The 111669-nt window shown below is 68.4% G+C and carries 112 protein-coding genes and 1 pseudogene (2 of these 113 only partly in view); 85 read left to right on the forward strand and 28 right to left on the reverse strand.

The window, feature by feature from the left end; all coding sequences use genetic code 11:
* Positions 1-941: the 3' portion of a tripartite tricarboxylate transporter permease gene (locus ACZYZ5_RS09570; protein ID WP_463901271.1), read on the forward strand. It extends 592 nt beyond the left edge of the window; 941 of the gene's 1533 nt are visible here — the last part of the coding sequence; its start codon lies off the left edge, out of view; its stop codon occupies positions 939-941.
* 75 nt (positions 942-1016) lie between these two features.
* On the opposite strand, the gene ACZYZ5_RS09575 is transcribed toward ACZYZ5_RS09570, so the two are convergent.
* The gene (locus ACZYZ5_RS09575; protein WP_463901273.1) at positions 1017-2513 is read right to left on the reverse strand and encodes a lipase maturation factor family protein; all 1497 of its coding nucleotides are present in this window, start codon (positions 2511-2513) and stop codon (positions 1017-1019) included.
* A 126-nt stretch (positions 2514-2639) separates the two neighbouring features.
* Between ACZYZ5_RS09575 and dxr the strand changes: the two genes are divergently transcribed.
* The 10 genes from dxr (at position 2640) to ACZYZ5_RS09625 (ending at position 13774) form a co-directional block, all read left to right on the forward strand.
* Complete coding sequence (gene dxr, locus ACZYZ5_RS09580) at positions 2640-3824, forward strand: 1-deoxy-D-xylulose-5-phosphate reductoisomerase (protein ID WP_463901274.1); 1185 nt, start codon at positions 2640-2642, stop codon at positions 3822-3824.
* 18 nt (positions 3825-3842) lie between these two features.
* Entirely contained in the window at positions 3843-5174 is a 1332-nt protein-coding gene (locus tag ACZYZ5_RS09585) for a M50 family metallopeptidase (protein WP_463901276.1), read from the forward strand.
* Between the two features lie 316 nt (positions 5175-5490).
* Positions 5491-6258, forward strand: coding sequence for a MarR family transcriptional regulator (locus ACZYZ5_RS09590; RefSeq protein ID WP_463901278.1), 768 nt, complete (start codon positions 5491-5493; stop codon positions 6256-6258).
* Positions 6255-6749, forward strand: coding sequence for a hypothetical protein (locus ACZYZ5_RS09595; RefSeq protein WP_463901280.1), 495 nt, complete (start codon positions 6255-6257; stop codon positions 6747-6749). The genes ACZYZ5_RS09590 and ACZYZ5_RS09595 overlap by 4 nt, the downstream gene beginning before the upstream one ends.
* 50 nt (positions 6750-6799) lie before the next feature.
* Positions 6800-7093 carry a YciI family protein gene (locus ACZYZ5_RS09600; RefSeq protein ID WP_463901282.1) on the forward strand — a complete coding sequence of 98 codons (294 nt, stop codon included), beginning with the start codon at positions 6800-6802 and terminating at the stop codon, positions 7091-7093.
* A gap of 37 nt (positions 7094-7130) precedes the next feature.
* Positions 7131-8297 (forward strand): flavodoxin-dependent (E)-4-hydroxy-3-methylbut-2-enyl-diphosphate synthase, encoded by a 1167-nt coding sequence (gene ispG / locus ACZYZ5_RS09605; RefSeq protein WP_463901284.1) that lies wholly within the window; start codon positions 7131-7133, stop codon positions 8295-8297.
* Positions 8260-9147, forward strand: coding sequence for a GNAT family N-acetyltransferase (locus ACZYZ5_RS09610; RefSeq protein WP_463901480.1), 888 nt, complete (start codon positions 8260-8262; stop codon positions 9145-9147). The genes ispG and ACZYZ5_RS09610 overlap by 38 nt, the downstream gene beginning before the upstream one ends.
* Positions 9148-9588: 441 nt before the next feature.
* Positions 9589-11400 (forward strand): proline--tRNA ligase, encoded by a 1812-nt coding sequence (locus ACZYZ5_RS09615; protein WP_463901286.1) that lies wholly within the window; start codon positions 9589-9591, stop codon positions 11398-11400.
* 18 nt (positions 11401-11418) lie between these two features.
* On the forward strand, positions 11419-12213 hold the full coding sequence (locus ACZYZ5_RS09620; RefSeq protein WP_463901287.1) for a sulfite exporter TauE/SafE family protein: 795 nt from the start codon (positions 11419-11421) through the stop codon (positions 12211-12213).
* A 133-nt stretch (positions 12214-12346) separates the two neighbouring features.
* Positions 12347-13774: a pyridoxal phosphate-dependent decarboxylase family protein gene (locus tag ACZYZ5_RS09625; protein WP_463901289.1), complete on the forward strand. Its 1428-nt coding sequence runs from the start codon at positions 12347-12349 to the stop codon at positions 13772-13774.
* Here the strand turns inward: ACZYZ5_RS09625 and ACZYZ5_RS09630 are convergent.
* From ACZYZ5_RS09630 to ACZYZ5_RS09640, 3 genes are all read right to left on the reverse strand, one after another.
* Positions 13771-14895 carry an aminoglycoside phosphotransferase family protein gene (locus ACZYZ5_RS09630; protein WP_463901290.1) on the reverse strand — a complete coding sequence of 375 codons (1125 nt, stop codon included), beginning with the start codon at positions 14893-14895 and terminating at the stop codon, positions 13771-13773. The two genes, ACZYZ5_RS09625 and ACZYZ5_RS09630, sit on opposite strands and share 4 nt — an antisense overlap.
* A 92-nt stretch (positions 14896-14987) precedes the next feature.
* Positions 14988-15719 carry a VIT1/CCC1 transporter family protein gene (locus tag ACZYZ5_RS09635; RefSeq protein WP_463901292.1) on the reverse strand — a complete coding sequence of 244 codons (732 nt, stop codon included), beginning with the start codon at positions 15717-15719 and terminating at the stop codon, positions 14988-14990.
* Positions 15720-15958: 239 nt separating this feature from the next.
* Positions 15959-17089, reverse strand: coding sequence for a ferritin-like domain-containing protein (locus ACZYZ5_RS09640; RefSeq protein WP_463901294.1), 1131 nt, complete (start codon positions 17087-17089; stop codon positions 15959-15961).
* Positions 17090-17194: 105 nt separating this feature from the next.
* Here ACZYZ5_RS09640 and rimP point away from each other — a divergent pair, with 105 nt between their 5' ends.
* The 5 genes from rimP (at position 17195) to rbfA (ending at position 23219) form a co-directional block, all read left to right on the forward strand.
* Positions 17195-17812 (forward strand): ribosome maturation factor RimP, encoded by a 618-nt coding sequence (gene rimP / locus ACZYZ5_RS09645; protein WP_463901296.1) that lies wholly within the window; start codon positions 17195-17197, stop codon positions 17810-17812.
* The gene (gene nusA, locus ACZYZ5_RS09650) at positions 17812-18792 is read left to right on the forward strand and encodes a transcription termination factor NusA (RefSeq protein WP_307458602.1); all 981 of its coding nucleotides are present in this window, start codon (positions 17812-17814) and stop codon (positions 18790-18792) included. Before rimP ends, nusA begins: the two co-directional genes overlap by 1 nt.
* A 266-nt stretch (positions 18793-19058) precedes the next feature.
* Positions 19059-19400, forward strand: a complete 342-nt coding sequence (locus ACZYZ5_RS09655) for a YlxR family protein (RefSeq protein ID WP_463901298.1) — start codon at positions 19059-19061, stop codon at positions 19398-19400.
* Between the two features lie 152 nt (positions 19401-19552).
* Complete coding sequence (gene infB, locus ACZYZ5_RS09660) at positions 19553-22465, forward strand: translation initiation factor IF-2 (protein WP_463901300.1); 2913 nt, start codon at positions 19553-19555, stop codon at positions 22463-22465.
* Positions 22466-22709: 244 nt separating this feature from the next.
* Entirely contained in the window at positions 22710-23219 is a 510-nt protein-coding gene (rbfA, locus tag ACZYZ5_RS09665) for a 30S ribosome-binding factor RbfA (protein WP_463901301.1), read from the forward strand.
* Between the two features lie 106 nt (positions 23220-23325).
* Here rbfA and ACZYZ5_RS09670 read toward each other — a convergent pair whose 3' ends face one another.
* Positions 23326-24468: a ScyD/ScyE family protein gene (locus ACZYZ5_RS09670; RefSeq protein WP_463901302.1), complete on the reverse strand. Its 1143-nt coding sequence runs from the start codon at positions 24466-24468 to the stop codon at positions 23326-23328.
* Positions 24469-24653: 185 nt separating this feature from the next.
* On the opposite strand from ACZYZ5_RS09670, the gene ACZYZ5_RS09675 reads away from it, so the two are divergent.
* Positions 24654-25139, forward strand: a complete 486-nt coding sequence (locus ACZYZ5_RS09675) for a nucleoside deaminase (protein ID WP_463901304.1) — start codon at positions 24654-24656, stop codon at positions 25137-25139.
* Positions 25140-25262: 123 nt separating this feature from the next.
* Positions 25263-25700 carry a thioredoxin gene (gene trxA, locus ACZYZ5_RS09680; RefSeq protein ID WP_463901306.1) on the forward strand — a complete coding sequence of 146 codons (438 nt, stop codon included), beginning with the start codon at positions 25263-25265 and terminating at the stop codon, positions 25698-25700.
* A 43-nt stretch (positions 25701-25743) separates the two neighbouring features.
* On the opposite strand, the gene ACZYZ5_RS09685 is transcribed toward trxA, so the two are convergent.
* Together ACZYZ5_RS09685 and ACZYZ5_RS09690 are read right to left on the reverse strand one after the other, a co-directional pair.
* The gene (locus ACZYZ5_RS09685; protein WP_463901308.1) at positions 25744-25953 is read right to left on the reverse strand and encodes a hypothetical protein; all 210 of its coding nucleotides are present in this window, start codon (positions 25951-25953) and stop codon (positions 25744-25746) included.
* Between the two features lie 139 nt (positions 25954-26092).
* On the reverse strand, positions 26093-27256 hold the full coding sequence (locus ACZYZ5_RS09690; RefSeq protein WP_463901310.1) for a pyridoxal phosphate-dependent aminotransferase: 1164 nt from the start codon (positions 27254-27256) through the stop codon (positions 26093-26095).
* A 37-nt stretch (positions 27257-27293) separates the two neighbouring features.
* On the opposite strand from ACZYZ5_RS09690, the gene truB reads away from it, so the two are divergent.
* The 3 genes from truB to ACZYZ5_RS09705 are packed head-to-tail and all read left to right on the forward strand — an operon-like array spanning position 27294 to position 29099.
* Positions 27294-28247: a tRNA pseudouridine(55) synthase TruB gene (gene truB, locus ACZYZ5_RS09695; protein ID WP_463901312.1), complete on the forward strand. Its 954-nt coding sequence runs from the start codon at positions 27294-27296 to the stop codon at positions 28245-28247.
* Positions 28247-28600, forward strand: coding sequence for a hypothetical protein (locus ACZYZ5_RS09700; RefSeq protein ID WP_463901314.1), 354 nt, complete (start codon positions 28247-28249; stop codon positions 28598-28600). Before truB ends, ACZYZ5_RS09700 begins: the two co-directional genes overlap by 1 nt.
* A gap of 46 nt (positions 28601-28646) precedes the next feature.
* A complete protein-coding gene (locus ACZYZ5_RS09705) occupies positions 28647-29099 on the forward strand; it encodes a hypothetical protein (protein ID WP_463901482.1) in 453 nt (150 codons plus the stop codon).
* 5 nt (positions 29100-29104) lie between these two features.
* Here the strand turns inward: ACZYZ5_RS09705 and ACZYZ5_RS09710 are convergent, their stop codons facing one another.
* The 4 genes and pseudogenes from ACZYZ5_RS09710 to ACZYZ5_RS09725 all read right to left on the reverse strand — a co-directional run.
* Positions 29105-29533, reverse strand: coding sequence for a VOC family protein (locus ACZYZ5_RS09710; protein ID WP_463901315.1), 429 nt, complete (start codon positions 29531-29533; stop codon positions 29105-29107).
* Between the two features lie 92 nt (positions 29534-29625).
* Positions 29626-30213, reverse strand: coding sequence for an NUDIX domain-containing protein (locus ACZYZ5_RS09715; protein ID WP_463901317.1), 588 nt, complete (start codon positions 30211-30213; stop codon positions 29626-29628).
* A 268-nt stretch (positions 30214-30481) separates the two neighbouring features.
* Entirely contained in the window at positions 30482-30913 is a 432-nt protein-coding gene (locus ACZYZ5_RS09720; protein WP_463901319.1) for a hypothetical protein, read from the reverse strand.
* Between the two features lie 488 nt (positions 30914-31401).
* Positions 31402-31521, reverse strand: a pseudogene (locus ACZYZ5_RS09725) (ATP-binding cassette domain-containing protein); the annotation flags it as partial.
* A 309-nt stretch (positions 31522-31830) separates the two neighbouring features.
* On the opposite strand from ACZYZ5_RS09725, the gene ACZYZ5_RS09730 reads away from it, so the two are divergent.
* Entirely contained in the window at positions 31831-33438 is a 1608-nt protein-coding gene (locus ACZYZ5_RS09730; RefSeq protein WP_463901321.1) for an HNH endonuclease signature motif containing protein, read from the forward strand.
* 165 nt (positions 33439-33603) lie between these two features.
* Here the strand turns inward: ACZYZ5_RS09730 and ACZYZ5_RS09735 are convergent, their stop codons facing one another.
* Positions 33604-33987, reverse strand: coding sequence for a hypothetical protein (locus ACZYZ5_RS09735; protein WP_463901323.1), 384 nt, complete (start codon positions 33985-33987; stop codon positions 33604-33606).
* A gap of 229 nt (positions 33988-34216) precedes the next feature.
* Here ACZYZ5_RS09735 and ACZYZ5_RS09740 point away from each other — a divergent pair, with 229 nt between their 5' ends.
* The gene (locus ACZYZ5_RS09740; protein WP_463901324.1) at positions 34217-34639 is read left to right on the forward strand and encodes a hypothetical protein; all 423 of its coding nucleotides are present in this window, start codon (positions 34217-34219) and stop codon (positions 34637-34639) included.
* Positions 34640-34842: 203 nt separating this feature from the next.
* Here ACZYZ5_RS09740 and ACZYZ5_RS09745 read toward each other — a convergent pair whose 3' ends face one another.
* Positions 34843-35622 (reverse strand): DUF937 domain-containing protein, encoded by a 780-nt coding sequence (locus ACZYZ5_RS09745; protein WP_463901326.1) that lies wholly within the window; start codon positions 35620-35622, stop codon positions 34843-34845.
* A gap of 236 nt (positions 35623-35858) precedes the next feature.
* Between ACZYZ5_RS09745 and ACZYZ5_RS09750 the strand changes: the two genes are divergently transcribed.
* From ACZYZ5_RS09750 to ACZYZ5_RS09820, 15 genes are all read left to right on the forward strand, one after another.
* Positions 35859-36854, forward strand: coding sequence for a bifunctional riboflavin kinase/FAD synthetase (locus tag ACZYZ5_RS09750; RefSeq protein WP_463901328.1), 996 nt, complete (start codon positions 35859-35861; stop codon positions 36852-36854).
* A gap of 128 nt (positions 36855-36982) precedes the next feature.
* Positions 36983-37837, forward strand: a complete 855-nt coding sequence (gene kynA / locus ACZYZ5_RS09755; RefSeq protein ID WP_463901330.1) for a tryptophan 2,3-dioxygenase — start codon at positions 36983-36985, stop codon at positions 37835-37837.
* A 62-nt stretch (positions 37838-37899) separates the two neighbouring features.
* Positions 37900-39150, forward strand: a complete 1251-nt coding sequence (gene kynU, locus ACZYZ5_RS09760) for a kynureninase (RefSeq protein ID WP_463901483.1) — start codon at positions 37900-37902, stop codon at positions 39148-39150.
* 159 nt (positions 39151-39309) lie between these two features.
* Positions 39310-39579, forward strand: coding sequence for a 30S ribosomal protein S15 (gene rpsO / locus ACZYZ5_RS09765; RefSeq protein WP_226760651.1), 270 nt, complete (start codon positions 39310-39312; stop codon positions 39577-39579).
* A 248-nt stretch (positions 39580-39827) separates the two neighbouring features.
* Positions 39828-42077 (forward strand): polyribonucleotide nucleotidyltransferase, encoded by a 2250-nt coding sequence (locus ACZYZ5_RS09770; RefSeq protein WP_463901332.1) that lies wholly within the window; start codon positions 39828-39830, stop codon positions 42075-42077.
* A 180-nt stretch (positions 42078-42257) separates the two neighbouring features.
* Positions 42258-43601, forward strand: coding sequence for a M16 family metallopeptidase (locus ACZYZ5_RS09775; RefSeq protein WP_463901334.1), 1344 nt, complete (start codon positions 42258-42260; stop codon positions 43599-43601).
* A gap of 174 nt (positions 43602-43775) precedes the next feature.
* Positions 43776-44261, forward strand: coding sequence for a DUF1579 domain-containing protein (locus ACZYZ5_RS09780; protein ID WP_463901335.1), 486 nt, complete (start codon positions 43776-43778; stop codon positions 44259-44261).
* A 253-nt stretch (positions 44262-44514) separates the two neighbouring features.
* Positions 44515-45711, forward strand: a complete 1197-nt coding sequence (locus ACZYZ5_RS09785) for a substrate-binding domain-containing protein (protein ID WP_463901337.1) — start codon at positions 44515-44517, stop codon at positions 45709-45711.
* 92 nt (positions 45712-45803) lie between these two features.
* Entirely contained in the window at positions 45804-46568 is a 765-nt protein-coding gene (locus ACZYZ5_RS09790; protein WP_463901339.1) for an ABC transporter ATP-binding protein, read from the forward strand.
* Complete coding sequence (locus tag ACZYZ5_RS09795; RefSeq protein ID WP_463901340.1) at positions 46565-47395, forward strand: ABC transporter ATP-binding protein; 831 nt, start codon at positions 46565-46567, stop codon at positions 47393-47395. Before ACZYZ5_RS09790 ends, ACZYZ5_RS09795 begins: the two co-directional genes overlap by 4 nt.
* The gene (locus tag ACZYZ5_RS09800; protein WP_463901342.1) at positions 47392-48267 is read left to right on the forward strand and encodes a branched-chain amino acid ABC transporter permease; all 876 of its coding nucleotides are present in this window, start codon (positions 47392-47394) and stop codon (positions 48265-48267) included. Before ACZYZ5_RS09795 ends, ACZYZ5_RS09800 begins: the two co-directional genes overlap by 4 nt.
* A complete protein-coding gene (locus ACZYZ5_RS09805) occupies positions 48264-49532 on the forward strand; it encodes a branched-chain amino acid ABC transporter permease (protein ID WP_463901344.1) in 1269 nt (422 codons plus the stop codon). The genes ACZYZ5_RS09800 and ACZYZ5_RS09805 overlap by 4 nt, the downstream gene beginning before the upstream one ends.
* Entirely contained in the window at positions 49529-51211 is a 1683-nt protein-coding gene (locus tag ACZYZ5_RS09810) for a class I adenylate-forming enzyme family protein (RefSeq protein WP_463901346.1), read from the forward strand. The genes ACZYZ5_RS09805 and ACZYZ5_RS09810 overlap by 4 nt, the downstream gene beginning before the upstream one ends.
* Positions 51208-51867: a TetR/AcrR family transcriptional regulator gene (locus ACZYZ5_RS09815; protein ID WP_463901348.1), complete on the forward strand. Its 660-nt coding sequence runs from the start codon at positions 51208-51210 to the stop codon at positions 51865-51867. Before ACZYZ5_RS09810 ends, ACZYZ5_RS09815 begins: the two co-directional genes overlap by 4 nt.
* Positions 51864-52820 (forward strand): alpha/beta hydrolase, encoded by a 957-nt coding sequence (locus ACZYZ5_RS09820; RefSeq protein ID WP_463901350.1) that lies wholly within the window; start codon positions 51864-51866, stop codon positions 52818-52820. Before ACZYZ5_RS09815 ends, ACZYZ5_RS09820 begins: the two co-directional genes overlap by 4 nt.
* Here ACZYZ5_RS09820 and ACZYZ5_RS09825 read toward each other — a convergent pair.
* Complete coding sequence (locus ACZYZ5_RS09825) at positions 52809-53090, reverse strand: hypothetical protein (protein WP_463901352.1); 282 nt, start codon at positions 53088-53090, stop codon at positions 52809-52811. The genes ACZYZ5_RS09820 and ACZYZ5_RS09825 overlap by 12 nt on opposite strands.
* Before the next feature lie 132 nt (positions 53091-53222).
* Between ACZYZ5_RS09825 and ACZYZ5_RS09830 the strand changes: the two genes are divergently transcribed.
* Entirely contained in the window at positions 53223-54359 is a 1137-nt protein-coding gene (locus tag ACZYZ5_RS09830) for a helix-turn-helix transcriptional regulator (RefSeq protein ID WP_463901353.1), read from the forward strand.
* Positions 54360-54441: 82 nt separating this feature from the next.
* On the opposite strand, the gene ACZYZ5_RS09835 is transcribed toward ACZYZ5_RS09830, so the two are convergent.
* Together ACZYZ5_RS09835 and moaA are read right to left on the reverse strand one after the other, a co-directional pair.
* Positions 54442-54708 (reverse strand): MoaD/ThiS family protein, encoded by a 267-nt coding sequence (locus tag ACZYZ5_RS09835; protein WP_463901354.1) that lies wholly within the window; start codon positions 54706-54708, stop codon positions 54442-54444.
* A gap of 7 nt (positions 54709-54715) precedes the next feature.
* A complete protein-coding gene (moaA, locus tag ACZYZ5_RS09840; RefSeq protein ID WP_463901356.1) occupies positions 54716-55852 on the reverse strand; it encodes a GTP 3',8-cyclase MoaA in 1137 nt (378 codons plus the stop codon).
* A 220-nt stretch (positions 55853-56072) separates the two neighbouring features.
* Between moaA and ACZYZ5_RS09845 the strand changes: the two genes are divergently transcribed.
* From ACZYZ5_RS09845 to ACZYZ5_RS09875, 7 genes are all read left to right on the forward strand, one after another.
* Positions 56073-57722, forward strand: coding sequence for a molybdopterin-dependent oxidoreductase (locus tag ACZYZ5_RS09845; protein WP_463901485.1), 1650 nt, complete (start codon positions 56073-56075; stop codon positions 57720-57722).
* A 78-nt stretch (positions 57723-57800) separates the two neighbouring features.
* On the forward strand, positions 57801-59024 hold the full coding sequence (locus tag ACZYZ5_RS09850; protein WP_463901358.1) for a molybdopterin molybdotransferase MoeA: 1224 nt from the start codon (positions 57801-57803) through the stop codon (positions 59022-59024).
* Positions 59012-59515, forward strand: a complete 504-nt coding sequence (gene moaC / locus ACZYZ5_RS09855; RefSeq protein ID WP_463901360.1) for a cyclic pyranopterin monophosphate synthase MoaC — start codon at positions 59012-59014, stop codon at positions 59513-59515. Before ACZYZ5_RS09850 ends, moaC begins: the two co-directional genes overlap by 13 nt.
* A complete protein-coding gene (locus tag ACZYZ5_RS09860; protein WP_463901362.1) occupies positions 59512-60024 on the forward strand; it encodes a MogA/MoaB family molybdenum cofactor biosynthesis protein in 513 nt (170 codons plus the stop codon). Before moaC ends, ACZYZ5_RS09860 begins: the two co-directional genes overlap by 4 nt.
* Entirely contained in the window at positions 60014-60505 is a 492-nt protein-coding gene (locus ACZYZ5_RS09865) for a molybdenum cofactor biosynthesis protein MoaE (protein WP_463901364.1), read from the forward strand. Before ACZYZ5_RS09860 ends, ACZYZ5_RS09865 begins: the two co-directional genes overlap by 11 nt.
* 98 nt (positions 60506-60603) lie before the next feature.
* Complete coding sequence (dapB, locus tag ACZYZ5_RS09870; RefSeq protein ID WP_463901365.1) at positions 60604-61362, forward strand: 4-hydroxy-tetrahydrodipicolinate reductase; 759 nt, start codon at positions 60604-60606, stop codon at positions 61360-61362.
* 5 nt (positions 61363-61367) lie between these two features.
* Complete coding sequence (locus ACZYZ5_RS09875; RefSeq protein ID WP_463901486.1) at positions 61368-61850, forward strand: hypothetical protein; 483 nt, start codon at positions 61368-61370, stop codon at positions 61848-61850.
* A 62-nt stretch (positions 61851-61912) separates the two neighbouring features.
* Here ACZYZ5_RS09875 and ACZYZ5_RS09880 read toward each other — a convergent pair whose 3' ends face one another.
* Positions 61913-63181: a heparan-alpha-glucosaminide N-acetyltransferase domain-containing protein gene (locus ACZYZ5_RS09880; RefSeq protein ID WP_463901367.1), complete on the reverse strand. Its 1269-nt coding sequence runs from the start codon at positions 63179-63181 to the stop codon at positions 61913-61915.
* Between the two features lie 95 nt (positions 63182-63276).
* On the opposite strand from ACZYZ5_RS09880, the gene ACZYZ5_RS09885 reads away from it, so the two are divergent.
* The 8 genes from ACZYZ5_RS09885 (at position 63277) to ACZYZ5_RS09920 (ending at position 72181) form a co-directional block, all read left to right on the forward strand.
* The gene (locus tag ACZYZ5_RS09885; protein WP_463901368.1) at positions 63277-63663 is read left to right on the forward strand and encodes a hypothetical protein; all 387 of its coding nucleotides are present in this window, start codon (positions 63277-63279) and stop codon (positions 63661-63663) included.
* 69 nt (positions 63664-63732) lie between these two features.
* Complete coding sequence (locus ACZYZ5_RS09890) at positions 63733-64536, forward strand: carbon-nitrogen hydrolase family protein (RefSeq protein WP_463901370.1); 804 nt, start codon at positions 63733-63735, stop codon at positions 64534-64536.
* A 78-nt stretch (positions 64537-64614) separates the two neighbouring features.
* Positions 64615-65523, forward strand: a complete 909-nt coding sequence (dapA, locus tag ACZYZ5_RS09895; RefSeq protein WP_463901371.1) for a 4-hydroxy-tetrahydrodipicolinate synthase — start codon at positions 64615-64617, stop codon at positions 65521-65523.
* A 60-nt stretch (positions 65524-65583) separates the two neighbouring features.
* Positions 65584-67275, forward strand: a complete 1692-nt coding sequence (locus tag ACZYZ5_RS09900) for a ribonuclease J (protein WP_463901372.1) — start codon at positions 65584-65586, stop codon at positions 67273-67275.
* Positions 67276-67464: 189 nt separating this feature from the next.
* Positions 67465-70434, forward strand: a complete 2970-nt coding sequence (locus tag ACZYZ5_RS09905) for an FtsK/SpoIIIE family DNA translocase (protein ID WP_463901374.1) — start codon at positions 67465-67467, stop codon at positions 70432-70434.
* Between the two features lie 9 nt (positions 70435-70443).
* On the forward strand, positions 70444-71079 hold the full coding sequence (pgsA, locus tag ACZYZ5_RS09910; RefSeq protein WP_463901375.1) for a CDP-diacylglycerol--glycerol-3-phosphate 3-phosphatidyltransferase: 636 nt from the start codon (positions 70444-70446) through the stop codon (positions 71077-71079).
* The gene (locus ACZYZ5_RS09915; protein WP_463901377.1) at positions 71076-71588 is read left to right on the forward strand and encodes a CinA family protein; all 513 of its coding nucleotides are present in this window, start codon (positions 71076-71078) and stop codon (positions 71586-71588) included. The genes pgsA and ACZYZ5_RS09915 overlap by 4 nt, the downstream gene beginning before the upstream one ends.
* A gap of 140 nt (positions 71589-71728) precedes the next feature.
* The gene (locus ACZYZ5_RS09920) at positions 71729-72181 is read left to right on the forward strand and encodes a helix-turn-helix domain-containing protein (RefSeq protein WP_354188493.1); all 453 of its coding nucleotides are present in this window, start codon (positions 71729-71731) and stop codon (positions 72179-72181) included.
* A 134-nt stretch (positions 72182-72315) separates the two neighbouring features.
* On the opposite strand, the gene ACZYZ5_RS09925 is transcribed toward ACZYZ5_RS09920, so the two are convergent.
* Positions 72316-72825 (reverse strand): MarR family winged helix-turn-helix transcriptional regulator, encoded by a 510-nt coding sequence (locus tag ACZYZ5_RS09925; protein ID WP_463901379.1) that lies wholly within the window; start codon positions 72823-72825, stop codon positions 72316-72318.
* Between the two features lie 44 nt (positions 72826-72869).
* On the opposite strand from ACZYZ5_RS09925, the gene ACZYZ5_RS09930 reads away from it, so the two are divergent.
* The 6 genes from ACZYZ5_RS09930 (at position 72870) to dapF (ending at position 78751) form a co-directional block, all read left to right on the forward strand.
* Positions 72870-73088 (forward strand): DUF3046 domain-containing protein, encoded by a 219-nt coding sequence (locus tag ACZYZ5_RS09930; RefSeq protein ID WP_463901381.1) that lies wholly within the window; start codon positions 72870-72872, stop codon positions 73086-73088.
* Positions 73089-73379: 291 nt separating this feature from the next.
* Positions 73380-74432, forward strand: coding sequence for a recombinase RecA (gene recA / locus ACZYZ5_RS09935; RefSeq protein WP_307458471.1), 1053 nt, complete (start codon positions 73380-73382; stop codon positions 74430-74432).
* A 109-nt stretch (positions 74433-74541) separates the two neighbouring features.
* On the forward strand, positions 74542-75066 hold the full coding sequence (locus ACZYZ5_RS09940) for a regulatory protein RecX (RefSeq protein ID WP_463901487.1): 525 nt from the start codon (positions 74542-74544) through the stop codon (positions 75064-75066).
* A gap of 39 nt (positions 75067-75105) precedes the next feature.
* On the forward strand, positions 75106-76683 hold the full coding sequence (miaB, locus tag ACZYZ5_RS09945) for a tRNA (N6-isopentenyl adenosine(37)-C2)-methylthiotransferase MiaB (RefSeq protein ID WP_463901383.1): 1578 nt from the start codon (positions 75106-75108) through the stop codon (positions 76681-76683).
* A 144-nt stretch (positions 76684-76827) separates the two neighbouring features.
* Complete coding sequence (gene miaA / locus ACZYZ5_RS09950; protein ID WP_463901488.1) at positions 76828-77721, forward strand: tRNA (adenosine(37)-N6)-dimethylallyltransferase MiaA; 894 nt, start codon at positions 76828-76830, stop codon at positions 77719-77721.
* A 73-nt stretch (positions 77722-77794) separates the two neighbouring features.
* Positions 77795-78751, forward strand: coding sequence for a diaminopimelate epimerase (gene dapF / locus ACZYZ5_RS09955; RefSeq protein ID WP_463901385.1), 957 nt, complete (start codon positions 77795-77797; stop codon positions 78749-78751).
* Here dapF and ACZYZ5_RS09960 read toward each other — a convergent pair.
* Complete coding sequence (locus tag ACZYZ5_RS09960) at positions 78732-79346, reverse strand: class I SAM-dependent methyltransferase (protein WP_463901386.1); 615 nt, start codon at positions 79344-79346, stop codon at positions 78732-78734. The genes dapF and ACZYZ5_RS09960 overlap by 20 nt on opposite strands.
* Positions 79347-79819: 473 nt before the next feature.
* Between ACZYZ5_RS09960 and hflX the strand changes: the two genes are divergently transcribed.
* Together hflX and ACZYZ5_RS09970 are read left to right on the forward strand one after the other, a co-directional pair.
* Positions 79820-81388 carry a GTPase HflX gene (gene hflX, locus ACZYZ5_RS09965; protein ID WP_463901388.1) on the forward strand — a complete coding sequence of 523 codons (1569 nt, stop codon included), beginning with the start codon at positions 79820-79822 and terminating at the stop codon, positions 81386-81388.
* Positions 81381-83474 carry an ATP-dependent DNA helicase gene (locus ACZYZ5_RS09970; protein WP_463901390.1) on the forward strand — a complete coding sequence of 698 codons (2094 nt, stop codon included), beginning with the start codon at positions 81381-81383 and terminating at the stop codon, positions 83472-83474. Before hflX ends, ACZYZ5_RS09970 begins: the two co-directional genes overlap by 8 nt.
* A gap of 74 nt (positions 83475-83548) precedes the next feature.
* On the opposite strand, the gene lexA is transcribed toward ACZYZ5_RS09970, so the two are convergent.
* A complete protein-coding gene (lexA, locus tag ACZYZ5_RS09975) occupies positions 83549-84298 on the reverse strand; it encodes a transcriptional repressor LexA (protein ID WP_463901392.1) in 750 nt (249 codons plus the stop codon).
* Between the two features lie 358 nt (positions 84299-84656).
* Between lexA and ACZYZ5_RS09980 the strand changes: the two genes are divergently transcribed.
* The 8 genes from ACZYZ5_RS09980 (at position 84657) to ACZYZ5_RS10015 (ending at position 91035) form a co-directional block, all read left to right on the forward strand.
* Positions 84657-85088, forward strand: a complete 432-nt coding sequence (locus ACZYZ5_RS09980; protein ID WP_463901394.1) for a LysM peptidoglycan-binding domain-containing protein — start codon at positions 84657-84659, stop codon at positions 85086-85088.
* Between the two features lie 56 nt (positions 85089-85144).
* A complete protein-coding gene (locus tag ACZYZ5_RS09985) occupies positions 85145-86263 on the forward strand; it encodes a histidinol-phosphate transaminase (protein ID WP_463901396.1) in 1119 nt (372 codons plus the stop codon).
* A 65-nt stretch (positions 86264-86328) separates the two neighbouring features.
* Positions 86329-86955, forward strand: coding sequence for an imidazoleglycerol-phosphate dehydratase HisB (gene hisB, locus ACZYZ5_RS09990; protein ID WP_307458445.1), 627 nt, complete (start codon positions 86329-86331; stop codon positions 86953-86955).
* Positions 86952-87770, forward strand: a complete 819-nt coding sequence (gene hisH / locus ACZYZ5_RS09995; RefSeq protein ID WP_463901398.1) for an imidazole glycerol phosphate synthase subunit HisH — start codon at positions 86952-86954, stop codon at positions 87768-87770. The genes hisB and hisH overlap by 4 nt, the downstream gene beginning before the upstream one ends.
* Entirely contained in the window at positions 87771-87929 is a 159-nt protein-coding gene (locus ACZYZ5_RS10000; RefSeq protein WP_307458438.1) for a CG2302 family histidine operon protein, read from the forward strand.
* A 51-nt stretch (positions 87930-87980) separates the two neighbouring features.
* Complete coding sequence (gene priA, locus ACZYZ5_RS10005; RefSeq protein WP_463901401.1) at positions 87981-88727, forward strand: bifunctional 1-(5-phosphoribosyl)-5-((5-phosphoribosylamino)methylideneamino)imidazole-4-carboxamide isomerase/phosphoribosylanthranilate isomerase PriA; 747 nt, start codon at positions 87981-87983, stop codon at positions 88725-88727.
* An 11-nt stretch (positions 88728-88738) separates the two neighbouring features.
* Positions 88739-89638, forward strand: a complete 900-nt coding sequence (locus tag ACZYZ5_RS10010; RefSeq protein WP_463901402.1) for an SseB family protein — start codon at positions 88739-88741, stop codon at positions 89636-89638.
* Positions 89639-89700: 62 nt separating this feature from the next.
* Positions 89701-91035, forward strand: coding sequence for an MFS transporter (locus tag ACZYZ5_RS10015; protein ID WP_463901404.1), 1335 nt, complete (start codon positions 89701-89703; stop codon positions 91033-91035).
* A gap of 104 nt (positions 91036-91139) precedes the next feature.
* On the opposite strand, the gene ACZYZ5_RS10020 is transcribed toward ACZYZ5_RS10015, so the two are convergent.
* Positions 91140-91526, reverse strand: coding sequence for a DUF1844 domain-containing protein (locus tag ACZYZ5_RS10020; RefSeq protein WP_463901405.1), 387 nt, complete (start codon positions 91524-91526; stop codon positions 91140-91142).
* A 442-nt stretch (positions 91527-91968) separates the two neighbouring features.
* On the opposite strand from ACZYZ5_RS10020, the gene infC reads away from it, so the two are divergent.
* The 4 genes from infC to ACZYZ5_RS10040 all read left to right on the forward strand — a co-directional run bounded on the left by infC (position 91969) and on the right by ACZYZ5_RS10040 (position 94942).
* Positions 91969-93057: a translation initiation factor IF-3 gene (gene infC, locus ACZYZ5_RS10025; protein ID WP_463901407.1), complete on the forward strand. Its 1089-nt coding sequence runs from the start codon at positions 91969-91971 to the stop codon at positions 93055-93057.
* Positions 93058-93172: 115 nt separating this feature from the next.
* Positions 93173-93367 carry a 50S ribosomal protein L35 gene (gene rpmI, locus ACZYZ5_RS10030; RefSeq protein ID WP_009358635.1) on the forward strand — a complete coding sequence of 65 codons (195 nt, stop codon included), beginning with the start codon at positions 93173-93175 and terminating at the stop codon, positions 93365-93367.
* A gap of 119 nt (positions 93368-93486) precedes the next feature.
* The gene (gene rplT, locus ACZYZ5_RS10035; protein WP_463901409.1) at positions 93487-93963 is read left to right on the forward strand and encodes a 50S ribosomal protein L20; all 477 of its coding nucleotides are present in this window, start codon (positions 93487-93489) and stop codon (positions 93961-93963) included.
* A gap of 64 nt (positions 93964-94027) precedes the next feature.
* Positions 94028-94942, forward strand: coding sequence for a TrmH family RNA methyltransferase (locus tag ACZYZ5_RS10040; RefSeq protein ID WP_463901411.1), 915 nt, complete (start codon positions 94028-94030; stop codon positions 94940-94942).
* A gap of 95 nt (positions 94943-95037) precedes the next feature.
* Here the strand turns inward: ACZYZ5_RS10040 and ACZYZ5_RS10045 are convergent, their stop codons facing one another.
* Positions 95038-95304: a GlsB/YeaQ/YmgE family stress response membrane protein gene (locus ACZYZ5_RS10045; RefSeq protein WP_307458416.1), complete on the reverse strand. Its 267-nt coding sequence runs from the start codon at positions 95302-95304 to the stop codon at positions 95038-95040.
* Positions 95305-95572: 268 nt separating this feature from the next.
* On the opposite strand from ACZYZ5_RS10045, the gene ACZYZ5_RS10050 reads away from it, so the two are divergent.
* Entirely contained in the window at positions 95573-96493 is a 921-nt protein-coding gene (locus ACZYZ5_RS10050) for a cation diffusion facilitator family transporter (RefSeq protein WP_463901413.1), read from the forward strand.
* A 60-nt stretch (positions 96494-96553) separates the two neighbouring features.
* Here ACZYZ5_RS10050 and ACZYZ5_RS10055 read toward each other — a convergent pair whose 3' ends face one another.
* Together ACZYZ5_RS10055 and ACZYZ5_RS10060 are read right to left on the reverse strand one after the other, a co-directional pair.
* Complete coding sequence (locus tag ACZYZ5_RS10055) at positions 96554-97762, reverse strand: MFS transporter (protein WP_463901415.1); 1209 nt, start codon at positions 97760-97762, stop codon at positions 96554-96556.
* Between the two features lie 244 nt (positions 97763-98006).
* The gene (locus tag ACZYZ5_RS10060; RefSeq protein WP_463901416.1) at positions 98007-98390 is read right to left on the reverse strand and encodes a hypothetical protein; all 384 of its coding nucleotides are present in this window, start codon (positions 98388-98390) and stop codon (positions 98007-98009) included.
* A gap of 248 nt (positions 98391-98638) precedes the next feature.
* Here ACZYZ5_RS10060 and ACZYZ5_RS10065 point away from each other — a divergent pair, with 248 nt between their 5' ends.
* The 6 genes from ACZYZ5_RS10065 (at position 98639) to ACZYZ5_RS10090 (ending at position 103651) form a co-directional block, all read left to right on the forward strand.
* Positions 98639-99085 carry a hypothetical protein gene (locus ACZYZ5_RS10065; RefSeq protein ID WP_463901417.1) on the forward strand — a complete coding sequence of 149 codons (447 nt, stop codon included), beginning with the start codon at positions 98639-98641 and terminating at the stop codon, positions 99083-99085.
* A gap of 138 nt (positions 99086-99223) precedes the next feature.
* On the forward strand, positions 99224-99736 hold the full coding sequence (locus ACZYZ5_RS10070) for an SRPBCC family protein (protein ID WP_463901419.1): 513 nt from the start codon (positions 99224-99226) through the stop codon (positions 99734-99736).
* A 528-nt stretch (positions 99737-100264) separates the two neighbouring features.
* Entirely contained in the window at positions 100265-100720 is a 456-nt protein-coding gene (locus ACZYZ5_RS10075) for a (deoxy)nucleoside triphosphate pyrophosphohydrolase (protein ID WP_463901421.1), read from the forward strand.
* 86 nt (positions 100721-100806) lie between these two features.
* Positions 100807-101964, forward strand: coding sequence for a Re/Si-specific NAD(P)(+) transhydrogenase subunit alpha (locus tag ACZYZ5_RS10080; RefSeq protein WP_463901423.1), 1158 nt, complete (start codon positions 100807-100809; stop codon positions 101962-101964).
* Positions 101964-102281 (forward strand): NAD(P) transhydrogenase subunit alpha part 2, encoded by a 318-nt coding sequence (locus tag ACZYZ5_RS10085; protein WP_463901490.1) that lies wholly within the window; start codon positions 101964-101966, stop codon positions 102279-102281. The genes ACZYZ5_RS10080 and ACZYZ5_RS10085 overlap by 1 nt, the downstream gene beginning before the upstream one ends.
* A complete protein-coding gene (locus ACZYZ5_RS10090) occupies positions 102278-103651 on the forward strand; it encodes an NAD(P)(+) transhydrogenase (Re/Si-specific) subunit beta (RefSeq protein WP_463901425.1) in 1374 nt (457 codons plus the stop codon). The genes ACZYZ5_RS10085 and ACZYZ5_RS10090 overlap by 4 nt, the downstream gene beginning before the upstream one ends.
* A gap of 38 nt (positions 103652-103689) precedes the next feature.
* Here the strand turns inward: ACZYZ5_RS10090 and ACZYZ5_RS10095 are convergent, their stop codons facing one another.
* Entirely contained in the window at positions 103690-104895 is a 1206-nt protein-coding gene (locus tag ACZYZ5_RS10095) for an Rv2578c family radical SAM protein (RefSeq protein ID WP_463901427.1), read from the reverse strand.
* Between the two features lie 146 nt (positions 104896-105041).
* On the opposite strand from ACZYZ5_RS10095, the gene pcp reads away from it, so the two are divergent.
* Positions 105042-105683, forward strand: a complete 642-nt coding sequence (pcp, locus tag ACZYZ5_RS10100) for a pyroglutamyl-peptidase I (RefSeq protein WP_463901429.1) — start codon at positions 105042-105044, stop codon at positions 105681-105683.
* Positions 105684-105713: 30 nt separating this feature from the next.
* Here pcp and ACZYZ5_RS10105 read toward each other — a convergent pair whose 3' ends face one another.
* Together ACZYZ5_RS10105 and ACZYZ5_RS10110 are read right to left on the reverse strand one after the other, a co-directional pair.
* Positions 105714-106352: an SIMPL domain-containing protein gene (locus tag ACZYZ5_RS10105; protein WP_463901431.1), complete on the reverse strand. Its 639-nt coding sequence runs from the start codon at positions 106350-106352 to the stop codon at positions 105714-105716.
* Between the two features lies 1 nt (position 106353).
* The gene (locus ACZYZ5_RS10110; protein WP_463901433.1) at positions 106354-106857 is read right to left on the reverse strand and encodes an eCIS core domain-containing protein; all 504 of its coding nucleotides are present in this window, start codon (positions 106855-106857) and stop codon (positions 106354-106356) included.
* A gap of 287 nt (positions 106858-107144) precedes the next feature.
* Between ACZYZ5_RS10110 and pheS the strand changes: the two genes are divergently transcribed.
* The 3 genes from pheS (at position 107145) to ACZYZ5_RS10125 (ending at position 111474) form a co-directional block, all read left to right on the forward strand.
* Positions 107145-108206, forward strand: coding sequence for a phenylalanine--tRNA ligase subunit alpha (pheS, locus tag ACZYZ5_RS10115; protein WP_463901435.1), 1062 nt, complete (start codon positions 107145-107147; stop codon positions 108204-108206).
* 2 nt (positions 108207-108208) lie between these two features.
* Entirely contained in the window at positions 108209-110752 is a 2544-nt protein-coding gene (gene pheT, locus ACZYZ5_RS10120) for a phenylalanine--tRNA ligase subunit beta (RefSeq protein ID WP_463901436.1), read from the forward strand.
* A 203-nt stretch (positions 110753-110955) separates the two neighbouring features.
* Entirely contained in the window at positions 110956-111474 is a 519-nt protein-coding gene (locus tag ACZYZ5_RS10125) for a 4'-phosphopantetheinyl transferase family protein (protein ID WP_463901438.1), read from the forward strand.
* Positions 111475-111582: 108 nt separating this feature from the next.
* On the opposite strand, the gene ACZYZ5_RS10130 is transcribed toward ACZYZ5_RS10125, so the two are convergent.
* Positions 111583-111669 carry the end of a M1 family metallopeptidase gene (locus tag ACZYZ5_RS10130; protein WP_463901439.1) on the reverse strand. Its footprint extends 1299 nt past the window's final position, so 87 of the gene's 1386 nt are visible here — the last part of the coding sequence; the start codon falls outside the window, past its right edge; its stop codon occupies positions 111583-111585.

Genomic DNA, 111669 nt, shown 5'->3' on the forward strand with positions numbered 1-111669 from the left:
CCACCCTGGTCGACGGCGTCGACATGGTCCTCGTGGCCGTGGGCCTGTTCGCCCTCGGGGAGGCCCTGTATGTGGCCTCGAAGCTGCGGCACGGGCCTGTCGAGGTCATCCCGGTCAGCAAGGGCAAGAACGCCTGGCTGTCCAAGGAGGACTGGAAGCGGTCCTGGAAGCCGTGGCTGCGGGGCACCTTCATCGGCTTCCCCATCGGCACGGTCCCGGCGGGCGGCGCCGACGTGTCCACCTTCCTGTCCTACGCCGCGGAGCGGAAACTGGCCAAGGGCCAGAACAAGGCACAGTTCGGCAAGGGCGCCATCGAGGGCGTAGCCGGGCCGGAAGCGGCGAACAACGCCGCTGCCGCCGGCGTCCTGGTCCCGCTGCTGACGCTCGGAATTCCGACGACGGCGACCGCGGCCATGATGCTCACCGCGTTCCAGCGCTACCAGATCCAGCCCGGGCCCCTGCTCTTCGAAAACCAGGGCGCGCTGGTGTGGACACTGATCGCCTCCCTGTATGTCGGGAACCTGATGCTGCTGGTGCTGAACCTGCCGCTGGTCGGCCTCTGGGTAAAGATCCTGCAGATTCCGCGGCCCTACCTCTACGCGGGAATCCTGGTCTTCGCGGCACTGGGAGCCTTTTCGGTGAACTTTGCCGCGGCCGACGTCGGGATCCTGCTGGTGGTGGGCATCCTGGGCTACTTCATGCGCCGCTACGGCTACCCCGTGGCGCCCCTGGTGGTGGCGATGATCCTCGGGCCGATGTTCGAAGTGCAGTTGCGGCGCTCGCTGCAGCTCTCCCAGAACGATCCCACGGCGCTGTTCTCCTCGCCGTTCGCGGTGGTTGTCTACGTCTCCATGGCCCTGATCTTCGTGGGCTCCTGGTGGCTTCGCCGCCGTCAGGCGACGGTGGAGGCTGCGCCGGTGAAGGACGAGTTGTCCGTGTAGGCAGGGCGCTCCACTGAGTCGATCCGGATGGCCGGAATGGTGACAACCATTCCGGCCATCCGCGTCCCACGGCTCTCAGGCGTCCGGCGGTAGGGACAGCGGCGGAATGGACTCGTACAGCGGGATCCGGATCCAGCGCTGGCCGGTGGCGCGGAATTCCTTCCGGGTGGCGAATCGGTACAGGTAGCTGCGGGCCCGCACCCAGCGGGGCCGGTCGCCGTCGAACGGATCATGCCGCAACAGCCGCAGCGTGGGACGGTCGGCCTCCAGGAGCTTGGCCAGGAAGGCGTAGAACCACTCCTCGTGCACGGTGCGCAGCGGCAGGAACCACATCAGCCAGTCGAGGCGCAGATGGTAGGGCGCCCACTGGCGCGGGATCCGGCGGACGTCTCCGGGCTTCCCGCGGAAGCCGTATTCCCGCCAGTCCGCGGTGTCGTCCGGCTCCGCGGACAGCGTCCCCTCCACGGCGATTTCGATCCGCTGCTTCGTGACAGTGCCGAACGCGCCATAAGTGTTCCCCAGCTGCCAGCGGTTGAAGGCGGCGTTCATCAGCTGGTAGTGGGAGAACAGGTTCTCGACCGGGCGGTAGCTGAGCACCACGAGCAGCACGGTGGCGACCATTACCACCACGAGCCACGCGACCGGCGCCTGGCTGCCGGACGCCGCGGCGCCTTCCGCGGCGGTTTCCGCGGCCGTGCCTCCGGCCGCCGGGTGCCAGTCGAGCGGGATCGCCGGGACCAGGGCATGTGCCACCGGGTCGCTGACGGCGGCAAAGGCGAGCAGGATCGCCATCCAGTTGAGCCAGGCGAAGTTGCCGCTCGCCACCAGCCAGAACTGCGTGAAGATGATGATCCCCGCGGCCGCACTGGCCAGCGGCTGCGGGGCAAAGAGGAAGAACGGCACCACCAGCTGGGCGAAATGGTTGCCCAGGACCTCCACCCGGTGCCACGCCCTGGGCAGCAGGTGCGCCTGCCGGCTGAGCGGCCCTGGCATCGGCTGGGTCTCGTGGTGGTAGTACAGGGCTGTCAGGTCACGCCACTCCGGTCCGCCGCGGATCTTGATCATACCCGCGCCAAACTCAAGGCGGAACACCAGCCAGGCCAGCAGGATCAGGATGGTCCGCGGCGGGGGAGTCTGGTTGGAGCCGAGGAAGGCCACAATGAACCCGGCCTCGAGCAACAGCATTTCCCAGCCGAAGCCATAGAACGTTTGCCCCACGTTGACGATGGACATGTACAGCAGCCACAGCGCCAGGAACGCCAGCATGGGGACCCACGGCGGGCCCAGCTGCGGCAGGCCCAGCACGATCGTGGCGGCAATCACCAGGCCGCCCCAGCAGGCAACCCGCAGCAGCCCGTCCGAGTAGCGCCAGCTGAACAGGGTGGGCCTGCGCAGGCGGCTGGAGCGTGCCAGGAACTCCGGCACCGGCAACAGCCCGCGCTCGCCGAGGAGGGCCGGAAACTGGTTGAGCGAGGACAGGAAGGCCACCAAGTAGAGGGCGGCGACGCCGCGCTGCAGCACCTGCCGGGCGAACTCGTACTCCGGCGCGTCAAACCAGGCCGTCCACTCCACGATCCCCACGTTACGCCTGCGCTTCGCGGCGTCAATGCGCGGCAACACCCCGTCCGCTGGCCCCCGATGGGCTTCTCCGCGCGCACGGCAACCCGAGTATGGAACGCGGTGCGGGATACTGGAACCATGCAGCCGCGCAAGATCGTTCTCCTCGGGTCCACCGGTTCCATCGGCACGCAGGCGATTGACGTCGTCGACGGCGCCCCGCACCTTTTCGAGGTCGTGGCGCTCAGCGCGGGCGGCGGCAACCTCGAACTCCTCGCCCGGCAGGCCGTCCACACCCGGGCCCGGGCCATCGGTGTGGCATCCGGCGACCCGGGCGCCCTCCAGGCACTGATCGACGACGCCGCCGGCGCGGCCGGGGTGGCCGCCTACCGTCCCGAGATCATCACCGGGCCGGAGGCTTCCACCCGGATCGCGGAGATCGAGGCGGACGTGGTGCTCAACGGCATTACCGGCTCCATCGGCCTGGCGCCCACCCTGGCCGCGCTCAAATCCGGCGCGACGCTGGCCCTGGCCAACAAGGAATCCCTCATTGTCGGCGGCGCGCTGGTCAAAGCCGCTGCCCGCGAAGGCCAGATCGTCCCGGTCGACTCCGAACACTCCGCCATCGCGCAGTGCCTGCGCTCGGGCACTGCGGCCGAGGTGGACCGGCTGATCCTCACGGCATCCGGCGGCCCGTTCCGCGGCATGACGCGGCATGAGCTGCACGGTGTGTCCCCGCAGGACGCCCTCGCCCATCCCACCTGGGACATGGGCCTGATGGTCACCACCAACTCCGCCAGCCTGGTCAACAAGGGCCTGGAAGTGATCGAGGCGCACCTGCTCTTCGACATCCCGCTGGAGAGGATCGACGTCGTGGTCCACCCGCAGTCCGTGGTCCACTCGATGGTCCAGTTCATCGACGGCTCCACGATCGCCCAGGCCTCCCCGCCGGACATGCGCCTGCCGATCGCCCTGGGCCTGGGCTGGCCGGACCGCGTCCCCGGCTCGGCCCGGCCGTGTGACTGGACCCAGGCGACCAGCTGGACCTTCGAGCCGCTGGACACCGCGGCGTTCCCCGCCGTCGGACTGGCCAAGGCTGCCGCCCGGCAGGGGAGCACCTACCCGGCTGTGTTCAACGCCGCGAACGAGGAGGCCGTGATGGCCTTCCACGCCGGCCGGATCCGGTTCACCGACATCGTCGATACCATCGAAGCAGTACTCAGCGAACACACAGGGTCTTCCGGGCTGACGGTGGAGTCCGTGCTGGATGCTGAAAGATGGGCACGCGCCCGCACCCACGAACGTTTAGCCGTCAGAAGCGTCTAGGAAGCAGCAGATCGAAGCATGAGTCCCGTCCTCCTCTTTATCCTCGGTGTCGTCTTTGTGGCGATCGGCATCGCCGTGTCCATTGCCCTGCACGAGGTGGGCCACCTGCTGCCGGCCAAGCTGTTCAAGGTCCGGGTCACCAAGTACATGATCGGCTTCGGGCCCACGCTCTGGTCCCGCAAGAAGGGCGAGACCGAATACGGGTTCAAGGCCATCCCGCTGGGCGGCTTCGTGTCCATGATCGGCATGTACCCGCCGAACAAGGACGACGGCACCGTGCGCACCTCCAGCACCGGGATGTTCCAGTCCCTCGCCTCGGATGCCCGCTCGCTGGCCCACGAGGAGGTCGGTCCTGCCGACGCGAACCGGGTGTTCTACAAGCTGCCGGTCTGGAAGAAGATCGTGGTGATGCTCGGCGGCCCGGCCATGAACATGCTGATCGGACTCGCGCTGACGGCCGTGCTGCTGATGGGCTTCGGCATCGCTACCCAGACCACCACCATCGCCGACGTCTCCAAATGCCAGGTCAAGGCCGGCGAAACCGTGGACCCGGACTCCGCCGACTGCCGGCTCACGCCCGCCGCCGCCGCGGGCCTGTTGCCCAACGACGTCATCACCTCCTTCGACGGCAAGGCCGTGACCAGCTGGGATGAACTGACCGGCTGGATCCGCACGTCCGCGGACCGGCAGGTCAGCATTACGGTGGAGCGCGACGGCGTCCCGGTCACCACCACCGTCACACCGGTCCTGTCCGCGCGTCCCGTGGTGGGCGACGACGGCCGCCAGGCCAAGAGGGCCGACGGCACCCTCCAGTACCAGGATGTCGGCTTCCTGGGCATCGGGGCGCAGACCGCGCTCGTGCCGCAGCCGGCGTCGACCGTCCTGCCGATGGCCGGGGAGAACATCAAGCAGATTGCCGGCGTCGTGCTGAACCTGCCGGCGCGCGTGGCCGGCGTGGCGCAGGCCGCGTTCAGCGAGGAGCCCCGCGACCCCAACGGACCCATCAGCGTGGTCGGGGTGGGCCGGGTGGCCGGCGAGGTCGCGGCGATGGAGCAGGTGCCGATGCAGTCCCGCGTGGCCACCCTGGTGGGGCTGCTGGCCGGACTCAACTTTGCCCTGGCCGTCTTCAACCTCATCCCGCTGCTGCCGCTCGACGGCGGCCATGTGGCCGGCGCGCTGTACGAGGGGGCCCGCCGCCGGACCGCCAAGCTCTTCGGCCGCCCGGACCCCGGCGCGTTCGATATCGCCAAGCTGCTCCCGGTCACCTACGTGGTGGCGGTGCTGCTGATGGGTATGGGCGCCCTGCTGATCTACGCGGACATCGTCAAGCCGGTCAACCTCTTCGGCTGACGCGGCGGCCTGCGGGCCTGCGGAAATGTTCCCTGAGGTTCGCCTGGGCGGTGACCGCCGTTCCACCGGGCTTCGGCTGGCCCTGCGGTCCGGGGGCACTTTGCCGCAGTCCGGCGTCGAAATAGACGACGGCGTCCGGCGTTTTCGTGTCTAAGTGCCCCCGGACGGCCGCCGGATGCCCGGGCCGGCGGCCTGGTGGTGCCTTGGCCACCGAACCGGGCAGCGCTGATTTATGATTATCAGCTCATTTTGGCTTATTTTTAGTAATCAGTTGAAAGTGATTGATTCTGCAGGATCAGCCCCTTAGGGTGGGGCTATGTACGTGATGACTATCGACCAGCGCGGCAGCAGCGCCGACGTCGACCGTGTCCCGGAACTCCTGGCGGAGCTGGCAGGGCTCTCCACCGCCGGGCAGTTCGAGCGGTCCGTCGGTGACGAAGTCCAGGGGGTCGTGGACCGCCCGGACGAAGTCGTCGAGATCGCACTGCACGCCCTGCGCAGCGGACGCTGGTACGTGGGAATCGGGGTGGGGGCGGTGGACCAGCCGCTGCCTGCCAGTCCGCGGGAAGGATCCGGGCCAGCCTTCGTGGCGGCGCGCGCGGCCGTCGAAAAGGCCAAAGCCGGCGCCGCGCACGTGCCCATCGCCGTCGTCTCCGGCGGCCTGCGCAGGGGAGAGGCTGCTCCGTCGCCGGCGGGATCCGCCGGCGCGCGCGCCTGCGCCAACGCCGAGGCGGTGCTGCGGCTGATCGGACGGCTGGTCCAGGACCGGACCGACGCCCAGTGGAAGGTCGTGGATGTGCTGCGCTCGGTGCAGCATGGCCACACCGGCACACACGGCACCCAGAAAATCGCTGCCCAGGAACTGGGAATCACGGAACAATCGGTGAGCCGTGCGCTGCTGCGCTCCGGCTGGCAGGAAGAATGGGCCGCGAGGCCTGCGGCGGAAATGCTGCTGGCTTTCGCCCACGGCGTTATCGCCGGCAACGACGACGCCCGCGGGCAGCCCCCGGGCCGAGCCCCGGACGCGGGCGGGCCCCAGCACCCGGATACCCGCCCCCGGGACAACATGGAAGGAGACCGGTGAACGCGCTCTGGATCACCCTGACCCTGTTCACGGCCGGTTTCGTCGGGTGGCCGGTGACGGCTCTGGTCTTCCGGCTCGCCCGGACCATCGATGACCGGCAGGATGCCGGTGCCGGAGCCGCCGACCCGGCGAACGACCCGGCGGCGGACGTCACCGTTGATCCCGTTGCCACCACCGGTACCGCATCCGCGGCCGGCGCGCCCGGCACGGCCGCCCCGGCGGCGGGCCCTGCGGCCCTTTCGGTCAGCAGTGTCAGGATCCTGCGCGGCGGCGCGATCATCGGAGTGCTGGAGCGCCTGGCGGTCTGCCTCGCCGTCCTCGCCGGCGAACCGGTCGCCATCGCCTACGTTATTGCGATCAAGGGCCTGGGCCGCTTTGCCGAGCTGAAGGAGACGCCGGTCGCCGCGGAGCGGTTCATCATCGGCACCCTCACCTCCCTGCTGTGGGCGGCCGGCGTTGCCGCCTTGGCCAAAGTGTTTTTCCTCGGCTGACGCCGCCCGCCCGGATGGGTACCTGGCCGACGGAGCGATAGTGTATCCGTATGACTGTTTTTGCTGTTGAGTACGTATACGATGCCGAATCCTCCGAAGCCCGCGACGCCACCCGCCCGGCGCACCGCGAATGGACCGCGGGCCTTGCCCAGGACGGAACGCTGCTCGCCAGCGGCCCCTACAGCGACGGCGCCGGCGCCCTGCTGATCTTCAAGGCTGCCGACGAGCAGGCCCTCAATGAGGTCCTCAAGCAGGATCCCTTCGCCGCCGCCGGTGCCATCTCCGGCATCCGCACGATGATCTGGGCCCCCCTGACCGGCCTTCTGGCCGGCCACGCCGCCTAGCCTCCCCGCCAGACCTACTTCGATACAAGGAGTCCATGTGACCTCGGTCAGCCTGGGAATGCCGTCAGCACCGCCCCCCGTCCTCGCTCCGCGCCGCAAGACCCGCCAGATCAAGGTGGGTTCGGTCGGTGTCGGCTCCGATTCGCCGATCAGCGTGCAGTCGATGACCACGACGCCCACCACGGACATCAACGCCACACTGCAGCAGATCGCCGAGCTCACGGCCTCCGGCTGTGACATTGTGCGGGTCGCCTGCCCGTCCGCCGACGACGCCGAGGCCCTGCCGATCATCGCCCGAAAGTCCCAGATCCCCGTGATCGCGGACATCCACTTCCAGCCGAAATACGTCTTCGCCGCGATCGAGGCAGGCTGTGCGGCGGTCCGGGTGAACCCCGGCAACATCCGCAAGTTCGATGACCAGGTCAAGGAAATCGCCCGCGCGGCCAAGGACCACGGCACCTCGATCCGGATCGGCATCAACGCCGGATCGCTGGAGCCCGGAATCCTGAAGAAGTACGGCAAGGCCACCCCGGAGGCCCTCGTGGAGTCCGCGGTCTGGGAAGCGTCGCTGTTCGAAGAGCACGGCTTCAACGACTTCAAGATCTCGGTCAAGCACAATGACCCGGTCATCATGGTGGCCGCCTACGAGATGCTCGCCGAACAGGGCGACTGGCCGCTGCACCTCGGCGTCACCGAGGCCGGACCCGCCTTCCAGGGCACCATCAAGTCGGCCACCGCCTTCGGCGCCCTGCTCTCCCGCGGCATCGGCGACACCATCCGCGTGTCCCTCTCCGCCCCGCCGGTGGAGGAAATCAAGGTCGGCAACCAGATCCTGCAGTCGCTCAACCTGCGCCCGCGCAAACTCGAGATCGTCTCCTGCCCGTCCTGCGGCCGCGCCCAGGTGGACGTGTACACGCTGGCCGAGCAGGTCACGGCGGGACTGGAAGGCATGGAGATCCCGCTGCGCGTTGCCGTGATGGGCTGCGTCGTCAACGGACCGGGCGAAGCCCGCGAAGCCGACCTCGGCGTCGCCTCGGGCAACGGCAAGGGCCAGATCTTTGTAAGGGGCCAGGTCATCAAGACTGTGCCCGAGGACCAGATTGTTGAGACACTGATCGAAGAGGCCATGCGTATCGCTGAAGAGATGGGGGAGGCCGATGGCGAAGATGCTGTCAAGGGTAGCCCCGTGGTTAGCGTCTCGTAAGGACGGCGCCGCTCCCGGCGTCACAGTCCGGACCCTGGGGGGCTCTGACACCTCCCAGCTGGTGGACCTCGCGCGGCAGGACGACGTCGCGAATGTCTTTATCCTGTCCCATCTGGCCGCCGCCGGTTCGGCGGCACCCACCACCGGCGGCGCCAGCATTCTGGGCGTGTTCGACGGCGGCACGCTCCTCGGCGCCTGCTGGGCCGGCGCGAACCTGGTCCCGGTGCAGCTTGACCCCGGGCTTGCCGGTGCGGTGGCTGCGGCGGCCCACCGCACCGGGCGCCGGTATGCCTCGATCTTCGGCCCGGCCGATATGGTCCTGGCACTGTACGCCGGGCTGGAACAGCTCGGTCAGACGGCCCATGAGATCCGCGACGACCAGCCGCTGATGACGATCTCCGGGCCTCCCGCCGTGTCCGCCAACCCGCAGCTGGGCTTCGGCCAGCTGGCGGACTTCGACAAGATCCTCCCCGCCTGCGCGGCGATGTTCGAGGAAGAAGTGGGGTATTCGCCGTACCTGGGCGGCCGGGAGTATTACAGCCGCCGGGTCAAGGGCCTCATCCGGGAGGGCCATTCCATGGTGCACCTGACCCCCGCGCGCGAGGTGGTCTTCAAGGCCGAGCTCGGTGCGGTCACCCCTGAGGTGACGCAGGTCCAGGGGGTCTGGATGAACCCGGAGTTCCGCGGCCAGGGACTCAGCGCCGGGTACATGGCTGCCGCCGTCGTGCTGGCCCAAACCCTCGCCCCGGTCACGAGCCTTTACGTGAACAATTTCAACACCCGGGCCCGTGCCACCTACGAGCGGGTCGGCTTCCGCCAGGCCGGCACGTTTGCCACCGTGCTCTTCTGATCAAAGTTCAGCATTGGCATCACTCATTTCACTGCAGTGCTCTTCCGAATCACCAGTAACTCCGGCATCAGAAGAAATATCTGGATGTGGACTCTTGTTTTCGTGCCCCGGGTCACATAGGTTCGAGCTAACCGTGTCGCACGGGCACGTGTTTCCCCGGGAGCAGCAGCCGGGGATGCAGACGCCCTTGAGGGCAACACAACGGAACTCACGGCCAATTCTTTGGCGGTGCTGGGGCCGCAGAGCCACGCCATGACAGGATGACCAGCCGGAGACGGCCAGGGGCTTCCGTCAGTTATGGCGTGGCTCTTCCGCGTCCGGGCTGACGGTAGATTAGTACCTAGACGCGTGTGCCGGTCTCTCCGGTGCCACTGATTCACAGCTCTTATTCACAGCTTTGCTGCTTCGCCCCGCACCTTCCCAGAAACGGATAGATACCCAGTGGTCCTTCGACTCTCCAAGCTGTTCCTGCGCACCCTGCGTGAAGATCCCGCCGACGCCGAGGTGGCCAGCCACCGGCTCCTGGTCCGCGCCGGTTACATCCGCCGGGCTGCCCCGGGCATCTATACCTGGCTTCCCCTCGGGCTGAGCGTGCTGCGCAAGGTGGAGAGGGTCATCCGTGAGGAGATGACTGCGATCGGCGCCCAGGAAGTGCACTTTCCGGCGCTGCTGCCCAAGGAACCCTACGAGGTCACCAACCGCTGGACCGAGTACGGCGAGGGCATCTTCCGGCTCAAGGACCGCAAGGGCAACGACTATCTGCTGGCGCCCACCCACGAGGAAATGTTCACCCTGCTGGTCAAGGACCTGTACTCCTCGTACAAGGACCTGCCGCTGAGCATCTACCAGATCCAGAACAAGTACCGCGACGAGGCCCGTCCCCGGGCGGGCCTGCTGCGCGGCCGCGAGTTCATCATGAAGGATTCCTACTCCTTCGACGTCGACGACGCCGGCCTGGACGCCAGCTACGCCGCGCACCGCGGCGCCTACCTGAAGATCTTCGCGCGCCTCGGCCTCGAGGTCATTCCGGTTGCCGCGACCGCCGGCGCCATGGGCGGCTCCAAGAGCGAGGAATTCCTGCACCCCACCGAGATCGGCGAGGACACCTTCGTGCGCTCCGCCGGCGGCTACGCAGCCAACGTCGAGGCGGTCACCACCGTGGTCCCCGCGGACATCGACTTCAGCAACGCCCCGGCCGCCGAGGTCCGGGACACCCCGGACACCCCCACCATCGAGACCCTCGTGGACGCCGCCAACGTTCTGGTGCCCCGCACCGGAGCCGACGGCGGCGCCTGGACGGCCGCTGACACGCTCAAGAACGTCGTGCTTGCCGTCACCCTGCCGACCGGGGAACGTCAGATCGTCGTCATCGGCCTTCCGGGCGACCGCGGCGTCGACCTCAAGCGCGTGGAGGCGAACATCGGCTCGTTCCTGCCGATCGCCGGAGAAATCACGCTCGAGGCTGCCACTGAGGAGGACCTCAAGAAGCAGCCCCTCATCGTCAAGGGCTACCTCGGCCCCGGACTGTCCCTGGACGCGCCCCTGCTGGGCACCGAGGCCGCCGCCAAGCTCCTCTACCTGGTGGACCCGCGCGTCGTCAGCGGCTCCGCCTGGGTCACCGGCGCCAACGAGGCCGGCAAGCACGTCTTCGGCCTGGTTGCCGGACGCGACTTCGGCTGGGACGGCGTCATCGAGTGCACCGACGTGCGCGCCGGCGACGAGGCCCCCGACGGGTCCGGTCCGCTGGAAACCGCCCGCGGCATCGAAATGGGCCACATCTTCCAGCTCGGCCGCAAGTATGCCGCAGCCCTGGAACTCAAGGTCCTGGACCAGAACGGCAAGCAGGTCGTGGTCACCATGGGTTCCTACGGCGTCGGCGTCACCCGCGCCGTCGCGGCCCTCGCCGAATCCAACCACGACGACAAGGGCCTGATCTGGCCGCGCGCCGTCGCCCCGGCCGATGTCCACGTGGTGGCCGTAGGCCGCGGCGAGGAGATCTTCGCCGCCGCGGAGAAGCTGGCCTTCGACCTGGAAGCCGCCGGCCTCGAGGTGATCTACGACGACCGTCCCAAGGTGTCCCCGGGCGTGAAGTTCGGCGACGCGGAACTCGTCGGCGTGCCGACCATCCTCGCCGTCGGCCGCGGGCTCGTGGACGGTGTCGTCGAGATCAAGGACCGCCGCAGCGGCCACGCCGAAAACATTGCCGTTGAGAAGGCCGTCGACTTTTGTGTCGACGCCGTCCGCAACAGCTAACCCGCAGTCCGGCCAGGCGTGGTCTCCGGACTCGAGTCAATCGAGCTCAGCACCCTCATCCTGATCGTCGTCGCCGGCCTCGCCGCGGGCTGGGTCGATGCCGTCGTCGGCGGCGGGGGACTGATCCAGCTCCCCGCCATGCTGCTGGTACCGGGCATCAGCCCGGTGCAGGCGCTGGCGACGAACAAAATGGGGTCGATTTTCGGTACCACGACCAGCGCCGTCACGTACTACGGCCGGGTCCGGCCGGATCTGCGGACCGCACTGCCCATGGCGGTGATCGCCATGGCCGGCAGCTATGGCGGGGCAGTGCTCGCGGCGAACCTCCCGGCGAGCGTGTTCAAGCCCATCATCCTGGTGGCGCTGATCGCCGTCGCGCTGTTCACGGCTTTCCGCCCGAACGTGGGGGAGCTGACCCGGCTGCGGCACAACGGACACCGGCACTACGTGCTGGCATGCCTGATCGGCGGCGTGATCGGGTTCTATGACGGCCTGATCGGCCCCGGCACCGGGTCCTTCCTGATCATTGCGCTCGTCTCGGCAATGGGCTACGCCTTCCTCGAAGCAAGCGCCAAGGCCAAGATCGTGAACGTGGCCACCAACGCCGGGGCCCTGCTGTTCTTCGTGCCGCATGGTGCCGTGCTGTGGGGTCTCGGGCTGGTCCTGGGCCTGGCGAATATGGCCGGCGGCTACCTTGGGGCCCGGACCGCCGTCAAGCAGGGGAACAAGTTCATCCGCATCGTGTTCCTCGCCGTGGTGGGTGCCCTGATCATCAAGCTCGGCTCGGACATTTGGCAGGAGAGCTTCGCCTGACGCCCCGGCCGCCGGACGCCAACCCCGGTGCCCTTTCTGCAACGCTGCCCCGCCCGGAGGCACCGCCCGTCCCTGGAACGCTGCCTCCCTGGAGGCACTGTCCGTCCCTTGGCCGCGGGCGTAGCATGCAGCTATGTCAGCGCCTGTTGAACGCTACGGCGAGGCCCTGGAGGCTGCGGCCCGGCACGCCCGTCAGTGGCTGGAGAGCCAGGAAACACGGCAGGTGGGCCCGCGGGTAACCGCGACGGACCTGGCGGCCGACTTCGGCGGTCCGTTGCCCCGGGAAGGAACGCCGCCGGCGGAGGTGGTGGACTACCTCGCCACGAAGGCCGAACCCGGGCTGATGGCCATGCCCTCCGGACGGTTCTTCGGCTGGGTCATCGGCGGCACGCTGCCGGCAGCGCTGGCCGCGGACTGGCTGGTCAGCGCCTGGGACCAGAACGCCGTGCTCCGCTTCGCCACCCCGGCGACGGCGGCCATCGAAGAGGCCGCCGGCACCTGGCTGCTGGAGCTGCTGGGTCTCCCCGCAGAGTCCGACGTCGGTTTTGCCACCGGCGCCACGATGGCCAACTTCACCGGGCTCGCCGCCGCCCGCTGGCGCCTGATGGCCGACGCCGGCTGGGACCTCGACGGCGACGGCCTCTCCGGCGCCCCGCGGATCCGCTGCTTCGTGGGCCAGGAACGGCACGACACGATCGACCTCGGCCTGCGATATCTGGGGCTGGGGCGTCCCGCCGTGGTCCCCGCAGACCGGCAGGGCCGGCTCAACCCGTGGGAGCTGGACCGGGCCCTGGCCAGCGCCGTTGAACAGGCCGCAGCGGCCGGAACGGGCGCGGCCCCGCTGCTGGTCTGCCTGCAGGCCGGGAACCTGCACTCCGGAGCCTTTGATCCGTTCGTGGAGGCAATCGCCATCGCCAAAGCACACGGCGCCTGGGTCCATGTCGACGGCGCGTTCGGGCTCTGGGCCGCCGCCGTCCCGGAGTTCGCCGCGCTGACCGCCGGGCTGCAGGGCGCCGACTCCTGGGGCACCGACGCGCACAAGACCCTCAACGTGCCCTACGACTGCGGCGTCGCGGTGGTCCGTGATGCCCAGGCGCTGCGGGCGGCCATGGGCCTGCACACCAGCTACCTGATCCCGGACGTGGACGGCGCGGCGGACCCCTTCGAGTCGGTGCCGGAACTGTCCCGCCGGGCCCGCGGGGTGCCGGTGTGGGCTGCGCTGAAATCACTGGGCCGGGACGGCGTCGTCGCCCAGGTCCGCGGGCTGGTGCAGCACGCCCGGCAACTGGCGGAGCAGCTCTCGGCGCTGGACGGCGTCGAGGTGCTCAACGACGTTGAATACACCCAGGTCTCGCTGGCCTTCGGCGACGACGCCACGACCCGTGCGGTGACGGCGCGGATCATCGCCGACGGCCGGGTCTGGATGTCCGGGTCGCGCTGGCGGGACCGGGACATCCTCAGGATCTCCGTCAGCAATTGGAGCACGGACGACGCCGACGTGGCAGTCGCCGTCGCCGCCGTCCGGGACGCCGTGGCGGCGGTCCGCGCGCAGGGGCGCTAGCTGGCGGCGTCCCCCGGTGCCGGCAGCCCGTGGGGTGCGGGAAGCTCCGGGAGCGTGCGGCCAGCGAGCGTGCTGGCCACCCAGAGCGACCGGGCGAGGTCGCCTTCGTGCCGGGGCTTCGAGGCGTACCAGAGCGCGTTCTCGACCTCGCGGGCCAGGCTCCATTGCCGGGCCACTTCGGCGTCGAGCCCAGCGGCCATGCTGAAGTCGCGGCAGCGATCCCGCAGGCCCCGTTCCGGATCGGCCCGCGACAACTCACGGATCCGGTTCCACAGCAACGGTGCCACCGCGAATTCCGCCTCGCCGATCATGGGCTGCGGATCGATCGCGGCCCAGCCGCCGGCCGGTTCCCCGCCGCCCGGTTCCTCAGTGCCCTGCGGGTCCTGATTGCGGAGCCGGGCCAGGATGTTCAGATAATGCAGGTCGGTATGGACCAGCACATCCCGCCCGGAGCGGCGCCCGACGGCGCCGCGGGTCTGGCAGACCTCGAGCGCGGCTTCCAGCAGCCAGCGCGGGAAGGGCCGGCCCAGCCGTTCCCAGCTCTCCGGCAACTCATCACTCCACTGCTCGGCCCGGGCCGCCACGTGGTCGAAATCCTGCCAGTCCGGCCGGCCGTCCGGGACCAGGCTCAGCTGGCGGACCAGTGTGCCCCACACCGGGACCGCCTCGGCCAGGGGCATATCCTGAAGGGAGCAGGCGGCGTCCAGGCGTTCCAGCAGCAGCGCGCCCGCGCCGGCGTCGCTGGCCAGCAGCCGGACCGCCCCGTGCCCGTCCCAGAGGACGAGGGCCTGCGGTTCCACGAGCGCTTCGTCGTGCGGATAGGCGATCTTCAGGACGGCGGCCCGGCTCGCAGCCCCCAGGGTTCCATTGCCCACCCCGGTGCCGGTGCCGGTCTCCGTAGCTTCGGTGCGGGCGTCGGTGCGGAGCCGCACCGGGACCACGATGGCCCCGTGGCCGTTCCGCGGCAACGCGCCGGGGGCGAGGTCCAACTCGAGCTGCCACCGGTCCAGGCAGTGCCGGACCAGCCGGGGCAGGGAGGCAAGCCAGTCGCGGCCGGCTGCGTTGCCGCCGTAGTGGCGGCTGAGGTCGGGCGGGATCGGGATGTCTGCTGGTTGACTCATCGGATCAGCGTAGTTGCTGGTGCGCTCCGCTAGCGGTGGGTCCGGCGGGCCTGCCTTCACAGCCGTGCAGCAGCTGCCGGAGAAACAGGCCGTCAGACGGTGATGCCGCTGGCACCGAGCCAGCTGCCGATCAGGAAGGTCGCGATGAGCGCCGCGGCGCCGCCGATCACCACCCGCACGGCGGCCTTCGTCTTCGAGCCGCCGCCGATCCACGCGCCGACGGCCCCGGTCAGGGCCAGCGCGACCAGCACGGCCACGAAGGTCAGCGGAACACGGATGTTCTCCGGCGGCAGCAGGATGGCAAGCATGGGGAGGATCGCGCCGGCCAGGAACGCCACGGCAGAGGCGAACGCGGCGTGCCACGGACTGACAATGTCCATCTCGTCGATGTGCAGTTCCGCGGACAGGTGGGCGCCGAGGGCATCGTGGGCGGTGAGTTCCTTGGCTACGGTCCGGGCGGTGTCCGCGCTGAGACCCTTGCCCTGGTAGATCGCGGCGAGTTCCTCGAGCTCCTCTTCGGGCTGTTCTTCCAGTTCCCGGCGTTCCTTCTCGATCAGGGACCGCTGGCTGTCCTTCTGGCTGCTCACCGAGACGTATTCGCCCAGGGCCATCGAGATTGCGCCACCGACCACGCCGGCGGTACCGGCGACGAGGATGGGGCCGGACTCGGTGGTGACGCCGGCGACTCCGACCACAATCGCTGCAACGGAGACGATGCCGTCGTTGGCGCCCAGCACACCCGCACGCAGCCAGTTGAGGCGGTGCGCGATGTCATTGCGGTGCGGCTCGTTTTCGTGCTGGATGGGGGCGGCTTGACTGTCCATGACTACAGCAAAGCACCGGGGCCCACAGCCAGCCAGTATGACGAGCCTAAGTAAGCGACTCCTGCCCCCGCGGTCGCTGGCACCAGGCCCTCCCCGCGGGCGGCGTAGCGGGGGCACTTTGACACGGACTCGCCGAAGTTCGAGCAGGATTCGTGACCTGCGGACCTCAAAGTCACCCCGCACGGCCGACACGGCCGGCACCCACGCCGCCGCCACGCAACTAAAAAGCAGGCCGAGGGCTAGGGGCTGGGTACCGGCAGCTCGGGGAAGCCCGCCGGGTCTGCCGCCAGGCCGGGAAGGGCGCCTGTCTCCGCCCCCCAGACGGCGGACCGGCGCGCGGCACCGACGAGGCCGGCGATCGCCCATTGACGGGTCTGGCCCTCGCTCAAGGCCACCAGGTCCCCGTAGACCGGCAGCGCCGAGGCCTCCAACCCGCCGAGGCCGGTGGCGGGGTCGGCGAGGAAGTCCTGCGCCATGGTGTAGCCGGCTTCGCGCTGCGGCACGGGGGCGCAGTGCACCCGGCTTAGGGCTTCCGCGCCAGTCGCGAGGTCCTCATGCCGGGCGAGCTGTTCCGATGCCCGGGCGGCGACTCCGCCATCCAGCCGGGTCAGGGCCACCTGGTAGCCGTACACGGTCTCCAGCTCGGTCCTGACGGTCGCCGCCAGCGCACCGGGCAGGGTGGCGGCACTGACGTCAGCTCCCGCCGAAGCCGCCGAGATGCCCGATGCCTCGGCAGGGGAGGACGACGGCGATGCGGCAGCGCTCGGGCACGCGCCGGAGAGCTGGGGTACGGCGGGGTCGGGCACCGCCGGGGCCGGCGCACCGGCGGCCGCGGCGAGGGAGGATGCCTGCAGCAGTTGGGCGGTCCCGACGGCGGCGAGCAGCCGGGCCATCCCGCCGTCGGCCACGGCGGCGTCGGCGAGCCGTTGAGCGGCGCTGTCCGCCAGTGCGGCTGCCAGCGCGGCCGCCGATGGGGGCAGCGGAGCAACAGTCGCAGCACCAGGCGGGGCACCAGACGGGGCAGCCGACGGTGCGGCGGGCCCCGCCGGGGGAGCAGCGTCCGGCACCTCCTGGCCCGGCAGCAGGAGGGCCCGGGCCTGGCTTGTCAGCAAACTCACAGTCCGCGCCACGGCGGGCGTCGCGTTGCCGGACGTGGACCCGCCCAGTTCCTCGCCGGCGGTCCGCAGCCGCATGGTCTCCGCCAGCGCGGCGGACCTTGCCTGTTCGGAAAACGGCGGTTCGGCGGGCTCCTTGGGACTTCTGGGACTCAGCGCGACCCCGAGGCTCACGACCACGAGGGCGAGGCAGGCCAGGAGCGCGATGCGGTGAACGAGCTTCCGCCGCTGCCTTTCCCCGCTGTCGTCTTTCACAACAGACCATGTTGTCATGCCGGCCGGGAACTGCGTGCACCACGGCGCCTGGAAAATCGCTAGGCTAGTACACACAACATCATCTAACGGGAGGCGGCCGGCATCATGACCAACGCAGAAGCCACGACTTCAGCAGACCGGACCGGGACGGGTAAGGCTGAAGCCGCACCCGCTCACAACTTCGAGGCCGAGCGGCTCCATGCCCTCCTCGAACCCGAGGTCCTGGCCAACCGGCTCTACCTGGAGGACGTTTCCATTCACGTCGCCGGAGCCAACCGCGTAGTCCACGTTGTGGTGGACCTGCCGCAGGAGGAATCGGGCGGCGTCGGTCTTGATGTCATCGCGGAGATCTCCAAGACCCTCTCCGACATCCTGGACAACGATCCCAGCACCGACGCGCGTCCGTACGAGCTTGAGGTTTCCTCGCCCGGCGTCGGCCGTCCCCTCACCGAAGAGCGGCACTGGCACCGAGCCCGCGGCCGGATGGTCAAGATCAATGTCCTGCAGGGCGAGAACGTCACCGGCCGGGTTCAGACCGTCGACGACGACGGCGTCACCCTGGTCCCGGAAATCGCCGTGAAGAAGGGCATGAAGCCCAAGCAGGGCGAGCCCATCAAGCTTCCTTTCGACAAGATTCGCAGCGGAAAAGTCGAGATAGAGTTCAGCCACCTCGAAGAGGCAGGCCTGGAGAACGCAAACAATGGACCTTCTGAGGAGGCCTAATGGATATTGACATGAGCGCACTGAGACTCCTGGAGCGTGAGCGTGAAATCCCGCTGGATCTCCTGATTCCGACGATCGAGCAGGCCCTGCTGGTGGCCTACCACAAGACGCCGGGAGCCTTCGAGAAGGCCCGGGCCGAACTGGATCGCAAGAGCGGGCACGTGACCATCTGGGCCACGGAGATCGACGACGACGGCGCCCCCATCGGCGAATTCGAGGACACCCCCGCCGGCTTCGGCCGCATCGCCGCCAGCACCGCACGGCAGATCATCCTGCAGCGCCTGCGCGATGTTGAGGACGACAACGTCCTCGGCGAGTTCAAGGGCCGCGAGGGCGAGTTGGTGGCCGGAACGATCCAGCAGGGCAACAACCCGCATATGATCCAGGTCAACCTGGGCTCGGTGGAGGCGCTGCTGCCGCCGCCCGAGCAGGTGCCGGGGGAGAAGTACATCCACGGCAACCGGCTCCGTGCCTTCGTGATCGACGTGCACCGCGGCACCAAGGGGCCGTCCATCACGCTGTCCCGGTCACACCCGGGCCTCGTGCGGAAGCTCTTCGAAATGGAAGTTCCGGAAATCGCGGACCGCTCCGTGGAAATCGTCGCCCTCGCCCGTGAAGCCGGGCACCGCACCAAGATGGCGGTCAAGGCCAACAACCCGGGCATCAACGCCAAGGGCGCCTGCATCGGCGAAATGGGTTCGCGTGTCCGTGCGGTCATGAACGAACTGAACGACGAAAAGATCGACATTGTCGATTACAGCGACGATCCGGCGACGTTCATCGCCAGCGCGCTCTCCCCGTCACGGGTGAATTCGGTCACCATCACGGACGAGGCAACCCGCTCGGCCCGCGTCGTGGTCCCGGATTACCAGCTTTCCCTCGCCATCGGCAAGGAAGGCCAGAACGCCCGCCTCGCCGCCAAGCTCACCGGCTGGCGGATCGACATCGTCTCGGACGCCGCCGTCAGCCGCGACAAATAGGTTCCAAAGCAGTGGCCCCCGTCAAGCGGGCCACAACACAAGGGCCCTAGTTCCGGGCCGCCCGTCAGCGTCCGTGTCCCCGCAAGTTCGGGGCCCGGGCGATTGAGGGGCTAGAATAGACATGACCGCGCCTAACGGCCGGTATCCGCGTGTCCCTTGCGTGTCCGGGTTTTGCGTCCGGCGAAGGTGTTGATTCCAACCCTTGGCCAGACCGGCTCCGGCAACCCGGGACCGGCAGATATGTACTGGCAGGAAGATACTCGTAAGTGGCACACGTGCAACACCTCGAGAATCAGCCGCAGCGTACCTGCATCGGATGCCGGAAAAAGGGGTCGCGGTCGGAGCTACTCCGGCTCGTCGCCGACGGCAGCGGTTCATCCGCCGTCGTAGTGGATGAACGACGCCGGATGGCTGGCCGGGGAGCATGGCTGCACCCCAGCGAAAAGTGCCTGGCACTGGCGGTCAAACGTCGAACGTTCGGACGCGCCCTCAACGGCGCTGCCGGAACAGCCGACGTCGAACGCCGGATCCTGGCGGGCACGCAAGCCGTGGACACCCCGGTGGCCGCAGCAACAACCGTCCAACCTGAAAGCGGGTCAGAAAACTGATGGAAACCCGATGAGTTCCCAGCGATGAGTGCGCAACGATGACAAATTTGTTGCGCTCTGCAATGGACCTTTCAGCTGCACTCGCGGCGGAGGTCCGCAGTAAGAAGTAGACGGTTCGTGCCTGGCTCGGTGCGGACCGAGACAGGAGAAATGTGGCCAAGGTCCGCGTACATGAGCTTGCTAAAGAGCTCGGTATTACTTCCAAAGATGCAGTAACCAAACTGCAGGAACTGGGCGAATTCGTTCGCTCTGCCTCTTCCACCATTGAGGCCCCCGTTGTGAGGAAACTCCGCAACGCGTTCCCCGACGCAGCAGCAGCTTCGAAGTCCGAAGCGCCTGCGTCCGCCCCCAAGGCACCCGCCAGCCCCTCGGCAAACCGTCCGGCGCCCGCGCCGGCTCCGGCTGCCCCGACAGCACCGGCGGCTGCAGTAACCAAGACTGAAGCTCCGGCTCCGGCAGCAGCTGCTCCGGCAGCCAGTGCCGCCCCGGCTGCTTCCTCGGCAGCTCCGGCCGCTCCGGCGGCTCCCGCCGCCCAGGCTCCGGCTGCGCCCTCGACGGGCGCCAAGCCCGGCGCACGTCCGGCCCCCAAGGCTGAAACCCCGGCTGCTCCGGCACGCCAGGGTGGCTCGGCACCCCGCCCGGGCGGTCCCCGTCCCGGCAACAACCCGTTCGCTACGTCCCAGGGCATGCCCCGGGGCCGCGGCGGCGACAACGAACGTCCCTCGCGTCCGGGTAACAACCCGTTCGCTCCTTCCCAGGGCATGCCGCGTCCGGGCGGAAGCCGCACCGAGGGCGAACGCCCCGGCGGCCCCCGTCCCGCAGCAGGCGCTGGCGGTCCCCGTCCGGGTGCTCCCCGCACCAGCGGCGCTCCGGGTGCACGTCCGGGCGCACCGCGTCCGGCCGGCGCAGCCGGTGCTGGCCGCCCGGCAGGGGCCGGCGGAAACCGTCCGACTCCCGGCATGATGCCGAACCGCACCGAACGTCCCGCACCCGCTGGTGCAGGCCGTCCCGGCGGCGGCGCCCGTGGTCCGGGCCGTCCGGGTGGCGCTCCAGGTACCGGTGCTCCCGGTGCCGGTGGCGGCGCTCCGGCCGGCGGTGGCTTCGGCAAGGGTGGCCGCGGTCGCGGTGGCACCCAGGGTGCTTTCGGTAAGGGCGGCGCAGGCCGTGGCAAGCAGCGCAAGTCGAAGCGTGCCAAGCGCCAGGAACTCGAGCAGATGAGTGCTCCGTCGCTGGGTGGCGTCAGTGTGCCCCGCGGCGACGGCAACACCGTAGTCCGGCTTCGCCGTGGCTCGTCCATCACGGACTTTGCCGACAAGATCGAGGCGAACCCCGCAGCACTGGTGACCGTGCTCTTCCACCTCGGCGAAATGGCTACCGCCACACAGTCGCTGGATGAAGAGACCTTCGCCCTGCTCGGCGAGGAGCTTGGCTACAAGCTCCAGGTCGTGTCCCCGGAGGACGAGGAGCGCGACCTGCTCTCCGGTTTCGACATCGACTTCGACGCCGAACTGGAAGCCGAAGGCGATGAGGAACTCGAGGCACGTCCTCCGGTTGTCACCGTCATGGGTCACGTCGACCACGGTAAGACCCGCCTGCTCGATGCCATCCGCAAGTCCGACGTTATGGCGGGCGAGCACGGCGGCATCACGCAGCACATCGGTGCTTACCAGGTCACGCACGCTCACGAAGATATCGATCGCAAGATCACCTTCATCGATACTCCGGGCCACGAGGCGTTCACCGCCATGCGTGCCCGTGGTGCGAAGGTCACTGACATCGCCATCCTCGTGGTCGCAGCGGACGACGGCGTTATGCCGCAGACCATTGAAGCCCTCAACCACGCGCAGGCGGCCAACGTGCCGATCGTCGTGGCCGTGAACAAGATCGACAAGGAAGGCGCCAACCCGGAGAAGGTCCGCGGCCAGCTGACCGAGTACGGACTGGTTCCGGAAGAGTACGGTGGCGACACCATGTTCGTGGAGGTCTCTGCCCGCCAGAACCTGAACATCGACGAACTGCTCGAGGCCGTTCTGCTCACCGCAGACGCAGCCCTGGACATGCGCGCCAACCCGAACAAGGACGCCCGCGGTATCGCGATTGAAGCCAACCTGGACAAGGGCCGCGGCGCGGTCGCTACCGTCCTGGTTCAGTCCGGCACCCTGCACATCGGCGACACCATCGTGGCAGGCACGGCCCACGGCCGTGTGCGTGCGATGTTCGACGACGACGGCAGTGCCCTGACCGAGGCCGGCCCGTCCCGCCCCGTGCAGGTACTGGGTCTGTCCAACGTCCCGCGCGCCGGCGACACGTTCTTCGTGACCGCCGACGAGCGCACCGCACGCCAGATCGCCGAGAAGCGTGAAGCTGCGGACCGCAACGCCGCACTGGCCAAGCGCCGCAAGCGCATCAGCCTGGAAGACTTCGACCAGGCCGTCGCCGATGGCAAGATCGACACCCTCAACCTCATCCTCAAGGGTGACGTGTCCGGTGCCGTGGAAGCCCTCGAAGACGCGCTGCTCAAGATCGACGTCGGCGAGGGTGTCCAGCTCCGCGTTATCCACCGCGGAGTCGGTGCGATCACGCAGAACGACGTCAACCTGGCGACGGTCGACAGCGCCGTCATCATCGGCTTCAACGTCAAGCCCGCCGAGCGTGTTGCCGAACTGGCAGACCGCGAAGGCGTGGACATGCGCTTCTACTCCGTCATCTACGCAGCAATTGATGACATTGAGGCAGCCCTCAAGGGCATGCTCAAGCCGGAGTACGAAGAGGTCCAGCTTGGCACCGCCGAGGTCCGCGAAGTGTTCCGTTCCTCCAAGTTCGGCAACATTGCAGGCTCGATCGTGCGCTCGGGTGTTATCCGACGCAACGCGAAGGCCCGTGTCAGCCGCGACGGCAAGGTCATCGGTGACAACCTCACGGTTGAGACGCTCAAGCGCTTCAAGGACGACGCCACCGAGGTCCGCACGGACTTCGAGTGTGGTATCGGTCTTGGCTCGTTCAACGACATCAACGAAGGTGACACCATCGAGACCTTCGAGATGCGCGAAAAGCCGCGCGTCTAAGTCTGTTTAGCGTTACAAGGTGCGGGGCCGTTGGATTTTTCCGGCGGCCCCGCCCCTTCGCTGGGCGGCAAAGGATCTGCGATCCTTTGCCGCCCAGCTTCGGCAGGCCCGATGCCACTCCCAGGCCGCCGGAAAAAATCCAACGGGTCCGTCGTAGACTCGCTTTAGGCGCGTGGCAACTAACCAAACGTGTGTACGTGAGCCGTTAACGCGCCGTCGTACATCCAAATTTTTAGGAGTGGAAATGGCTGATCCCGCACGGGCTGCCAAGTTGGCGCAGCGGATTAAGGTTGTTGTTGCTGAGGCCCTGGGCCGGAGGGTCAAGGATCCCCGGCTTGAGGGCGTCACTGTTACCGATGCGCGTGTGACCAATGATCTGCAGCACGCCACGGTTTACTACACCGTGTTCGGTGACCAGCTGGTCCAGGCCGAGGCTGCCAAGGGACTTGAGAAAGCCAAGGGCGTGCTCCGGCAGGAAGTCGGGCGGAACGTCACCGTCCGGCTGACCCCGACCCTGGAGTTCGTCGCGGACCAGATCCCGGTCAACGCCTCCAACCTGGAGGAACTGCTCCGGGCTGCGAAGAAGCGCGACGCCGAGGTGGCCGCACTGGCTGCCAGCGCCAAGCACGCCGGCGACGCCGACCCGTACAAGAGCGACGCTCCGCAGGACGTGGAGCTCGATGAGGACGACTTCGACGAAGAGGACCTCGATCTCAGCAACGAAGACGACGTCGACGAGGACAGCAACAAGTAGCCTCAGCAACAGCGCAGTCCTGAAACATGGAGTTCTGCACAGCAACGGCCGGCCCCGGTAAGGGACCGGCCGTTGCCGTATGACGGCAGCGCGGTCCCGTCAGGACTCAGTCGCCGTCATGGTGCCCGTCCCGCAGTTCCAGGTACATCACCTGGCCGTCGGGCGTTCCCTCTGGCCCCGGCAGGGCGTGGACCGTGGCGTACAGGGTGTCACCGCGGAGGTCCACGTCGGCGGCGAATCCGGCCTTGAGCACCACCGTCTGGTCGCCCGAATCAGGGTCGATCCTGAGCACACCCTCGCCGAACAGTGAGGCGACATACATCTTGCCGTCCTCATCCAGGGCGAGTCCCGTGGGCGTCATGATGTCATCCGCCACGAGGTCCACCTCGCCGTCGTCGGGATCCACTTTGAAGATCGCCCCGCGGGCACCCAGCGCGGGATCCTCCGGCCCGCCGGGGAGCGTCGTGACGTACAGCCAGCCATCCGGGCCGACGGCGACGTCGGTCGGGACGGACTCGAAGTCATACGTCGTTCCCACGACGCAGTCGGGCAGCCCGTTGGAAGCCGCAGCTGCCGGGGTGATCTTGTAGGGCCTCGGCGGCAGCACAACGACGGTCTCGGTCTCGCCGCTCCGGGTATCAACCGACACCACACTGTTCGCCCCGGCATCGGCGACGTAGATGGTCTCGTCGGTAACGGCGATCCCGTACGGGTGTGAATCAACTTCACCCTTGTAGCTGACCGGCATGTTGGCCGGCAGCTCGGCTTCGCAGCCCTCCGGCAGGTCACGGAAACCGTACCGGATCTCTCCATCGGAGTTCTCCACTGTTTCCAGGGCCGCGAAATCGCCCAGGGTCCGCTGGCGCCCGTCGTCGTCGATGATGCGGACATGGCCAGCCAGCGCGGCCGGATGAGGCCCGGCGCCCTGGCTCTCCAGGAAATACGTCCTCTCACCCCGCCGGTCGTTGCCCGCAACGCTCCAGTCAGGGGATTCGTAGAGGACGCGGCGGTTCCCCTCGGAGTCGACCCTGATCAGCCGGCCGGCAAAGGATTCACTCACAGTGACGGAGCCGTCGCGACCGGCGCTGACATGCAGCGGACCCACCAGTCCGCCGGTGAGCGGCACCGGTGCCGCGTCCCCGGCGTCCCCTCCCGAGGCGCCGTCCCGGGCTGCGCCGGCAGCTGACCCGGTCGAAAGGATCACAGCGGCGGTGGCCGCCGTGGCGAGCAATGACAATTTCTTTCTCATAGTTGGCTCCCGGGGCGAGTGATGAGGAATCCACATCGTTGAGACCCTTGAGACCGGTGTTGTGGCGGGCGGAGTAATTCACGGCCCCCATAGCGGATATTAAGCCTTCGGCGACGCAAAGTCGATAACTGCGCGGCGGCCACGGATCTGCCACTGCAGCCGGGGTTGCTGGCTATGATCGAACCATGGCCACGGCACCCTCAACTTCCGACATCAACCGCTTCCTGGATCAGGCGATCCGGCTGGCCGCCGCCAATGTGGCCGCCGGCGGCGGACCGTTCGGGGCGCTGGTGGTGACTCCCGACGGGCGGATCCACGAGGGCGTCAACCAGGTCACGCGCGACAACGATCCCACAGCCCACGCCGAGGTGGTCGCCATCCGCACGGCCGCCGCCGCGTCCGCCACGTTCGATCTGACCGGCGCCACGCTCTATGCCAGCTGCGAACCGTGCCCGCTGTGCCTCGCCGCCGCCCTCTGGGCCCGCATTGACCAGGTCCACTTCGCCGCGGACCGTCAGGCGGCTGCGGCCGCCGGTTTCGACGATGCGGTGTTCTATGAGTACTTCGACGGCACCCGGCCGGACCTGATGCCGGTCCGCCAAACGGCCGTGCCGGCGTCGGACGTTCCCTTCCAGGCCTGGCACGATAACCCGGACCGTGTTGAATACTGAGGACGGCAGCCCCGGTCGGGCCGCCAGCCACGGCCTGGCCGGGGGCTTTGGACTCTATGCCCGCTCCGCGCGGGGGCGTCCTAATGGAACCATGACTGCGGGGACTCGGGAAGGCGGCGGTCCGTGGGCTCCAGCCTGATCACCTGCGCCCAGTGCGGGAAGACCAACCGGATACCGACGGCGGCTGCCGGCCATCCGCGCTGCGGCAACTGCCGCACGGACCTGCCCTGGATTGTCGAGGCCGGCGACGCTGATTTCGCTGTCATCGCCGAACAATCCTCAACGCCAGCCCTGATCGATTTCTGGGCAGCCTGGTGCGGCCCCTGCCGCATGGTCAGCCCCGTGCTGGACAAGCTGGCCCGGGAGCGGGCCGGCCGGGTCAAGCTGGTCAAGGTCGACGTCGACAAGTCCCCGGCGCTCTCACGGCGCTTCGACATCCAGGCCATTCCGACCATGCTGCTCATCAGGGACGGCAAAGTGGTGGCCCGGCAGGCGGGTGCTCCGCCGGCGGCGGCCCTGGGCCAGTGGCTCGACGGCGCCCTGGCGGCGGGCAAACCATAACCGCCCGCGGACGGGTCGCTGCGGCACTCGTCAGCGGCGCTCGTCAGCGGCGCCGGCTCCGTGCACCCCGGGCGCCCAGGCCGCCCAGGAGGGGTGAGCCGACCCCCAGCAGGAAGCCGAAGTCGTACCAGTTTCCGGCCCGGGCCGTGTTGTAGAACGGGAATTCACTCCACTGGCCGAAAACGTGGGCGATCAGCACAATCCACGCCGTGAGCCCGTTCCAGATGCCCCACAACAAGTCCTGCCACCACATGTCTGCCTCCCTGACCGAACGCTGAAACGCCGGTCCCGGAACGGCATGTCCCGGGACACACGCGGCATGCACGCGCTGCGCTCAGGTTAGGTGTTGCGGTGCCGCGGCGGTAGGGGACAGGGACCCGAAAGCTGAGCTGTCAGCCTGCGGCTGTGACCCGGGCCGGGAGACGGCCCAGGCCTTCGACGAGATCGGCCTGGCTGCTGCAGAGCGCAATCCGGATCCAGCCCTCGCCGATCGAGCCGAACGCGGTGCCGGGGGCAAAGGACACCCCTGAATCGGCCAGGAACCGCCGGACCCAGGATCGGACGTCTCCGCCACTGACATGGGACACATCCGCCCAGAGGTAGAAAGCCCCCTGCGCCGTGAGGAACGGGATCCGCTTGGCGGCCAGCACGGCCGAGGCGGCGTCGCGGTTGGCCCGGTAGTGCGCGCGGGCCTGGCTGACGTAGTCCTGCGGGCCCGTCAGCGCGGCCAGCGCCGCGTACTGCGAGGGCGAGGCGACACAGGAGACAATCGCCTCCATCACGTTGTTCATCCTCTGTTCCAGGCCCGGCGGGCAGATCAGCGCGCCGATCCGCAGCCCGGTCAGGCCGTAGGTCTTGGAGAGCGTGAGCGAGGTGAACACGCGCGCCTCGCCCGGGATATCGCTGTCAAAGCGGGCCGGGCTCACGTGGGGAACATCGTAGGTGAACGCCTCGTAGCACTCGTCGGAAATGATCCAGAGATCGTGGCGCCGGGCGAGCTCCACGAGGCTGCGGGTGAGTTCCTCGCCCAGGACGGCGCCCAGCGGATTGGAGGGCGAATTGAGGATCAGCACTTTGGTCCGCGGTGTGATGAGCTCCTCGATGTCCGCGATCCGGGGCTGGAAGCCATGCTCGGGATACATCGGGTACCGCACCGGGACGGCGTGCAGCAGGCTGCTGGTCATGGCGAACGTCGGGTAGCCCGGGTTGGGGATCAGGATTTCGTCACCGGGGGAGAGCAGCAGGCTCATCGCGAAGTGCAGGCCCTGCTGGGCGCCGTCGACGACGTAAACGCGGTTCGCACCGACCGGCGTCGCGTTGTCCCGGAACCTGGCCGCGAAGGCCTCGCGCAGGGCCGGAATGCCGGCGTTGGGGGTGTAGTTCGTTTCGTCGCGGTCCAGGCAGGCCATCCCGGCTTCGAGGATATGGCGCGGGACGGCAAAGCCGGGTTCGCCGATGCTCAGCACGATCGCGCCGGGGGTGCCCCAGGCGGCTTCGGTGATTTCTCGGATCTGGTTGATGGGGACGTCGCGGACGTGCGGGGCAAGCTCTGGCATGTCTGCCATCCTAACCGGCGCAGATATACTGGGGAGCGTGCTTTCTGGACTGGTAATAGTGGACAAGCCGCAAGGCTGGACCAGCCACGATGTGGTTGGACGGATGCGGCGGCTCGCCGGTACCCGAAAAGTGGGCCACGCGGGAACGCTTGATCCGATGGCCACGGGCGTTCTGGTGGTCGGCATCAACAAGGCTACGCGGCTGCTCACCTATATCGTGGGCACCTCCAAGACGTATACGGCCACTATCCGCCTGGGCGAATCAACGGTCACCGACGATGCCGAGGGCGAGGTCACCGCGACGCACAGCGCCGCAGCGGTCGCCGAGGAAGCCGTCCGGGCCGGCGTCGCCGCGCTGACCGGTGAGATCCAGCAGATTCCCAGCAGCGTCAGCGCCATCAAAGTCAACGGAGAGCGCGCCTACGCCCGGGTCCGCTCCGGCGAAGAGGTCAAGCTGGCCGCACGGCCGGTCACCATCCACCGCTTCGAGGTCCACGGGTTCCGTCCGGTGCGCGGCGGCGAGGCCCTGGACGTGGACGTCACCGTGGAATGCTCCTCCGGCACCTACATCCGGGCCCTGGCCCGCGACCTCGGCGACGCGCTCGGCGTCGGCGGTCACCTGACGGCGCTGCGCCGGACCCAGGTGGGCCCCTACACGCTGGACCAGGCCCACACCCTGGAGCAGCTCGCCGAAGAGCTCGACGTGCTGGAAATGTCCCAGGCCGCCCGGGCGCTCATGCCCAACCGTGAACTCAGCGACGAGGAAACCACCGAGATTTCCTTCGGCCGCAGGATCGCCGCGGGGTCGGCCGCCGGTACCCCGGGCGCAGCCACGCCGGAGAATCCGGCTGCAGGCTTCGCCCCGGACGGGACCCTCGTGGCCCTGCTCGCGGACAAGGGCAGCTACGCCAAACCGGTGCTGGTGTTCGCGCCTGACAATGAGAAGCGTGCGCCCAAACAGCCGACGGCGGAACAGCAGGCCGGGCAGTAGTGGACGCGTATTTCTACATCATCCTGGTGGTCGGGCTGGTCTCCACCGTCATCTGCCTGGCCGCCGGCATCCTCAAGAAGGCCCCGAACGACACCACGATCCTCTCGGTGGCCGCCGTCGAACTGTCCCTGCTGGTGTACCTCGTCGGGTCGATCGTCCGGGTCGCGGGCGGGGAACAGATGGCGGGGGAGCCGTGGGAGTTCTGGGGATACCTGCTGACGGCCCTCCTGCTGCCGGTCGGCGCGGTGTACTGGGCCATCCTGGAACGCACCCGCTGGAGCAACTTCGTGCTGGCCGCCGTCGGTGTCACCGCCCTGGTGATGGCGGCCCGAATGAATCAGATTTGGTACTGACGTGGAAGAGGCAGAAAACGTGACCGCGAAACCTTCGCACGAGGACATCGTAACGACGCCGGCAACGGCAACGGCCCCGGCCCCGGCGCAGGCGGCAATAGATACGCGCAACACCGGCCCCGGCCGGCTGCTGATCGCGGTGTATGCCGTGTTCGCGATTTCGGCAACGGCCCGGGCGGGATTCCAGATCCTCACCAAGTTCTCCGAAGCCCCCCTGGCGTATCTGCTGTCGGCCTTCGCCGCTGTCGTCTATCTGGTGGCGACCGTGTCCCTGGCGAAGTCCGGCCGGACCTGGTTCAAGGTCTCCGTTGCGGCCGTGCTCGTGGAACTGGTGGGTGTGCTGGTGGTAGGAGCGCTCAGCCTGTTCGACGCCGTCAACTTCCCGCATGAGACCGTCTGGTCCCTGTTTGGCCGCGGTTATGCGTTTATCCCGCTGCTGCTGCCGATCCTGGGCCTCATCTGGCTGTACCGCCGCCGTCCGGCGCCGAAGCAGGCCTGAGCCTCCTAGCCCGCGGGCCGTTCCAGTTCCTGGAACAGCGTGATTTGGAGTCCAGCCGCGCCGTTGAGCCGCGAGTTCACCGAGCGCCACGGTGTTACCCGTGGTTCCGCGATGAGCGTGCCGCCGGCCTCCACGAGATCCCGGGTGGCTTCCGCCGTGTCGTCAACCTCGAAGGCGACCCGGATCCTGGCGCTCGGCTGCCCGTCGGCTTCCACCTTGTCGATGTACTTGACCTGCGCTGGATTGGAAAGTTCCAGGGTGGCGCGGCCAGCTTCCAGGATGGTGATGCGCGCATCCCCCTCGCTGGGAACCACCTCACGTTCCACGAGTCCCAGGACGTCCCGGTAGAAGGTCAGGGCAGCGTCGTAATCCTCCGTCTCGACGACGAGGCGCAGCTGCCGGACAGGAGGTGGGGTGTGATTTTCGGTCGTCATAACCGAACCCTAGGACGGACTGTTGCCGAGTGGAATGCCGCTGTTGCTGACTGCCGCTGTTGCTGACTGCCGCCCGGGCTGCCGTCGAGGGCTCAGTCCGGGCCGGCGTCGAGCCCCAACAGTCTGCGGCGCAGGACTGGCCAGGCTGCTCCGAAGCCGGGATGCAATTCTTTGTCGCCGACGAGCCCGACCGGAACCCACTGCAGCTCCAGGCTTTCCGGGTCGCTGATCGCCGGTTCGAACGCGTCCACGACCTCGACAGCGACCGTGGTGTAGCTCCAATAGCCGATATCGAACACCGACGTGAACAGGACCCGGACGTTCTCCGGTGGAACGGCAGCTTCTTCCTTTGCCTCGCGCAGGGCGCCTTGGACTGCCTCTTCGCCCTGGTGCAGGGCTCCGCCCGGGAGTCCCCACGTGCCGCCCTGGTCACTCCACAGGGCCCGGTGCTGAAGCAGGATGCCCTTGGCGGAGTCGTGGACGAGGAGACCCGCCGAGCCAAAGCGCCCCCAGAACCGGCCGCGGTCGCCTTCAACCCAGGCGTCCCCCGGATCACGGGGACCGAGGGGGCGGCGCAGCTCGAGGGGGAGCTCGGTTTGCGCGGCAGGAGGCCGTGGATCGCTGGGCCGCGCGTTGTGGGGGAATGCCGGGCTGGAGGTCGGGGCAACAGGGCTGTCCATGGCCCCAGTTTCCCACGGCACTCCTTGTGGCGGCCGGAGTGTGACCCCGCGCGGCCGGCCGTTGGCCCCTGAGCCCGAGTCCCGGGGCGGCACAGCTGCAGCCGCGGAAATCGTGACTCGGCGAATCCTTCCGATCCATGATGGACCTCAGATGGATCGGGCTTTTCCTGCGTTCCAGCGAGCCGCGTGGACAGTCACGGGCACTCACCCCCAAGTATTGCGATCACGCCAGTCAGGAGCCACGCGGCTACAGCAAGAATGCCCCAGGCTAGGCGTAGCGCATACTGGACAGCATTGCTTTGAGCTGGCTGTATTGCTGGGTTTTCATCCATGCCTGTGCACTCTCTAGGGAGTTGAATGCAGGACTGCCAAATTCAACATATGCTTCGGATGCGCCATTTTCCACAATGCGAACATAGCTCCCGGAGGTACCCTCACCGTTGGTGACAAACTCTGCGCTCATGTTGCCCATGCGGTAGAAGACTGAGTGGTCAACAGGATTCTCATACTTAATGAAGGCAAAAACCGTGTCACCATCCCTAGCAGGGAAATTCGGGACCTGCTGAGTGTCCAGAACTGTCAGCAATGATGGTCCTGCTGCACCGCCGCCGTATCCGCCGCTTGCGATCACTGAAACCTTGTTGCCTTTTTCATCGTAGATGTGAGCTTCTACTGACTTTGCCTTGTCTGTTTCATTCACATAGTCAAGGTACGGACCCTGCTGGATTTTGATGGTCCAGTTGGCAGGGTGCTCAAAGGAAATGTGCCCGTCAGGGAAAGTGAAGGTTGCCAGTTTCGGGGCGCCTGGCTCAGTGGCTGGAGGCACAGGAACCACAGGAGCCACCGTTGGCTCTCCCACTCCCGTAGGGCTGGGTGGCGGCGTTGCGGCTGCGGTAGGGGCTGCTGTGGCTGTGCCAGTAACAGTCTCCGTCGCGGTAACCGAGGTTGAGGGAGATGCTGACGGGGTTGCTTCTTGACTGGCAGGGGCACAGGCAGAAAGAGTAAGACTTAACGCAAGAGCAGTGAGTGTTGCGTTTCTGACAGAACTGACCCGGTAGTTCATGTTTATCTTTGTCCCCAATTGATTTCCGAAGGCTGGTGTGCCGTTCATTCTGGTAGTTTCCGGCACGCCCACTTTGGTTACACGAAGCATGACAAGACTTATTTCTATTTCTCCATCAGTGAGTTTAGACCCAGCAGGAGGCGCAGGGTTGTGGCCTTGCCGGATCCGTTGGGGCCGAGGAAACCGTGCACCTCACCGGCGGCGACCTTGAATTCCAGTCCGTCAAGGGCCGTCACGCACCCCATTACGCGGAGCTATCGGACCGAACCAACGAGCGCGGGCGTAGCCACCGCCGGGCGCAACACTAAGTCTGGGAGTGCGCCACCGAGCGATCCGGCGGGAAAAGTGCCGTAGAGGGCTCCCCGAGCGGAACTCCCAGGCAAAAACTCCGGCTGTCCGCGTATGGGGCCTATCCGGGTTATACGCGGCTGGAACTGGGCGGCGTTGGGTAGCTCCCCGGCAGCCGTAGCAGTGCAGCGTGGCCGGCAATACCCCGAGAATTCTCCAAAGACAGAGGCCCCGAAAATGTCACAGCCTCATGGTGGAATTTGTCTATGGAAGCCAGCGAAGATTTCATCCCGCTACAGGCCACCCGGCCGGACGGCGTGATCCTCCCCGGCTTTCCCCGGCTCGCGCCCGTTCCTCCCGAGGCGGAGGACATCGACGTTGCTCTGGACGCGGCGCTTGCCCTGCTCCGCTCCTGCAACGGGACGGCCGTGCCTGATGCGGCGCTGTTCGGCGTGGCCGAAGCCTCCAACTTTGCCGGCCGCGTGGAGGAGCTGTCCCGCGTGGTCGACTACTGGCAGCTTGTGGCCGCGGCGGCGGTCGACCGGACCCGAAGCCAGGCAGCGGCTGGAGCCAGGACTGCCGCCGCGAAGTTTGGTTCCAACGCCCCCGCCAGCTGGTTGACAGGCTGGAATACGGAAGCGAGTGCGCCGAAAACTACTCCGTCCGACCCTGTTTGGAATGACCCCAAAGGCGTTGCTCCTTCCCCAGGATGGGTGGACGACGGGTACCGGAACACCGCGGAATTCCTGCGGGCGCGGTTGCGGATCAGTGCCCCGGAAGCCCGACGCCGTCTGGCCCTCGTCCCGGATGTTCTGCCCCGAACGGGCATATCGGGACCGCCGCTGCCGGCCGCGAAAGAAGAACTCGCGGCTGTGGTCGCTTCGGGGGACATAAGCTCACGGGCGGCGACCATCATCAGCCTTTCCCTGGACCGGGTCCGGCAAGTGTCCGCACCCGAGGATGCCGCGCGGATGGAGTATGCCCTCACCCGGACGGCGGTTGAGAACGACCCGGACTTCCTGACCAGGATCGCCAAACGGTGGACGGATGCGCTGGACCAGGACGGCGAGGAACCCGATGAGCAGGAGCTGCGCCACCGCCAAGGCGCCTTCATACGACGGGCACACCGCGGACTGCAGCATCTGGAAATCTTCGCCACAACCGACCAGTTCGAACAATTGCTCACGGTCATGAACACCGCCACCAACCCGCGGTCCGGCGTCGCATCCGGTACCGACGCGGACGACGCCGCTGCAGCTGAGCTGCTGGATCAGCGCACCCGGCCGCAGCGGCTCCTCGACGGCCTCGTCGGTGGCTGCAAATTTGCCCAGGCCGCCGGAGGCCTGCCCGCCGCGGGAGGGCTGCGCCCGCAGGTGATGGTCACCATTGACTACCGTGACCTGCTGGAGCGGCTCGGCGGCGCCGACGCGGAGACCCGCCCCCCGGGCTCCAACGCCGGGACAATGATGTTCACCGGCCCTGTCACGGCCTCGACCGTGCGCAAGATCGCCTGCGATGCCGACATCATCCCGGTTGTGCTGGGCGGACAAGGCCGGGTCCTGGACATCGGACGCGCCTCCCGGGTCTTCCCGCCGCACATCCGCAAGGCCATCACGGCGCGGGACGGGGGCTGTGCCTTCCCCCAGTGCACTATCCCGGCTCCCTGGTGCGAGGCCCACCACATCAACTACTGGTCCCGCGGCGGAAGCACCGGGGCGGGCAACGGAACGCTGCTCTGTTCGCATCACCATCACCTGGTCCACAAGGAACAGTGGACCATTAAACTGCGAAGCGGCGTCCCGTGGTTCATCCCGCCTCCGCACGTCGATCCGCGCCAAGTGCCACGTCGAAACCGCTACTTCCGGCTGGAGTGAGGCTGGAGCTTCCGATCTGAATCAGCCCCTCGGGGCAGCGACGCTAAAGGGGAGTGGGGTCGCACTCGGACGATCCATGAACTCAAGGAACTGGGACAGCGAACCGGCCGGAACCTCGGCACCTGATCCACTGAAACTGCTGGCTCCGGTAGGCCTCGACGCGCACTACCCAGCGAAGTATCCACCTGCAGTCAGGATCGATTCCCCCATAATCCACTGGCCACAGACGCATCCCACGATGATCGTCGGCGCGAGAATGTAATACGCGATGCGCGACCCTTTGCCCATATGATGCGCGCCAGCTTTCCTCCCTGAGCGCCAAAAACCAAAAAGGACTGCCAAACAGGGAAGCATGGCGATCTGCATCGGAATCCCGCTCCCGTCCCGGCTGTATTTCCCGTCGTAGGGCATTCGGGTGTCCCAGGGGACATTCAGAAACACGAAAATCGCGATCCCTAGGCAAGCAACGAATCCGATCACACAAAGAGCGGTCTTGAAGCCAACGGCCTTCTTCCCCAATCGGAGGTCTCCCTTGGTGAGTTCGCCCAACCAATGATCCTTTCCGACGCCTGACCCCACATCATCATCATCCGCCAAGGTTTCGTTCCATTCTCTTTGGCCACGAGATTCACGCTCTCGACAATAGCTTCAGCATGAGCTCCACCCTGTGCAGCACCCGCCCACCGGTCCGCTTCCCGTGCGGACGCAGACCCAAGCCGCACCCGGCGGGCCGAAAGCCTCTGACCGGACGACGGCAAACAATGCCTACGCTGGACTCATGGCTGGACACATGGCTGGACTCAAGGCCCCAGGGGAACCGGCGGAGGCTGAACGTGCTGCCCTGCTGAGGGCCGTGAAAGCATTCCACACCTCCGCCTGGTTCACGATCGAGGCCTGCATGGTCTACGTCCTTTATGCCGGTGCCCGCGGCCGCACCGACCGAAGGGTGGGCCTGGCCGCGGGCGTCGTCACCGCCGAAACCTTGGTCTTTGCCGCCAACGGCTTCCGCTGCCCCCTCACCGCCGTGGCAAGGGACCTGGGCGACGAGACGGGCTCAGTCACGGATATTTACCTGCCACCGTGGTTCGCGCGGAATCTCCCGGGTATCCACGTTCCATTGATCCTGGCTGCCGTGCTGCTGCACTGGCGGAACTACCGTGCCGGGGGAACACCACTTGGCACCTCGGCCCCAGCACGCTGACCGGCACGTCAACGCGCGCCGCTGACCGGCACGGCGCCGAGCGCCGTTGGCGGCGCTAGCGCAGTGGTTGGCCGTTGAGGTCAACGCGGAAGTGCTCGATCACCCTGTTGGTAGCTGTGTCGATGATGATCACCAGCGGCCACGTGTGGCGCCCTTGTGGTCCAACCCACGAATTTGTCCCCCATCATCGTCATTTTTCCGGCTTACTTCTTCCCGAACAGGCCGCCCAGGATTCCGCCGAGCCCGCCGTCGTCATTTTTTCGCTCTACCGGCTGGCTCTCGGGGAGGTCGACGTCGATCACCTCACCGGGGCGCGGCGCGCCGCCGGCGGGCTGGCCCTGAGTCTCCAGCGTTGAATCCCGCGCATCAGGAACCGCGTGAGGAACCGCTGCCGGCGACGACGGCTGGCCGAGGAGCCCGCCCAGCAGATCGCCAAGCCCACCCATCCCGCCGGCACTGCCGGCGCCACCGGCTCCACCGGCTCCGCCCAGGATCCCGCCCAAAATTCCCCCGAGGTCGATGCCGCCCGCGCCGCCGGCCCCGCCCGCGCCGCCGGTTCCGGAGGACTGCCCGCGGCCCCCGAGGACCTTGCTGGCAAGGTAGGACATCACGATCGGGGCCAGGATCGGCAGCAGCTTCTTGATCAGGTCCCCGCCCACGCCGCCGAGTTGCGGCGTTCCGGCGAGCTGGCTGGCGACCTGGTCCTGCTGCCCGCCGAAGACGTGGCTCACGATCTTTTCACCGTCCGCGGTGTCCACCTGCGAGACATCGACCCCGCCCTCCAGCAGCCCGTCCTGGTGCTGGCCGAGCGCTGACTCCAGCGAGGCGGCGCCGTCGGAGGCCTGTGCGTTGTTCTGCATGCCGGCCAGCAGCGTCGGCACGGCAGCTTCCACTGCGGCCTGGGCGGTCTGCCGGTCGGTGCCGAGCATGCCGGCAATCTGCTCTACCGGGATCTGCCGCAGGATGTCGTTGAGTTCGGTCATGGGGTTCTCCTTCAGCCGCAGCTCAGTGCGGGCCTCGCTGGAAGCGGCGCACGCGCGGGCGCCGCCGGACGGGTTGCCCTTGCATCGTAGTCCGGGTGTCCGGAACGCGGAAGGACGCTGCCGGGGCGGGGCGGCGCCCGTCGGAGGCGGGCCGCGTTTGCGGGTAATCTAGGAGAGTTCCGGAGCCGGCAGGATTCTCCGGAGGTGCACACGGCAGGCAGCAAAAGGCGAGGTTGATGGTCCACATCTGGAACGATCCGTCCGAAGTCCCGGCGGACTTCGGTCCTTCCGTCGTTACCTTCGGCAACTTCGACGGTGTACACCGCGGCCACCAGCAGGTGCTTTCGCAGCTCATCCGCATCGCCCGCCTGAACCACGCACGGGCCGTCGCCATCACCTTCGACCCGCATCCGGCGCAGGTCCACCGCCCCGAATCCGCCCCGGAACTGATCATGGGCCTGGAAGACAAGCTGGTCGCGCTCGGCGAACTCGGCCTCGACGCCATCCTCGTCATGAAGTACTCCCTCGAACTGGCCAGCCTCACCCCCGAAGAATTCGTCGCCAGCGTCCTGGTCGGCAGCCTCAAGGCCAGCCATGTCGTGATCGGCCACGACGCCCGGTTCGGCCGCGGCAACTCCGGGGACCTGAACACCATGCAGGAACTCGGCCGGAAGCTCGGCTTCGAGGTCCTGGTCATCAGCGAGTTCGGCTCCGAAGGCTTCCCGCTGCACGGCGATCAGCACGACGGCGGCGGCACGGACCGCCGCTGTTCCTCCACCTGGGTGCGCGAGGCACTGCGCGAGGGCGACGTCGCCACGGCGGCCGCCGTCCTGGGCAGGTCGCACCGGATGCGTGGCGAGGTGGTCCACGGCGCCGCGCGGGGCCGTGACCTCGGCTTCCCGACCGCCAACCTCGCCCCAAACGCCAGCGGCTATATCCCCGCCGACGGCATCTACGCCGGCTGGCTCGTCGACCAGGCCGGTACGCGCTGGCCGGCCGCCATCTCCGTGGGTTCCAATCCCACCTTCGACGGCGTCAGCCGGCAGGTGGAGGCGCACGTGATCGACCGCCCGGAAGAGGCTGTCGAGGACTTCGATCTGTACGACCAGACAGTAGTAGTGGAATTCGTCGCCAGGCTGCGGGGGATGGTGGCGTACCGTGGCCCTGAAGCGTTGGTGGACCAGATGCGCCTGGACGTGGTCCAGGCCCACAACATTCTGTTCGCGCGCTAGACCACAAGGTTAAATCGCCGGACCGAACCGCCGCGCTACACCGCGCGGCTGATCCGCGGTCCGTGCGGGCGGTTTCGCCGGCGGGTCCGCGCAGTGATGCACGCCAATGGGCAAGGAAGGCAATAAACGTGACGATTGAGAAAAACACCAGGGAGCTGGACAAGGATATTGTCCGGGACTTCAGCTCAAAGATGAGCTACGCGTCCTACCTGCAGCTGCCGACGCTCCTGAGCGCCCAGCAGCCGGTCAGCGCCCCGGAGCACCACGACGAGATGCTGTTCATCATCCAGCACCAGACCACGGAACTGTGGCTCAAGCTGGTCCTGCACGAGCTCCGCAGCGCCGCCGCCTGGCTCCGCTCCGACGATCTCGGCTCGGCCCTGAAAGCCATCGCCAGGGTCAAGCACATCCAGAAAACCCTCACCGAGCAGTGGTCCGTGCTGGCCACCCTCACACCCACCGAGTACTCGCAGTTCCGCGGCTTCCTGGGCAACTCCTCCGGATTCCAGTCCAGCCAGTACCGCGCGGTGGAATTCCTGCTCGGCAACAAGAACCGCAAGATGCTGCCGGTCTTCGAATCCGACCCCGAAGCCCACGCGATGCTGCTGGAACTCCTCGAATCCCCAAGCATCTACGACGACTTCCTCGCCTACCTCAAGCGCCAGGGTTTCGACGTTCCCGTCTCGCTGCTGGAGCGGGACGTCACCCAGGCGCATGAATTCTGCGCCGAGCTGGTCCCGGTCTTCAAATACATCTACGAGAACGCCGCGGACAACTGGGGCGCCTACGAGGCCTGTGAGGAACTCGTGGACCTCGAGGACAACTTCCAGCTCTGGCGCTTCCGGCACCTGCGCACGGTGCAGCGCACCATCGGCATGAAGTCCGGCACCGGCGGCTCCAGCGGCGCCGCTTTCCTGCAGAAGGCCCTGGAACTGACCTTCTTCCCGGAGCTCTTCGCCGTCCGGACGGAGATCGGCCAGTGAGCGCCCTTCAGCCGGAAACGGCGGGGCCCGCGGCACAGGCCACCGCCGGCAACGACACAGCCCTGCTGCAGCGCGCCCGCGATCTGGACGCCGCCGACCCGCTGGCCGCCTACCGCGATCACTTCATCGGCGCCGACACGGCGCTGTCGTACCTGGATGGCAACTCCCTGGGCCGCCCGCTCAAGCGCACCGTCACGGACATCAGCAGCTTTATCCAGGACAGCTGGGGCCGCCGGCTGATCCGCGGCTGGGACGAGGAATGGCTGGAACTGCCGCAGGCCATCGGCGACCAGCTCGGCAGGGCCGTCCTCGGCGCCGCTCCGGGGCAGACCATCATCGCCGACTCCACCACGGTGGTCCTGTACAAGCTGATCCGGGCCGCGCTGGCCGCCGTGACGGACCCCGCCCGCACCGAAATCGTACTGGACACGGACAATTTCCCCACCGACCGCTACCTCGTCGAGGGCATCGCCCGCGAGGAGGGCCTGACGCTGCGCTGGATCGACGCCGATCCTTCCTCGGGCGTGACCGTCGAACAGGTGCGCGCCGCCACCGGGCCCGCCACCGCCGTCGTGGTCCTGAGCCAGATCGCCTACCGCTCCGGATTCCTCGCGGACCTGCCCGGCATCACCGCGGCCGTGCACGACGCCGGCGCGCTGGTGGTGTGGGACCTGTGCCATTCCGCCGGCTCGGTGGAGATCGCCCTGGACACCGCCGACGTCGACTTCGCCGCAGGCTGCACGTACAAGTACCTCAACGGGGGACCGGGCTCGCCCGCCTTCGCCTACGTCAACGCCCGGCACCTGCCGGGACTGCAGCAGCCGATCTGGGGCTGGATGGGCCGCAAGGACGCCTTCGAAATGGGTCCCGGCTATGAGGCCGCGGCGGGAATCCGCGGATTCCTCAGCGGCACTCCGGCGATCTTCGGGATGCTCGCCATGCGCGGCACTCTGGACCTGCTGGAGGAAGCGGGCATGGCCGCCGTCCGGGCGAAGTCCCGGCTGCTGACCGCGTTCGCCGTCGAACTCCACGACGCCTGGCTCGCCCCGGCGGGCGTGGAACTCTCGACGCCGCGGGACCCGGAATTGCGCGGCAGCCACATCACGGTCGACCACCCGGCGTTCCGGGAAATGACTGCGGCGCTCTGGGAGCAGGATGTCATTCCGGATTTCCGGGCACCGCACGGCATCCGGATCGGGCTGTCCCCGCTGAGCACGTCCTTCGAGGAGCTGTACCGCGGGGTCGCCGCCATCCGCGAACGGCTGGCGCAGGGCCCGTCCGGGCAGCAGGACCGGCCGTTTCGACAAGATTAGCGGCGTGCCGGTAAACTAAACGTTGGATCCGGCTGCAGTCCGTGGCGGCTGGCTCTTGTTGTGTACGGGCAACCCTCCCTTCGGAGGGGAATTCCCGGCGCAGCACCCCCGGCAGTGAGTTACTGATTCGGGCCTCACGGCACATCTCTAGGAGTTATCGTGGCACTTGAAGCCGCTGTAAAGCAGTCCATCATCAAGGATTTCGCAACGTCCGAGGGCGACACCGGTTCGCCGGAGGTCCAGGTTGCGGTCCTGACTCAGCGGATCAAGGATCTCACTGAGCACATGAAGGTGCACAAGCACGATTACCACACCCAGCGCGGTCTGCTGGCCATGGTTGGTCGTCGCAAGCGCATGCTGACCTACCTCAAGAACACTGACATCACCCGCTACCGTGCGCTCATCGAGCGTCTCGGCCTGCGCCGCTAGTCAGCTTTAAGGGGCGGCCCCTTCCGTGACGGAAAGGGCCGCCTTCTTCACAGAAAAACTCAACAGGAGGATCAACCGCATCACGCATTCGCGGTCTTCGGTAGTGATCTCCGGGAACGGCTTCAAGGGATGAAGCCTGAGCCCGTGGGTCTCGATCGATGACCGGGTGCAGTGCAGGCCAGCCGACAGATGCTGGACTGGGTTGATGCGGCTGGACTCCGTGAACCATGAAACGGAGGTGACTCTCTATGGAGGGTCCCGAAATCCAGTTCTCAGAAGCAGTCATTGATAATGGCCGCTTCGGCAAGCGTGTAATCCGCTTTGAAACCGGCCGCCTTGCCAAGCAGGCAGCCGGCGCAGCGATGGTCTACATCGACGAAGAGACCGCGCTGCTGTCCGCCACCACCGCCGGCAAGCACCCGCGTGAAGGTTTCGACTTCTTCCCGCTGACCGTCGACGTCGAAGAGCGTATGTACGCCGCCGGCCGCATCCCGGGCTCGTTCTTCCGCCGCGAAGGCCGTCCCTCCACGGAAGCCATCCTGGCCTGCCGCCTGATGGACCGCCCGCTGCGCCCCGCCTTCGTCAAGGGCCTGCGCAACGAGGTCCAGATCGTCGTCACCGTGCTGTCGATCAACCCGGACGAGCTCTACGACGTGGTCGCGATCAACGCGTCCTCGATGTCCACCCAGCTCTCCGGCCTGCCGTTCTCTGGCCCGATCGGCGGCGTCCGCGTTGCCCTCGTCCAGGACGAGCACGGCCCGCAGTGGGTTGCGTTCCCGAAGCACTCCCAGCTCGAGAACGCCGTCTTCAACATGGTCGTTGCCGGCCGCGTCAAGAACGATGACGTCGCCATCATGATGGTTGAAGCCGAAGCCACCGACAACTCCTGGAACCTCATCAAGGAACAGGGCGCCACCGCCCCGACCGAAGAGGTTGTCTCCGAGGGCCTCGAGGCTGCCAAGCCGTTCATCAAGGCCCTTTGCGAAGCACAGTCCGACCTGGCAGCCCGCGCCGCCAAGCCGACCGTCGAGTTCCCGGTCTTCCTGGACTACCAGGACGACGTCTACGCCGCCGTTGAGTCCGCTGCCGCCGAGAAGCTGGCCGCTGTCTTCCAGATCGCCGACAAGCAGGAGCGCGACACCGCCTCCGACGAGCTCAAGGATGAGGTGACCTCTTCCCTCGCCGGCCAGTTCGAAGGCCGTGAGAAGGAGCTGTCCGCAGCCTTCCGCTCCGTCACCAAGCACGTTGTGCGCCAGCGCATCCTCACGGACCAGATCCGCATCGACGGCCGCGGCCTGACGGACATCCGCCAGCTCACCGCCGAGGTTGAGGTCCTGCCCCGCGTCCACGGCTCGGCCATCTTCGAACGCGGCGAGACCCAGATCATGGGTGTCACCACGCTGAACATGCTCAAGATGGAACAGCAGATCGACTCGCTGTCTCCCGTGACGCGCAAGCGCTACATGCACAACTACAACTTCCCGCCGTACTCCACCGGCGAGACCGGCCGCGTCGGGTCCCCGAAGCGCCGCGAAATCGGCCACGGCGCCCTCGCAGAGCGCGCCATCATGCCGGTGCTGCCGTCCCGCGAGGAATTCCCGTACGCGATCCGCCAGGTGTCTGAGGCTCTCAGCTCCAACGGGTCGACGTCGATGGGTTCCGTCTGCGCCTCCACGCTGTCCCTGCTCAACGCAGGTGTGCCGCTGAAGGCCGCTGTTGCCGGTATCGCCATGGGCCTGGTCTCCGACCAGGTCGACGGCCAGACCCGCTACGCCGCCCTGACCGATATCCTCGGCGCCGAAGATGCCTTCGGTGACATGGACTTCAAGGTCGCCGGTACCGCCGAGTTCGTCACGGCCATCCAGCTGGACACGAAGCTCGACGGCATCCCGGCTTCCGTCCTGGCAGCAGCCCTGAAGCAGGCCCGCGAAGCCCGCCTGCACATCCTGGACGTCCTGAACTCCGCGATCGACACCCCGGACGAGCTCTCCGAGTTCGCTCCGCGCGTCATCGCGGTCAAGATCCCGGTAGACAAGATCGGCGAGGTCATCGGCCCGAAGGGCAAGATGATCAACCAGATCCAGGAAGACACCGGAGCCGACATCTCGATCGAGGACGACGGAACTGTCTACATCGGCGCCACGAACGGCCCGTCTGCCGACGCAGCACGGTCCGCGATCAACGCCATCGCCAACCCGCAGATCCCGGAAATCGGCGAGCGCTACCTGGGCACGGTCGTCAAGACCACGACCTTCGGCGCCTTCGTTTCCCTGACTCCGGGCAAGGACGGCCTCCTGCACATCTCCGAGCTGCGCAAGATTGCCGGCGGCAAGCGCGTGGACAACGTCGATGACGTCGTCTCCGTCGGCCAGAAGATCCAGGTGGAAATCACCAAGATCGATGACCGCGGCAAGCTCTCCCTGTCACCCGTTGTGGCTGGCGAGGCTGGCTCCGAGGACGCCGACAACGCTGAGGTCTCCCTGGAGTCCGCAGAGTAGTCTGAGCTGAATCAAGGGGCGGGGCCGGTGGATCATCCACCGGCCCCGCCGCCGTTAACGGCGGCGGCGGTGCCGGCCGCCGCCGCCGATGGCTCCCCGGTGCCGCGGCCGGACCGTCGGGGCGGTGTGCCGCTGGTACGATTGCAGGCAGATTTGGCACGTGTTTACTGAAAGGCCTTAATGACTGTCGTCCCCCTGCCGCTTGAGCAGAACCAGCACGCTGACACCCTGATCCACGGCGCCGACGGCGGTTCCGAGGTGCGCCGTTCGGTCCTGCCCGGCGGCGTCCGCGTGCTCACCGAAGCGATGCCGGGCCAGCGCTCGGCCACCATCGGTTTCTGGGTCGGCGTCGGCTCCCGCGACGAAGCCCCCGGGCAGCACGGCTCCACCCACTTCCTGGAGCACCTGCTGTTCAAAGGCACCAAGCGGCGCACCGCGCTCGAGATCGCCTCGGCCTTCGACGAAGTCGGCGGCGAATCCAACGCCGCCACGGCGAAGGAAAGCACCTGCTACTTCGCCCGGGTGCTGGACACCGACCTCCCCATGGCCATCGACGTCATCGCCGACATGATCACCGGTGCCGTGCTGGACCCGCAGGAGATGGAGCAGGAACGCGACGTCATCCTCGAGGAGATCGCGATGGACAGCGACGACCCCACCGACGTCGCCCACGAACACTTCGTCGCCGCCGTGCTGGGCACCCACCCGCTGGGCCGGCCGATCGGCGGCACCCCGGACGCCATCCGGGCCGTCGCACGCGACTCCGTCTGGGATCACTACCACCGCTACTACCGCCCGGACGAGCTCGTCATCACCGCCGCCGGGGGACTGGACCACGACGTCGTCTGCGGCCTCGTCGTCGACGCCCTACACTCCGCCGGCTGGAGCCTTGAACCCGACGCAGCCCCCGTGCAGCGCCGCTCCACCGACCGTGCCGCCATCACCGGCACCGCAGGCCTGCACGTCGTCAAGCGCCCGGTGGAGCAGGCCAACATCATCATGGGCTGCCCCACAATCGTCGCCACCGACGACCGCCGCTTCGTCATGAGCGTGCTCAACGCCGTACTCGGCGGCGGCATGTCCTCCCGGCTGTTCCAGGAGGTCCGCGAGAAGCGCGGTCTGGTGTACTCGACCTACTCCTTCGCCTCCTCCTACGCCGACGCCGGCTACTTCGGCATGTATGCCGGCTGCACGCCGTCGAAGGTCCGGCAGGTACTTGACCTGCTCGGCGCCGAACTTGACAACCTGGCCGGGGGCGGCATTTCCGAAGAGGAACTCCGCAAGGCTGTCGGGCAGCTGTGCGGCGGAATCGTGCTGGCCCTGGAGGACACGGGTTCCCGGATGTCCCGGCTGGGCCGGGCCGAACTTGTCTCCGGTGAATACCAGGACATCGACGAGACCCTGCGCCAGATCAAGGCCGTCACCGCCGCCGAAGTCCAGGAGCTCGCCCGCGAACTCGCCGCGGCCCCGCGGACCGTCACGGTGGTGGGTCCCTTCGAGGAAACCGAGACCTTCGGACTCTGAGGACCGGCCCCCGCGGGCCGCTGAACGGGCCCCGCAGACCGCTGCATGGGCCCCGCAGGCCGCTGAGCTGGGCCTGCATGGGCCCGGGGGCGTGTCCGCACCTAGACAGGGCAGGCGGCACCGCGTGATGATGGGGACGGGTCCCTCGGGCGGACCCCCACCTGGAAGGAAATCATGGACCGGCCGCTGCCAGGCAGTGCACACGAGGCGCTCGAGGCGTTCCTCGGGCATTGGACCGGCACCACGCGATGGGAGGCCACGCAGTGGGGGCCGGAGCGTGCTGCCGCCGTCGAACTGACGTTCGCCCGCGCCGCCGCCGGACTGGCCGTCACCCACAGCTACCGGCACACGGAAGCCGACGGCACCCGCTTTGAGGGCCACGGAGTGTTCACCACGGACCCGGACCGCCCCGACACCCTCTGGTACCACGTCAACAGCATGGGGCTGCCCCCGGAAGCGCCCGCGCGCGCGAGCTGGCAGGAGGGCACCCTCACCATGGAACGGCGCAGCGAGCGCGGCACATCGCGGCACACTTTCCGGGTCGACGACGGCGTGCTGACGCACACGGCCGGACTCCGGCTGGGTTCCGCGAACGAATTCACGCCGTTTATGACCACGGTCTGCCGGCGCGTGGCCCGGGACACCGCCGTCCCCGCCTGAGCCTGCCCGCTGACCGCCGGACGCTCGTTCACGTGATCCGAGGTGGCGCCGGATCCATGGGCTGCCACACGTCGCGCCCCAAAACGTTGCCATAACGTTGCAAAGCCGCCCTTGAAATCCGTTGACACCCTGTGAGGCACATCATAGATTTGCCGTAATCTGAATCACCTTTCAGGTTCAGCGCAGTTCCAGTCAACTCTCCTGCTCAGATCTCCTGCTCAGCTTCCGCGGGAGTTTCAACGAAAGGCATCCCGTGAAGGATACAAAGAAGTTCCTGATGGCCGCCGTTATGGCCACCGGGCTCGCCCTCAGCGCCTGTGCCCCCACTGCCGGCACCGCAGCGCCGGCCGAGTCGGGCAGCACCACGGCCGCCGAGCCGGTCGATGTCGGCATCATCTACTCCAAGACCGGACCGCTGGCGGCGTACGGCGCCACTTACTACGAGGGCCTGCAGGCGGGCATCGATCACGCGACCGGCGGGACCGGCGCCGTCAACGGGGCCAAGATCAACCTCACCTACGCCGACGACGGCGGGGATCCGGACAAGGCCGTGACGGCCGCCAAAGACATGATCGGCAAGGGCTACAAGATCATCGGCGGCACGGTCAGCTCCGGCATCGCGCTCAAGCTGGCGGAACAGGCCGCGCAGAACAAGGTCCTCTACATCTCCGGACCGGCCGCCACTGACGCGATCCAGGGCATCAACAAGTACACGTTCCGTTCGGGCCGCCAGAGCCTGCAGGACGTCGCCACCGCCGGTTCGTTCATCGACACCAACGGCAAGAAGGTCGCCGTCTTCGCGCAGGACAATGCCTTCGGCCAGGGCAACGTCGCCGCCGTCAAGGCGGTCCTCGGAGCCAAGGGCGCCACCGTGGAAGCCGTCCTGGTGCCGGACGGACAGGAGCTCACCCCCTTTGCCCGCCAGCTCATCGACGCGAAGCCGGACATGATCTTCGTGGCGTGGGCCGGGGCCACGTCCGGCACCATGTGGCAGACCCTGAGCCAGCAGGGCGCCTTTGACGCCGCCCCGGTCGTCACCGGGCTCGGCGACGCCGCCACCTTCGGCGCCTACGGTGTGGCGACCTCCAAGATCAGCTTCCTGAACCACTACTTCCCGGGCGCCGCGGGCAACGAGGTGGAGAAGAAGATGATCGCCGCGGTCGAGAAGGCCGGCAAGAAGGCGGACCTTTTCACCCCCGACGGCTTCGTGGCGGGCCAGATGATCGTCCAGGCCATCAAGGAAGGCGGCGCGGACCCCGACGCCATGGTCAAGGCGCTCGAGGGCTTCAGCTTCGACGGCCCGAAGGGCAAGGAAACCGTCCGCGCCTCGGACCACGCCCTGGTCCAGGACATGTACCAGGTCAAGCTCGTCCAGACGGGCGGCAGCTGGGCTCCCGAGCTCATCAAGGTGGTTGAGGGCGACACCGTCGCCCCGCCGGAAAAGAAGTAGCCCTGCGCGGCGCTGTGCCGGACAGGTCCACAAGACAGCCGCACAGCGCCGCGCACCACCCGCACGCTCCCAGCGAGAGACAAAGGATCCGAATGAATTCCCCAGCCCTGCCCGCCCTTGCGGTGGACGGCCTCGGTCTGCAGATCGGCGGCGCCCGCATCCTCCAGGAGGTGAGCTTCGCGGTCGGCACCGGCGAAATGATCGGCGTCATCGGCCCCAACGGTGCCGGCAAGACCACCTTGTTCAACCTGATTTCCGGCGTGATGCGGCCCACCACGGGCAGCATCACGCTGAACGGCAGGGAGATCACGTCCGCGCCGGTCCACCGCATTGCCAAGGCAGGGCTGGGACGGACCTTCCAGACATCCAACCTGTTTCCCCGGCTCAGCGTGCTGGAAAATGTCCGGCTCGCCGCCCAGGCGAAACTCGGCGGCAGCTTCAGCATCCTGCGCTTCCCCTCCGCCTCCGACGAGGCCACCCGGATTGCCCGCGGCACCATTGCGGAGGTCGGGCTCACCGGACAACTCACGACGGCGGCGGGGGACCTCTCCCACGGCGAGAAGCGCAAGGTGGAAATTGCCGTCCTGCTGGCGACCGATCCCGCCGTCGTCCTCCTCGACGAGCCCATGGCCGGGGTGGCGTCGGGGGACGTCCCGTCCCTCACCGCGATCATCCGGGGAATGCACCGGGACCGCGGCTGCACCGTGATGATGGTGGAGCACCACATGGACGTGGTCCTGGGCCTCGTGGACCGGGTGGCCGTGATGCACCACGGCAGCCTGCTCGCCCTGGACAGCCCGGAGGCCGTGATGTCGGACCCGACCGTACAGAGTGCCTACCTTGGAGAACCCGTATGACCGCCTCAGCGGACGCCCGACCCATCCTCAGGATTGAGGGCCTCAACGCCCATATCGCCGGACAGCAGGTCGTGGAGGACGTCTCCTTTACCGTCCCGGCCACCGGCATCACCGCGCTGCTGGGCCGCAACGGCGTCGGAAAGACCAGCACCATCAAGGCCATCATCGGCCTGATCGACCGCGCCGGAGCCGTGGAGCTCGGCGGCGTGCGGATCGAGAAGGAGCCGACGTTCAAGATCATCCGCAGCGGCGTGGGCTACGTCCCCGAGGACCGCGAAGTGTTCTCCAAGCTCACCGTGGCGGAAAACCTCCGGCTCGCCGAACGCGACGACGCACCCCGGCGCCAGCTCGTCGAGGAACTCTTCCCGGACTTGCTGGCCCGGTCCGCCCAGATGGCCGGGACCCTCTCCGGCGGCCAGCAGCAGATGGTCTCGCTGGCCCGCGCGCTGCTGAACACGAACAAGATCCTGCTCGTCGACGAACCGACCAAGGGCCTGGCCCCTAAAATCGTCGCCGAGGTCGCCGAGACCCTCGCCGAAGCAGCGAAGACCGTCCCCATCCTGTTGGTCGAGCAGAACCTGCACGTTGTGCGCCAGCTCGCCGAGGGCGCCGTCGTCCTCTCCGGCGGCCGGGTGGTCCACACCGGCAGCGCCCTGGAATTCCTCGACGACGCCGAGCTGACCCAGCGGCTGCTGGGTGTCTCCGCCGACGGCCCCGCCCGGGAAAACTCAGCCCGGGAAAACACATCCCGGGAAAGCCCCGCACGGGAAAACTCAGCTCAGGAACACCCCGCCCGGGCAAACTCAGGGAAAGGCGCCGCCCTGTGAGCACCGTCGTCCTCCTCCTTTTTACCGGCCTGGGCCTTGGCGCCCTGTACTTCCTCGTGGCCGCCGGACTGTCCCTGATCTACGGGCTGATGGGTGTGCTGAACTTCGCGCACGGCGCGTTCCTGACCCTCGGAGCCTTCGCCGGCTGGGAGGTCGCCCGCCGCGCCGGCTCGGACGACTGGGGGACGTTCCTGCTCTCCCTGCTGGTCGGAGCCGCGGCAGGGGCCGCCTTTGCCGCCTTCACCGAGTTCGTGCTGATCCGCCGGCTGTACCAGCGGCACATCGAGCAGCTCCTCATCACCCTGGGCCTCTCGCTCGCCGCGGTGGCCCTCTTCGACGGTATCTGGGGCACTGACCCGGTGTTCATCCAGGGACCCGCCTGGTTCAAGGACACCACCGAGATCCTAGGCGCCCGCGTTCCCAACGACCGGTTTGTCTGCATCATCGCCGCCGTTCTGGTGCTGCTCGCCATGGTCTTCTTCCTGAAGAACACCCGCTACGGGATGATCATCCGGGCGGGCGTCGAGAACCGCTCCATGGTGACGGCCCTCGGCATCGACGTCCGGAAGGCCTTCACCCTCGTCTTCACAATCGGCGGGGCCGCCGCGGGCCTCGGCGGGGTCCTGGCCTCGCACTACTTCGGCTACGTCTCGCCGATGCTGGGCGGTTCGCTGCTGATCTTCGCCTTCATCGTGACCGTGATCGGCGGACTGGGCTCGCTGACCGGCGCGGCCATTGCCGCCGTCGCGGTCGCCGTCCTGCAACAGTTCGCCAACTTCTACCTCGGCGGCACCGGCGACTTCGTCGTTGTGCTGGCCCTGGCGCTCGTGCTGCTGTTCCGTCCCTCCGGCCTGCTCGGGAGAACCTCATGACCACCGATACCGACGCCGCGGATACCAACGGCACCGCCGCCCCCGGCATGGGCAGCGCCAACAACACGGCCGCCAAGAGCACGTCCGGGAACCCCGCAGGGCCCCGCGGGACAGCGGCTGCCGCCGGCACCACGCCGCCGGGCCGGCCGCGCCTGACCCGCCGGGCGGTCACCGGCGCCGCCGCCGGGCTCGCCGGAATCGTGCTCCTGATCCTGCTGCCGCTGCTCAACCTGTCCCTGCCCGGGGTGCTGCCCGGACCCACCTACACCCCGGGCTCCCTGCAGCTGCTGGCCATGTGCATGCTGATGGCCGCCGCGGCCCTGACCTACCACCTGCTGCTCGGCGTCGCCGGCCTGCTCTCCTTCGGCCATGCCCTGTACTTCGGCGCCGGCGTCTACGGGCTGGCGATCATCCTGCAGAACCTGGACATCCCGCTGCTGCCCGCGATGGGCCTGACCCTGCTGGTCGTGATCGTGCTGGCCCACGTGGTGGGCAGCATCAGCCTCCGGGTCAGCGGCATCCCCTTCGCCATGGTGACGCTCGCGTTCGCCCAGGCCGGCTCGGTGATCGTGGGGCGCAACCCGGACGGCACCACCGGGGGAGACGAAGGCCTGACGCTGCGCACGGACAACCTGCCCGACTTCCTCGTCGGGGTGGTCAATACCCGCAACCTTTACTGGCTGGCCCTGGCGGTGCTCGTGGTCGTCTTCATCGTGGTCACCTGGGTGCAGTCCTCCCGTGCCGGCCACCTCGCCGCCGCGGTCCGCGAGAACGAACTCCGCGTCCGCGTCCTGGGCCTGCAGCCGTACCTCGTGAAGCTGCTGATCTTCGTGGTCTCCGCCGTCCTGGTCAGCATCATCGGCATGGTGTTCCTGCTCCTGCAGAGCGGGGCCGTCCCGCGGGCCATCTCCGCCGACCTGACCATCACCCTGCTCGTTATGGTGGTCCTGGGCGGTGTCGGCTCCCGCTGGGGCGCCGTGATCGGCGGCGTCTTCTACACCATCCTGGACCAGCGCCTCACGACCCTCGCGAACTCCGACGCGATCGATGCGCTGCCGGACATCCTGCGGATACCGTTGTCGGAACCCCTGTTCATCCTGGGCACCCTGTTCATCCTCGTGGTGCTCTTCCTGCCGGGCGGCCTGACGGGCGCCGCGCAGCGGCTCGCGCAGCGCCGCAACCGGCGGGTCCGGGCCACCGGAGATGACAGCACCGGGAACGACAGCACCGCGACGTCCCGCGAGATCCTGGAGGAATCGGCATGACACCCGCTGACGGACTGCACACGCTGGGCCGCTGGACCACCGACCGCAGCCTCGCCACCCCGCATCGGATCGCCGTCGACGACCGGGGCTGCACGCTGAGCTACGGCGAGCTGGAACGCCGGGCAGCCGGCCTCGCCGCCGGCCTGGCGGCTGCCGGCTACGTGACGGGGGACCGGATCGCGACCCTGACCGGCAACAGCTCGGACCACGTGGTGGTGTTCTTCGCCTGCGCCAAGGCGGGGCTGGTCCTCGTCCCGCTGTCCTGGCGGCTCTCGCCCCGGGAACTCGCCGCGCAGCTGGAGCTTGCCGACCCGCAGCTGCTGCTCGTGGAGGACGAGCTGGATTCCCTCGCCGCGGGCGCCTGCACGCTGCTGGCGCACCGGCCCCGGACCGCCGCGCTGGGCCCGGGCGGCATCGAAAAGTCCGTGCCCCCGCCGTCCCGGGTGCTGGCCGCCGCGGTGCCCGCTGCGGGCGCCGCAGGGGTGGACGCCCGCGGGCCAGACGTGCGCCGGCCCGAGGTGCGCCGGCCCGACGTGCACCGGCTCGAAGCGCCGCGGGAAGTGCGCGACGACGACCCCCTGCTGATGATCTTCACCTCCGGCACCGAGGGGGCCAGCAAAGCCGCCGTGCTGACCCACGCCAACTGCTTCTGGACCAACCTCTCGCTGTCCCGGACGTTGGACCTGGGCAGCACCGACGTAGTGCTGGCCGTGCTGCCGCAATTCCACGTCGGCGGCTGGAACATCCAGCCGCTGCTGGCCTGGTGGACCGGCGCCACCGTCGTGCTGGAACGCGGCTTCGAGCCCGGGCGGGTCCTGCAGCTGATCGCGGAGCGCCGGGTCACCATGCTGATGGGCGTCCCCACCCAGTACCTGATGCTCGCCGAACACCCCGATTTCGCCACCGCAGAACTCGGCAGCCTCCGCCACGCCGTGGTGGGCGGGGCGCCCATGCCGGCGCCCCTGCTGCGGATCTGGCACCGCAGGGGAGTGGCGTTGAGCCAGGGCTACGGGCTGACCGAGGCCTCGCCCAATGTGCTCTGCCTGGCCAACGAGGATGCCGCCCGGATGGTGGGGTACTCGGGCAAACCGTACCCGCATGTGGCCGTCGCGGTCGCCGACCCGGTGACCGGGGACATCCTGGACGGTGCCGCCTCCGGGGAACTGCTGGTGGGCGGCCCGGGGGTCTTCGCCGGCTACTTCCGCGACCCCGTCGCGACGGCCGCCGTCCTGGCCGGGGACTGGCTGCGCACCGGCGACCTGGTGGAGCGCGACGCCGACGGCTACATCAAAGTCGTGGACCGGCTCAAGGACATCTACATCTCCGGCGGCGAAAACGTCGCCCCCGCCGAGGTCGAGGCGGCGCTGCTGGCCCATCCGGCGGTGGCGCAGGCCGCCGTCGTCGGCGTGGAGGACGAGCGCTGGGGCGAAACCGGCGTGGCTTTTGTGGTGATCCGCCCCGGCATGGCCACGGATGAACAGGAACTCCTCGAGCACTGCGCGGCCCGTCTGGCGGGGTTCAAGGTTCCCGGACGGATCGAGACCGTCGGGGCGCTGCCGCGCACGGCGCTGAACAAGGTGCTGCGCGGCCGGTTGCGGCAGCAGCTGGACGGGCGCAGGCGAGCGGGACGACCCGACGGCAAGGACGCGGCCCTGCCCGCGGACGGGGGCCGGCGGTGAGCGCCGCGCCGCGCACCGCCCGTGGCACCCGTACCCGGGCCAAGCTGCTGCAGGCCGCCGAGACGGTGTTCGCCTCGGTGGGCTACCACGAGGCCTCCATCGTGAAAATCACCGAGGAGGCCGGCGTCGGCCTCGGCACCTTCTACCTGTACTTCGAAGGCAAGCAGGCCATTTTCGATGAGGTGGTCGAGGACCTGAACCGGCGGGTCCGTCACGCCATGGCGGAAGCCGCCCGCGCTGCCGGCACCCGGCTCGAGGCCGAACGTGCCGGGTTCCGGGCCTTCTTCAAGTTCACCGCGGAACACCCCGCGCTCTACCGGATCATCCGGCAGGCCGAGTTCGTCTCGCCCGGGGCCCTGCGGCTGCACTACACCCGGATCGTCAACGGCTACATCGAGGGGCTCAAAGCCGCGCAGCTCAGCGGGGAAGTCCGGGACATGGATCCCACCGTCGCGGCCTGGGCCCTGATGGGCATCGGCGAGCTGATCGGCATGCGCTGGGTGCTGTGGGATGAGGAAGGTGCCGTACCCGCTCAGGGTGCCCGGCCGGACGTCCCGGAGGAAGTCTTTGAGGAAATGATGCAGTTCATCGAACGCGCGCTCGCCCCGAGCCCGGGCGCCGGCCCCGCCCCGACCCTGGAAGGGAAAGCCCCATGAATAATCCAGCCAGCGCCTCCAGTTACCGGACCACCAAGATCCGGGTCCGTGGCGGCACCCTGCACACCGCCCTCTGGGGTCCCGAGGACCCGGCCGCGCCGACCATCCTCGCCGTGCACGGGGTAACGGCGTCGCACAAGGCCTGGCCGGCGCTGGCCGAGGCCCTGCCGGACGTCCGGATCATCGCTCCTGACCTGCGGGGCCGGGGCCGCAGCAACGCGCTGCCCGCGCCGTACGGCATGCCCTCGCACGCCGAGGACCTCGCTGCCGTGCTGGATGCGCTCAGCAGCGGGCCGGTGGTCGTGGTGGGCCATTCGATGGGCGCCTTCGCCTCCGTCGTGCTCGCGAACCTGTTCCCGGAGCGTGTGCGGTCCCTCGTGCTGGTCGACGGCGGACTGCCGCTGCAGGTGCCGGCCGAACTCAGCGACGAGCAGGTCATCGCCACCGTGCTGGGGCCGGCAGCCGAGCGGCTGAACGCCACGTTCCCCAGCCGGCAGGCCTACCGCAGCTACTGGAAGCAGCACCCGGCCTTCAGCGCGGACTGGGGTCCGCTGGTGGAGGAGTACGTCGACTACGACCTCACCGGCGAGGAACCCGCGCTCCGGCCGGCCACCCGGTACCAGGCGATGGCTGACGACACCGCCGAACTGCACCGCGGCCCCTCACTCCTGAAAGCCCTGGATGAGCTCGCGGTGGAGACGCTGGTGCTGCGGGCGCCCCGCGGCCTGCTGGACGAACCCGGCGGCTTGTACGGGCCCGGCTACCTGGACACCTGGGCGGAGAAACTGCCGGCCCTGATCGTCCGGGAGATTCCGGACGTCAACCACTACACGATCATCATGGGCGCTACCGGCGCTGCCGCCGTCGCGGACACCGTGCGGGAGGCGCTGGCGGTGGCGGAGTTGCCGCAATTCAGCGGCGGTCAGCCGCCCGCCGGTGTGTCAGGCGGCTGACTCCAGGATCCGGGTCTTCGGGGCGCCCCGGAGCGCGGGGGCCGCGGCGGAGGAATTCCAGACCTTCGCGTGAAGGTTCGCGAGGAGCGCCTCGGCCTGGTCCCGGCGCTCGAAATCGAGTTCGACCACCACGTAGTGCGGATCTTCCACCGGGCGGCTGATCCGGTGCGCGGTGACGCCCGACGCCGCACGATTCACCGGATCGCGGTCGAACGCTGACTTCCACAGGCCAAAATCCGTGATTTCGTGCTCTATCTGCAGGGTGTACATCGCACTCAGTCCTTCCGTTAACTGTGACCTGTCTGCTCCCGGCCGGGTCCCCGTCTGCAGGGATATTCCACGGTAGGCGCCGTCGGGCCGCGGGCGGTATCCCAGAAATCTGGTGGGGGGCATACTGAATTCATGACCACCAGCTGGGCGCTGAGCCGGAGTCTGGAACGCATCGGACAACTCTGCCGGGACGTGCTCGACGACAGGGGACTGCGTCGGGCGGTGCTGGCCGAGCTGGGCCGGATGGTGCCGTTCAGCGCCTTTGCCTGGCCGTTGTCGGATCCCGGATCGGCCACCGGCACCTCCCCGATGGCCCGTATTCCCTGTCCGGAAGAGCTGCCGGAGCTGATCCGGCTCAAGTATCTGACGCCCCAGTGCCGCTGGACGGCCCTGATGGGACAGCTCCGGCCGGCCACGACCCTGCTGATGGCCACCGGCGGCCGTCCGGAGCGCAGCCCGCTGTGGAACGGGCTGCTGGTCCGCTACGGGGTGACCGACGTGCTGTCCACGGTCTTCGCGGACAAACATGGCTGCTGGGGTTGGCTGGACCTGTGGCGGTCAGCGGAGGACGGCACCTTCTCGGAGCCGGAGACCGACTATCTCGCCACCGCGGCGCCGCTGCTGGCTGCCGGCCTCCGCCGGAGCCGGGCGGCACAGTGCCGGCGGGACGCGGAAGGGAGCGGCCCCGCGTGGCAGGCCGTGCGGAAGCCCCTGCCGCCGCAGGCGGTGCTGACCCTGGACGAGGGCCTGGCCGTCGTGGGACAGACGGCCTCGGCGAGCGACTGGCTGGGGCTGCTGCAGCGCGGGCCCCGGCCGTATGAGGGCATTCCGGCGGAGGTGCTCAATGTCGCCGCCCAGCTGCTGGCACGGGAAGCCGGGGTGGACTCCCACCCGGCCACGTCGCGTGTCCCCGTGGGCTTCGGCGCCTGGGCGCTGCTGCGTTCCACCCGGATGGACGCCGGCCGGCCGGCGGCATCCCCTCCGCTCGCGGTGACCATCCAGGAATGCCCGGCGGCGGACCGGCTGGAAGTGTTCGCCCGTTGCTTTGCCCTGACCCCGCAGCAGCACCGGCTCCTGGGCCTCGCCGCCGCCGGACTCAACACGGCGGAACTGGCAGCGTCCCTGCGGATCCGCCCCTACACCGTGCAGGACCAGTTCAAGCCCATCTTTGCCGCCTGCGGGGTCCGGAGCCGGGGGGCGTTGCTGGGCCTGGCTCTCGGCACCGCGGCGGTGCCGGCGGATGCCGGCGCGGCGCCCGGGGTATCGTGACCCGGCCTGTCGTGAACCGGACATGCCGTGACCGCCACCGTGGTGGAGGCTCCGGTTGCGAAGGGCCCGGTTGGCCGCGTCGCTAGCCGCCGGCGAACGGCGGCAGGACGTCGACGACGTCGTCCGGCCTCAGCGCCGCCGCACGGTTCCGCACCGCCACCTCGTTGAGCAGGAAGCTGCTCCGGGACAGCAGGCGCGCCAGCGGCGGTGTTCCGGCCGGGGGCTCCGGGCGCTCGACCGCGAGGATCTCCTCCAGCAGCGACGCCACGGTGGCTCCCGCAGGGAGCTCAAAGCGTTCCTCATCGACGCCGGCTGCAGCGCGCGCGGCAGCGAAATAACGTACGTTCACAGGTGGTTCAGCCTCCGATGGCGCTCATGCTGCGGTCCGGCTGGACGAAGTCCGGGGCGTCCAGTCCGACGTGGTCCATGCCGTGGGCCTTGGGCTTGATCCACATGGCGTCCTGCCAGCGCTCGGCGAGTTGTTCGTCGCTGGCGCCGTCGCGGAGCAGCCCCAGCAGGTCCACTTCCTCCCGGGAGAACAGGCAGCTCATGATCTTGCCCTCGGCCGTGATGCGGGTGCGGCGGCAATCGGAGCAGAACGGCTCGGTCACGGAGGCGATAATCCCCACGGTTCCCAGCACGGGTCCGGTGGCCTCGGCCGTGCCGGGCACGCGGGCCCGGACCTCGAAGCGTTCGGCCGGGGCGCCGTCGCGGTCCCGCGGATCGGAACTCAGCACGTAGTCGACCGAGAGTAGCCCGCGGATCTCCGCGGCGGTGATCATGTTCCGGCGGGTCCAGCCGTGGTCGGCGTCGAGCGGCATTTGCTCGATGAAGCGCAGTTCGTAGCCGCGGTCCAGGGCCCAGGCCAGCAGGGCGGGGGACTCGACGTCGTTGATGCCGCGCATCAGCACGGCGTTGAGTTTCACGGGGCCCAGCCCGGCGGCCCAGGCGGCGTCGACGCCGGCCAGGACCTTGTTGAGGAAGGGGCGGCGGGTCAGCTGGGTGAACGTTTCCTCGTGGAGCGAGTCCAGCGAGACGTTGATCCGGGACAACCCGGCGGCCTTGAGTCCGGCGGCCTTTTTGTCCAGCCCGACGGCATTGGTGGTCATGGAGATCGGAAGGTCAGGGTGGGCCTGGCGCAGCGCCGAAATGATGTCCAGCAGGTCGGCCCGGACCAGCGGTTCACCGCCGGTGAGCCGCAGTTCACGCACGCCCAGCATGTCGACGCCGATCCGGACGATCCGGACAATTTCCGCCGCGGACATCACCGCCTGCTTGGACAGCCACTCCAGGCCCTCGGCGGGCATGCAGTAGGTGCAGCGCAGATTGCATTTATCCGTCAGGGACAGCCGCATGTCCGTGGCACGGCGGCCGTAGCGGTCGACCAGGCCGGCTGGCATTCCGGCCGGGCGACCGGACGGCTGCGGGCCGGAGGTGCCCGCGCCGGAACTGTCCTCCGCGCGGGGCTGGGGCATACCAAGCTGAACACTCATAAAGTCAGGCTACGCCAACTCGGCGCCGGCATCACTCCTGTCGGGCCCGGGACTGCGTCGTGGGGGTTCCGCCGCGTTCCCGGTGCTTTCCCGATGCCGCCGGCCACGGATTGGTCATACGGGCCGGACGGCGCGAACCTATGCTGGAGGAGTGAACACCTCCCAGCACGGGCAGCCGGGCACCCTGTCGGGCTCCGGCCGGCAAACCCCTGTGCCGCGGATGACGGACCGGGACGCGACCGGCTGGGCGGCCGCCGCCGGCGTCGTGGCCGTCGGCACGGGGCTGGCCCTGGGGGAACTCGCGGCAGGACTGCTGAGTCCTTCGCTCTCCCCGGTGACCGCCGTCGGCGGCGCCGTGATCGATGTGGTCCCGCCGGGCGTGAAGGACTGGGCCATTTCGTTGTTCGGCACGGCGGACAAGGTCGCCCTGCTGGGCGGCATGGGGTTCCTCATCGCCGCGCTGGCTGCCCTGTCCGGGATCCTGGAGCTGCGGCGCCGCTTCACCGGGGTTGCCGTCATTGCCGTCTTCGGCGCGGTGGGACTGGCGGCCGTCCTGAGCCGGCCCGAACTGACCGGGGCCGCGGTCCCGGCCCCGCTGCTCGCAGCCGCGGTGGGCATGATCCTGCTGCCCTGGCTGATCCGCCGGCTGGAGGAGTGGCAGACCGACGCCGGACTGCCGTCCACGCGTGCCGGCCCGGATGGTGGCACTCTGGAAAGTACGGCACCAGCAAGCACCGCACCAGCAAGCACCGCACCAGAAAGTAATGCTGACGTGGGTTTTGCCCCGAAGGCGCAGCCGCCCACCCGCCGCCGTTTTCTGCAGGCGCTCGGCGGGACGGCCGCCGTCGCGGGGGCCGCCGGTGTGCTCGCCGCGACGTTCCGGGGAGCCGCCGCCGCCGTGAATGAAGTGCGCAGCAAACTCGCACTTCCGGTGCCCGTGTCGCCGGCCCCGCCGATCCCGGCCGGAGCCGAGGTCCGGCTGGACGGGGTGGGCCCGCTGGTGACCCCCAACAGGGACTTCTACCGGATCGACACCGCGCTGCGCGTCCCGGTGGTGGACCCGGGCCAGTGGACCCTGAAGGTCACCGGCCTCGTGGAGCGCGAGATCTCCCTGGACTTCGCCGCGCTGCTGGCCAAACCCCTGATCGAACGGCACGTCACCATAGCCTGCGTCTCCAACGAGGTAGGCGGAGACCTGATCGGCAACGCCCGCTGGCTCGGCTGGCCGGTCCGGGACCTGCTGGCCCTCGCCGGCCCGAAGGACGGCGCGGACATGGTCCTGTCCCGCAGCGCGGACGGCTGGACCGCCGGCACCCCGCTCGAGGTGCTGACGGACACCCGGGACGCGCTCCTGGCCGTCGGGATGAACGGCGAACCGCTCCCGCTGGAGCACGGCTTCCCGGTCCGGCTCATCGTGCCGGGCCTCTACGGCTACGTCTCGGCGACCAAGTGGGTCACCGAGCTCAAGGTGACGCGCTTCGCGGACGACGTCGGCTACTGGACGCCCCGCGGCTGGAGCGAGCGGGGACCGATCAAGACCTCCTCCCGGATCGACGTGCCCCGGGACGGCCGCCCCGTGAACGCCGGGACGGTCGCCTTCGGCGGCGTCGCCTGGGCCCAGCACACCGGGATCGGCCGGGTGGAGCTCCGGGTCAACCGCGGCGCCTGGCAGGAGGCCCGGCTGGCCCCAGGGATCTCCCGGGACACCTGGTACCAGTGGAAACTGGAGCTGCCGCTGACTCCCGGCCAGTACGAGGTCCAGGTCCGCGCCACGGACCTCGACGGCGCCGCGCAGGTGGAGGAACGCGCCCCGGTGGTGCCCAACGGGGCCACCGGCTTACACACGGTTAGAGTTGACGTGAAGTCCTAACCGGCCGGCCACCGCGCCGGGCCGGGGAGCCGGGCCGGCGAGCCACGCCAATGGCCCACGACGAGGGGTCACCAACGTATGCACCGCACCCAGGCACGGCACGTCACCGTGGAAGCGCACCGCGAGTCCGTCCGCCAACTGCTGGCCCCGCTCCGCAGCCCGGACCGGATCGAACTGCTCCCGCTCCTCGCCGCACTGGGCCGGGGACTCGCCGCGGACGTTGTGGCCCCCCTGGACCTGCCCCCGTTCGCGAATTCGCAGATGGACGGCTTCGCCGTCCGCAGCGCCGACGTGCCCGACGGCGGCACCGAACTGCGCGTTGTCGCCCCCGTGCCGGCCGGTGCCGCACCCCCTGAACTTGCCCCCGGGACGGCCGCCCCGATCATGACCGGCGCCATGCTGCCTCCCGGGGCGGACGCCGTCGTCCCGATTGAACAGGCCCTTCCCGCGGTCTTCCCCGCGCCCGGCGTGCCGGCCACGGTCCGGCTGCCCGCCGTCCCGGCCGGGAACTTCATCCGCGACGCCGGCAGCGACATCCGCACCGGGGAGCTGGCCCTGGCGGCCGGAACCTGCCTGGGACCCGGACAGCTGGGACTGCTGGCCGCCCTGGGCTTCACCGAGGTCCCTGTCTACCGGGTGCTGCGGATCCTGCTGGCCACCACCGGCGACGAGGTCGTGGAACCGGGCAGCCCGCTGGGGCCGGGCAAGATCTACGACTCCAACGCCACGCTGCTGGAATCCTCCATGCGCCAGGCCGGCCTCCACGTCACCCGGACCGGGATTTCTACGGACCGCCCGGAGGAACTCGCCGGCCTGCTGCACCGGCACGCGGCGGACGTGGACCTCATCGTCACCACCGGCGGTGTCAGCAAGGGCGCCTACGAGGTGGTCCGGCAGGCGATGGAGGGCCACAACGTCGACTTCTTCGGCGTCGCGATGCAGCCCGGCGGCCCGCAGGGGATCGGAACCTTCGACGGCGTCCCGGTCCTCGGCTTCCCGGGAAACCCCGTGAGCTGCCTCGTCTCCTTCGAAATGTTCCTCCGGCCCGCGCTTGGCGGACTCTTCGGCTCGCCGGCACCCCGTCCGGTGGTGAGGGCACGGCTGGCCGGGCCGCTGGCGTCCCCGGCCGGCAAGCACCAGGTGCGGCGCGGCACCGTCCTCCCCGACGGCACCGTCCGGCTCGAAGGCGGCGCCGGCTCGCACCTCGTCAGTGCCCTGGCGCACTCCAACGCCCTGATCCAGGTGCCGGAAGGAATTGCCGCGCTCGCCGAGGGCGCCGAGGTGGAAGTATGGATGCTGTGAACGAAGAAAACCCCGCAACGGGAACCCCAAGCCTGACCCACCTCCGGCAGGACGGCACGGCCCACATGGTCGACGTGTCCAACAAGGCGGAGAGCACCCGCGAGGCCACCGCCACCGCCACGGTCCGCAGCACCGCCGAGGTCCTGGCCCTGCTCGGCGCGGGAGACCTGCCCAAGGGCGATGCCCTCGCCGTCGCCCGGGTCGCCGGCATCATGGCCGCCAAGAAGACCGCGGAGCTGATCCCGCTGTGCCACCCGCTGCCGATTGCCAAGGTCACGGTCGACTTCGAGCTCGACACCGAGACGGTCACCGTCTTCGCCACGGTCAAGACCCGCGGGCTCACCGGTGTCGAGATGGAAGCGCTGACCGCGGCCTCGGTGGCCGCCCTCTGCGTGTACGACATGATTAAGGCCGTGGACAAACACGCGGTACTGACGGACATCAAAGTGCTAGCCAAAAGCGGCGGCAAGAGCGGGGACTGGACACTATGAGCATGCCCGAACCACACCGGCACGGCGAAGCCACCGGGCGCAAGGCCGGCGTCGTGATTGCCTCCACCCGGGCCGCGGCCGGCATCTATGAGGACCTGACCGGACCTGTCATCACCGACTGGCTCACCGAACACGGCTTCGAGACCTACCCTGCCCTCGTCGTCCCGGACGGCGAGGCCGTGGGCGCAGCCCTGCGTGCGCTCCTGACCCAGGCGCCGGCCGTCATCATCACCAGCGGCGGCACCGGGCTCAGCCCCACGGACGCCACCCCGGAACAGACGCTGCCCCTGCTGGACCGGGAGATCCCGGGCATCATGGAAGGCATCCGCGGGGCCGGGACCGCCAAGACGCCGCTGGCGATGCTCAGCCGCGGCCACGCCGGCGCCGCCGGCCAGACCTTCATCGTCAATCTCCCCGGATCCCCGAAGGGTGTGATGGACGGCCTCAGCGTGCTGGATCCCATCCTCGGACACCTCTGCGACCAGCTGGAGGGCAGCCATGGCCACTGACTCGACCTTTGACGTGGTGAACGCGGTGCTCAGCGCCGAACCCATCTCCGTGGACCAGGCCATCGCCGCGGTCGAATCGGACACCGCGGGCGCCGTGGTGAGCTTCAGCGGCGTGGTCCGGAACCACGACGGCGGCAAGCCGGTCCAGCGGCTCAGCTACAGCGCGCACCCGACGGCGCACCAGGTGATGGCCGACGTCGTCGCGCAGCTCGTCGCCGAACAGGCTGCCGGAGGATCCGGCGGGACGGCCGGCGAAACCGGCGCTGCGCCGGTCCAGCCGGTGCGGATCTGGGTGGCCCACCGGATCGGGATGCTGGAGATCGGCGACCCCGCCCTGGTCTGCGCCGTCTCCGCCGCGCACCGGGGCCAGGCCTTCGCGGTCTGCTCGGAACTCGTGGACCGGGTCAAGGCCCAGGTTCCGATCTGGAAGGAACAGTTCTTCACCGACGGCACGGTCGAGTGGGTCGGCGCGGGCGCCTGATCCGGCCCCCGAACCCACGGGATCAGCGCCGCGCGGCGGGCCTGTAACGCAGGCCGCCGGTTCCGGCCGGCACCTGCCCCGGCGGTAGGGTTGATGGCATGACCGAACAACTCGCAGTCGCCGTGCTGGGCGCGAACGGGCGCATGGGCGCCGAAGCGGTGGCCGCCGTCGAGGCCGCCGCGGACCTGAAACTTGTCGCCACGCTGGGCCGGAACGACTCCCTGGACACCCTCGTCGACGCCGGAGCCCGGATCGTGGTGGACCTGACGGTCCCCGAGAGCACCGAGGCGAACGTCCGCTTCGCCGTCGAACACGGCATGCACGCCGTCGTGGGGACCACCGGCTGGGACGCCGACAAGCTGGGCCGGCTCGAGCAGCTCCTCGCCGGCCAGGCCGGCGTCGGAGTCCTGATCGCGCCGAACTTCGCGCTCGGCTCAGTCCTGGCCTCCGCCTTCGCGGCCAGGGCCTCGCGCTATTTCGAATCGGTGGAAATCATCGAACTGCACCACCCGGAGAAGGTGGACGCCCCGTCCGGAACGGCCGTGCGCACCGCGCAGCTGATCTCCGCCGAACGTGCAGCCGCCGGAGTCCCGGCCAGCCCCGACGCCACCACGAGCGGGCTCGCCGGCGCCCGCGGCTGCGAGGTCGACGGCGTCCGCGTCCACAGCGTCCGGCTCCGGGGCCTCGTGGCGCACCAGGAAGTCCTGCTGGGCGGGCCGGGGGAGCAGCTGACCCTCCGGCACGATTCCTTCGATCGGGCCTCGTTTATGCCCGGCGTGCTGCTGGGTGTGCGCAATATTGCCTCCCGGCCGGGCCTCACCGTGGGCCTGGACGGCTACCTGGACCTGGGGCTTTGAGCGCCGTGGCCAACGTCCTGACCGCGTTCAAAGCCAACCGCACCAAGATCTGGGTCGGTGCCGTCACCCTCCTGCTGGTCTTCTACCTCGTGGTGTCCTTCCAGCGCGCGGTGCTGCTGATGACGGACGCCAACCCGGTCGCCCAGGCCCTTGGCGTGGCGTACCTGCTCCTGCCGGTGATCGGCGCGTGGGCACTCGTCCGCGAGCTGCTCTTCGGTGCCCGCACCGAACGGCTGGCGAAGATCCTCGAAGCCGAGGGCGGCCTGCCGGTGGACAACCTGCCGCGCACCCCCGCCGGGCGGATCATCCGCGAAGCCGCGGACCTGGAATTCGAGAAGTACCGGGCCGAGGCGGAAGCCGCGCCGGAGGACTGGCGCTCCTGGTTCCGGCTCAGCTGCGCCTATGACGCCGCGGGCGACCGCAAGCGGGCGCGCGCCTCGATGCGCGACGCCGTCCGGCTGTACCGCACGGGATCCCGCCAGGCCTGAGCCGCGGACCGCGGACCCCGTGCTGCCGGGCGCGGGCGGGTGCCGGGGCGTCGGAGGCTGGACTACCGGACTCGGGCCGGCTGGTAGCGGCCGAGCTGGTTGGCGGCATGCGCCACCCACTCCAGCGGCCCCCGCCACGCCAGGGCCGCGAATATTCCGCCCAGGACCAGGATCGCCACGGCCTGCGCCCAATAGACGCCCTCGACTGTCCACCCGGACGGCAGCGGCTGGCCGTACAGCGAGGCCATCACGCACAGGTGGGCCGTGTAGAAGCTCAGGGTCAGGGCGCCGGCACCGCGCAGCGGGAGCAGCACATCCAGTCCGATCTGCTGGACCAGCCGGCCCAGCAGCAGGAAGACGCCGACGACGGCGGCCGCCACCCCGGAGGTGTGCAGCAGATCCAGCGTGGTGCTTGAATGCGGGGCGCTGGAGGCGAGCCACCAGGCGGAGCCGGTCTGGTCCACGCCGGCCAGGTTGACCTGCAGGAGACTCGCCAGCGGATACGAGGGATCGAGCAGGGTCTCCTGCAGCGCCGCCCGGCCGCCCCAGTCCTCCAGCATCACCACGCTGAACCACTTGGCCAGGACCGCCACCGCGGTTCCCACCGCAATCAGCAGGACCGGGACCGCGGCGGTCGTGAGGGCCAGCCGGCCGATCGCGAGGCCGATCAGCAGATAGGCGATCCACTGGAGGACCGGGTAATAGCCGGTCAGGAACAGGTCCCCCAGGAGCACGGCGGGGGTGGACAGATCCTCCCACTTGGGGTTGTGGCCCAGCTGCAGCGGCAGTTGGGCGACGAGGAGCCAGGGCCGCAGCAGGTAGGCGAGCGCCGGGCTCACCAGCACCCAGCCGGCGGCCAGTACCATCAGGTGTTTGACGTCCAGGCCGAGGAACGGCAGCACGCACAGGAACAACACGGCGTAGTGGACCAGGATGATGGCGATGTTCACTTCGAGCCCGCCAAGGCAGAGCCCGACGGCGCCGATCACCAGCGCCCGGAGCGCGATGCCGCGGCGGGCCGCCCACAGTTGCGGACCCTGCAGCGGCTGCTGCTTGCCGGTGGACAATGCCAGCCCGATTCCGGCGAGGACGGCGAACAAAGCCGAAGCGCGTCCGGAAAACACGAGCCCCACCCAGGTGGGGGAGAGCTGGGCATTGGACTCGAAGGTGGGAAACACGTGGGTGGCCATCATGCCCAGAAGGGCCAGCCCGCGGGCGGCATCGATCCCCGACAGCCGCGCTCCGGGGCCGCTGGTCTTGCCGGCTCCGGCTGTGCTTCCGGCCCTACCCCGGGCGGTCCTGGCTGAGGAGGCTGTTCCGCGCGGGGTCATGCCTCGATCGTCTCATATCCGCCTGTGCGGCAGCCTGCCCAAAGCTGTGGGGCGCGGCACTTGTATTCGAATATATGTTCGAATAGCATGGGCCCATGAACAACACACCAGAGCCCGCCTTCCCCGCATCCGGGACGCGCCGCTCCACCGGGCCGGAGCAACGCGTCCCGGACGCGGCGTCCGGTGTCCTCAAGGCGATGAGCCCCGGCGTCGTGGATTTCCTCTTCCGGCAGTTGGTGGCCGGCGAAGCCGCTGAGGACGTCCAGTGGCAGCGCGAAGGCACCGTCCTGTCCGCGCAGGCCCCGGGCGCGGAACTTGCCCGCCGGCTCGCCGAGACCGACCTCGAATCCCTGACCCCCACCGAGCTGTTCCATTACGTGCGGGCCGCCCAGCGGCTCGCGGCCTGGGCCGAGTCCCTGCGCGAAACGGCGGTGGGCCGCTACTGCACCGCCCCGCCGGCCGGTGATGCCCCGGCGGCCTGATGCGGCGGCTGTGGCCTGGCTTCATCCCGGGGCCTGCCCTTGGCGGTGCGCGGTGCCTAGGATGGCAGGGTGACCACCGCGCTGACGCTCTCCGCCATCCAGTACACGACCCTCGACGGCGGCATTCCAGCCAATGTTGAAGAACACATCCGGCTCATCGAAGACGCGGATGACCACGGCGCCCGGCTCGTGGTGTTCCCCGAGCTGTCCCTGACCGGCTATGGCCTCACAGGGCTGACTGACCCGGGACGGTGGGTGACCGCCGCGGACCCGCGGCTGGACGGAGTGCGGGAAATCTGCCGGCGCACCGGGATCACCGCAGTCGTCGGTGCCCCGTTCCGGGAAGCGGACGGCACGCCCCGGCTGGCCTCGCTCGCCCTGCACCCCAACGGCGGACTGGACACCGGGTTCAAGATGTGGCTCCACGGCCCGGAGCAGCAGTTCTTCCGCGCCGGAGACCACGCGGTCATCCTGGACCTGGACGGCTGGAAAATCGCCCTGGCCATCTGCCTGGACGCCGCCCGTCCGGTTCACGCCGGCGACGCCGCGGAAGCCGGTGCCGACGTCTACGCCGTCTCGGCCCTCTACACCGCTGGCGAGGACCACCGGCTGGCCCTGCACCTGGGCGCGCGGGCCATGGACAACCGGATGTTCAGCGTGCTGGCCAACCTCGGCGGCCCCACCGAATCCGGTCCTTCGGCGGGCGGGAGCGGTTTCTGGGGACCGGACGGACTCCTAATCCGGCAGGCGGCCGGCACGGGGACCGAAGTGCTGACCGCGACCCTGCACCACGGCGCCCTGGACCGCTATGCCCGGGAACGCCCGGCCCGGAATGGCGCTGCCCCGGCCCCCCGCGGGCCGGCCGCCGGATGAGGCGCCGGGGCCGGGTTTGATCTTCATCACGTCGCCGTCATTGTCGGATCACGCCGGGGACAGGGTAACGTTTTTCATATGCCTGACTCTGATCCCCGCTCTTACACGTTCGGAACCCTCGTGACCGCCATGGTCACGCCTTTCACTTCCGACGGTGAGGTCGACTACCAGCAGAACGCCGAGCTGGCCAACAAGCTCGTCGACGACGGCAACGACGCCCTCGTTATTTCCGGCACCACGGGGGAGACCTCCACGCTGGAAGACGACGAAAAGGAAAAGCTGTTCCGGGTCATCGTGGAGGCCGTCGGAGACCGGGCCAAGGTCATCGCCGGCACCGGCACCAACCACACCTCGCACTCGATCGAAATGGCCAAGCGTGCCGCCAAAGCCGGAGCGCACGGCCAGCTGATCGTCACCCCGTACTACAACAAGCCGAGCCAGGCCGGCATCCAGGCGCACATCGAAGCCGTCGCCAACGCCGCCGATCTTCCCGTTATGGTCTACGACATCCCGGGCCGTTCCTGTGTGCCGATCCTGCCCGAAACCATGATCCGGCTCGCGGACCACCCGAACATCGTGGCGCTCAAGGATGCCAAGGCCGACTTTGCCGCCCTCACCCGGGTCCTCGCGAACACGGACCTGGACGTTTACTCCGGCGACGACGGGCTGACCCTGCCGTGGATGGCAGCGGGCGCCGTCGGGCTCGTCAGCGTCTCCGCGCACGTCGCGTCGCGGCAGTTCCGCGCCATGATCGATGCCGCACTTGCGGGCGACTTCGCCACCGCCCGCACCATACATTTCGAACTGGACCCTGTGGTCCGTGCAGTGATGACCCACATTCAGGGTGCTGTTGCTGCGAAGCAAGTTCTTAAGTGGCAGGGAGTCCTGCCCAACTCGGTTGTCCGTTTGCCCCTCGTGGAGCCGGACAAAGCTGAGATCGAAACCATCCGCGAGGACTTGGCGGAAGCCGGAATGGTCTTTTCCTGATCAGGTGTTCTTTCTGATGACGAGAGACCAGGCCGGCCACCGCCTGGAAAGTAGTGCATTATGACCCAAACCGCCCTTCCCGGCCTTGTCACGCCGCCGAAACTGCTCAAGGACACCCTGCGGATCGTTCCGCTCGGTGGCTTGGGGGAGATCGGCCGCAACATGACCGTCTTCGAAATCGACGGCAAGCTGCTCATTGTCGACTGCGGCGTCCTCTTCCCGGAGGAAACCCAGCCCGGCGTGGACCTGATCCTGCCCGATTTCTCCTACATCAAGAACCGCCTCGATGACATCGTCGCCGTCGTTCTGACCCACGGCCACGAGGACCACATCGGCGCCGTTCCGTACCTGCTGCGCCTGCGCGCCGACATTCCCCTGGTGGGCTCCCGGCTGACGCTGGCCCTCATCGAGGCGAAGCTGCTGGAACACCGGATCAAGCCGGTCACCCAGACCGTCACCGAGGGACAGGTCCAGAAGTTCGGTCCGTTCGAATGCGAATTCGTCGCCGTCAACCACTCGATTCCCGACGCCCTCGCCGTGTTCCTCCGCACCTCCGGCGGCACCGTGCTGCACACCGGCGACTTCAAGATGGACCAGCTGCCGCTGGACGGCCGGATCACCGACCTCCGCCACTTCGCCAAGCTGGGCGAAGAAGGCGTGGACCTGTTCATGTCGGACTCCACGAATGCCGACGTGCCGGGTTTCACCACCGCCGAGAAGGAAATCGGACCCACCCTGGACCGGCTCTTCGGCCAGGCCTCCAAGCGGCTGATCGTCGCGTCCTTCTCCTCGCACGTGCACCGCGTCCAGCAGGTCCTCGACGCCGCCGCCAACCACAACCGCAAGGTGGCCTTCGTCGGCCGCTCGATGGTCCGCAACATGGCTATCGCCGAGAAGCTCGGCTACCTCGAGGTTCCCCCGGGCATCCTGGTCGATATCAAGAACATCGACAACCTGCCGGACAACCGCGTGGTGCTGATGTCCACCGGTTCGCAGGGCGAGCCGATGGCGGCCCTGTCCCGGATGGCCAACGGTGACCACCGCGTCGTCGTCGGCCAGGGCGACACCGTCATCCTCGCCTCCAGCCTCATCCCGGGCAACGAGAACGCCGTGTTCCGCATCATCAACGGCCTGCTCAAGCTCGGCGCCGACGTGATCCACAAGGGCAACGCCAAGGTGCACGTCTCCGGCCACGCCGCCGCCGGCGAGTTGCTGTACTGCTACAACATCCTGGAACCGCTCAACGCGATGCCGGTGCACGGCGAAACCCGCCACCTGATCGCCAACGGCAAGATCGCCCTGGACTCCGGCGTCCCCGAGGAAAGCATCCTCCTCGCGGACAACGGCACCGTCATCGACCTCCGGGACCACCAGGCCGACATCGTCGGCCAGGTCGAAGTCGGATTCGTCTACGTCGACGGCTCCAGTGTTGGCGAAGTCACGGAAGCGGACCTGAAGGACCGCCAGACGCTCGGTGACGAAGGCTTCATCTCCATCATCACGGTGATCCACCGCGCCACCGGCAAGGTCGTCTCCGGTCCGGAGATCCACGCCCGCGGCGTGGCCGAGGACGACTCCGTCTTCGACGAGATCATCCCCAAGATCAACGCCGCCCTGGAAGAGGCCGTGCTCAACCGCTCGGACCACACCACGCACCAGCTGCAGCAGGTTGTCCGCCGCGTGGTCGGCACCTGGGTCAACCGCAAGCTCCGCCGCAAGCCCCTGATCATCCCGGTGGTCCTGGAAGCCTAAGCTCCGGGTGCCCAAGCGCTGGCATCCTCAGCAACTTGCTTCGCACCATGACGGCCTTCCCGGCCTGCCGCAGGCTACCGCTTGCGGCGGACCGGGAGGGCCGTTCTTGCGTGTCCGGCCGGCAACATGATCCCCGCGGAGGCCCGGAAATCCGCGGTTTTCGGCCCGGAGTCAGGTACCGTAGCGGGTATGGCGACACGTACTTCCTCCGCGCCTAGAGGAAACCCCAGCGGTAAATCAGGCAGCTCTTCGGCTCGGGGCTCCGGCCCGGCTGCGTCCAAATCCAGTAAGCCCTCCGGAACAACGGGTACCGCGCGCACCCGCCAGCTGGCCGCCGTCGAGCCCAGACAGCCCTGGCTGGTCCGGATGGTGGCCGGGGCCTGGCTGGGCGTTGCCCACGTCGTCGGGGCGGGAATTCGCCGGATCGGCTACGACGTCAGCGACCTCGCCCCCGAGGACCGCCGCGACGGCGCAGCCCTGTTCAACCTCGCGCTCGGGGTCTTCGTCGCCACCTTCGCCTGGTGGGGCTTCCAGGGCTGGTTCCCGGACATGGTCTACGGAATCGTCAACGGGACCTTCGGCTGGATGTCGCTGCTGCTGCCGCTCATGCTGGTTGTCTGCGCCTTCCGGCTGTTCCGCCAGCCCGTCGACGGCCGCGGCAACAACCGGATCGGGATCGGCTTCCTGATCATGACCTTCGCCGGCACCGGCCTGGCCCACGTCATCGGCGGGGAACCAAGCGTCGCCGAGGGATTCGACGGACTGCGCCGCGCCGGCGGCATGCTCGGCTACCTCGCCGCCGCCCCGCTGGCCGCCATCCACCCGGCCGTCCCGCTGGCCGTGTACGGCCTGCTCGCCTTCACCTCCCTGCTGATCGTCACGGCCACGCCGTTCGGCGCCATCCCGGGCCGGCTGCGCGGCGCCTACGAGCACCTCATGGGCATCGACCTGCAGGACCAGGAAACCGACGCCAACGGCCATGACCGCAGCTACCTTTACGAAAACGACACCCCGGCCCCGGCCAAGAAGAAGCGCCGCCGCCTCTTCGGCAAGGACCAGGACGAGGATGCCGGACTCGAAGGCTACGTCGGCGACGAGGCCTTCGAACGGGCGCTGATTGCCGATGAGGAAGCCGAAGCCGCCCGGTCCGCCGGTGGCGCCAAAACCGGCTCCAAGTCCGTCGCGCCGGGGGTGCGCCGTCCCACCCAGGCCGAGCTCGCCGTCGAGAAGATCAAGGCAGCCCAGGGGCTGGGGAGCGCCGCCGGAGCGGCCGGGGACAACGCCACCGAGGCGATCCCGCTCGTCACCCCGGGCATGGTGGCCGCCGGCTCGCTGAACCCGGCAGACCCCGCGCCGGGCGCCGCCGCCGTCGCGGCCGCCGCGAAGGTCCCGTCCCATCCCGTGGCCCCGGCACCGCTGCCCACCCCGATTCCGCAGCGCACCGAGCAGCTGTCGCTGGCCGGCGATGTGACGTACACGCTGCCGCCGTCGGACGTGCTGACGCCGGGCTCCATCCCCAAGGAACGAACCGAGGCCAACGATGCCATTGTCGCCTCCCTGACCGAAACCCTGAACCAGTTCAACGTCGAGGCACAGGTCACCGGCTTCAGCCGGGGCCCCACCGTGACCCGCTACGAGATCGAGCTCTCCCCGGGCACCAAGGTGGAACGCGTCACCGCCCTGTCCAAGAACATCTCCTACGCCGTCGCCAGCTCGGACGTCCGCATTCTGAGCCCCATCCCCGGGCGGTCCGCGATCGGCATCGAGATCCCCAACACGGACCGCGAGACCGTGTCGCTGGGCGATGTGCTCCGCAGCCAGAACGCCCGGCGGACAGAACACCCCATGGTGATCGGCGTCGGCAAGGACGTCGAGGGCGGCTACGTCGTCGCGAACCTCGCCAAGATGCCGCACCTTCTGGTGGCGGGCGCCACCGGTGCCGGCAAGTCGGCGTTCGTGAACGCCATGATCACCTCCATCCTGATGCGCGCCACCCCCGACGAGGTCCGCATGGTCATGGTGGACCCCAAGCGCGTGGAACTCACCGCCTACGAGGGCGTCCCGCACCTGATCACGCCGATCATCACCAACCCCAAAAAGGCCGCCGAGGCCCTGCAATGGGTGGTCCGCGAGATGGACGCCCGCTACGACGACCTCGCCAACTACGGCTTCAAGCACATCGACGACTTCAACAAGGCCGTCCGCGCCGGCAAGGTCCACCCGCCCGAGGGGTCCAAACGGGTCATCCGGCCGTACCCCTACCTCCTCGTGATCGTCGACGAACTCGCCGACCTGATGATGGTCGCCCCGCGCGACGTCGAGGACTCGATCGTCCGCATCACGCAGCTGGCCCGTGCCGCCGGCATCCACCTCGTGCTCGCCACCCAGCGGCCCTCGGTCGACGTCGTCACCGGCCTGATCAAGGCCAACGTGCCCTCCCGGATGGCGTTCGCGACCTCCTCGGTCACCGACTCCCGCGTGGTCCTGGACCAGCCGGGCGCCGAGAAACTGATCGGCCAGGGTGACGCGCTCTTCCTGCCGATGGGCGCCTCCAAGGCCATGCGTGTCCAGGGCGCCTGGGTCACTGAATCCGAAATCCACAAGGTCGTCGAGCACGTCAAGGGCCAGCTCAAGGCCGAGTACCGCGACGACGTCGCCCCGGAGGCGCCGAGGAAGCAGATCGACGACGACATCGGGGACGACCTTGAGGTCCTGCTGCAGGCCACCGAGCTCGTGGTCACGACCCAGTTCGGTTCCACCTCGATGCTGCAGCGCAAACTGCGGGTCGGCTTCGCGAAGGCCGGACGGCTCATGGACCTGCTCGAATCCCGCGGCGTGGTGGGCCCCTCCGAGGGCTCCAAGGCCCGCGACGTCCTGGTCAAACCCGATGACCTGGCGACGGTTCTCGCAGCCATGAAGGGCATGGAGGTGCCCGCCATCGCCGATTCCCAGACCGCGGCCCTGAGCGAGAACGCCAACGCGAACGTCGCCCAGGGCGGCTACGCGGAGGACCTCGTCGCCGCGGACCTGGACCGGCGCGGCCAGAACACGCAATACTTCGACGGTGCAGACGGCGCCGACGGTGCCGACGCGAGCTCCCGCGGCCCGGATGAGGACGACGGGGACTCCAACGACGCCTGGTCGCTCACCGGACGGTAGCCTAGGAAGGTGACTAGCGCCGAAGCCAACAGCACCGGATCCGCGTCCCGGATCTGGAACCTGCCCAACATCCTGACGATGCTGCGGATTGTGATGGTGCCGTTTTTCGTCTGGTTCCTCCTGCTGGACGCACCGGGGCTGGTCGCCCAGAACGGCGTGTGGCGCTGGGTCGCCGCGGCGACCTTCGCTGTCGCCATCTACACGGACAAGCTCGACGGCGACATCGCCCGCAGCCGCGGCCTGGTCACCGACTTCGGCAAGATCGCCGACCCCATCGCCGACAAACTGCTGATCGGCTCGGCCCTCGTGATGCTCTCGCTGCTGGGGGAGCTGCCCTGGTGGGTCACCATCCTGATCCTCGTCCGGGAATGGGGCGTCACCGCCCTGCGCTTCTTCGTCATCCGCTACGGCGTGATCCCGGCGTCGCGCGGCGGGAAACTCAAGACCGTCATCCAGACCGTGGCCATCTTCCTGTACATCCTCCCGCTGGCCTCGATTGCGCCGTGGCTCGGCGTCGTGGCCTTCGCGGTCATGATGGTGGCCCTGGCCATCACGGTCTGGACCGGCGTCGAATACGTCATCGAGGCCCTCAAGCTGCGCGCCAGCGGCATCCGGGCCCAGAAGATCCAGGAGGGCAAATCATGACCACTCCCCACCGTCCGATCAACCTGCATCACCTGGCCGAAGAGGCCGTCACCGGGGCGATCGGCCGCGGCCTGACCGTCGCCACGGCTGAATCCCTCACCGCGGGCATGGTCGCCGCCATGCTCGCCGACACTCCCGGCGCCTCCGGGATGCTCCAGGGCGGGGTGGTGTCCTACCAGAACTCGGTCAAGGCCGAGGTGCTCGGCGTACCCCGGGACCTGCTGGACACCGTCGGTGCCGTCGACGGCCGGGTCGCCGAGGCCATGGCCGAGGGCGCCCGCAGGATCTGCGGCGCCGACATCGGCGTCGCCACCACCGGCGTCGCCGGCCCGGAACCGCACGGCGGCAAGGACGTGGGCTCCGTCTACATCGGCGTCGCCACCGCGGACGGCTCGACGTCGTACGGGTACAGCTTTGAGGGCAACCGGCCGGAAGTCCGCGGGCAGGCCTGCGCCGCTGCCCTGGAACGCCTGCTGGAGGTTCTGGCTTCCGCAAGCTACCGGGCGTAAAGTTGCCGGGAACAAAACTTGATGTCTAATAGTTGTTACATTGTGTCGCTTCCGAATAAGGGAGGCGCCTAGGATGAAAGCATCATCAGTGTCCGCTTTGACCAGCGGGCTCGACACAAAGAGGGAGCAAGGCGATACAGATGGTAAAGCAGCCCGTATCCGTTAACGGCGTTGTCCGCTGGAAGGATGTGGGCCTCGCCGATCAGGCCAAGAGCGAACAGAAGGAGCGCAAGATGGTTGTACTTCGTCACGAAATCGGTGATGTGCTCCGCGATGTCCGCCAACGCCAAGGCCGTACCCTCCGCGAAGTCTCGCACAGTGCCCGCGTTTCCCTGGGCTACCTGAGTGAAGTGGAACGCGGCCAGAAGGAAGCCTCCTCGGAGCTGCTCTCCTCGATCTGCTCGGCCCTCGATGTTCCGCTCTCCAGCATGCTCCGCGAAGTCAGCGACCGCGTCGCCGTCGCCGAGGGAGTTGCGGTTCCGGACACCGTCCCGCAGGAGTTTGCACAGCGCTACGGCCGCGACCTGGACCGTGAGCTCAACTCCGACCTCAACGAGGAATTGGCCAAGGGCCTCCTCTCCGGGGCACGCTAGCCCCCACCCACTACTCGACAAAAGACCCCGGCGGTGTGCCGGGGTCTTTTGCGTGCACCGTGATGGCCCGCCCGGCATTTTCTGCCGGGGCCTGCGGCGGCTTGTGCGTGGCCGGCCGCGGCGGAGGTGCGGGGCTACTGCGGTTCGTCCCGGGGGAAGCCGTCACGCTCATAGGTGGCGTTGAGTTTGGCGATGTAGCGGGTCAGGGTCTGCAGTTCCTCCAGCGGCCACTCGCCCAGCCGCTCGCGGAAGACTTCGCGCCGGGCGTCCTGCACCTCGTGCATCCGCTCTTCGCCCGTGGGCGTCAGCCGGATGATCTGCGCGCGGCCGTCGAGCGGGTCGGCTTCCTTGGAGACCAGGCCGAGGCGTTCCAGGAAAGCGATTTGCCGGCTGACCGAGGGCTTCCCGACGCCGATGCTGGAGGCCAGCTCGGTCAGCCGCATGGCGCCCTGTTTGCGGATCACAGAGAGCAGGCCGTAGGCCGCCGGTTCCATATCCGGGTGGACCTGGCGGGAGAGATGGTGTGAGATCGAACGGGCGCGCCGCCACAGCAGGCTCAGCTGGTGCTCGACGGCGGTCAGCGCCGTTTCGGTGGAATCGTCAGCGCCGCCGGGGATCCCAGGGCCAACGGCTGAGTTGCTCATGGCAACCATTCTAGGGTCCTCCCGTGTCGTGAGAGACTCGAGAGGTGCGAATCAGTGACTTTTGGCGGCTCATGGACGACGAATTCGGGGCAGGGTATTCCCGGGTCCTCAGCAGTTCCCTGGTCCTCGCGGGGGTCGGCGGCCGGACAGCCGACCAGGCCCTGAGTGCGGGGATACCGCCCCGGCAGGTGTGGCTCGCGCTGTGCGAGGTCCAGGATGTTCCGCCCGAGCGGCGGCTGGGCCGCGACGCCAAACCCCGCTGACCCAGCCTCCGGCGAGGCTCAGGCAGGGGCTCCGGCCGGCGGCGTTCCAGCGCCGTGCCGGCAGCCGGCGCCTGACACGCCGCACCGATTGTTCGAATATCTGTTCGGGTAGGACTATGCTTTTTTTAGAGCTTTTCCACATACGCGGGGCAAGCAGGCAACTCTGTCGGTGGGTGCCAGTAGCTTCAGTAATGACCGAAAAACCGATCACGAACACTGATCACAACAACCGATCACGACACAGGGCCGGAACGGCCACTCCACAGCGAGAAAGTATTAGAGGTGTGAACCATGGCCGCAGCCCCGGATCGCCAGAAAGCGCTTGACGCAGCGCTGGCCCAGATTGACAAGCAGTTCGGCAAAGGCTCGGTAATGCGCCTTGGTGACGAAGTCCGTGCGCCCATCGAGGTCATTCCGACCGGGTCCATCGCACTGGACATTGCCCTGGGAATTGGCGGCCTGCCCCGCGGCCGCGTCGTGGAAATCTACGGACCGGAATCCTCCGGTAAGACCACGGTGGCGCTGCACGCGGTCGCCAGTGCCCAGCGCCTCGGCGGCATCGCCGCCTTCATCGACGCCGAGCACGCCCTCGATCCCGAGTACGCCGCCCGGCTCGGCGTCGACACCGACGCCCTGCTGGTCTCCCAGCCGGACACCGGCGAGCAGGCCCTGGAAATCATGGACATGCTGATCGGCTCCGGCTCACTGGACGTCATTGTCATCGACTCCGTTGCCGCCCTCGTTCCCCGCGCGGAAATCGAAGGCGACATGGGCGACAGCCACGTCGGCCTGCAGGCCCGCCTGATGAGCCAGGCCCTCCGTAAGATCACCGGCCGCCTGAGCCAGACCAAGACCACGGCCATTTTCATCAACCAGTTGCGCGAGAAGATCGGCGTCTTCTTCGGCTCCCCGGAAACCACCACCGGTGGTAAGGCCCTGAAGTTCTACGCCTCGATCCGCATCGACGTCCGCCGGATCCAAACCCTCAAGGAGGGCGCTGACTCCGTCGGAAACCGCACCAAGGCCAAAATCGTCAAAAACAAGATGGCCCCGCCCTTCAAGATCGCCGAGTTCGACATCATTTACGGCCAGGGCATCTCGCGCGAAGGCGGCATCATCGACATGGGTGTCGAGCACGGCATCATCAAGAAGTCCGGCTCCTGGTTCACCTACGACGGTGACCAGCTGGGCCAGGGCATGGAGAACTCCCGCCGGTTCCTGCGCGACAACCCCGAACTCGCTGCCGAGCTGGAGCGGCTCATCAAGGAAAAGCTCGGCGTCGGCGTCAAGGCCCCCGCCGAAACCGAGGCAGAACCGAAGCTGAAGGCCGTTGACGGCTTCTAACGGCCGACGGCGCAACGGGGCAGGATTCCCGTCCCGGAATCCTGCCCCCGGCGTTGACGCCGCACACCGGCCCGCGGACGGCGCCCGCCGGGCGGGCCCTGCCGCCGAGCTGGACCGCGACGCGGACCCCGCCGCGCTCGCGCGGGCCATTGTCCTGCGGCAACTGACGAACTCGCCCAAGAGCCGGCTGCAGCTCGCCCGCAAACTGGCCGAGCGCAACGTCCCCGACGAGGTCGCCGAAGCCGTGCTGGACCGCTTCGAGGAAGTAAAACTCATCGACGACGCCGACTTCGCCCAGATGTGGGTGCGGTCCCGCGCGCAGAGCCGCAAACTCGCCAAGGGTGCGCTCCGGCGGGAACTCGCCGAAAAGGGCATCGGCACGGAAACCGCCGCCCTCGCCCTGGAACAACTCAGCGACGAGGACGAGGAATCCGCAGCCCGCGAACTGGTCCGGCGGAAGCTCCGGGGCGTGACCGGGTTCGAGGACCGCGCCGAGCGGGACAAAACCACGCGCCGGCTCGCGTCCATGCTCGCCCGCAAGGGTTATCAGCCCTCCCAGGCCTTCCGGATCGTGGGCGAAGTCCTCGACGACGCCGTGGCCGGTTCGGAGGCAGGGTCCGCGGCTGATTTCTGAGGACGCCCCGGCGCCGTGCCGACCCGGTACCCTTAACAGGTGAGTTTGACCATTCCTTCCCCAGCAGCCGGCACCACCCCTTCCACGGACCCCATGTCCATCCCGGGTCCCGGGACGCAGCCCTCCGCCCCGCAGCAGCCCCGCACCTACCAGGTGCGGACCTTCGGCTGCCAGATGAACGTGCACGACTCCGAGCGCATGTCCGGGATGCTCGAGGCCGCCGGCTACGTCCCCGCCGCCGGGGAACTGGCCGACGTCGTGGTCTTCAACACCTGTGCGGTGCGGGAAAACGCCGACAACAAGCTCTACGGCAACCTCGGCATGCTGGCGCCGGTCAAGGCCGCCAACCCCGGAATGCAGATCGCCGTCGGGGGCTGCCTGGCGCAAAAGGATCGCGACACCATCCTGAAAAAGGCCCCCTGGGTCGACGCCGTCTTCGGCACCCACAACGTCGGCGCCCTGCCGGCCCTGCTGGAACGGGCGCGCCACAACAAGGAAGCCCAGCTCGAAATCCTCGAGTCCCTCGACGTCTTCCCCTCCACCCTGCCGACCAAGCGGGACTCCGTCTATTCCGGCTGGGTATCGATCTCCGTCGGCTGCAACAACACCTGCACCTTCTGCATCGTCCCGGCCCTCCGCGGCAAAGAAAAGGACCGCCGTCCCGGCGACATCCTGGCCGAGATCCAGGCCCTCGTCGCCGACGGCGCGATCGAAGTAACACTGCTGGGCCAAAACGTGAACTCCTACGGTGTCGAATTCGGCGACCGGCAGGCCTTCTCCAAACTGCTCCGCGCCTGCGGGGACATCCCCGGCCTGGAACGCGTCCGGTTCACGAGCCCGCACCCCGCAGCCTTCACCGACGACGTCATCGACGCCATGGCCGAGACCCCCAACGTCATGCCGCAGCTACACATGCCGCTGCAGTCCGGCTCGGACAAGGTCCTCAAGGACATGAAGCGGTCCTACCGCTCGACCAAGTTCCTCGGCATCCTGGACAAGGTCCGCGAGAAGATCCCGCACGCCGCCATCTCCACGGACATCATCGTCGGGTTCCCCGGTGAAACCGAGGAGGACTTCCAGGCCACGCTCGACGTCGTGGAAAAGTCCCGCTTCGCCACCGCCTTCACGTTCCAGTACTCCAAGCGGCCGGGCACTCCCGCCGCCGAGCTCCCGGACCAGCTCCCCAAGGCCGTGGTGCAGGAACGCTTCGAACGCCTCACCGCCCTGCAGGACAGGATCGCCGCCGAGGAGAACGCCCGCCAGCTCGGCCGGCGCGTGGAGGTCATGGTCACGGCACAGTCCGGGCGCAAAGCCGGGGAGACCCACCGGCTCTCCGGGCGGTCCCAGGACCAGCGCCTGGTCCACTTCTCCGTGCCGGCAGGCGCCGGGACGCCCCGCCCCGGCGACCTGGTCACCGTGACCATCACCGAGGCCGCGGCGTTCCACCTCGTGGCCGACCCGGCGTCGGCGGACGACTACAGCCTTCGCCGCTCCCGGGCCGGCGACGCCTGGGACAGGTCCCAGGCCGATTCCTGCGGCGCACCCGTTGTGGGATCCGCCGCCGGCACCACGGGAGTGTCTCTGGGCATGCCCACCCTTCCCGTCCGCGGCCGCTAGCCCGTGGCGGACCCGCAGGACGCCCCGGCAGGCAAAGCCCGGGCCGCGGAGGCCGGCGCCACCCAAACCGGCGCAGCCCAAACCGGTGCAGCCCAAACCGGCGCAGCCCGGACCGGCGACGCCTGGGACAGTGCAGAACCGGCGCTGCCGGTGGTCGCCGTCGTCGGGCCGACCGGCTCCGGCAAGTCCGACCTCGCCGTCTCGCTGGCACTGGAGCTCGACGGCGAGGTCATCAACGCCGACTCCATGCAGTTCTACCGCGGCATGGACATCGGTACCGCCAAAATCACCGAGGCCCAACGCAGGGGAGTGCCGCACCACCTCCTGGACATCCTGGACGTGACCGAGGAAGCGAGCGTCTCGGACTTCCAGCAGCAGGCCCGTGCGCTCATCGCCGACATCCACGCGCGCGGGAAACGCGCCATCCTTGCCGGAGGCTCCGGGCTCTACGTCCGCGCAGCCCTGGACGTGCTGGAATTCCCGGGCACGGACCCGGCCATCCGGCACCGGCTCGAGGCGGAACTGGCAACCGGCGGGGCGGCGCCGCTGCGCGCCCGTCTGGAAGGCGTGGACCCGGTCTCCGCCGGCCGGCTCGGCGACACTCGCCGGATCATCCGCGCGCTCGAGGTGTTCGAGCTGACCGGAAGGCCCTTTAGTTCCTTCATGCCCACCCGCGAGTACGTCCGGCCCGCGGTGCAGATCGGTCTCGAGGTGGACCGCGGGCAGCTCCGGGAACGGCTCGCCCGCCGGGTCCACACCATGGTGGAAAGCGGGCTGCTCGAGGAAGTCCGGACCCTCGATGCCGCCGGGCTCCGGCTCGGCCGGACGGCGCCGCGCGCCCTCGGCTACGCCCAGTTCCTCAAGGTCCTCGACGGTGAATCCGACGCGGCGCAGGCGGCGGAGGAAACGATCGTCGCGACCCGGCAGTTCGCCCGCCGCCAGCTGACCTGGTTCCGGGCCGACCCCCGGATCCACTGGCTCGACTGGCAGGACCCGAACCTCGTGGCCAGGGCCGCCGCCATCTGCCTCGCCGGCTGAAAAGACCGCGCCAGCCGGATGGCTTGCCGGGGCGGTCATCCGGCGGCCCGAGCAGGAACGGTAACCTTGGAGCATGGACGAAACCCTGGCCGTGGCCGCTGACCGCAACTCCACCGGTGACACCGCAGCCCTGAGCGGACTCACGTTTTCCAAAGGCCACGGCACGGGGAACGACTTCGTGCTCCTGGCCGACCCCAACGGCACCCTGGCGGTGACGCCGGAGCAGGTCGCGGCACTCTGTGACCGGCACCGCGGCATCGGTGGCGACGGACTGATCCGCGCCGTCCCGTCCCGGCTGCTCGCGGAGGGCCAGGAGCTGCTCACGCAGCACCCGGACGCCGCCTGGTTCATGGACTACCGCAACGGCGACGGCTCGCTCTCCGAGATGTGCGGCAACGGCGTCCGCGTCTTTGTGCACTTTCTGATCGCCGAGGGCCTGGTCGAGCTGCCCGCCGGCGAATCACTCACCATCGGCACCCGGGGCGGCGCCAAAACGATCGTCCGCACCGCGGCCGGCTACGCCGTCGACATGGGCCCCTGGGAGTTCATTTTCCCCGGAGAGGCCACCGCGCGGGCCATGGATTCGCTGGTCAGCGCAACGGGGCTCGAAGTCGCACGGCCCGCCCTGTCCGTCAGCATGGGGAACCCGCACACCGTCGTTGCGCTGGCCGAACTGGCCGAACTGGAAGCCACCCAGCTGTTCACCGCACCGCACGTGGACCCCACGCCGCCCCGCGGCACCAACGTTGAGTTCGTGGTCCCGTCCGAGCCGCTGGTCCACGACGGCGTCGGCACCATCACGATGCGCGTTCATGAGCGGGGGGTGGGGGAGACGCAGTCCTGCGGCACCGGCGCCTGCGCGGCGGCCGTCGCGATCCGCCACTGGGCCGGCCAGGGCGCCCCGGATGTGTGGAACGTCCACGTCCCGGGCGGCGTCGTCGGAGTGAAGTTCTTCCTCGGGGCGGAGGGCCACGAGCACGTTGAGCTCAGCGGCCCCGCGGTGATCGTCGCTAGTGGGACGCTTTCCTGATCCGCAGGATGCGGAACGACTTCGAGGTGCTTTCGCGCGTCACCGTGAGGCTGCTGTCCAGCTCCGCGGCAAGCCAGCGCTGCAGGGAATCCGACCCGAGGTTCTTCTGTACCACCAGCCACGCGGAGCCGCCGGGCGCCAGCCGCGGCAGCCAGAGCAGCAGCAGGGCATGCAGCTCGTCCTTGCCAATCCGGATGGGCGGGTTGGACCAGATCGTGTCGAAGCGGAGCCCGGGGTCGACGGCGTCGGGCGTGCTGGCCGTGACATTCCCCAGCCCCAGCAGCGCGGCGTTCTCGTTGGTCAGGGTCACGCACCGTTCGTTGACGTCCACGGCGTAGACCCGGGCGTGCGGTGCCCGCAGCGCCAGCGTCAGCGCGATCGGGCCCCAGCCGCAGCCGATGTCCAGCAGCGTTCCCTGCGGGGCCGGGGCGGGCGCCTCGGCCAGCAGCACGGCAGTACCCTTGTCGATGCCGTCCGGGCTGAAGATGCCCGAGGACGTCTGCAGGTGCCGGGTCTCACCGGCCAGTTCCACGGTCAGTGGCTTACGGGTGAACGGCCCGGCCGGCTGGGCGCTGAAATAGTGTGCAGACTCCATAACTGCCCAGATTAGTTGGCCCCCGGCCCGGAGGCGAAACCGCGGCACGGGGCCGGAGGCCGATGGACCTTCTGGCAGCCGGGCCGTCTGCTAGTGTTAAAAACATGTTCTTGAACTTCAAGTAGCCGGCGCGGGTTAAATCCCGTCCCCGCAGCGACGCAGGTAATTACCTTCCGCTCAGTGCGCCCCCCGCGATAATCCCGAAAAGGACCAGCCGCTGGCGCCCGATCCACTTGGAGTCTGGCAGCGCTCATGGAGCCCGGCCGGGCGGAAAGTTTCCCCTCCTCAAGGCCGGACAACGCCTGTTCCTCCCGTTCTCACCGCTCCCTCGCGGAGCCCACACCGCCCCGGCACCGCTGCCGCGGGCATTCCAGGAGCCCCGTTTGACGAATAGTCGTCAGCCCAGCGCGAATACCGCCCCACACAGCACCGATCGGCACTATTCTGAAACTGCCGAACCTCTAAAGGAGACCATGACCAGTCAGCCCAACACCGGACCCGATTCAGCAGCCCAGGACATGAGTCCTGCGGAGATCCAGGCTGTCATCGACCGGATCCTCTCCAAGGACACCCCTGCCCGGAAGGCAGCTCCGGCTGCCGGCGAGTCCACGTCGGTGCTCGGCAAGGCGCAGGCGATCTCCCGGCGGGACGAGGAACACAGCAATTACGACGGTGACCAGCAGGACCTCGAGGAACGGCACGCCCTGCGCCGTACCGCCGGGCTGTCCACGGAACTCGAAGACGTCACCGAAGTCGAATACCGGCAGCTGCGCCTGGAGCGTGTCGTGCTGGCCGGCCTCTGGACCGAAGGCACGCTCGCCGACGCCGAGAACTCGCTCCGCGAACTCGCCGCTCTCGCCGAGACCGCCGGCTCTGAGGTCCTCGACGGGATCGTGCAGCGCCGCGCCAAGCCCGACCCGGGAACCTTCCTCGGCTCCGGCAAGGCCCAGGAGCTCAAGGACATCGTGATGTCCACCGGCGCCGACACCGTCGTCGTCGACGCCGAACTGGCACCGTCCCAGCGCCGCAGCCTGGAAGACATCGTCAAGGTCAAGGTCGTCGACCGCACGGCCCTGATCCTGGACATCTTCGCCCAGCACGCCAAGAGCCGCGAGGGCAAGGCCCAGGTTGAACTGGCCCAGCTCGAATACCTGCTCCCGCGCCTGCGCGGCTGGGGTGACTCGATGTCCCGCCAGGCCGGTGGCCAGGTGGGCGGCGCCGGTGCCGGCATGGGCTCGCGCGGTCCCGGTGAAACCAAGATCGAACTGGACCGCCGCCGGATCCGCACCCGGATGGCCAAGCTGCGGCGTGAAATCGCCGCGATGAAACCGGCCCGGGAGACCAAACGCGCCAACCGCCGTCGCAATTCCGTGCCGTCCGTTGCGATCGCCGGGTACACCAACGCCGGCAAGTCCTCGCTGCTGAACCGGCTGACCGACGCCGGTGTGCTGGTGGAGAACGCCCTGTTCGCCACCCTGGACCCGACGGTCCGCAAGGCCGAGACCTCGGACGGGCTGGGCTACACCCTGGCCGATACCGTGGGTTTCGTCCGATCGCTCCCCACCCAGCTCGTGGAGGCTTTCCGCTCCACCCTGGAGGAAGTCGCTGACGCGGACCTGATCCTGCACGTTGTGGACGTCTCCCACCCGGATCCGGAAGGCCAGATCGCCGCCGTCCGCAAGGTGTTCAGCGAGGTCGACGCCCGCAAGGTGCCGGAAATCATCGTCCTGAACAAGGCCGACGCCGCGGATCCCTTCGTGATCGAACGGCTCAAGCAGCGCGAACCGCGCCACGTGGTGGTGTCGGCACGCACCGGCGAGGGCATCCCGGAACTGCTCAAGGCCGTCAGCGAAGGCATCCCCCGTCCCAGCGTGAAGCTCGAACTGATGATCCCGTACAACCGCGGGGACCTGCTCAGCAAGCTGCACGAAACCGACGCCGAGATCCTCAGCCTTGACCACGAGGAAGCGGGCACCCGCGCCGTCGTGATGGTGCGCGAAGGATTCGCCGCTGAACTGGATTCGTTCATCAGCAATGACTGACGCCGCGGGGACCGAACCCGACGGAGAACGTTCGGCAGGAACACGCGGCCCGGCCGGCGGGGAGTTCGTTATCGAACTTCTCGACCGCGCCGTGTCCGGCATGGGCGGCCAAAGCCGCGACGGCCAGCATGAGATGGCCCGGCAGGTGGCGCACGCGATTGACAGCGGCGACCACCTGCTGGTCCAGGCCGGCACGGGAACCGGCAAGTCCCTCGCCTACCTGATCCCGCTGATCGCCCATTCGCTGGTCAGCGACAAGCCCACCCTGGTCTCCACCGCCACGCTGGCCCTGCAGACCCAGATCGTCGGCAGGGACCTGCCCCGGCTGCTGAAGACCATCACCCCGGCGCTGGAACGGCCCGTCAAGGTCGCCCTCGTCAAGGGCCGCTCCAACTATGTGTGCCGTCACAAGCTCGAAGGCGGTTTCCCCTCCGAGGAGCCCTCCGAAGGCCAGCTCTTCTCGCTCGGCGAGGACACCGCCGTCCCGCATTTCGCCGCGGCGATGGGCGGCCCGTCGTCCCAGCTCGGCAAGGAAGTCGTCCGGCTGCGCGAGTGGGCCGAGGACACCGTGACGGGGGACCGGGACGAACTCCTGCCCGGGGTCACGGACCGTGCCTGGCGGCAGGTCTCCGTCACCTCAATGGAGTGTCTGGGCGCGCAGAAGTGCCCCCTCGCGGCCGAATGTTTCAGCGAACTGGCCCGGCAGAACGCCGCGGACGCCGACGTGGTCGTCACCAACCACGCCATGCTGGCCGTCAGCGCCTTCGAGGGCCTCGCGGTCCTGCCGGAGTACGACGTTGTGGTGGTCGATGAGGCCCACGAGCTGCAGGACCGGGTGACGGGCGCCGTGTCCGGCCAGCTCTCCGTCGCGATGGTGCACGTCGCCGCGTCCGGGGCCCGGAAAAACACGGGCATCACCGTGGACGCTCTGAACAACGCCGCGTCCAACCTCGAACTTGCCATTGAAGGGGTCCCCGGCGGACTCATGCCCAACGGCCTGAACAGCGAACAACTGGACTGCGTGGACCAGCTGCGGGACGCCTGCCGCGCGGCGCTCTCGGACTCCAAGGGGGACAGCGCCAACACGGCCGACGGCGGCCGCCAGCTCGCGCGCTCCCGCCTCATGGTGATCCTAGAGCTCTGCGAACGGCTGCTCGCCGCCCGCGAAAACCGCGAGGTGGTCTGGTTCTCCCGCAACAGCACCTTCGACCCGCAGCAGGGGTATTCCCAGCCCGACGAGTCCGCGCCGGCCCTGATCAACATTGCCCCGCTCAGCGTCGCCGGGCGGCTCCGCGAGGGTCTGTTCGCGGACCACACCGTGATCCTGACCTCGGCGACCCTGGCGATCGGGTCCGCCTTCGAACCGGCCGCCGCCGGCCTGGGCCTGGTCGGACCCGGTGCCCCGAGCTGGACCGGGGTCGACGTCGGCTCGCCCTTCGAGTACCCGAAACAGGGCATCCTCTATGTGGCCAAGCACCTGCCCAAACCCGGCCGCGGCACGTCCCCGGAGGCCATCGACGAGCTCGAGAAGCTGATCCGGGCCTCCGGCGGCGGGGCTCTGTGCCTGTTCTCGTCCCGGCGCGCCGCCGAGGACGCCGCTGAGGCCCTGCGGCCGCGGCTGGACATGAGCATCCTCTGCCAGGGGGATTCGACCATGACCGCGCTGGTGAAACAGTTCGCCGACGAGCCGGACACCTGCCTCTTCGGCACCATGTCGCTGTGGCAGGGTGTCGACGTGCCGGGGACGTCCTGCCGCCTCGTCGTGATCGACCGGATTCCGTTCCCGCGGCCGGACGATCCGCTGATGACGGCACGGTCCCGTGCGGTGGCCCAGGCCGGAGGCAACGGCTTCATGAGCGTGTCCGCGACCCACGCCGCCATCCGGTTGGCCCAGGGCGCCGGCCGCCTGATCCGCACGACGACCGACAGGGGAGTGGTGGCAGTGCTGGACTCACGGCTCTCCACCGAGCGCTACGGGGGATTCCTCCGCGCCGCCCTGCCGCCGTTCTGGCCCACCACCGACACCGCGATCGCACTCTCGGCCCTGGAGCGGCTCGCCAAGGAATCCGGGCAGCCCGCCACGTAGTACGGTGCGAACGCCAGGGGCCCCGCCGGATGGCGGGGCCCCTGTTCGCAGCTGTTGCCGCGCCTTGACTGGTCCTAGAGGGAGCGCAGCACCGAGACGACTTTGCCCATGATGACGGCGTGATCGCCGAGGATGGGCTCGTACTGGGTGTTCTGCGGCAGCAGCCAGGTGTGGCCGTCGCGCTGGCGGAACGTCTTGACCGTCGCCTCGTCGTCCAGCAGCGCGGCGACGATGTCACCGTTGACAGCGTCGCCCTGCTGGCGCACCACCACCCAGTCGCCGTCGCAGATGGCGGCGTCGATCATCGAGTCCCCCGCCACCTTGAGCATAAAGAGTTCGCCGTGGCCCACGAGCTGGCGGGGCAGCGGCATCACGTCCTCGACGACCTGGTCGGCCAGGATCGGCCCGCCAGCGGCGATGCGGCCCACCAGCGGCACCATCGCGGTGTCGGTGGCGCTGGCCAGTTCGGACACGGACAATCCGCCGACAGTGCGCAGGCCGCCGGACTTCTCGGCCCCTGAAATCTTGGTGGTTCCCTCGTCGAGGGTCAGCGGCATCAGCACTTCCATGGCTCGGGGGCGCTTCGGGTCACGCCGCAGGTAGCCAAGCTTTTCCAGCTGTGAGAGCTGGTGGGTGACGCTGGAGAGGCTTGCCAGGCCGACGGTGTCGCCGATCTCGCGCATGGAGGGTGGATAGCCGTTGTCCGTGACCGAGCGCTGGATGGTCTCCAGGATCTTCTTTTGCCGGACGGTGAGGCTTTTGGGTGGCCGGGCCGCCTGCGGGCCCCGCTGGGTGGCCCTGCCGCCAGTGGCTTGTGCTGCCATGTTCGCCAACGCCTTTCCGTTCCGCCCGGCCGCCGTGGCTGCGGCTGCCGGGAACTTCCGGCCTGAAATGTCAGACCCTGCTGATCAACTGCAGAAGTGGTTGTTCTTTGACTCAAACGTAGGCCAGCCACAGGGCATTTTCAAACATTTGTTCTAGCGAGTCTCGACATTGTTCGTTAATAAGTGCTAAAACAGAACAAGCAAGGTTCGAATATGTGTTCTAGTTCTTCGCAGTTTGAGGGCGGTGGACTGTTCGGTACAGCGTGACGTTCGGTTCTTTGTTCGAAGGTTAGGCCGGTTGGCGGCAAGTACGTGGAGTACGCCGGGCGGCACAGTATGGTCCAGGAGGGCTCAGTTCATGTCAGCATCAAGCGCGTTTCACGACACTTTCGGCCGCGACGCAGTCGGCGACTACGGCCGGCGCGACGGCGGTGCGTCCGCCGTCCCGGGCGCCGTTCGCAAGCAGCGGGTCAAGCAGGCGCCGCTGCGGCTCACCCGGCGGGGGCGCTTTGTCCTCATCGGGGTGCCGCTGATCCTGCTGGCCGCGCTCATACTCTCGTTCAGCGGCTTCCTCAATGCCCCGGCCAAGGCGGCGGAGTCCGCAGCCGGGCTGTCGCTGACCCCCACCGTGACCGTTACGGTGCAGCCCGGTGAGTCCCTCTGGGCCATCGCCGCATCCGTGGCACCGGAGCGCGACCCCCGCGACGTCGTCACGGATATCATCCAGCTGAACAACCTCGAAGCCGCCCGTGTTGTGCCCGGCCAGGCGCTCTTCATCCCGTCCAAGTAACCTGTTCGACCCGTCACAGTTTCAGGGCCCGCCGCTATCTCACTTAAACTGGTGCAGTGACTGACCAGCTAGAGCGCCTGAACCGACTTCCCCTCCGGACCAACCTGCGCGGCCTGACGCCGTACGGCGCGCCGCAGCTGGAGGTGCCCATCCTGCTCAACGTCAATGAGAACACCCATGGTGTCCCGGCCGACGTGCGCGCCGCCATTTCCGAGGCTGTCACGATTGCCGCGGCCGGCCTGAACCGCTACCCGGACCGCGAGTTCACGGAACTGCGCGAAGCCCTCGCCGACTACCTCGGGCACGGTCTGGGTGCGGACAACATCTGGGCCGCAAACGGCTCCAACGAGGTTCTCCAGCAGATCCTTCAGGCGTTCGGCGGCCCGGGGCGCACCGCCCTCGGCTTCCCTCCCACGTACTCCATGTACCCGCTGCTGGCCTCCGGCACGGACACCGGGTACATCGTCGGGGTCCGCGCCGACGACTATGGACTCAGTGCCGCCTCGGCCGCCAGCCAGGTCCGCGAACTCCAGCCGAACATCGTCTTCCTGTGCTCCCCGAACAACCCCACCGGCACCGGGCTGGGCCTGGACGTCGTGGAGGCCGTCTACGAGGCCGGGGAAGCCAGCCAGACCATCGTGATCGTCGACGAGGCGTACCACGAGTTCGCCCATGACGGCACGCCCAGCGCCCTCGCGCTGCTGCCGGGCCGGGAACGGCTGATCGTCTCGCGGACCATGAGCAAGGCCTTCGCCCTCGCCGGCGCCCGGGTTGGCTACATGGCCGCAGCGCCCGAGGTGACCGACGCCCTGCGCCTGGTCCGGCTCCCGTACCACCTCTCGGCCATCACCCAGGCGGCGGCCCTGGCCGCCCTGCACCACCGGGTCGCGCTGATGGCCGACGTCGAGGACATCAAGCGCCAGCGGGACAGGATCGTGTCCGAACTGCAGCGGATGGGCCTCAAACCGGCTGCCTCCGACTCGAACTACGTCTTCTTCGGCGGTCTGGACAACCCACACGAGGTCTGGCAGGGCCTGCTCGAGGCCGGGGTGCTGATCCGCGACGTCGGCATTCCCGGGCATCTGCGCGTCACCGCCGGGACTGAGACGGAAACCACAGCCTTCCTCGAAGCCCTCGAACGGATCCTGGCCCGCCGCGCCGTGCAGCCCGCCTAGACTTAACCCAGGACACCCACCCTGCCTGCACGCCGGGCACCGTCGTCATCCAAAAGGACACCCACATGAGCAACACCGGATCAACCGCTGCCGAGGGCCGGACCGCACGCATGGAACGGACCACCAGCGAGTCATCCGTGCTGGTCGAGATCAACCTGGACGGCACCGGTGTCTCGGACATCAGCACCTCGGTCCCGTTCTACGACCACATGCTGACGGCGCTGAGCAAGCACTCCCTGATCGACATGACGGTCAAGGCCACCGGCGACACCCACATAGATGTCCACCACACGGTCGAGGATGTGGCCATCACTTTCGGTGAGGTCCTGCGCACGGCGCTCGGAAACAAGGCCGGGATCCGACGCTTCGGCGAAGCCACGGTTCCCCTCGACGAGGCCCTCGCGCACGCCGTCGTCGACGTCTCCGGCCGCCCGTACCTCGTGCACGGCGGCGAGCCTGCCGGCCAGGAGTACCACCTGATCGGCGGACACTTCACCGGTTCCCTGACCCGCCACGTCTTCGAGGCGATCACCCTGCACGCCGGAATCTGCCTGCACATGAACGTCACCGCCGGCCGGGACCCGCACCACATCGTCGAGGCCCAGTTCAAGGCGTTCGCCCGCGCCCTGCGCGCCGCCGTCGAACCGGATCCCCGCGTCGAGGGCATCCCGTCGACCAAGGGTGCGCTGTGACCGGGAAGGTCCTGAAGGACGGCGCCATCATCGACCCCGACGCCGGCCGCAGGCCGGCGTCGCCCGAGGGCAAGCCCACCGTCACCGTCCTGGACTACGGCTCCGGCAACGTCCGTTCCGCCGTGCGCGCCCTCGAACGCGCCGGTGCCGAGGTCATCCTCAGCTCCCGGCCGGAGGATGTCCTCAACGCCGACGGCCTTGTGGTCCCCGGGGTCGGGGCGTTCGAAACCGTGATGCGCGAGCTCAAAGCCGTCGATGCCATCCGCATGATCGGCCGCCGCGTCGCCGGCGGCCGCCCCGTGCTGGCCATCTGCGTCGGCCTCCAGGTCCTCTTCGAGGCCGGCGTGGAGCACGGCACCGTGGCCGAAGGCATGGGGGAGTGGCCCGGGAACGTCGAGCTCCTTCCCGCCGACGTCGTCCCGCACATGGGCTGGAACACCGTCTCCGTCCCTCCGGGGTCCAGGCTGTTCGCCGGTGTGGAGGACGAGCGTTTCTATTTCGTGCACTCCTACGGGGTCCAGCAGTGGGACTTCGACGTCATCCAGCCGCGCATGACGGCGCCGCTTGTCACCTGGTCGGAGCACGGTGCCCCGTTCATCGCCGCCGTGGAAAACGGCCCGCTGTGCGCCACGCAGTTCCACCCGGAGAAGTCCGGCGACGCCGGTGCGCGCCTGCTGCGCAACTGGGTGGAAGGCCTGCGGGACCGTTCCGGGACCGAGGCAGCGCCCGGCGCAGGGGCCACGGCAGCGCCCGGCGCAGGGGCCACGGCAGCGCCTGCCGGCACCCCCGCCGCGCCGGAAGCCGGGACCGCCTAGATGTGGTCCATCGTGCTGATGGGGCTCGCCGGCCTGCTGGTCGGCGGAGCGCTGTCCTTCCGCCAGCAGAAGAGCCCGCGCTGGGTCCAGGTCGTGTTCTATGTCCTGGCCGGGATGGCGCTGCTGGCCGCCTACCTCCTGACGCTCCCCGCCGCCTGACACACCGCAGCGCCCCCGACCACCTGCCGACCCTGAAAACTGAGGACCACGATGACCACCGAAACCCCGCTGCCCGTGCTGGAGCTGCTGCCCGCCGTCGATGTCGTCAACGGCCAGGCGGTCCGCCTCGTCCAGGGCGAGGCCGGCAGCGAAACGAGCTACGGCACCCCCCTGGAAGCCGCGCTCAACTGGCAGCAGCAGGGGGCGGAATGGGTCCACCTCGTTGACCTCGACGCCGCGTTCGGCCGGGGCTCCAACGCCGAGCTGCTCCGCGAAGTGGTCAGCCGGCTGGACATCAAGGTGGAGCTCTCCGGCGGCCTGCGCGACGACGAGTCGCTCGAGAAGGCCCTGGACCTCGGGGTCGCCCGGGTGAACCTCGGCACGGCGGCACTGGAAAACCCGGAGTGGACGGCCCGGGTGATCGAGCGCTTCGGCGACAGGATCGCCGTCGGGCTGGATGTCCGGGGCACCACGCTGGCCGGCCGCGGCTGGACCAGGGAGGGCGGTGACCTCTGGGACGTCCTCGGACGCCTCGAAGAGGCCGGCTGCGCCCGCTACGTCGTCACCGACGTCACCAAGGACGGCACGCTCCAGGGACCCAACGTCGAACTGCTGCGCCAGATGGTGGAGAAGACCGGCAAACCGGTGGTCGCCTCCGGCGGTATCTCCAGCCTGGACGACCTCAAGGTCCTGCGCTCCCTCGTGCCGCTCGGCGTCGAGGGCGCCATCGTCGGCAAGGCCCTCTACAACGGCAATTTCACGCTGCCCGAGGCCCTCGACGTCGCCGGCCGGCGCTAGCGGTCCGCCGCATGGAGCACCGCCCCGCGGACGAGCGCGCAGCTGACCTTCCCGCCACGTCCCGCCCGTTGCCCGGGCACATCGCGGCGGCCCTGGCCGGCGCGGGGGGAGCGTCGGACTCGGCGGGCCAGCCCTGGGCCGGGCGCAGCCTGTCCGGCGAACGCGCCAAAATCCACAATTTCGAGGACGACGACGGCGCGGCCGACCCCGGATACCTTGCGGCGCTGGCGGCCCTTGCGGCCGGCGACGGCGACGAGGCCGCGGTGGTGGCCGCGCTGGCGACGGCACGGGTCTTCGTCCCGATCCTGGCCACCCTCGCCGAAGAAGGCGAAGGTGCCGGCGGACTGCATGCCGACAAGCAGGCGGACATGGCCCTCGTGACGCTCAAGGCCCCGGACGGGCGGACGGCGATGCCCGTGTTCACCTCGGCCGCTTCGCTGCACGCCTGGCACCCGGAGGCCCGCCCGGTGGCCGTGTACGCGGCCCGGGCTGCGCTCTCCGCGGTCGCCGAGAACGCCGAACTGCTCGTACTGGACCCGGGCTCGGCGGTGACCTTCGTGGTGCGCCGGCCCGCCGTGTGGGCCCTTGCCCAGCAGCGGGACTGGACGCCGTCGTACGCTGATCCCGAGCTCGCCCGGAGCCTTGGCGAGGCCGCGGTTGGCTTTCCCGCCGTCCGCCGTGTTGAAATTCATCCAGGCGGTGGAGTTGGCTCGCGTGCGGCCGATGGGACGCCGCTGCCGGGCGGGGGCTCCGGCCCGGAACTCCGTGTCATGCTCTACCTTGAAGACGGGCTCGACGCCGCCGGCGTCCAGTCCATCGTGTCAGGCCTCAACAGTGTCTGGGCACGGAATGAAGTATTTGCTGAGCGGGTTGACTCGATCGAGGTCAAATTGCAGCGCGCAGCACCGTAGCTGACGGCCAGCGGGGGAGATCCCGGTGCTGCCGGGGGCAGTACCGGAAGGATGTAAGCTACGTGAACTTCGCGCTGTACCGGGAGCTGCTGGCCGTGCGGCCGATCAGGCGGCTACTGCTGGTGGGGATGGTCGCCCGGATACCGCACTCCGCGGCCGGGGTCCTGCTGACCCTGCACATCGTCCTCACCCTCGGGCAGGGTTACGCCGCGGCCGGGGCGGCGGCTGCCGTGATGACCATCGGCATTGCAGTCGGCGCCCCCTGGCGCGGCCGGCGCGTCGATACCGTCGGCCTGCGGCGTGCCCTTATTCCGTCGGTCATTTCCGAGGCTGTCATCTGGTCGGTGGTGCCGCACGTGTCCTACGAGCTGCTGCTGCCGCTGGTGTTCGTCGGCGGCCTGCTGACCCTGCCGATCTTCAGCGTCGTCCGCCAGTCCCTCGGCGTCCTCGCCACGGGGGAGCAGCGGCGCACCGCTTTTGCCCTGGACGCCATCTCCACCGAACTGGTCTTTATGATCGGCCCCGCGGCGGGGGCCCTCGTCGCGACCGCCGGACTCTCGGTCCTGGGGCTGACCATTATTGGCGTCGCCACCTCGGTGTCCGGGCTCTTCCTGATGTGGTTCAACCCGCCGACCCGCAGCGCCGAAGCCGGCCCCGGGGCCGATGCCGAGTCCGACGCCGCGTTCGAGGCAAGCCAGCAGGAAGGAGCCGAAGTCGCGGTGGCCGCCGCCGCCCCGGCCCACCTGCAGGAAGCCGCCGCGGAGTTCGCCCCGCTGGCCGCCGCGGGGGACCGGCGACTGGAGCGGGCCGGTCTGCGGCACAAGGTCATCCATAACTTCGTCTGGTTCACCCCCGCGGTGGCCGCCGTTTTCGCCGTCGCCGCCGGAGCCGGCATGGTGCTCAGCGGCACCGACGTCGGGATCGTAGCCGCCCTCGAAACCGGCGGCCATCAGGCCGAGATCGGACTGGTCTTCCTCTTCTGGTGCGGGGCCTCGGTGGTCGGCGGAGTGATCTACGGGGCCATGCACCGGCCCATCTCGCCAATCCTGCTGCTGCTGGGGATGTCCGCGCTGAGCATTCCCATGGCCTTCGCGCAGGACACCTGGACCCTCAGCCTGCTCGCGCTCCTGCCGGGACTGCTGTGCGCCCCGGTGCTGTCGGCGGCCTCGGAGAAGGTCGCCGAACTCGTCGACGAGCGCCGCCGCGGCGAGGCGATGGGCTGGTACGGCTCGGCCCTCACCGGGGGCGTCGCGCTCGGCGCGCCGCTCGCCGGTGTGTTCGTCGACGCCGTCGGTCCCTCGGCCGGACTCGTGGCCGTAGGGATGGGCGGCGTTGCGCTGTGCCTGCTGGGGCTGGCGCTGCAGCACCGGCGCCGGCGGCGCCTCGCCGCAGCCTGAGTGCGCCGGCGGGCACGGCCCTGGGCCACGGGCCTTAAACGATGGCGGCGGGCGGACCGATGTGGTCCGCCCGCCGCCGCGGTGCAGTTGGAAATACGCTCTGCTTAGTTGACCGGGCCGGTGTACTTCTCGCCCGGGCCCTTGCCCGGCGCGTCAGGGATGGCGGATTCCTCGCGGAATGCCAGCTGCAGGGACCGCAGCCCGTCGCGCAACGGACCGGCATGCTGGGAACCGATTTCCGGAGCGGCCGCGGTGACCAGGCCGGCGAGGGCCGTGATCAGCTTGCGGGCCTCATCCAGGTCCTTGAGCTCTTCGGCGTTCTCCTCGGCGGCGAGGCCAAGCTTCACGGCGGCGGCGCTCATAAGGTGCACGGCGGCGGTGGTGATGACCTCGATCGCGGGCACCTCGGAGATGTCGCGGATCTGCTGGGAAACGTCGCCCTGGGCGCTGGCGGGCTCGTAAACGTGTGAATTACTGTCTGAAGTGCTCATGCTGGTAAGCTTGTCACAGACCGACTGATTGTCGTTATTTCGCTGCCGTTCTACTGTTTCTCAGTGTTACTGCCGCGGTCTGACAGCCGGAACCCGTCCGCAACCGACATGCCCGTCATGCAGGTGCGCCGGACGGGATTTCTTCTGTAGAATCGACTTTCAGTTTGCAAGCGGAGTTCTCTCCCACCCGCGTCAACCGCTCTCCTTCGGGAAGCTTCGCAAGAAGTAAGGTTGCCGGGTACCTGGTCGGGCATTCTTCCCGGGCGTCAGCCCTGGCAGGATGCATGCCGCCTCACACGAGGCAGGCAGTTCCGATCTTCGAGGCCTTCGATTGCTCCGGCAATTGGGGGCCTTCTCTTTTTGCCGGTGGAATACCCCTCACGAACACAGGAGCTTTAACATTAGCGAGCCAAGAATCAATGAGCGTATCCGCGTCCCCGAGGTGCGGCTGGTCGGCCCTGCAGGCGAGCAAGTAGGCGTTGTCCGTATTGAGGATGCCCTGCGTTTGGCTGCCGAGTCTGATCTTGATCTCGTTGAAGTTGCACCGCAGGCCAAGCCTCCGGTGTGCAAGCTGATGGACTTCGGCAAATACAAGTACGAAGCCGCAGTCAAGGCACGCGAAGCCCGGAAGAACCAGACCAACACGGTCCTGAAGGAAATCCGCTTCCGCCTGAAGATCGACACCCACGACTACGAGACGAAGCGCGGCCACGCGCTCCGCTTCCTCGGCGCCGGTGACAAGGTCAAGGCCATGATCCAGTTCCGCGGCCGTGAGCAGCAGCGCCCCGAGATGGGCATCCGACTGCTCCAGCGCTTCGCGGACGACGTCGCCGAAGTCGGCGTCGTGGAGTCCAGCCCGCGGATCGATGGCCGCAACATGGTCATGGTCGTCGGACCCCTGAAGAACAAGGCAGAAGCCAAGGCAGAGGCCCGCCGCGCATCGCAGCGTGCGGAAGCCAAAGCCGAAAACGAAGCCAAGGCTTCGGGCGGCGGCCGCGTTGACACGTCCGGCCCCGAAGCACCCCTGACGCAGTCGCTCGCCGATCTGCTGCCGGAGGGCTACCAAGTCCGGACTGAGGCACCCGAGGCTGAAGTAACCTCTACGGAAGCTCCGGCAACGGAAGCCCCCGCTGAGGAAGCCGCCGTCGAGGTTCCGGCTGAAAAGGCTGAGGCCGACAAGATCGAAGCCCCGGAGGCCCCGGCCGCCGAGGCCAAGGTTGAGGAAGCCCCGGCAGAGAAGGCTCCCGTCCAGGCAGCGCCGAAGCAGGAGGCTCCCAAGGCCGCTCCGAAGCGCGAGGCCCCGAAGGCCGCCGCCAGGCCGGCAGTGGCCAAGGCGCCCGCAGCGCCCAAGGCCGCCGCCAAGGCTCCGGAAACCGCGGAGGCTCCGGAGGCTGAAAAGGCCGCTCCGGCGGCAGCACCGAAGCCGGTTGCCGCACCGAAGCCGGTGCCGCGTCCCGCGGCTCCGAAGCCCGCTGCACGGCCGGCTGCCCCGAAGGCCGCCGCCAAGCCGGGCACCAAGAAGACCAACTAGCTCAGGGCTGCCGGACAGCAATGTCCGGCAGCAAGCAACCAGCATGCCGCCCGCAGGGGCGGCTGCACGAAAGACTGCAGACCCTGTCTGCGGATACGTAAGGAGATCGGTTCCCATGCCGAAGATGAAGACCCACAGTGGTGCTAAGAAGCGCTTCAAGCTGACCGGCAGCGGCAAGCTGCGCCGCCAGCAGGCCAACCGCCGCCACTACCTCGAGCACAAGTCCTCCAGGCTGACCCGCCGCCTTGCCGGCGACAAGATCGTCTTCAAGGGCGACGCCAAGGTCATCCGGAAGATGCTCGGCATCTAAGTTCCAAGTTCTCTGACTGTTAGCCACCTGGCAGCAGTCAACTACCAAAAAGGCTTCTCAGGCCAGCCGGTTGTTCCGGCAGTAGACGCTTGGGATCAGAATTCTGAAGGAGTACGCACGTGGCACGTGTGAAGAGGGCGGTCAACGCCCACAAGAAGCGCCGGGTTATCCTTGAGCGCGCAAAAGGCTACCGTGGACAGCGTTCACGCCTGTACCGCAAGGCCAAAGAGCAGCTGCTGCACTCGTTTGTGTACAGCTACGGCGACCGCAAGAAGAAGAAGGGCGACTTCCGTCGCCTGTGGATCCAGCGCATCAACGCTGCATCCCGCGCCAACGGCCTGACCTACAACCGTCTGATCCAGGGCCTCAAGGCCGCTGAGGTCGAGGTTGACCGCCGTATGCTGGCCGAGCTGGCCGTCTCTGACGCCAACGCCTTCGCCGCGCTGGTCAAGATCGCCAAGGACTCGCTGCCCGCCGACACGTCCGCTCCGGCCGTTCAGGCTGAGGCCGCACCGGCTGCCAAGAAGCCGGCCGCCAAGAAGGCCGCCGCCAAGAAGCCGGCCGCCAAGAAGGCCGCCGACCAGGCTGCCGAGTAGTACCTGTCGTCGTTCGATAACGACGTCGTTCAGGAACCGGCTGGAAAGCTACTAAGGTTCTTGTATGAACGAAACCGGGCGCCCGCAAGATGTTTTACTCTCCAACCCCCGAGCTGATCGGGTGAGGAAGGTGGCACAGCTTGCCGGGCGCCCGGCCCGTTTAAAGCGCAGCGAGTTCCTCGCGGAGGGCCCCCAGGCTGTCCGGGAAGCCCTGGCCCTGCACCAGAAAAAGCTTGCCGCGGGGGAGCCCGGCATCGTCTATGAGGTCTACGCGAGCGAGGCCTGCCTCGACCGTCACCCGGACCTGGAGACGCTCGCGGAGGGCACCACCGCGTTCCTTGCCACCGACGAAGTGCTGGCCGCGATGGCGGACACGGTCACCCCGCAGGGCATCCTGGCGGTCTGCGGCTTCCTGGACGTGAGCCTTGAGCAGGTGCTCGACGCCGGCCCGCAGCTGGTTGCCGTGCTGTGCCAGGTCCGCGATCCCGGCAACGCCGGCACCGTGCTCCGGGCAGCCGACGCGGCCGGCGCGGACGCCGTCATCCTGACCGCATCCAGCGTGGACATCTACAACCCCAAGGCCGTGCGTTCGACGGCGGGATCCCTCTTCCACCTGCCCGTGGTGCTCGGCGCCGAAATCGAGGAGATCGTGGCCCGCTGCAAGGAACGCGGCATCGGAGTCCTCGCCGCCGACGGCAACGGTGAACTTAACCTGGACCGGCTCCAGGACCAGAACGCGGCCCGACGGCTGGGCGCACCGCCCCGCGAGTCCGTGTACGCGCTGGAGAACCCGACCGCCTGGCTCTTCGGCAACGAGGCCCAGGGCCTCGCCGAGGAAGAACTCGCCCTGGCAGACCACCGGGTGGCCGTGCCCGTATACGGGGCTGCTGAAAGCCTCAACCTCGGCACCGCCGCGACGGTCTGCCTCTACGCCAGCGCCCGCTCACAGCACGACGGTGCAATAAATCCGGCCGGCTGATCTCCTCACGGGTTCGCGGCAGTCGCCCGGCAACAGGCACAAAAGTACGGCGGGGGTCCACTGAAAGGTGGACCCCCGCCGTCGTACGTTTGCGGTTAACTGGTCTTTTTGCGTCCTGTGATGGCGCCGTAGACGAGGGCAACCAGCAGGCCGCCGACAATGGCCAGGAGCCAGGAACCGAGATTCCAGAATTCCATCTTGCCGCCACCAAACAGCAGGTCGCCGATCCAGCCGCCGACAACTGCGCCGACAACGCCGAGCACGAGGCTGGTAACCCAGCCGCCGCCGACCCTGCCAGGCATGACTGCCTTGACGATTGCACCTACTATGAGTCCGAGAATGATCCAGCCGAGAAAGCCCATTACTCCTCCTACATATCGTCGGCATCCAAATGGTGAATCCCGATTATGGCTTCAAGCTAACATAGGCCTGTTTGCTTGTCAGCAGGATCACACCCAATCGTTATCTGCCCGGTGACCTGCGCTGTTGCGGGCCAGTCCGGCCGCCGCAGCGTGTCGGAACAGCGCCGGCCGCGGTGCTCCGCCGGGGCGGTAACGGGTACGGTATTCCTTGTGGGCGCAGGCAACGGCTGGAGTCCACCACCCGGTCGAACCCTAAGGAGAGGCTCTCTTGGCTGCAAATGGCGGTACCAAGGCGATTGTTGCGGCGTTGGCTGCGAACCTGACCATCGCCGTCCTGAAATTCGTCGCGTATTTCCTGACGTTTTCCTCATCGATGCTGGCCGAAGCGATCCACTCCCTCGCTGACTCCGGCAACCAGATCCTGCTGCTTGTGGGCGGCAAGCGGGCCAAGCGGGCAGCGAGCCCGGAGCATCCTTTCGGCTACGGACGCGAGCGGTATATTTACGCGTTCATCGTCTCGATCGTGCTGTTCAGCGTGGGCGGTCTCTTTGCGCTGTTTGAAGCGTGGGAAAAGCTCCAGCACCCCCACCCCATCGAGGGCGCGTTCTGGTGGGTTCCGCTCGCGGTGCTCTTTGGCGCGATCGTCGCCGAATCCGTTTCCTTCCGGACTGCAATCATCGAATCCAACCACGTCCGCGGCAAGCAGGGCTGGGCCAAGTTCATCCGCAGCGCCAAGCAGCCGGAGTTGCCGGTCATCCTCCTTGAGGACTTCGGCGCCCTGGTGGGCCTGGTTTTCGCGCTCTTCGGCGTGAGCATGACGCTCATCACCGGGAACGGCATCTGGGATGCATTGGGTACTGCGATGATCGGTTTCCTGCTGGTGGCCATCGCCGCCGTGCTCGCCGTGGAAACAAAGTCCCTGCTGCTCGGCGAGTCAGCCACGAAGGACGACGTCGCCAAGATCAGGGCGGCCATCGAGTCCGACGGCACCTCGATCATCCACCTCAAGACCCTGCACCTGGGCCCGGAGGAGCTGCTGGTCGCGGCTAAGATCAGCATCGGCCGCTCAGATACAGGCCAGGAGATCGCCAAAGCGATCGACGATGCCGAGACGCGGATCCGCGAGGCGGTGCCGATCGCCCGGGTCATCTACCTCGAACCGGACGTCCAGCGCGTCAGCACTCCGTAGCGGGATCTTCTGCGCCACCAGTTGTTTGAGGGGCCGCTGGTCCGGTTGCCGCTATGCGGGCTACCGGACCAGCGGCCTCTTGCGTTCCACCAGTCCGCTGACGAGGGCGACGGCGAGGCCCAGGACGGCCAGCCCGGCCCCGACCAGGGCCGGTGCGACGTATCCCCACCCCCAGGCGATGACGAGGCCGCCGAGGAAGGCGCCCAAAGCGTTGGCCACGTTGAGGGCCGCATGGTTGAGTGAGGAGGCCAGCGAGGGGGCATCCGGGGAAGCATCCAGCAACCGGGTCTGCAGCGCCGGGACCAGGAGTGCACCGGCGGCGCCGACGACGAAGACCATCACGTAGGCGGACCACGGCCAGTGCACGGCCACGGCGTAGACCACGAGCGCGACGGCAATGCCCGGCAGCACCCAGTAGATCGTGCCCATCACGGACCTGTCTGCGATCCGGCCGCCGACGATGTTGCCCGCCACCATACCCAGCCCGTAGAGGGCGACGACCAGCGGGAGCCAGGCCGCGGGAATGCCCGCAACGGAGGTCATGGTGTGGGCGATGTAGGTGTAGGTGGCGAAGAAGCCGCCGAAACCGACGATGCCGATCAGGATCGCCAGCCAGACCTGGAGCCGTTTGAGGGCGCCCAGTTCGCGGCGGAAGCTCGCATCAGCGTGTGGCTTCTGGAACGGCAGGAACTTCCAGAGCATCACCAGGGTGATGATGCCGATGACGCCCACCAGCAGGAACAACAGCCGCCAGCCATACGCCTGGCCCAGCCAGGTGCCAAAGGGTACGCCGATGACGTTGGAGACAGTCAGGCCGGCCATGACCATTGAAATGGCCCAACCACGTTTGGTCGGTGCGACCAGTGATGCCGCGATCACGGCCGCGACGCCGAAGAAGGCCCCGTGGGGCAACCCGGCGGCGAAGCGCGACACCAGCATGGTGCCGTAGTCGGGGGCGATGAAGGACGTCAGGTTCGCGATGCTGAAGAACAGCATGAGGCCCAGGGCCAGGTACTTCCGCGGCATCTTCGCACCGACGGCAGCCAGCAGCGGGGCCCCGATCACCACACCGAGGGCGTAGGCCGAGATCAGGTGGCCCGCCTCCGGGGTGCTGATGTTGAGCCCCTGCTCCACCTCCTTGAGCAGGCCCATCATGGTGAACTCCGTGGTGCCGATGCCGAATCCGCCCATGGCAAGGGAAACGATGGCGAGGGCAACGTGGCGGGTGCGGGTTTTGGGCGTGGCCGGGGCTTGTGTGGTGATAGTCATTCGTCTGCTTTTCGGTGACGTTCCCGGCTGCAGCCAGGAGAATGCGGCAAATTAAATCTGATGTGTGGTCTGAGGTGTGTAACGGGGCAGGCGCGCTCGGTATTCCGGGTACTCAGGAAGGTGGCCCCCATCCATTCTCCCCTGAAGCGGGCAGCGCCCCTAAATCTGCCCCGGTGGTCCAGATGGGTCCAACCAAGTGCTTCCCGCCGTTGAGGAAGCGCCCCGCCGCCCCGGCGGGCGCTCATTAACGGGTGGCCGGGACGTTCCAGCGGGGGAGGGTCGGGGTCTCCGCGGTGCGGCGTTCCAGTTCGACAGCGACCTCGGTGAGCAGCTCATGGGCGGATTCCGACCCCGCGAGTTGCACGCACTGGGTGAGGGCCGCCTGGAGCAGGTACAGCTCGACGGAGGATATGAGGGGCCAGCGGCGGAATGTTCCGAAAATACTTGAGGGCCGCGACTCCCGAAGCAGGTCTCTGCCGGGCCTGGTCGGCAGCGTCTCATGAATGACCTGTCCGAGGAGCCGGGCTTCCGGCGGGCCAGCCTTCGTAAGTAGTTGCCCAGGCCGCGGGTCGGAGGTGGTCAGTTCACTCAGGTCCACGGAGACGGTGACATCCAATTTGCTGTGCATGGACACTATTTCTCTACAAATCACGAGCGGCCGGCTGCCTGACCACGACCAGAGTACCGCGTCCGGCATGAACGGTGTCAGATTCCTGCCGGGAGTGTGGGTCATCGCCCGGGGCGTCCGGAACCCGGTTGCTGCCACCACAGATCACCTCCCCCGGATGAGGTCCGCGTGCCGGTGCGGCCGGACAATGGTCGTACTTGCCAGTGGCAGGGCTATCTGCCGCATCCCATCTCGGAAAGGAGCCTCCCATGTCGCGAGCACACCCAATCCTTGCAGGATCGATCGCACTCGGGGTCGCCGGCGCACTGCTCACCGGTTGCAGCACTTCCAGCCCCGGCACGAGCGTCAGCAGTGCCCGAGCGGAGAAGAACGTTTCGCAGGCATGCGCTGCTGCCAGTGCCTTTACCGCAGCCCTGACAAATTTCAAGCAGACACTGAAGCCTGGTGTCACCGTGGGGCAGCTCGATTCGGCACGGGACCAGGTCGCGAAGACCTACGACGATCTGATCAAGGCGAGCCAGGACGTCGCGAAGGACGAGGTGGACGCCGTTAAGACGGCTGAAAACAACTTCGACCGAGCCGTCAAGGCTGTTCCCGACGATGCCACCCTGACCCAGGCCGTCAGCTCCCTGCGGGACGAAGCAGCTAACGTGCAGGCCTCGGTCAGCGACCTCCAGACAGCGGCCAAGTGCTAAGGCCCGGAATTTACCGGGTGACTCGTCGTTGGCTGCGTGCCCCGCAGGTAGCGGCGTTAGCGTGCCGCCCCCGCTGAAAGCAGGGAAGTGAAAAATGAGTTTCCGGGAAATCTCTCGGGTTACCGGCCGGAGAATGCCATGAAATCCTTCGAGGCCGAGACCCTGATCAATGCCCGGAACTCCACGGTATGGGAAATCATCACGGACTGCGGCAACTACACCGTCTGGGACTCCGGCATTACCCGCATCGATGGCCACCTGCGCAACGGCGGCCCGATAAGAGTCCGGACCCGTCTGGGCGGGAACCGCACGTTCCGGCTGCGCGTGCAGCAGATACCGGGCGAGGTGATGACCTGGACCGGAGGCCTGCCCTGGGGCCTGTGCAAGAGCGTGTGCACGTTCACACTGACTCCTCGCGGTGGCATGACCCACCTGCGCGTCAGGGATGACTTCACCGGCCCACTGCTGCGCCCGCTTTGGAGCACCGTCCCCGATCTGGAACGGGCCTTCGCCGACTACGTCAGCGCCGTCAAGAAACGCGCCGAACTCCTCGGCAGACACGAAGCCAGGATCCCCGCTGCGCCGGGCCGGCCATGGCCCAAGCCGGGCGAAGGCTCGGGTCCGCTAAGTGCCCGCGAAACTTCGCCGTAGTTGCGGCCGATCCTTTCCTGACCGGCGCCGCGGCGATTCCTGCAGCAAACGCCGGCTTTGTTGACGGGGCGGGGCGATAAAGAGGCGCCATAGACACGCATTCGCGCCGCGCGTATGCTCTTCTCCCCAGCAGTCTCATGCTTCCGGGAGGCCCCAGTGACAAATCGGGACACTGACGACGAACAACACTGCGAGGCTGAGCGGAGGAACTTTCCAGCGAGTCACTTCGGCGTGGGTCCGGACGGGCAGTTTATTCACATCAAGGTCAGGCCCAACTGGAATAACCCCGGCCAAGGGCACACGATGAGCGGGCAAGACGTGTGGTTTGAGGGCCGCACGGTCGATTTCCAGCAAGAATGGAACCTCATAAAAGTATGGCCTCGACTATGATCCGGGCAGCCAAAACGGATCCCCGTCGCTGATTTCTGCGCCGGTCATCCGATTCGCCCCAAGAGCAGCTCGGCAGAGGACCCTGCAGATAGCCCGGACTTGACGTCTTGGCCCCGCGAGCTGTCTAAACTGGAGGGCGTGACTGGACTTATCAGCGTCGTCGGCGGCGCCGTATTGGACTCCCTGGCCCAACCCGGCCGGCTGCTCGTGGCGCGGCGGACGGCGCCCCCGCACTTCGCGGGCATGTGGGAGTTTCCCGGCGGCAAGGTCGAGTCCGGCGAGACGGGCGAGCAGGCCCTGCACCGTGAGCTCCTGGAAGAACTTGGCGTGACCGTCCGGCTCGGCGCCGAACTGGACAGCGGATCCGCCGACGGCTGGCCGCTCAATGAACGCGCGGCGATGCGGGTGTGGTTCGCGGAACTGCTCGACGGCGTTCCCCACCCCCTCCAGGACCACGATGAGCTGCGCTGGATCAACCTCCGGGACCGCGACGAGGTGCTGGGCCTGCCATGGATCCCGGCTGACCTGCCGATCGTCGAGGCGCTGTTGGACAGGCTGCCGGTATCGGACGCCCCGGCCGTTTCCGCGACCTGAGCTGAGCATTCGGGCCGCCGGGGCCCCACCTCTCGCCAAAGCGTGAAGCATGTGACTACGCTGAAGCGAATCGAGAGGAGCAACCCGTGCAGGTCGGTGTCAGACGGGAGCAACGTGCAGGGGAGCGCCGGGTTGCCGCCACACCGGAGACGGTGCAGCAACTCAGGGCCCTCGGCCTGGACGTCGCCGTGGAACGTGGGGCGGGCGCCGAAGCCGGGTACGCGGACGCAGCCTTCGCCGCGGCCGGAGCCTCGATCGTTCCGGAGCTGACCGCCGAATCACTGGATGTCCTGCTGCACGTCCGGCCGCTCGAGCCGGAGAACGCCGGGCGGCTCCGGCCCGGCACCATCACCATCGGGTTCGCCTCACCGGGCTCCGAACTGCCCGGCGTGGGAGCCCTCGCCGCCGCAGGGGTCACCTGCTTTGCGCTGGAGCTGGTGCCGCGCATCTCACGGGCCCAGTCGATGGACGCGCTCAGTTCCCAATCGCTGGTCTCCGGCTACCGTGCCGTCCTGGAGGCGGCTCTGCGCTACCCGCGGTTCTTCCCGCTCTTCATGACGGCCGCCGGAACGATCCCGCCCGCACGGGTGCTTATCCTGGGTGCCGGCGTCGCCGGGCTGCAGGCGATCGGGACCGCGAAACGCCTGGGGGCGCGGGTCTCCGCCAACGACATCCGCGCGGCCTCCGCCGATGAGGTCGCCTCGATGGGTGGCACGTTCATCCACCTGGATCTCGACACTCGAACTGCGGGCACGTCCGCTGAGGGCAGCGGCGGCTACGCCCGGGAGCTTGGCGAGGACCGGGCCACACGCCAGCGCGCCCTGCTGGCCCCCCATGTCGCGGCGGCGGATGTCCTCATCACCACGGCGGCCATCCCCGGCCGGGCGGCACCCCTGCTCGTGACCACGGACATGGTGGCCGGCATGCGGGCCGGTTCGGTCGTCGTGGACCTGGCCGCGGAATCCGGCGGCAACGTCGAGGGAGTCATCGCGGGCCGGGATCTCCAGGTCCCGGTGGACGGCGGATCCGTGACCCCGGTGGGCCTGCAGGACGCCGCCTCCGCGATGCCCTCCGATGCTTCCCGGCTGTTCGCCAAGAACGTCGCAAACCTGCTGGCCCTCATGACCGCCGACGGCAAGGTGGTCCCGGACTTCGACGACGAAGTTGTCGCCGGCGCCTGTTTGACCCACGGCGGCTCCGTTCGGCATGCCGCCACCGCCGAAGCACTGGAGGCCCTCAAATGATGGATCCGATCACGCTGCTGACCGTGGTGGTGCTCGCCGTTTTCGTAGGATTCGAAGTCGTTTCCAAGGTGACCAGCAAGCTGCACACCCCGCTGATGTCCGGTGCCAACGCCATCCACGGCATTATCCTGGTTGGCGCCATCATCGTAGCCGGGCAGGCCAGTGACCCGTGGCTGCTGACGGTCGCCCTCATCGCCGTGGTGCTGGCAACCGTTAACCTGGTCGGCGGATTCGTCGTCACGGACCGGATGCTGGAGATGTTCGGCAGCAGGAAGCCGATCCGGCCCCGTGCCGGCACGGGGGAGGACGGGACGTGAGCGTCCTCGGCCCGGGATGGACCGCCCTGTTCTACCTGGCGGCCGCCGTCTGCTTCATCCTCGCGCTGAAGGGCCTGAGCTCTCCCCGGACCGCCCGGCGCGGCAACGCCATCGGAGCGGCCGGCGCCCTCGTGGCCGTGGTCACGGTGTTCCTCTCCGCGAAACTGGAGAACATCCCGCTGATCATCGCCGCGGTCGCCGTCGGGTCCGCGGTGGCGGTCCCGGTGGCCCGGCGCGTGCAGATGACCCAGATGCCGCAACTGGTCGCCCTGTTCAACGGGGTCGGCGGTGGCGCCGCAGCACTCGTGGCGGTGCTGGAACTTGGCCACAGCGATGACCCGTGGGTGCGGCTGGCTGTGGCGTTCACCATGCTGGTGGGCGCGGTGTCCTTTGCCGGTTCGGGAGTGACGGTCGGCAAGCTGCAGGAGCTGATCAGCACCCGCCCCCTGCTCTTCCCCGGCATGCCGGTGCTGATGGGCGCCGTGGTGGTCGGGGCCGTCGCCGCCGGAGGCTTTGTTGTGGCCACAGGGTCGATCGGCTGGGCGGTGGCGCTGTTGGTACTGGGCCTCGTGGCAGGGCTCCTGCTGGTGCTGCCCGTGGGCGGGGCGGACGTGCCGATCGTGATCTCCCTGCTCAACGCCTTCACCGGCCTCGCGGTCGCGGCGTCCGGCATTGTCCTGGGCAATGTGCTCCTCCTGGTGGCGGGCACGCTCGTCGGGGCCAGCGGTACGATCCTGACCAAGGTGATGGCGGCCGCCATGGGCCGCGGCGTGACGGGCATTATGTTCGGCGCCTTCCGGGGCGGCTCGACGGCGGGATCCACCGTCCAGAGCGACCGGCCGGTGCGCTCCTCCTCGCCCGAGGACGTCGCCGTCCAGCTCGCTTATGCACAGCGGGTGGTGATCGTCCCCGGGTACGGACTCGCCGTGGCCCAGGGCCAGCACACCATAGCCGAGCTGGCCACGGCCCTGACGGCCCGCGGCGTCGAGGTGGTCTTTGCCATCCACCCGGTGGCCGGGCGGATGCCGGGCCATATGAACGTCCTCCTCGCGGAAGCCAACGTTCCCTATGAGGCGCTGAAGGAGCTCGAGGAAGCCAACCCGGAGTTCCCGAACACCGACGTGGCGCTCATCGTGGGCGCCAACGACGTGGTCAATCCTGCCGCCAAGTCCACGCCCGGAGCCCCGATCTACGGGATGCCGATCCTGGAGGTGGCGCAGGCCGGCCAGGTGGTCTTCCTCAAGCGCTCCATGCGGCCGGGCTTCGCCGGGATCGAGAACGAGCTGCTGTTTGATCCGAAGACCACACTCCTGTTTGGCGACGCCAAGGATTCGCTCACCCGGGTCCTGGGCGCCGTGAAAGCCCTCTAGGCAGCCCTCCACCCTTCCGGGCAAACTCCGGAACCCCTCTAGAACAGGGTGGGCTGCGCGGCGTCGCTTGCGGCCCGCTCGCCGCCGCGGAGTGCGGCCGCCTCGGGAATGCTGCCGGCCGGGTACTGCGCTTCCTCGTCCCGGGGATCACTGCTGCCAGGATCGTCGTTGAGGTCGCGGTGGCTGAACCCCTGCGATCCGGAGAAACCATGGCGGGCCTTGAAGTAGCGGATGCGTCCGGACAGCCAGGCCCGGTACTCCGGGGAGGCGTAGGAGCCGGTGCCGTACAGCCGCCGGTACTTGCCGGCGAGCTGCGGGTGTTCCCGGGCGATCCACTGCATGAACCATTCCCGGGTTCCGGGCTTCAGGTAGAGGGCCCCGGCCGTCACGCCGGTGGCGCCCGCCGCAGCCAGGGAGCAGAACAGGGAGTCCAGGGCCTCGTCGCTGTCCGAGAGCCAGGGCAGGATGGGCATGGCCATCACCCCGCACGGCAGCCCCGCTTCCCGGAGCCTTGTGATCAGCTTGAGGCGTGCACGCGGACCGGGTGTGCCGGGCTCCACGGCTTCGGAGAGGCGCTCGTCCGTCATCGCCAGCGAGATGCCCACACCGACGGGCACCTGGGCGGCGGCGTGCTTCAGGAGCGGGATGTCCCGGGCCAGCAGCGTGCCCTTGGTCAGGATGGACAGGGGAGTGCCGGAATCGGCCAGGGCGCCGATGATGCCCGGCATGAGCTGATAGCGGCCCTCGGCCCGCTGGTAGGGGTCCGTGTTGGTGCCGAGGGCCACGTGCTGCCGCCCCCATGAGGGCTTGGCCAGTTCCCGGCGTAGGACCTCTGCGGCGTTGATTTTCACCACCACCTGGCTGTCAAAGTCCAGCCCGGCGTCGAAGTCGAGGTAGGTGTGGCTCTTCCGGGCGAAGCAGTAGACGCACGCGTGGCTGCAGCCGCGGTAGGGGTTGATGGTCCATTCGAAGGGCATCCGCGAACCGGCGACCACTTTGTTGAGCACCGATTTGGCGGTGACCTCATGGAAAGTGACGCCGGCAAACTCCGGGGTGGTCACAGAACGCACCAGCCCGATCAGGGGCAGCAGGGGATCGGTTGTGGTGGACGGGCCGCGCCCGCTCCCGCCTCCGGGTGTCCCGCCTCCGGGTGTCCCGCCTCCGAGTGTCCCGCCGCCCGGTGTCCCGGTCCCCGGGGCACTGTCTTCGGGCGCCGGTTTGAGTGCTTGTGCGTCCCATCTCATGGCTCCATTCGAATGTATGTTCGAGTTTAAGTCAAGGACCCCCGCCGGTCACCGGCACATCCCGCCGGTCACCGGCACATCCCGCCGGTCCCCGCGGGCCCCTCCGGCCACGGCCGGCCCGCACGCCGCCTTGTTAGGCTGGGGCGATGATTCTCCTGACAGGGTTCGAACCGTTCGGCGGCGAAAGCACCAACCCGTCGTGGTCGGCAGCGCGGGAGGCCGCTGCGCGGCTCCGGGCCGAGGGACTCAAGGCGCAGGCCGTCGTGCTGCCCTGCGTCTTTGGCGACGCGGTACGCGTCCTGGAAGCAGCGCTGGAGCAGCACCACCCGGATCTGGTGATCTGCGCGGGCCAGGCCGGCGGACGGTCCCGGGTGTCGCTGGAACGGATAGCGATCAACTGCGACGACGCGCGGATCCCGGACAATGCCGGCAACGCGCCCGTGGACCAGCCGGTGGTCGCCGGCGGACCGGCCGCGTACTTCAGCACCCTTCCGGTGAAGGCGGCGCTCGCGGACCTCCTCACGGCGGGGATCCCCGCCGAGGTCTCCCAGACCGCAGGCACCTACGTCTGCAACCATGTCTTCTACGGGTTGATGCACGCCCTGCGGCTGCGGCCCGGCACACGGGGAGGCTTCGTCCATGTTCCCTACGAGCCGGCCCAGCTGCCGCCGGGCAGCACGGAACCGGCGCTGCCGCTGGAACAGCTTGCGGAGGCGCTCGCCGTCGTCGCCCGCACCACCCTGGCTACGACCGTGGACCTCAGGATCGCCGCCGGCGCCACCCACTAGCCGGCCGGACCCTGCCGGCCCCACGGCGCCTCAGCCGAGCAGTTCCCACACGACGTTGATGGTCGCGCTGATGCTGGATTCTCCGGCCTCCACGGTGAGCGACTCCACCGCGGCGACCCGCTGCATTTTCGCCACCGGGATCGGCACCGGGTAACCGGTCTGCTGCGTCAGGGACACCACCTTGCCCAGCGAGGCCCCGGCGAGGGACGCGAAGTGCCCGGCCGTGGTGAGGGCGTCCTGCCAGGCAGCCTCGCGGGCCCGGGCGGTGACCGCGGCGGGATCAGCGAAGCCGAGCTCCAGCCCGTTGAGCCGGACATCATTGCCGCCGGCCGCCACCGCGGCGGCGATGGCGTCCGACGACGCTCCCAGCTCCCTGAGCCGGACACTCAGCACGCTGGAGGCCAGGTAGCCGGAGACAATCTGGCCCCGGCCCTCCTGCCAGTTCACCTCGGCGCGGACATTGAGCCCCGACGTCGTGATGTCCGGATCCGCCACACCGTGCCCGCGGAGCGCCGCGGTAATGGCCGCCGAGACCCGGCCCGCGTCGCCGTAGGCCGCGCCGACTTCCTCCCGGCGGCACTCGACGCCGATCGAAAGGGTCAGCAGGTCCGGGGCGGCTTCCGCGCTGCCGGATCCGGTGACGGAGATGGTCCTGGGGCTGTCGCTCATGTCATGCCTCGTTCCGCTCGCGGGCCGCCGGGCCCGTCCTGCCGGTCTTCCGGGGTCCGTTGATGTTGGAGTATGGCTTTCGACCGGATGCCTGGATCCGCTCGCTCAGCTCCGGGTAGCCGCCGGCCCGCAGCCCGGCGTGCTGTTCAAAGAAGTTGCGCGAGCCGGGGTGGCCGGTCCGGGCCAGGGACCAGCCTGCGGCGAGGAAATACAGCGGCAGGAACGGGAGGCCCAGGCACCAGGCGTACTGGGTGCAGTGCCGCTCCTCGTGCCCCAGCAGCGTCTGGTTGGCCAGGGCCTCGGCGGGCCCGGCACGGAAAATCACCACATTGCCGACCGTGAAGGCGCCCGCGAAGGGCAGCCGCCAGCGGTACCCGGTGGCGATCAGCAGTCCCCGGGGTCCGCGTCGGACGGGGGCGCGGGCGCAGCCGGCCAGCAGCAACCCCAGCGGGGTTGATGCATTGAGTACATTGGCCAGCTGCCGCAGCCGTTGTCCCGGCGTCATGAGCCCATGCTAGCCGGGGACCAGCCTGCCGGATACGAAGCAGAAGGCAAGCCGGCAGGGGCGGGCGGAGAGGATGGAGGCAGGGACCGGGTGGAGGGGTGCACAGCGGTGCCGCCGGCCCCGGAAGCGCAGTCACGTTCGGGCACCTGAGCCCGTTCAACTAGACTGGTGGGGAATGCCCGCCCGAGCGATTTTGGCGAGCCCTGCCCTTTGTCCACGCGCCGGTCCCTGCTCCCGTTGAGGGTCCTGTGCGTTGGCATGAACCGACTCGTAGCTAAGAACAGTAGATGACTGAAACTTTGCCGGGCGCCGGCGTCCCGAATCCCCTGGATGAAGCCGCCATCACCGCCGCCGTAGACCAGGCCGTTGCCGCCATTACCGCTGCCTCCACGCTCGATGAACTCAAGGCCGTGCGCCTCGCGCACACCGGTGACAAGTCCGCGCTGAGCCTTGCCAACCGCGAAATCGGCGGGCTGCCGAAGGACCAGAAGGCCGCCGCCGGCAAGCTCATGGGCTCATCCCGCGGACGCGTCAACAAGGCGCTCGCGGACCGCACGGCCGAGCTCGAAGCCGAGAACGACGCGCGCATCCTGGTCGAGGAGACCGTCGACGTCACGGCCGCCCCGCGCCGCCGTCGCGCCGGTGCACGCCACCCGCTGTCCACCCTGCAGGAACGCGTCGCGGACATCTTCGTCGGCATGGGCTGGGAGATCGCCGAAGGACCCGAGGTCGAGTCCGAGTGGTTCAACTTCGACGCGCTCAACTTCAAGCCGGACCACCCTGCCCGCGAAATGCAGGACACCTTCTTCGTGGAGCCGCCCGAGGCCCACCTGCTGATGCGCACGCACACCTCCCCGGTGCAGGTCCGTTCCATGCTGGAACGCGAACTGCCCATCTACGTGCTGTGCCCCGGCAAGGTCTTCCGCACCGATGAGCTCGACGCCACCCACACCCCGGTGTTCCACCAGTTCGAGGGCCTGGCCATCGACAAGAAGCTCAGCATGGCGGACCTCCGCGGCACCCTGGAGCACTTCGCGCGGCAGATGTTCGGCGACGAGGCCCAGATCCGGCTGCGTCCCAACTACTTCCCGTTCACAGAACCGTCCGCCGAGCTGGACATCTGGCACCCCGGCGCCAAGGGCGGTCCCAGCTGGATCGAATGGGGCGGCTGCGGCATGGTCAACCCCAACGTGCTCCGCGCCGCGGGCATCGATCCGGACATCTATTCAGGTTTCGCCTTCGGCATGGGCATCGAGCGGACCCTTATGTTCCGCAACGAGGTCGGCGACATGCGCGACATGATCGAGGGCGACGTACGTTTCAGCGAGCACTTCGGGATGGAGATCTAACAGTGCGTATCCCACTTTCCTGGCTGCGTGAATTCGCGCAGGTACCGGCCGGAGCAACGGCCGAAGACGTGATGGCCGAACTGGTCAAGGTCGGCTTTGAAGAGGAAGCAGTCCACCGGCCCACGGACACGCTCCAGGGCCCCATCGTGGTGGGCCAGGTCCTGAGCATCGTCAAGGAACCGCAGACCAACGGCAAAACCATCAACTGGTGCCAGGTCCGGGTAGTCCCCGAAGGGCAGCGGCAGAACCTCACCGGCGAGGGCATCGACCCCTCCGGTGTCCAGGGCATCATCTGCGGCGCGCACAACTTTGTGGAAGGCGACAAGGTGGTGGTCACCCTCCCCGGTGCCGTGCTGCCCGGCGACTTCCACATTTCCGCGCGGAAGACCTACGGCCACCTCTCCGCCGGGATGATCGCCTCCGTACGCGAGCTCGGCATCGGCGAGGACCACGACGGCATCCTGGTGCTGTCCCGGATCGGTCTGGACCCGGAAATCGGCACCGACGCCATGGAGCTGCTCGGTCTCTACGACCAGGCCGCCGAAATCAACGTCACCCCGGACCGCGGGTATGCGTTCTCCATCCGCGGCGTGGCCCGTGAGTACGCCCACGCCACCGGCACGTCCTTCACCGACCCGGCGTCGAAGGTCCAGGCACCCGCGGAACTGGCCGGCGGCTACGGCGTGAAACTCAACGACGACGCCCCGGTCTACGGCAAGCCCGGCTGTGACCGCTTTGTGGCCCGCACCGTCCGCGGCGTCGACGCCACGAAGCCGACACCGCCGTGGATGACCTCCCGGCTGCGGCTCGCCGGCATCCGCTCGATCTCGCTGCCCGTGGACATCTCGAACTACGTCATGCTCGAACTCGGCCAGCCCACCCACTGCTACGACCTGGACACGCTGTCCGGCGACATCGTGGTCCGCCGTGCCGTCACCGGGGAAAAAATCACCACCCTGGACGCCAGGGAACGCACGCTCGACGTCGAGGACCTCCTCATCACCGACGGTTCCGGTGCAATCGGCATCGCCGGCGTGATGGGCGGCGCCGCCACCGAGGTGTCCGACTCCACCACGAACGTCCTCGTTGAGGCTGCGCACTTCGACGAAGTGTCCATCGCACGCTCCCGCCGCCGCCACAAGCTCCCGTCCGAGGCGTCCAAGCGCTTCGAACGCGGCGTCGACTGGCAGGTCGCCGGCGTGGCCGCCCAGCGCGTCGTCGACCTTCTGGTCGAGCTCGCCGGCGGCACCGCCGTGGCCGAGGGGACCGACGTCGGCACCGCGCCGGACGCCGTCAGCGTTGAGCTGCCCGCGGCCTTCGCCGCGGAACGGATCGGCATCGACTTCACCGAGGAGCAGATCCTCACCTCGCTCGAGGACCTGGGGGCCGTCGTCGCGAAGAACGACGGCGGGTACCTCGTGACCGCCCCGAGCTGGCGCAACGACCTCGAAACCAAGGAAGACCTCTCCGAGGAGATCGCCCGGCTGGTCGGCTACGACCAGATCCCGGCGTCCCTGCCGGTCGCGCCGCCGGGACGCGGGCTGACCCGCGTCCAGCAGCAGCGCCGGCGCCTGGTCCAGGCCCTCGCGGCTTCCGGCCTCACCGAGGTCCTCGCGTACCCGTTCGTCTCCAAGGCCGCCAATGACACCTTCGGCGTGTCCACGGAAGGATCGCCGCGGAAGGCCCTCAAGCTCGCCAACCCGATCAGCGAGGAGCAGGGCTACCTGCGCACCTCGATCCTGCCGGGCCTGATCGAAGTCGCCAAGCGCAACCACTCGCGCGGTTTCCGCGACCTGGCACTGTTCGAGGCCGGGCTCGTGTTCCTGCCGGGCGAAACGCTCGGCACCGCCTCGATCCCGCCGCTTGGCATCAGGCCCAGCGACGAAGTGCTGGACGGCCTGTACGACGGCGTCCCGGACCAGCCGCTGTACCTCGCCGCCGTGCTCACCGGACACGACTCGCCGGCGGCCGCCGGTCATGCGCCCCGGGCGTGGGACTGGGCGGATGCCCTGGACATCGCCCGGATCGCCGGCGACGTGCTCGGCGTCGAGATCGTCATCAGCCAGGGCCAGCACCAGGCCTTCCACCCGGGACGGACCGCGCAGCTGGCGCTGCGCACCGGCGCGGTCCTGGGCCATGCCGGCGAGCTGCACCCGAAGCTGCTGGCGGCCCACGATATGCCTGCCCGGTCCGTGGCGCTCGAATTCGATGCGGACGCCCTCTTTGAGGCCGCCGCCGACGTGATCGTCGCCCGGCACATCTCCACGTACCCGGTGGCCACCCAGGACGTCGCCCTGGTGGTGCCGCAGGAGGTGCCGGCGGATGAGGTGCTCAGCGCCCTGCGCGAGGGCGCCGGGGCGCTGCTCGAAGACGTCGCACTCTTCGACGTGTACGCGGGCAAGGGCATCGAGGACGGCAAGAAGTCGCTGGCCTTCAGCCTGCGCTTCCGGGCCGATGATCGCACGCTCACCGCCGACGAGGCATCCGCCGCCCGCGAGGGCGCCGTGGCGGTCGCCCATGAGCGCTTCGGAGCAGTCCAACGCTAAAGCCTAAGGGGCACAGAGGGACCCTCGCCGTCTCCGGAGTCACCGTCCGGTCCGTTCGTCTTGCCGACGTCGGACCGGACGGTGAAGCTTTCCTTGATCCCGCGGAACGCGCACGGGCCGCCGGCATCACGGACCCGGCAACCCGGCGGGACTTCCTGGCCGGCCGGATCGCGCTGCGGGAGTTCGCCGCGGGGATCCTGGCGGTGCGCCCGGGGGACCTGAGCACCGCCTATTCCTGCCCGGACTGCGGAACGGGCCCGGAACTTGACCACGGCCGGCCCGGCTACCGGCTCCGCGAGGTGCCGGCCAGCCTTGCCCTGAGCCTGTCCCGAAGCCACGGCTGGGCCCTGCTGGCGGCCGGTCCGGACCATCCGGCCAGTTCCGTCGGTCGCGCCGGCGCAGCCGGAGTGACGGTCGGCATCGACCTGGAGCACAGCTCCGGCGTGATCTTTCCCGGGTTCGACGACGTCGCCCTCACCCCTGCGGAACGGCAGCTTCTCTCCGCCGTGGCGCCGGACCAGGCGACGCTCTGGCGGACCGCCGCCTGGGCCCGCAAGGAAGCCCTGCTGAAGGCCCGCGGCACCGGCCTGCGGATCGAGCCGGCCTCCGTCGAGGTCTACGCCGAGCGCGGGGACGGCACGCTGCTTATCGACCTGGACACCGTTGCCCTGGGCCTGCCTCCGGGCTTTGCCGGCGCGCTGGCCGTCGTTGGCGATCGATAGCAGCTGCCGCCAGTTTTGGCAGCCCGTGCTACCCGGAATCCGTCCGGATCGAATCCGCCTGAACGGCCCGCCGCACGCCGATTTACGGCGGTATCCAACCCAGTTGTCCTAGCCGCTGAGCGGCAGCGGCGGCAGGGCCTCCTGGTACAGCCACGGGTGCAGCAGCGCCTCGGTGTCGAGGCCGGTCGCGTGGTC

The sequence above is a fragment of the Pseudarthrobacter ribosi genome (genome assembly GCF_055412865.1).

What these genes read in the sequence shown, in the direction of transcription:
- ACZYZ5_RS09750 (WP_463901328.1), top strand. Translation starts at nt 35,859, where the DNA reads ATGGTCCACATCTGGAACGATCCGTCCGAAGTCCCGGCGGACTTCGGT.
- ACZYZ5_RS09980 (WP_463901394.1), top strand. Translation starts at nt 84,657, where the DNA reads ATGTCAGCATCAAGCGCGTTTCACGACACTTTCGGCCGCGACGCAGTC.
- ACZYZ5_RS09850 (WP_463901358.1), top strand. Translation starts at nt 57,801, where the DNA reads ATGCACCGCACCCAGGCACGGCACGTCACCGTGGAAGCGCACCGCGAG.
- ACZYZ5_RS09820 (WP_463901350.1), top strand. Translation starts at nt 51,864, where the DNA reads ATGAATAATCCAGCCAGCGCCTCCAGTTACCGGACCACCAAGATCCGG.
- hflX (WP_463901388.1), top strand. Translation starts at nt 79,820, where the DNA reads ATGACCAGTCAGCCCAACACCGGACCCGATTCAGCAGCCCAGGACATG.
- ACZYZ5_RS09790 (WP_463901339.1), top strand. Translation starts at nt 45,804, where the DNA reads ATGAATTCCCCAGCCCTGCCCGCCCTTGCGGTGGACGGCCTCGGTCTG.
- ACZYZ5_RS09770 (WP_463901332.1), top strand. Translation starts at nt 39,828, where the DNA reads ATGGAGGGTCCCGAAATCCAGTTCTCAGAAGCAGTCATTGATAATGGC.
- ACZYZ5_RS09685 (WP_463901308.1), bottom strand. Translation starts at nt 25,953, where the DNA reads ATGTGGTGGCAGGACTTGTTGTGGGGCATCTGGAACGGGCTCACGGCG.
- ACZYZ5_RS09585 (WP_463901276.1), top strand. Translation starts at nt 3,843, where the DNA reads ATGAGTCCCGTCCTCCTCTTTATCCTCGGTGTCGTCTTTGTGGCGATC.
- ACZYZ5_RS09780 (WP_463901335.1), top strand. Translation starts at nt 43,776, where the DNA reads ATGGACCGGCCGCTGCCAGGCAGTGCACACGAGGCGCTCGAGGCGTTC.
- ACZYZ5_RS09960 (WP_463901386.1), bottom strand. Translation starts at nt 79,346, where the DNA reads ATGGAGTCTGCACACTATTTCAGCGCCCAGCCGGCCGGGCCGTTCACC.
- rbfA (WP_463901301.1), top strand. Translation starts at nt 22,710, where the DNA reads ATGGCTGATCCCGCACGGGCTGCCAAGTTGGCGCAGCGGATTAAGGTT.
- ACZYZ5_RS09675 (WP_463901304.1), top strand. Translation starts at nt 24,654, where the DNA reads ATGGCCACGGCACCCTCAACTTCCGACATCAACCGCTTCCTGGATCAG.
- ACZYZ5_RS09925 (WP_463901379.1), bottom strand. Translation starts at nt 72,825, where the DNA reads ATGAGCAACTCAGCCGTTGGCCCTGGGATCCCCGGCGGCGCTGACGAT.
- moaC (WP_463901360.1), top strand. Translation starts at nt 59,012, where the DNA reads ATGGATGCTGTGAACGAAGAAAACCCCGCAACGGGAACCCCAAGCCTG.
- ACZYZ5_RS09710 (WP_463901315.1), bottom strand. Translation starts at nt 29,533, where the DNA reads ATGACGACCGAAAATCACACCCCACCTCCTGTCCGGCAGCTGCGCCTC.
- ACZYZ5_RS09670 (WP_463901302.1), bottom strand. Translation starts at nt 24,468, where the DNA reads ATGAGAAAGAAATTGTCATTGCTCGCCACGGCGGCCACCGCCGCTGTG.
- ACZYZ5_RS10110 (WP_463901433.1), bottom strand. Translation starts at nt 106,857, where the DNA reads ATGACGCCGGGACAACGGCTGCGGCAGCTGGCCAATGTACTCAATGCA.
- pcp (WP_463901429.1), top strand. Translation starts at nt 105,042, where the DNA reads ATGATTCTCCTGACAGGGTTCGAACCGTTCGGCGGCGAAAGCACCAAC.
- ACZYZ5_RS09805 (WP_463901344.1), top strand. Translation starts at nt 48,264, where the DNA reads ATGACCACCGATACCGACGCCGCGGATACCAACGGCACCGCCGCCCCC.
- ACZYZ5_RS09885 (WP_463901368.1), top strand. Translation starts at nt 63,277, where the DNA reads ATGAACAACACACCAGAGCCCGCCTTCCCCGCATCCGGGACGCGCCGC.
- ACZYZ5_RS09690 (WP_463901310.1), bottom strand. Translation starts at nt 27,256, where the DNA reads ATGCCAGAGCTTGCCCCGCACGTCCGCGACGTCCCCATCAACCAGATC.
- ACZYZ5_RS10085 (WP_463901490.1), top strand. Translation starts at nt 101,964, where the DNA reads ATGGATCCGATCACGCTGCTGACCGTGGTGGTGCTCGCCGTTTTCGTA.
- priA (WP_463901401.1), top strand. Translation starts at nt 87,981, where the DNA reads ATGACCACCGAAACCCCGCTGCCCGTGCTGGAGCTGCTGCCCGCCGTC.
- dapF (WP_463901385.1), top strand. Translation starts at nt 77,795, where the DNA reads ATGGACGAAACCCTGGCCGTGGCCGCTGACCGCAACTCCACCGGTGAC.
- dapB (WP_463901365.1), top strand. Translation starts at nt 60,604, where the DNA reads ATGACCGAACAACTCGCAGTCGCCGTGCTGGGCGCGAACGGGCGCATG.
- dxr (WP_463901274.1), top strand. Translation starts at nt 2,640, where the DNA reads ATGCAGCCGCGCAAGATCGTTCTCCTCGGGTCCACCGGTTCCATCGGC.
- hisB (WP_307458445.1), top strand. Translation starts at nt 86,329, where the DNA reads ATGAGCAACACCGGATCAACCGCTGCCGAGGGCCGGACCGCACGCATG.
- ACZYZ5_RS09825 (WP_463901352.1), bottom strand. Translation starts at nt 53,090, where the DNA reads ATGTACACCCTGCAGATAGAGCACGAAATCACGGATTTTGGCCTGTGG.
- ACZYZ5_RS10065 (WP_463901417.1), top strand. Translation starts at nt 98,639, where the DNA reads ATGTCGCGAGCACACCCAATCCTTGCAGGATCGATCGCACTCGGGGTC.
- ACZYZ5_RS09730 (WP_463901321.1), top strand. Translation starts at nt 31,831, where the DNA reads ATGGAAGCCAGCGAAGATTTCATCCCGCTACAGGCCACCCGGCCGGAC.
- ACZYZ5_RS09905 (WP_463901374.1), top strand. Translation starts at nt 67,465, where the DNA reads ATGGCGACACGTACTTCCTCCGCGCCTAGAGGAAACCCCAGCGGTAAA.
- ACZYZ5_RS09590 (WP_463901278.1), top strand. Translation starts at nt 5,491, where the DNA reads ATGTACGTGATGACTATCGACCAGCGCGGCAGCAGCGCCGACGTCGAC.
- ACZYZ5_RS09830 (WP_463901353.1), top strand. Translation starts at nt 53,223, where the DNA reads ATGACCACCAGCTGGGCGCTGAGCCGGAGTCTGGAACGCATCGGACAA.
- moaA (WP_463901356.1), bottom strand. Translation starts at nt 55,852, where the DNA reads ATGAGTGTTCAGCTTGGTATGCCCCAGCCCCGCGCGGAGGACAGTTCC.
- ACZYZ5_RS09865 (WP_463901364.1), top strand. Translation starts at nt 60,014, where the DNA reads ATGGCCACTGACTCGACCTTTGACGTGGTGAACGCGGTGCTCAGCGCC.
- ACZYZ5_RS10045 (WP_307458416.1), bottom strand. Translation starts at nt 95,304, where the DNA reads ATGGGCTTTCTCGGCTGGATCATTCTCGGACTCATAGTAGGTGCAATC.
- ACZYZ5_RS10040 (WP_463901411.1), top strand. Translation starts at nt 94,028, where the DNA reads ATGAACGAAACCGGGCGCCCGCAAGATGTTTTACTCTCCAACCCCCGA.
- ACZYZ5_RS09635 (WP_463901292.1), bottom strand. Translation starts at nt 15,719, where the DNA reads ATGGACAGTCAAGCCGCCCCCATCCAGCACGAAAACGAGCCGCACCGC.
- rpmI (WP_009358635.1), top strand. Translation starts at nt 93,173, where the DNA reads ATGCCGAAGATGAAGACCCACAGTGGTGCTAAGAAGCGCTTCAAGCTG.
- ACZYZ5_RS09610 (WP_463901480.1), top strand. Translation starts at nt 8,260, where the DNA reads ATGCTGTCAAGGGTAGCCCCGTGGTTAGCGTCTCGTAAGGACGGCGCC.
- ACZYZ5_RS09775 (WP_463901334.1), top strand. Translation starts at nt 42,258, where the DNA reads ATGACTGTCGTCCCCCTGCCGCTTGAGCAGAACCAGCACGCTGACACC.
- ACZYZ5_RS10010 (WP_463901402.1), top strand. Translation starts at nt 88,739, where the DNA reads ATGGAGCACCGCCCCGCGGACGAGCGCGCAGCTGACCTTCCCGCCACG.
- ACZYZ5_RS10070 (WP_463901419.1), top strand. Translation starts at nt 99,224, where the DNA reads ATGAAATCCTTCGAGGCCGAGACCCTGATCAATGCCCGGAACTCCACG.
- ACZYZ5_RS10055 (WP_463901415.1), bottom strand. Translation starts at nt 97,762, where the DNA reads ATGACTATCACCACACAAGCCCCGGCCACGCCCAAAACCCGCACCCGC.
- pheS (WP_463901435.1), top strand. Translation starts at nt 107,145, where the DNA reads ATGACTGAAACTTTGCCGGGCGCCGGCGTCCCGAATCCCCTGGATGAA.
- nusA (WP_307458602.1), top strand. Translation starts at nt 17,812, where the DNA reads ATGGATATTGACATGAGCGCACTGAGACTCCTGGAGCGTGAGCGTGAA.
- ACZYZ5_RS09900 (WP_463901372.1), top strand. Translation starts at nt 65,584, where the DNA reads ATGACCCAAACCGCCCTTCCCGGCCTTGTCACGCCGCCGAAACTGCTC.
- ACZYZ5_RS09845 (WP_463901485.1), top strand. Translation starts at nt 56,073, where the DNA reads ATGACGGACCGGGACGCGACCGGCTGGGCGGCCGCCGCCGGCGTCGTG.
- recA (WP_307458471.1), top strand. Translation starts at nt 73,380, where the DNA reads ATGGCCGCAGCCCCGGATCGCCAGAAAGCGCTTGACGCAGCGCTGGCC.
- ACZYZ5_RS09810 (WP_463901346.1), top strand. Translation starts at nt 49,529, where the DNA reads ATGACACCCGCTGACGGACTGCACACGCTGGGCCGCTGGACCACCGAC.
- ACZYZ5_RS09625 (WP_463901289.1), top strand. Translation starts at nt 12,347, where the DNA reads ATGTCAGCGCCTGTTGAACGCTACGGCGAGGCCCTGGAGGCTGCGGCC.
- ACZYZ5_RS09715 (WP_463901317.1), bottom strand. Translation starts at nt 30,213, where the DNA reads ATGGACAGCCCTGTTGCCCCGACCTCCAGCCCGGCATTCCCCCACAAC.
- ACZYZ5_RS09880 (WP_463901367.1), bottom strand. Translation starts at nt 63,181, where the DNA reads ATGACCCCGCGCGGAACAGCCTCCTCAGCCAGGACCGCCCGGGGTAGG.
- ACZYZ5_RS09740 (WP_463901324.1), top strand. Translation starts at nt 34,217, where the DNA reads ATGGCTGGACACATGGCTGGACTCAAGGCCCCAGGGGAACCGGCGGAG.
- ACZYZ5_RS09745 (WP_463901326.1), bottom strand. Translation starts at nt 35,622, where the DNA reads ATGACCGAACTCAACGACATCCTGCGGCAGATCCCGGTAGAGCAGATT.
- ACZYZ5_RS10105 (WP_463901431.1), bottom strand. Translation starts at nt 106,352, where the DNA reads ATGAGCGACAGCCCCAGGACCATCTCCGTCACCGGATCCGGCAGCGCG.
- ACZYZ5_RS10020 (WP_463901405.1), bottom strand. Translation starts at nt 91,526, where the DNA reads ATGAGCACTTCAGACAGTAATTCACACGTTTACGAGCCCGCCAGCGCC.
- rimP (WP_463901296.1), top strand. Translation starts at nt 17,195, where the DNA reads ATGACCAACGCAGAAGCCACGACTTCAGCAGACCGGACCGGGACGGGT.
- ACZYZ5_RS10060 (WP_463901416.1), bottom strand. Translation starts at nt 98,390, where the DNA reads ATGCACAGCAAATTGGATGTCACCGTCTCCGTGGACCTGAGTGAACTG.
- ACZYZ5_RS09795 (WP_463901340.1), top strand. Translation starts at nt 46,565, where the DNA reads ATGACCGCCTCAGCGGACGCCCGACCCATCCTCAGGATTGAGGGCCTC.
- ACZYZ5_RS09970 (WP_463901390.1), top strand. Translation starts at nt 81,381, where the DNA reads ATGACTGACGCCGCGGGGACCGAACCCGACGGAGAACGTTCGGCAGGA.
- dapA (WP_463901371.1), top strand. Translation starts at nt 64,615, where the DNA reads ATGCCTGACTCTGATCCCCGCTCTTACACGTTCGGAACCCTCGTGACC.
- ACZYZ5_RS09915 (WP_463901377.1), top strand. Translation starts at nt 71,076, where the DNA reads ATGACCACTCCCCACCGTCCGATCAACCTGCATCACCTGGCCGAAGAG.
- ACZYZ5_RS09920 (WP_354188493.1), top strand. Translation starts at nt 71,729, where the DNA reads ATGGTAAAGCAGCCCGTATCCGTTAACGGCGTTGTCCGCTGGAAGGAT.
- ACZYZ5_RS09600 (WP_463901282.1), top strand. Translation starts at nt 6,800, where the DNA reads ATGACTGTTTTTGCTGTTGAGTACGTATACGATGCCGAATCCTCCGAA.
- ACZYZ5_RS09860 (WP_463901362.1), top strand. Translation starts at nt 59,512, where the DNA reads ATGAGCATGCCCGAACCACACCGGCACGGCGAAGCCACCGGGCGCAAG.
- ACZYZ5_RS09630 (WP_463901290.1), bottom strand. Translation starts at nt 14,895, where the DNA reads ATGAGTCAACCAGCAGACATCCCGATCCCGCCCGACCTCAGCCGCCAC.
- lexA (WP_463901392.1), bottom strand. Translation starts at nt 84,298, where the DNA reads ATGGCAGCACAAGCCACTGGCGGCAGGGCCACCCAGCGGGGCCCGCAG.
- ACZYZ5_RS10095 (WP_463901427.1), bottom strand. Translation starts at nt 104,895, where the DNA reads ATGAGATGGGACGCACAAGCACTCAAACCGGCGCCCGAAGACAGTGCC.
- ACZYZ5_RS10000 (WP_307458438.1), top strand. Translation starts at nt 87,771, where the DNA reads ATGTGGTCCATCGTGCTGATGGGGCTCGCCGGCCTGCTGGTCGGCGGA.